The 112727-nt window shown below is 68.1% G+C and carries 109 protein-coding genes and 2 pseudogenes (2 of these 111 cut by a window edge); 52 read left to right on the plus strand and 59 right to left on the minus strand.

All coding sequences use genetic code 11. The features are described from left to right. A protein-coding gene (locus tag NRY95_21390; GenBank protein UYC16197.1) for an energy transducer TonB crosses the window boundary here: on the plus strand, positions 1–167 show its final stretch. It extends 844 nt beyond the left edge of the window; 167 of the gene's 1011 nt are visible here — the last part of the coding sequence; its start codon lies off the left edge, out of view; the stop codon is at positions 165–167. Between the two features lie 135 nt (positions 168–302). On the opposite strand, the gene NRY95_21395 is transcribed toward NRY95_21390, so the two are convergent. From NRY95_21395 to NRY95_21415, 5 genes are all read right to left on the minus strand, one after another. Then, positions 303–1484 (minus strand): ABC transporter permease, encoded by a 1182-nt coding sequence (locus NRY95_21395; protein UYC16198.1) that lies wholly within the window; start codon positions 1482–1484, stop codon positions 303–305. Continuing rightward, positions 1481–2227, minus strand: coding sequence for an ATP-binding cassette domain-containing protein (locus NRY95_21400; GenBank protein ID UYC16199.1), 747 nt, complete (start codon positions 2225–2227; stop codon positions 1481–1483). The genes NRY95_21395 and NRY95_21400 overlap by 4 nt, the downstream gene beginning before the upstream one ends. A 31-nt stretch (positions 2228–2258) precedes the next feature. After that, on the minus strand, positions 2259–3776 hold the full coding sequence (locus NRY95_21405) for an alpha/beta hydrolase (GenBank protein UYC16200.1): 1518 nt from the start codon (positions 3774–3776) through the stop codon (positions 2259–2261). A gap of 82 nt (positions 3777–3858) precedes the next feature. Continuing rightward, positions 3859–4059 carry a helix-turn-helix transcriptional regulator gene (locus tag NRY95_21410; GenBank protein ID UYC16201.1) on the minus strand — a complete coding sequence of 67 codons (201 nt, stop codon included), beginning with the start codon at positions 4057–4059 and terminating at the stop codon, positions 3859–3861. Further along, positions 4056–4634, minus strand: a complete 579-nt coding sequence (locus NRY95_21415; protein UYC16202.1) for a hypothetical protein — start codon at positions 4632–4634, stop codon at positions 4056–4058. Before NRY95_21415 ends, NRY95_21410 begins: the two co-directional genes overlap by 4 nt. Before the next feature lie 786 nt (positions 4635–5420). On the opposite strand from NRY95_21415, the gene NRY95_21420 reads away from it, so the two are divergent. Continuing rightward, positions 5421–5771, plus strand: a complete 351-nt coding sequence (locus tag NRY95_21420) for a hypothetical protein (protein ID UYC16203.1) — start codon at positions 5421–5423, stop codon at positions 5769–5771. 165 nt (positions 5772–5936) lie between these two features. Here the strand turns inward: NRY95_21420 and NRY95_21425 are convergent, their stop codons facing one another. Beyond that, positions 5937–6647, minus strand: coding sequence for an FAD-binding oxidoreductase (locus NRY95_21425; GenBank protein ID UYC18660.1), 711 nt, complete (start codon positions 6645–6647; stop codon positions 5937–5939). 138 nt (positions 6648–6785) lie between these two features. Here NRY95_21425 and NRY95_21430 point away from each other — a divergent pair, with 138 nt between their 5' ends. From NRY95_21430 to NRY95_21535, 22 genes and pseudogenes are all read left to right on the plus strand, one after another. Further along, positions 6786–7814 carry an ABC transporter ATP-binding protein gene (locus NRY95_21430; GenBank protein ID UYC16204.1) on the plus strand — a complete coding sequence of 343 codons (1029 nt, stop codon included), beginning with the start codon at positions 6786–6788 and terminating at the stop codon, positions 7812–7814. A 21-nt stretch (positions 7815–7835) separates the two neighbouring features. Continuing rightward, positions 7836–8651: an ABC transporter permease gene (locus NRY95_21435; protein ID UYC16205.1), complete on the plus strand. Its 816-nt coding sequence runs from the start codon at positions 7836–7838 to the stop codon at positions 8649–8651. Between the two features lie 2 nt (positions 8652–8653). After that, a complete protein-coding gene (locus NRY95_21440; protein UYC16206.1) occupies positions 8654–9100 on the plus strand; it encodes a hypothetical protein in 447 nt (148 codons plus the stop codon). A gap of 93 nt (positions 9101–9193) precedes the next feature. Continuing rightward, a pseudogene (locus NRY95_21445) lies at positions 9194–9394 on the plus strand (ABC transporter permease). A gap of 4 nt (positions 9395–9398) precedes the next feature. Continuing rightward, positions 9399–9848, plus strand: coding sequence for a hypothetical protein (locus NRY95_21450; GenBank protein ID UYC16207.1), 450 nt, complete (start codon positions 9399–9401; stop codon positions 9846–9848). 233 nt (positions 9849–10081) lie between these two features. Beyond that, complete coding sequence (locus NRY95_21455) at positions 10082–10915, plus strand: OmpA family protein (GenBank protein ID UYC16208.1); 834 nt, start codon at positions 10082–10084, stop codon at positions 10913–10915. 683 nt (positions 10916–11598) lie between these two features. Beyond that, the gene (locus NRY95_21460) at positions 11599–11871 is read left to right on the plus strand and encodes a pilus assembly protein (protein UYC16209.1); all 273 of its coding nucleotides are present in this window, start codon (positions 11599–11601) and stop codon (positions 11869–11871) included. 124 nt (positions 11872–11995) lie between these two features. Next, a complete protein-coding gene (locus tag NRY95_21465; GenBank protein UYC16210.1) occupies positions 11996–13528 on the plus strand; it encodes a pilus assembly protein TadG-related protein in 1533 nt (510 codons plus the stop codon). Positions 13529–13644: 116 nt separating this feature from the next. Next, positions 13645–14322: a hypothetical protein gene (locus NRY95_21470; protein ID UYC16211.1), complete on the plus strand. Its 678-nt coding sequence runs from the start codon at positions 13645–13647 to the stop codon at positions 14320–14322. A 19-nt stretch (positions 14323–14341) separates the two neighbouring features. Next, positions 14342–15163, plus strand: a complete 822-nt coding sequence (locus NRY95_21475) for a pilus assembly protein (protein UYC16212.1) — start codon at positions 14342–14344, stop codon at positions 15161–15163. Further along, positions 15147–15818: a hypothetical protein gene (locus NRY95_21480; protein ID UYC16213.1), complete on the plus strand. Its 672-nt coding sequence runs from the start codon at positions 15147–15149 to the stop codon at positions 15816–15818. Before NRY95_21475 ends, NRY95_21480 begins: the two co-directional genes overlap by 17 nt. Positions 15819–15829: 11 nt before the next feature. Then, complete coding sequence (locus NRY95_21485) at positions 15830–16015, plus strand: hypothetical protein (protein UYC16214.1); 186 nt, start codon at positions 15830–15832, stop codon at positions 16013–16015. Further along, positions 16012–16794 (plus strand): Flp pilus assembly protein CpaB, encoded by a 783-nt coding sequence (gene cpaB / locus NRY95_21490; protein ID UYC16215.1) that lies wholly within the window; start codon positions 16012–16014, stop codon positions 16792–16794. The genes NRY95_21485 and cpaB overlap by 4 nt, the downstream gene beginning before the upstream one ends. A gap of 39 nt (positions 16795–16833) precedes the next feature. Further along, the gene (locus tag NRY95_21495; protein UYC16216.1) at positions 16834–18288 is read left to right on the plus strand and encodes a pilus assembly protein N-terminal domain-containing protein; all 1455 of its coding nucleotides are present in this window, start codon (positions 16834–16836) and stop codon (positions 18286–18288) included. Between the two features lie 34 nt (positions 18289–18322). Further along, positions 18323–20050: an ATPase, T2SS/T4P/T4SS family gene (locus tag NRY95_21500; GenBank protein UYC16217.1), complete on the plus strand. Its 1728-nt coding sequence runs from the start codon at positions 18323–18325 to the stop codon at positions 20048–20050. Then, positions 20043–20894 (plus strand): type II secretion system F family protein, encoded by an 852-nt coding sequence (locus NRY95_21505; GenBank protein UYC16218.1) that lies wholly within the window; start codon positions 20043–20045, stop codon positions 20892–20894. Before NRY95_21500 ends, NRY95_21505 begins: the two co-directional genes overlap by 8 nt. Next, positions 20891–21781: a type II secretion system F family protein gene (locus NRY95_21510; GenBank protein ID UYC16219.1), complete on the plus strand. Its 891-nt coding sequence runs from the start codon at positions 20891–20893 to the stop codon at positions 21779–21781. Before NRY95_21505 ends, NRY95_21510 begins: the two co-directional genes overlap by 4 nt. Next, entirely contained in the window at positions 21778–22173 is a 396-nt protein-coding gene (locus NRY95_21515; GenBank protein ID UYC16220.1) for a DUF192 domain-containing protein, read from the plus strand. The genes NRY95_21510 and NRY95_21515 overlap by 4 nt, the downstream gene beginning before the upstream one ends. Then, on the plus strand, positions 22170–22850 hold the full coding sequence (locus NRY95_21520; GenBank protein ID UYC16221.1) for a pilus assembly protein: 681 nt from the start codon (positions 22170–22172) through the stop codon (positions 22848–22850). Before NRY95_21515 ends, NRY95_21520 begins: the two co-directional genes overlap by 4 nt. Further along, positions 22840–23493 carry a hypothetical protein gene (locus tag NRY95_21525; protein UYC16222.1) on the plus strand — a complete coding sequence of 218 codons (654 nt, stop codon included), beginning with the start codon at positions 22840–22842 and terminating at the stop codon, positions 23491–23493. Before NRY95_21520 ends, NRY95_21525 begins: the two co-directional genes overlap by 11 nt. Positions 23494–23524: 31 nt before the next feature. Further along, positions 23525–24469, plus strand: coding sequence for a 2-dehydropantoate 2-reductase (gene panE, locus NRY95_21530; GenBank protein UYC16223.1), 945 nt, complete (start codon positions 23525–23527; stop codon positions 24467–24469). Between the two features lie 255 nt (positions 24470–24724). Beyond that, a complete protein-coding gene (locus NRY95_21535; protein UYC16224.1) occupies positions 24725–25237 on the plus strand; it encodes a hypothetical protein in 513 nt (170 codons plus the stop codon). 249 nt (positions 25238–25486) lie between these two features. On the opposite strand, the gene NRY95_21540 is transcribed toward NRY95_21535, so the two are convergent. Further along, entirely contained in the window at positions 25487–26284 is a 798-nt protein-coding gene (locus NRY95_21540) for a TatD family hydrolase (protein ID UYC16225.1), read from the minus strand. 110 nt (positions 26285–26394) lie between these two features. Here NRY95_21540 and hrpB point away from each other — a divergent pair, with 110 nt between their 5' ends. Both hrpB and NRY95_21550 read left to right on the plus strand, forming a co-directional pair. Continuing rightward, complete coding sequence (gene hrpB / locus NRY95_21545) at positions 26395–28977, plus strand: ATP-dependent helicase HrpB (protein UYC16226.1); 2583 nt, start codon at positions 26395–26397, stop codon at positions 28975–28977. A 116-nt stretch (positions 28978–29093) separates the two neighbouring features. Further along, a complete protein-coding gene (locus NRY95_21550; GenBank protein UYC16227.1) occupies positions 29094–29495 on the plus strand; it encodes a hypothetical protein in 402 nt (133 codons plus the stop codon). Between the two features lie 205 nt (positions 29496–29700). Here NRY95_21550 and NRY95_21555 read toward each other — a convergent pair whose 3' ends face one another. Both NRY95_21555 and NRY95_21560 read right to left on the minus strand, forming a co-directional pair. Further along, positions 29701–30237, minus strand: a complete 537-nt coding sequence (locus NRY95_21555; GenBank protein UYC16228.1) for a pseudouridine synthase — start codon at positions 30235–30237, stop codon at positions 29701–29703. Between the two features lie 114 nt (positions 30238–30351). Next, positions 30352–31209, minus strand: a complete 858-nt coding sequence (locus NRY95_21560; protein ID UYC16229.1) for a methyltransferase — start codon at positions 31207–31209, stop codon at positions 30352–30354. A gap of 175 nt (positions 31210–31384) precedes the next feature. On the opposite strand from NRY95_21560, the gene NRY95_21565 reads away from it, so the two are divergent. Further along, entirely contained in the window at positions 31385–32344 is a 960-nt protein-coding gene (locus NRY95_21565) for an aldo/keto reductase (GenBank protein UYC16230.1), read from the plus strand. Further along, positions 32341–33387: an NADP-dependent oxidoreductase gene (locus NRY95_21570; GenBank protein UYC16231.1), complete on the plus strand. Its 1047-nt coding sequence runs from the start codon at positions 32341–32343 to the stop codon at positions 33385–33387. Before NRY95_21565 ends, NRY95_21570 begins: the two co-directional genes overlap by 4 nt. A 73-nt stretch (positions 33388–33460) precedes the next feature. On the opposite strand, the gene pcaD is transcribed toward NRY95_21570, so the two are convergent. The 4 genes from pcaD to NRY95_21590 all read right to left on the minus strand — a co-directional run bounded on the left by pcaD (position 33461) and on the right by NRY95_21590 (position 36860). Continuing rightward, positions 33461–34240 (minus strand): 3-oxoadipate enol-lactonase, encoded by a 780-nt coding sequence (gene pcaD, locus NRY95_21575; protein UYC16232.1) that lies wholly within the window; start codon positions 34238–34240, stop codon positions 33461–33463. Between the two features lie 324 nt (positions 34241–34564). Beyond that, the gene (locus NRY95_21580) at positions 34565–35053 is read right to left on the minus strand and encodes a nuclear transport factor 2 family protein (GenBank protein UYC16233.1); all 489 of its coding nucleotides are present in this window, start codon (positions 35051–35053) and stop codon (positions 34565–34567) included. A 173-nt stretch (positions 35054–35226) separates the two neighbouring features. Further along, complete coding sequence (locus NRY95_21585; GenBank protein UYC16234.1) at positions 35227–35934, minus strand: MarR family transcriptional regulator; 708 nt, start codon at positions 35932–35934, stop codon at positions 35227–35229. Between the two features lie 23 nt (positions 35935–35957). Next, complete coding sequence (locus tag NRY95_21590) at positions 35958–36860, minus strand: LysR substrate-binding domain-containing protein (GenBank protein ID UYC16235.1); 903 nt, start codon at positions 36858–36860, stop codon at positions 35958–35960. Between the two features lie 302 nt (positions 36861–37162). Between NRY95_21590 and dkgB the strand changes: the two genes are divergently transcribed. Beyond that, positions 37163–37966, plus strand: coding sequence for a 2,5-didehydrogluconate reductase DkgB (gene dkgB, locus NRY95_21595; GenBank protein ID UYC16236.1), 804 nt, complete (start codon positions 37163–37165; stop codon positions 37964–37966). A 42-nt stretch (positions 37967–38008) separates the two neighbouring features. Here the strand turns inward: dkgB and NRY95_21600 are convergent, their stop codons facing one another. From NRY95_21600 to NRY95_21610, 3 genes are all read right to left on the minus strand, one after another. Continuing rightward, on the minus strand, positions 38009–38896 hold the full coding sequence (locus NRY95_21600) for an alpha/beta fold hydrolase (GenBank protein ID UYC16237.1): 888 nt from the start codon (positions 38894–38896) through the stop codon (positions 38009–38011). Positions 38897–38898: 2 nt separating this feature from the next. Next, the gene (locus NRY95_21605; GenBank protein UYC16238.1) at positions 38899–39990 is read right to left on the minus strand and encodes a DUF3182 family protein; all 1092 of its coding nucleotides are present in this window, start codon (positions 39988–39990) and stop codon (positions 38899–38901) included. A 403-nt stretch (positions 39991–40393) separates the two neighbouring features. Beyond that, positions 40394–40813: a hypothetical protein gene (locus NRY95_21610; GenBank protein ID UYC16239.1), complete on the minus strand. Its 420-nt coding sequence runs from the start codon at positions 40811–40813 to the stop codon at positions 40394–40396. Positions 40814–41260: 447 nt separating this feature from the next. Between NRY95_21610 and NRY95_21615 the strand changes: the two genes are divergently transcribed. From NRY95_21615 to NRY95_21625, 3 genes are all read left to right on the plus strand, one after another. Beyond that, complete coding sequence (locus NRY95_21615) at positions 41261–42883, plus strand: SulP family inorganic anion transporter (protein UYC16240.1); 1623 nt, start codon at positions 41261–41263, stop codon at positions 42881–42883. A 195-nt stretch (positions 42884–43078) separates the two neighbouring features. Further along, entirely contained in the window at positions 43079–43585 is a 507-nt protein-coding gene (locus tag NRY95_21620; protein ID UYC16241.1) for a cupin domain-containing protein, read from the plus strand. A 121-nt stretch (positions 43586–43706) separates the two neighbouring features. Then, a complete protein-coding gene (locus NRY95_21625; protein UYC16242.1) occupies positions 43707–44522 on the plus strand; it encodes a YggN family protein in 816 nt (271 codons plus the stop codon). Positions 44523–44567: 45 nt separating this feature from the next. Here NRY95_21625 and NRY95_21630 read toward each other — a convergent pair whose 3' ends face one another. The 5 genes from NRY95_21630 to aceB all read right to left on the minus strand — a co-directional run bounded on the left by NRY95_21630 (position 44568) and on the right by aceB (position 53159). Continuing rightward, on the minus strand, positions 44568–45731 hold the full coding sequence (locus NRY95_21630) for a putative peptide maturation dehydrogenase (GenBank protein UYC16243.1): 1164 nt from the start codon (positions 45729–45731) through the stop codon (positions 44568–44570). A 380-nt stretch (positions 45732–46111) separates the two neighbouring features. Then, positions 46112–48718 (minus strand): putative peptide modification system cyclase, encoded by a 2607-nt coding sequence (locus NRY95_21635; protein ID UYC16244.1) that lies wholly within the window; start codon positions 48716–48718, stop codon positions 46112–46114. Positions 48719–48743: 25 nt separating this feature from the next. Further along, positions 48744–49790 (minus strand): GGDEF domain-containing protein, encoded by a 1047-nt coding sequence (locus NRY95_21640; GenBank protein UYC16245.1) that lies wholly within the window; start codon positions 49788–49790, stop codon positions 48744–48746. Between the two features lie 304 nt (positions 49791–50094). Then, complete coding sequence (gene aceA, locus NRY95_21645) at positions 50095–51390, minus strand: isocitrate lyase (GenBank protein UYC16246.1); 1296 nt, start codon at positions 51388–51390, stop codon at positions 50095–50097. A 125-nt stretch (positions 51391–51515) separates the two neighbouring features. Continuing rightward, a complete protein-coding gene (gene aceB / locus NRY95_21650) occupies positions 51516–53159 on the minus strand; it encodes a malate synthase A (GenBank protein ID UYC16247.1) in 1644 nt (547 codons plus the stop codon). A 108-nt stretch (positions 53160–53267) separates the two neighbouring features. Here aceB and NRY95_21655 point away from each other — a divergent pair, with 108 nt between their 5' ends. The 4 genes from NRY95_21655 to NRY95_21670 all read left to right on the plus strand — a co-directional run bounded on the left by NRY95_21655 (position 53268) and on the right by NRY95_21670 (position 57060). Next, a complete protein-coding gene (locus NRY95_21655) occupies positions 53268–54236 on the plus strand; it encodes a LysR family transcriptional regulator (protein UYC16248.1) in 969 nt (322 codons plus the stop codon). Between the two features lie 321 nt (positions 54237–54557). After that, positions 54558–55820, plus strand: coding sequence for a cation:proton antiporter (locus NRY95_21660; GenBank protein UYC16249.1), 1263 nt, complete (start codon positions 54558–54560; stop codon positions 55818–55820). Positions 55821–55904: 84 nt separating this feature from the next. Next, a complete protein-coding gene (locus NRY95_21665; GenBank protein UYC16250.1) occupies positions 55905–56639 on the plus strand; it encodes a helix-turn-helix domain-containing protein in 735 nt (244 codons plus the stop codon). A 70-nt stretch (positions 56640–56709) separates the two neighbouring features. Then, positions 56710–57060, plus strand: a complete 351-nt coding sequence (locus tag NRY95_21670) for a VOC family protein (protein ID UYC16251.1) — start codon at positions 56710–56712, stop codon at positions 57058–57060. 103 nt (positions 57061–57163) lie between these two features. Here NRY95_21670 and NRY95_21675 read toward each other — a convergent pair whose 3' ends face one another. Continuing rightward, entirely contained in the window at positions 57164–57796 is a 633-nt protein-coding gene (locus NRY95_21675) for a TetR/AcrR family transcriptional regulator (protein UYC16252.1), read from the minus strand. Between the two features lie 139 nt (positions 57797–57935). Here NRY95_21675 and NRY95_21680 point away from each other — a divergent pair, with 139 nt between their 5' ends. Further along, positions 57936–58973 carry an MBL fold metallo-hydrolase gene (locus tag NRY95_21680; GenBank protein ID UYC18661.1) on the plus strand — a complete coding sequence of 346 codons (1038 nt, stop codon included), beginning with the start codon at positions 57936–57938 and terminating at the stop codon, positions 58971–58973. A gap of 106 nt (positions 58974–59079) precedes the next feature. Here NRY95_21680 and lepB read toward each other — a convergent pair whose 3' ends face one another. From lepB to NRY95_21700, 4 genes and pseudogenes are all read right to left on the minus strand, one after another. Next, on the minus strand, positions 59080–59709 hold the full coding sequence (lepB, locus tag NRY95_21685) for a signal peptidase I (GenBank protein ID UYC16253.1): 630 nt from the start codon (positions 59707–59709) through the stop codon (positions 59080–59082). A gap of 424 nt (positions 59710–60133) precedes the next feature. Beyond that, positions 60134–62290, minus strand: coding sequence for a peptidyl-dipeptidase Dcp (dcp, locus tag NRY95_21690; GenBank protein UYC16254.1), 2157 nt, complete (start codon positions 62288–62290; stop codon positions 60134–60136). 294 nt (positions 62291–62584) lie between these two features. Continuing rightward, positions 62585–63550 (minus strand): isoaspartyl peptidase/L-asparaginase, encoded by a 966-nt coding sequence (locus NRY95_21695; GenBank protein ID UYC18662.1) that lies wholly within the window; start codon positions 63548–63550, stop codon positions 62585–62587. Positions 63551–63814: 264 nt separating this feature from the next. Then, a pseudogene (locus tag NRY95_21700) lies at positions 63815–64336 on the minus strand (cyanophycinase). Positions 64337–64615: 279 nt separating this feature from the next. On the opposite strand from NRY95_21700, the gene NRY95_21705 reads away from it, so the two are divergent. The 3 genes from NRY95_21705 to NRY95_21715 all read left to right on the plus strand — a co-directional run bounded on the left by NRY95_21705 (position 64616) and on the right by NRY95_21715 (position 69468). Continuing rightward, a complete protein-coding gene (locus tag NRY95_21705; GenBank protein ID UYC16255.1) occupies positions 64616–65260 on the plus strand; it encodes a sigma-70 family RNA polymerase sigma factor in 645 nt (214 codons plus the stop codon). A gap of 1 nt (position 65261) precedes the next feature. Then, positions 65262–66308 carry a FecR domain-containing protein gene (locus NRY95_21710; GenBank protein UYC16256.1) on the plus strand — a complete coding sequence of 349 codons (1047 nt, stop codon included), beginning with the start codon at positions 65262–65264 and terminating at the stop codon, positions 66306–66308. Between the two features lie 118 nt (positions 66309–66426). Beyond that, a complete protein-coding gene (locus NRY95_21715; GenBank protein UYC16257.1) occupies positions 66427–69468 on the plus strand; it encodes a TonB-dependent receptor in 3042 nt (1013 codons plus the stop codon). A gap of 208 nt (positions 69469–69676) precedes the next feature. On the opposite strand, the gene NRY95_21720 is transcribed toward NRY95_21715, so the two are convergent. Together NRY95_21720 and arfB are read right to left on the minus strand one after the other, a co-directional pair. After that, on the minus strand, positions 69677–70279 hold the full coding sequence (locus NRY95_21720; GenBank protein ID UYC16258.1) for a lysophospholipid acyltransferase family protein: 603 nt from the start codon (positions 70277–70279) through the stop codon (positions 69677–69679). A gap of 3 nt (positions 70280–70282) precedes the next feature. Next, entirely contained in the window at positions 70283–70714 is a 432-nt protein-coding gene (arfB, locus tag NRY95_21725; protein UYC16259.1) for an aminoacyl-tRNA hydrolase, read from the minus strand. Positions 70715–70904: 190 nt separating this feature from the next. On the opposite strand from arfB, the gene NRY95_21730 reads away from it, so the two are divergent. Beyond that, positions 70905–71438, plus strand: coding sequence for a DUF2059 domain-containing protein (locus tag NRY95_21730; protein ID UYC16260.1), 534 nt, complete (start codon positions 70905–70907; stop codon positions 71436–71438). Between the two features lie 252 nt (positions 71439–71690). Here NRY95_21730 and NRY95_21735 read toward each other — a convergent pair whose 3' ends face one another. After that, on the minus strand, positions 71691–72443 hold the full coding sequence (locus NRY95_21735; GenBank protein ID UYC16261.1) for a pseudouridine synthase: 753 nt from the start codon (positions 72441–72443) through the stop codon (positions 71691–71693). A gap of 126 nt (positions 72444–72569) precedes the next feature. Here NRY95_21735 and NRY95_21740 point away from each other — a divergent pair, with 126 nt between their 5' ends. Further along, positions 72570–73031 (plus strand): thioredoxin family protein, encoded by a 462-nt coding sequence (locus tag NRY95_21740; GenBank protein UYC16262.1) that lies wholly within the window; start codon positions 72570–72572, stop codon positions 73029–73031. A 194-nt stretch (positions 73032–73225) separates the two neighbouring features. Here NRY95_21740 and NRY95_21745 read toward each other — a convergent pair whose 3' ends face one another. The 3 genes from NRY95_21745 to NRY95_21755 form a co-directional block, all read right to left on the minus strand. After that, complete coding sequence (locus NRY95_21745) at positions 73226–73576, minus strand: DUF3147 family protein (GenBank protein UYC16263.1); 351 nt, start codon at positions 73574–73576, stop codon at positions 73226–73228. Positions 73577–73658: 82 nt separating this feature from the next. Next, the gene (gene ubiB / locus NRY95_21750; GenBank protein UYC16264.1) at positions 73659–75317 is read right to left on the minus strand and encodes a ubiquinone biosynthesis regulatory protein kinase UbiB; all 1659 of its coding nucleotides are present in this window, start codon (positions 75315–75317) and stop codon (positions 73659–73661) included. Then, positions 75314–75955: an SCP2 sterol-binding domain-containing protein gene (locus tag NRY95_21755; protein UYC16265.1), complete on the minus strand. Its 642-nt coding sequence runs from the start codon at positions 75953–75955 to the stop codon at positions 75314–75316. Before NRY95_21755 ends, ubiB begins: the two co-directional genes overlap by 4 nt. Before the next feature lie 118 nt (positions 75956–76073). Between NRY95_21755 and ddlA the strand changes: the two genes are divergently transcribed. Beyond that, a complete protein-coding gene (ddlA, locus tag NRY95_21760) occupies positions 76074–77207 on the plus strand; it encodes a D-alanine--D-alanine ligase (protein UYC16266.1) in 1134 nt (377 codons plus the stop codon). Positions 77208–77300: 93 nt separating this feature from the next. Here ddlA and NRY95_21765 read toward each other — a convergent pair whose 3' ends face one another. Both NRY95_21765 and NRY95_21770 read right to left on the minus strand, forming a co-directional pair. Further along, entirely contained in the window at positions 77301–77459 is a 159-nt protein-coding gene (locus NRY95_21765) for a DUF1328 domain-containing protein (GenBank protein ID UYC16267.1), read from the minus strand. A 62-nt stretch (positions 77460–77521) separates the two neighbouring features. Further along, positions 77522–78532 (minus strand): NAD-dependent epimerase/dehydratase family protein, encoded by a 1011-nt coding sequence (locus NRY95_21770; GenBank protein UYC16268.1) that lies wholly within the window; start codon positions 78530–78532, stop codon positions 77522–77524. A gap of 196 nt (positions 78533–78728) precedes the next feature. Here NRY95_21770 and NRY95_21775 point away from each other — a divergent pair, with 196 nt between their 5' ends. After that, positions 78729–79859: a beta-lactamase family protein gene (locus NRY95_21775; protein UYC16269.1), complete on the plus strand. Its 1131-nt coding sequence runs from the start codon at positions 78729–78731 to the stop codon at positions 79857–79859. Here NRY95_21775 and NRY95_21780 read toward each other — a convergent pair. From NRY95_21780 to NRY95_21790, 3 genes are all read right to left on the minus strand, one after another. After that, complete coding sequence (locus NRY95_21780; protein ID UYC16270.1) at positions 79843–81423, minus strand: winged helix-turn-helix domain-containing protein; 1581 nt, start codon at positions 81421–81423, stop codon at positions 79843–79845. The genes NRY95_21775 and NRY95_21780 overlap by 17 nt on opposite strands. A 10-nt stretch (positions 81424–81433) precedes the next feature. Then, positions 81434–83101: a fatty acid CoA ligase family protein gene (locus tag NRY95_21785; GenBank protein ID UYC16271.1), complete on the minus strand. Its 1668-nt coding sequence runs from the start codon at positions 83099–83101 to the stop codon at positions 81434–81436. A 265-nt stretch (positions 83102–83366) separates the two neighbouring features. Then, on the minus strand, positions 83367–83966 hold the full coding sequence (locus tag NRY95_21790) for a short chain dehydrogenase (GenBank protein ID UYC16272.1): 600 nt from the start codon (positions 83964–83966) through the stop codon (positions 83367–83369). A 99-nt stretch (positions 83967–84065) separates the two neighbouring features. On the opposite strand from NRY95_21790, the gene NRY95_21795 reads away from it, so the two are divergent. Beyond that, positions 84066–84962 (plus strand): LysR family transcriptional regulator, encoded by an 897-nt coding sequence (locus NRY95_21795; GenBank protein ID UYC16273.1) that lies wholly within the window; start codon positions 84066–84068, stop codon positions 84960–84962. A 108-nt stretch (positions 84963–85070) separates the two neighbouring features. After that, on the plus strand, positions 85071–85457 hold the full coding sequence (locus NRY95_21800) for a YkgJ family cysteine cluster protein (GenBank protein UYC16274.1): 387 nt from the start codon (positions 85071–85073) through the stop codon (positions 85455–85457). A 22-nt stretch (positions 85458–85479) separates the two neighbouring features. Here the strand turns inward: NRY95_21800 and NRY95_21805 are convergent, their stop codons facing one another. From NRY95_21805 to NRY95_21875, 15 genes are all read right to left on the minus strand, one after another. Continuing rightward, positions 85480–86382, minus strand: a complete 903-nt coding sequence (locus tag NRY95_21805; protein ID UYC16275.1) for an alpha/beta fold hydrolase — start codon at positions 86380–86382, stop codon at positions 85480–85482. Continuing rightward, entirely contained in the window at positions 86379–86534 is a 156-nt protein-coding gene (locus NRY95_21810; GenBank protein UYC16276.1) for a hypothetical protein, read from the minus strand. Before NRY95_21810 ends, NRY95_21805 begins: the two co-directional genes overlap by 4 nt. Next, on the minus strand, positions 86531–87694 hold the full coding sequence (locus NRY95_21815; GenBank protein ID UYC16277.1) for a Fic family protein: 1164 nt from the start codon (positions 87692–87694) through the stop codon (positions 86531–86533). Before NRY95_21815 ends, NRY95_21810 begins: the two co-directional genes overlap by 4 nt. An 87-nt stretch (positions 87695–87781) precedes the next feature. Next, complete coding sequence (locus NRY95_21820; GenBank protein ID UYC16278.1) at positions 87782–88798, minus strand: 3-oxoacyl-ACP synthase III; 1017 nt, start codon at positions 88796–88798, stop codon at positions 87782–87784. A gap of 102 nt (positions 88799–88900) precedes the next feature. Continuing rightward, positions 88901–89218, minus strand: a complete 318-nt coding sequence (locus NRY95_21825; protein UYC16279.1) for a DUF4156 domain-containing protein — start codon at positions 89216–89218, stop codon at positions 88901–88903. A 133-nt stretch (positions 89219–89351) separates the two neighbouring features. Next, the gene (locus tag NRY95_21830) at positions 89352–90347 is read right to left on the minus strand and encodes an AraC family transcriptional regulator (GenBank protein UYC16280.1); all 996 of its coding nucleotides are present in this window, start codon (positions 90345–90347) and stop codon (positions 89352–89354) included. Positions 90348–90535: 188 nt separating this feature from the next. Beyond that, positions 90536–91510 (minus strand): transporter, encoded by a 975-nt coding sequence (locus NRY95_21835; protein ID UYC16281.1) that lies wholly within the window; start codon positions 91508–91510, stop codon positions 90536–90538. 109 nt (positions 91511–91619) lie between these two features. Further along, entirely contained in the window at positions 91620–92648 is a 1029-nt protein-coding gene (locus NRY95_21840; protein UYC16282.1) for an amidohydrolase, read from the minus strand. Then, entirely contained in the window at positions 92641–94488 is a 1848-nt protein-coding gene (locus tag NRY95_21845; protein ID UYC16283.1) for an FAD-dependent monooxygenase, read from the minus strand. Before NRY95_21845 ends, NRY95_21840 begins: the two co-directional genes overlap by 8 nt. 51 nt (positions 94489–94539) lie before the next feature. After that, positions 94540–95580, minus strand: coding sequence for a 4-hydroxy-2-oxovalerate aldolase (dmpG, locus tag NRY95_21850; GenBank protein UYC16284.1), 1041 nt, complete (start codon positions 95578–95580; stop codon positions 94540–94542). Further along, entirely contained in the window at positions 95580–96518 is a 939-nt protein-coding gene (locus NRY95_21855; protein UYC16285.1) for an acetaldehyde dehydrogenase (acetylating), read from the minus strand. The genes dmpG and NRY95_21855 overlap by 1 nt, the downstream gene beginning before the upstream one ends. A gap of 4 nt (positions 96519–96522) precedes the next feature. Next, complete coding sequence (locus NRY95_21860) at positions 96523–97242, minus strand: fumarylacetoacetate hydrolase family protein (protein UYC16286.1); 720 nt, start codon at positions 97240–97242, stop codon at positions 96523–96525. Between the two features lie 76 nt (positions 97243–97318). Next, positions 97319–98158, minus strand: a complete 840-nt coding sequence (locus NRY95_21865) for an alpha/beta fold hydrolase (protein ID UYC16287.1) — start codon at positions 98156–98158, stop codon at positions 97319–97321. 68 nt (positions 98159–98226) lie between these two features. Next, complete coding sequence (locus NRY95_21870) at positions 98227–99123, minus strand: VOC family protein (GenBank protein UYC16288.1); 897 nt, start codon at positions 99121–99123, stop codon at positions 98227–98229. 488 nt (positions 99124–99611) lie between these two features. Further along, entirely contained in the window at positions 99612–102479 is a 2868-nt protein-coding gene (locus NRY95_21875; protein ID UYC16289.1) for an insulinase family protein, read from the minus strand. A 225-nt stretch (positions 102480–102704) separates the two neighbouring features. Here NRY95_21875 and NRY95_21880 point away from each other — a divergent pair, with 225 nt between their 5' ends. The 4 genes from NRY95_21880 (at position 102705) to NRY95_21895 (ending at position 104836) form a co-directional block, all read left to right on the plus strand. Continuing rightward, on the plus strand, positions 102705–102836 hold the full coding sequence (locus NRY95_21880; GenBank protein ID UYC16290.1) for a hypothetical protein: 132 nt from the start codon (positions 102705–102707) through the stop codon (positions 102834–102836). A gap of 52 nt (positions 102837–102888) precedes the next feature. Next, on the plus strand, positions 102889–103365 hold the full coding sequence (locus NRY95_21885) for a hypothetical protein (GenBank protein UYC16291.1): 477 nt from the start codon (positions 102889–102891) through the stop codon (positions 103363–103365). Positions 103366–103417: 52 nt separating this feature from the next. After that, positions 103418–103897, plus strand: a complete 480-nt coding sequence (locus tag NRY95_21890; protein ID UYC16292.1) for a tRNA (cytidine(34)-2'-O)-methyltransferase — start codon at positions 103418–103420, stop codon at positions 103895–103897. Positions 103898–104263: 366 nt separating this feature from the next. After that, positions 104264–104836 carry an Ax21 family protein gene (locus NRY95_21895; protein UYC16293.1) on the plus strand — a complete coding sequence of 191 codons (573 nt, stop codon included), beginning with the start codon at positions 104264–104266 and terminating at the stop codon, positions 104834–104836. 795 nt (positions 104837–105631) lie between these two features. On the opposite strand, the gene NRY95_21900 is transcribed toward NRY95_21895, so the two are convergent. The 7 genes from NRY95_21900 to NRY95_21930 form a co-directional block, all read right to left on the minus strand. Further along, positions 105632–107413, minus strand: a complete 1782-nt coding sequence (locus tag NRY95_21900) for a hypothetical protein (GenBank protein ID UYC16294.1) — start codon at positions 107411–107413, stop codon at positions 105632–105634. A gap of 600 nt (positions 107414–108013) precedes the next feature. Next, positions 108014–108202, minus strand: coding sequence for a hypothetical protein (locus NRY95_21905; GenBank protein UYC16295.1), 189 nt, complete (start codon positions 108200–108202; stop codon positions 108014–108016). A gap of 228 nt (positions 108203–108430) precedes the next feature. Then, positions 108431–109456 carry an NAD(P)-dependent glycerol-3-phosphate dehydrogenase gene (locus tag NRY95_21910; GenBank protein ID UYC16296.1) on the minus strand — a complete coding sequence of 342 codons (1026 nt, stop codon included), beginning with the start codon at positions 109454–109456 and terminating at the stop codon, positions 108431–108433. Between the two features lie 18 nt (positions 109457–109474). Then, positions 109475–109993: a protein-export chaperone SecB gene (gene secB / locus NRY95_21915; GenBank protein UYC16297.1), complete on the minus strand. Its 519-nt coding sequence runs from the start codon at positions 109991–109993 to the stop codon at positions 109475–109477. 88 nt (positions 109994–110081) lie between these two features. Then, entirely contained in the window at positions 110082–110516 is a 435-nt protein-coding gene (locus NRY95_21920; GenBank protein ID UYC16298.1) for a rhodanese-like domain-containing protein, read from the minus strand. Positions 110517–110569: 53 nt separating this feature from the next. Next, positions 110570–110989 (minus strand): hypothetical protein, encoded by a 420-nt coding sequence (locus tag NRY95_21925; GenBank protein UYC16299.1) that lies wholly within the window; start codon positions 110987–110989, stop codon positions 110570–110572. A 37-nt stretch (positions 110990–111026) separates the two neighbouring features. Continuing rightward, the gene (locus NRY95_21930) at positions 111027–111497 is read right to left on the minus strand and encodes a thioesterase domain-containing protein (GenBank protein ID UYC16300.1); all 471 of its coding nucleotides are present in this window, start codon (positions 111495–111497) and stop codon (positions 111027–111029) included. A 33-nt stretch (positions 111498–111530) separates the two neighbouring features. Between NRY95_21930 and NRY95_21935 the strand changes: the two genes are divergently transcribed. Both NRY95_21935 and NRY95_21940 read left to right on the plus strand, forming a co-directional pair. Then, the gene (locus NRY95_21935) at positions 111531–112316 is read left to right on the plus strand and encodes a uroporphyrinogen-III synthase (protein UYC16301.1); all 786 of its coding nucleotides are present in this window, start codon (positions 111531–111533) and stop codon (positions 112314–112316) included. Positions 112317–112434: 118 nt separating this feature from the next. Next, a protein-coding gene (locus NRY95_21940) for a uroporphyrinogen-III C-methyltransferase (GenBank protein ID UYC16302.1) crosses the window boundary here: on the plus strand, positions 112435–112727 show its beginning. 685 nt of this gene lie beyond the right edge of the window; 293 of the gene's 978 nt are visible here — the first part of the coding sequence; the start codon lies at positions 112435–112437; its stop codon lies off the right edge, out of view.

A 112727-nucleotide genomic window follows, 5' to 3' on the forward strand; every position in this document is an offset into this window, starting at 1 on the left:
TCACCGTCGGCACCGACGGCTCGGTCACCAACGCCCGCGTGCTGCGCGCCACTCCGGCGCGGGTATTCGACCGCGAAGCGCTGAACGCGACCAAGCGCTGGCGCTTCGAGCCGGTCAGCGCGCCGGTCACGACGCGGCGCACGTTGGCGTTCAATCCCGGCGGCTAAGAAAAAAAGCCCGGCTCCGCCGGGCTTTTTTTGGGAATGGAGAATCGGGAATGGGGAATCGCGGAAGCGCTGCGTCCGGTCGGCATTCCCGCTTTTCCTATTCCCGGTTCTCCATTCCCGTTTCCCGGCTCTCAATCACCCCGATATCGCCAACCGCTCCTGCCGGTAGCGGCGCACCGCGGCCAGCCACAGCAGCGCGGCCAGGCCGAAGCCGGCGGCCAGGTACACCGCCCAGATCTGCAGGTCGATCGGTTCGCGGCGGATGATCTTCAGCAGCATCTGGTTCTGCGCCAGGAACGGCACCGCGAACTGCCACAGCGTGGTCTTCAGCGGATACACCATCAACGCGTAGCCGGGCAGCATCGGCAGCAGCATCAGCCAGGTCATGTGGCTCTGCGCCTCCTTCATGCTCTTGGCCGAGGCGGCCAGCAGGGTCAGCAGCGAGGTGCCGATGAGCAGCATCGGCAGCAGCACGAACAGCATCTGCAGCATCGCCACGACGCCGACGTTGAGCTGGCGGCCGATGCCGCTGGCGACCTGCGCGCTGAGCTTGAACGCGAGCAGGGTCAGCAGCAGCGAGGCCAGGCCGACTACGCAGGCGGCGGCGATCTTGCCGCTGACGATGGCGCCGCGCGAGGCCGGCGTGGCCAGCAACGGCTCCAGCGATTGCCGCTCGCGTTCGCCGGCGGTGGCGTCGAGGATCAGATAGGCGCCGCCGATGAACGAGGTGATGCACAGCAAGACCGGCAGCAGCATCGCCAGCAACGCGCCGCGCTTGGCCTCGGCCGTGGCCAGGTCCTGGACGGCCATGTCCAGCGGCCGCGCCACCTGCGCATCGACGCCGCGCGCCAACAGCCGCAGCGCGCCGACCTGCTGGCTGTACATGCTCAGCGCCGTCTGCACGCGTGTGGTCGGGATGTCGGCATCGCGGCGGGTGCTGTCCTTGACGATCTCCACCAGCGCCGGCCGCCCCTCGCGCCAGGCGTTGGCGTAGTCCTCGTCGATCTTCAGCGCCAGGTCCACGTCCTGGCTGCGGATCGCCGCGGTCAGGTCCTTGGGCGGGGCGACCGCGTTCAGGCCTTGCGCGGCGAGGAACGCGACCAGGTTCGGCGCGCGCTCGCGGCCGATCACCGGGATGTCCAGCGGCTTGTCGATCTGGGTCCTGACCCGGCTCTCGGCCAGCGCGCCCATGCCCAGGATCAGCGCCGGGTACAGCAGCGGGCCCAGCAGCAGCGCCAGCGCCAGGGTCCGGCGGTCGCGTCCGAGGTCGCGCAATTCCTTGCGCATCACGGTGAAAACGGTGCGTAACAGGCTCATGCGTGCAGTCCCTCGTCGCTGCCGATCGCCTTGACGAAGGCGTCTTCCAGATTGTCTTCGCCGGTCAGGGCGCGCAGTTCGTCGGCCGTGCCGGCGGCCACCACCGTGCCCTTGGCGACGATCACGATGCGGTCGCACAGCGCCGCCACCTCCTGCATGATGTGGCTGGAGAAGATCACGCAACGCCCTTCGGCGCGCAGCCCGCGCAGGAAGCCGCGCATCGCGCGCGTGGTCATCACGTCCAGACCGTTGGTCGGTTCGTCGAGGATCACGTTGCGCGGATCGTGGACCAGCGCGCGCGCGATCGCGGTCTTGGTGCGCTGGCCCTGGCTGAAGCCCTCGGTCTGGCGGTCGAGGATGTCGTCCATGTCCAGCGCCGCCGACAGCAGCCGCGTGCGCTCGGCGATGCGCGCCGCCGACAGCCCGTGCAGTTCGCCGAAGTAGGCGATGTTCTCGCGCGCGGTCAGGCGCTTGTACACGCCGCGCGCGTCCGGCAGCACGCCCAGCGTGCGGCGCACCGCCAGCGGATCGGCGCCCACGTCGATGCCGTCCACGCGCACCTGGCCCTGGTCGGGCGTCATCAGCGTGTACAGCATGCGCAAGGTGGTGGTCTTGCCGGCGCCGTTGGGACCGAGCAGGCCGGTGATCTGGCCGTCGGCGGCTTCGAAGCTGACCCCTTGCACCGCCTGCACGGTGCCGGCCTTGGTCTTGAACGCCTTGTGCAGATTGTCGGCGACGATCATGCGCGGTCCTCCCTGCGAAACGCTGCGCGGCTCATGGTTCCCATCCGTTGAATGAAGTGAAGGCCGGCACGCCGCTCATCGCGTCCAGGCAGGTGGCGTCGAGCCGCTTGGCATCGGCGTTCTCGAAGAACTGGCTCAGCAGCTTGGGCATGCAGCCCAACGTCATGGTGCCGTGGCCCTGGCCGCGCACCACCAGGTGGCGGCCGTTGGGCAGGCCCTGCAACACGCGCGCGGCATAGCGCGGCGGGGTCACCGGATCCAGCTCGCCGGAGGTCAGCAGCACCGGCAGTTCGGATTTGAACGGCGCGGTGAAACCGGCCGGACGCGTCCCGGTCGGCCATGCCGGACAGGCGGCGAAGAACATCTGCGCCACCTCCGGACCGAGCAAGGTGTCGCCGCCGGCGGCAGGCGGGTGGTAACGGTCGGCATCCTCGGCGCAGATCACCGACCATTGCATGCCGCGGTTCATCTGCCCGTCCAGTTGCTTGCCCATCATCTTCGCCAGCGACATCAGCGGCGCATAGCGCTCGTGCGCGGCCTCGTCCAGCACCAGCGGCAACAGCGAGGCGGTCTGCGGCGCATACGAGAACGAGAACGCCAGGCTGGTGACGGTGTCGGCGGTCACCCGGTCGTGCGTGCTCTCGCCGCTGTCCGGGTCGCGATAGTCCACGTCCGCCGGCGCCTGCCGCAGCCGTTCCACCACCGTGCGCAGCTGCGCGCGGGTGTCGGTGGGAAAGCGTTTGGCGCAGGCCGGGGTGGCCCTGCACTGCTCCGACTGCAGCGTGATCGCGTCCTCGAAGGTGGTGGCGAATTCGCCGCCGACCACCAGGTCGTTCGGCGCCACGCCGTCGATCACCACGCTGCGGGTGTGCGCCGCATAGCGCGCCGCGTACTGCTGGGCGACACGGGTGCCGTAGGAACCGCCGATCAGGTTGAGCTTGTCCGGGCCGAGCGCGGCGCGCACCGCGTCCAGGTCGGCGATGGCCTGGGTGGTGGTGTAGTAGCGCGGATCGGCGCGGCCCTGCAGCGACTGCGCGCAACGCCGCGCGTAGTCGAGCAGCTCGTTCGCGGTGGGCGCGCGCGCCGGATCGGCCAGCTGCATTTCCTTGCCGTCCGCGCCCAGGCAGGTCAGCGGATTGGACTGGCCGGTGCCGCGCTGGTCGATCAGGAACACGTCGCGGCGCTTGCGGGTTTCGCGCAAGGCCATGTCGACGATGCTGGCGACCTCGGTCGCCGCCTGGCCGGGGCCGCCGGCGAGGAAGAACACCGGATCGGGATCGCTGCCGCCCTGGCCGTTGGCCGGCAACCAGGCGATGTTGAGTTCGATCTTGCGCCCGCCGGGCGCTGCCGGATTCTCCGGCACCGGCATGCGCGTGCATTGCGCCTCGACGTTGTTGGCCGCAACCGGACTGGTCAACGTGCAGGGATGGAAACGCAACGTGCCGTAGCTGCGTCCCGCATTCTGCGGCGCCGGTCCGTGTCCGCCTTGGCAGGCGGCGAGCAGCAAGGCCGCCACAACGACGGCGAGCGGTCTGCATGGGTGTGGCATGGTTCGCATCCTTGAGTTCATGGCTTGCAGGATGCCATGCCGGAGCATGGCGTCGTAGGCGACCGATGGCAGGTCGCGGGGACTACTCGGAATCGTCGAACAGGAACACCTGCTCGATGCTGTGCGCGAACAGCCGCGCGATCCGGAACGCCAGCGGCAGGCTCGGATCGTACTTGCCGGTTTCCAGCGCGTTGATGGTCTGCCGCGACACGCCCAGCCGCTCGCCCAGTTCGCCCTGCGACCAGCCGCGCGCCTCGCGCAGTGCGCGGATGCGGCTGTTCATTGGTAGCGGCGCGCATTCACGCCCTTGGCGATGCCGTAGGTCGCGCACAGCAGCGGAAACACCCACAGCATCGCCGCCGCTGCCGGCACCGCGATCGTGCCAGCGGCCTGCAGGAAACCGGCGGTCATGTAGCCCCCGGCGACCAGCCCGGCGGCGATGGCGATGGACTCCAGTTCGATGCGCCGCTGCATCTCGTCGGAGTCGCGCACGAAGCGCGCCACCGCGCGGATCACCAGCACCACCAGCAGCGCCGGCAGCAGCGCGATCAGCACCCGCGCCCAGTCCGCCTCCACGCTGCCGAGCAGGCGCCTCCAGCACAGCATCACGCCGACGTAGAGCAGCATCGGCAGCCCGAACTCGCGGTAGTAGCGGCGCGCCAGCGCTGGCGGCGCGCTGTCGCGCAGGCTGCCCGGCGACCACCACAGCATGATCGCCAGGCACAGGCCGCCGACGCCCACGCCCATGCACAGCCCGCGCAGATAGTCGCTGCCACCGAACGGCAGCCAGACGGCTGCCATCAGCAGCGCCAGACTGAGGCACAGCACCGCGATCGCAGTGCGCCTGCAGTTGCTCATCACCTAATCCCCAATGTTCAACCTGCCCTGTCCGGCGCCGTTGCGGCCACCGCCCTGTTGCGCTGACCACGCCTCCTGTCAAGCACACTTGACAACAGAATGCGCACGCCAGATGCGCATGTCAAGTATCCTTTACATGCCCGGGCGCCAAGTTGCCGGTATCGCCAACAGATGGACCGGTGTCGGGTCCATCTGCGATGTCTCCGAAAGAATTTTTTCGCAGATACTTCAGAGGTGCCGGGAGACCGATCACGTTTCACGCGCAGCCGACGCTGATCTACGGCAACCGTCGTTCCAGTAGCAGCACCTAGCCCATTTTGTCTTTCACCCGATCATCAGCTGCCCCTTGGTGGCTACCTTAGGTAAAGCGCACAGCCAGCATGCGTGAGGGAAGGTGATCTGGCGCGCCATCGTTCGCTGAGCTAATCTTGGCTGATTGAAAGCTGCGCCTGGAGTCGTAAGTGGGTAGGTCCTCTCCGGCGTAACTGTATGCAGACCATGCGAAGGCTGCAGTTTGGCGGCCTTCCCGCCACGCTCATCTTGAGCGTGGAATCGCAAATGCGAGTTCCGGAGACTATGAAGAGTGGCGGGCGTGCGCAACGCGCAAAATGGCAGACGTTGCCGCAACTTAGGACGATGGGAGTCTAAGGGCTGGAAGGCAATCGGGGGGCGCGCCGGGCAAGACGTCCGGGTACGCATTCGATCACTTATCGGTCATACCATGGAACGTGGCGTGCCATAGCGATGCCGTTGATCGTTGCGATAATTATCAAGGTACGGAAAAACATGAAACGATTCTTTTTGGGAGCATTGCTCTGCATCTGCGCCATGCCGTCATACGCGGAGGTATGCACCGTCGAAGGAAAGGTTGCCACGTTGATTCCATCGCAGGGTGTCGCAGGTCTTTCCATAGCCAGCCCCATCTCCGGCTGTTCCTGCGACTTCAACATGCTATGGATCGACACCAATGTGGATGGCGGCAAGGCGATGTATGCCGCGGCCCTGGGGGCGAAATTCAACGGCACGTCGGTGAGAGCAACCATACAAGATGGGCAAGGTAACGGCGCCCAGGGAAATCAGGCAATTACCTATCGATATTGGGCAACATGCAAGCTCATGGCTCTCGAGCTACTGTAGAGAGATAGTCAGCGATCTACCGAGCGCCGTCCATCACGCGAATCCGATCAGCCCGATTGGCGCGTCGCGCAGTCGGATCTCGTTAACGCTCTGCCAGACAGAAGCAGCCTGCACGAGACGACGGTCTCCAGCCCGCATTGAGGCGATCGGCGATGCCGCTCGGCGCTACTTGCTGCTGACATACTTCTCGCGGCGGATGTGCTGCACCGGCAGGCCGGCGTCCTTCAGCGCATCGAAGCAGGCGTCGACCATGTTCGGGTTGCCGCACAGGTAGGCGACGTCGCCCTCGGCCTGCGGCGCGAATTCGGCCAGGAACTGCTGCACGTAGCCGTGGCGCACGTCCGCATGCGGCGCCTCCGGCAGCTCGCGCGAGAAGCACGGCACGAAGCGGAAACCCGGATGCGCGTCGGCGAAGGCGCGGAACTCGTCGCCGTACAGCAGCTCGGCCGGCGTGCGCGCACCCAGCAGCAGCACCACTTCCACGCCGCGCTCGGCCATCGCCGCCTCCAGCAGCGGCAGCATCGAACGGTACGGGGTGACGCCGGTGCCGGTGGCGATCAGCAGGTAGCGGCGGTTGCTGTCGCCCTGGTTCAGGCAGAAGCGGCCGTAGGGACCGCTGGCGCAGACCTGCCCGCCGATCTCCAGGCCTTCGAACAGCGCCGTGGCCGCGCCGCCGGCGACGAAGCTGACCGCGATCTCGACCGTGGCATCGGCCGGCTGCGCCGGGTCGTGGCGGGTCGCCAGCGAGTAGCTGCGCTTGGTCGCGGTGCCGTCGGCGTAGTGGAAATGCACCTGCACGAACTGGCCAGGCAAGAACGGCAGCGGCTGGCCGTCGTCGCGGACGAAGCGGTAGTGGCCGACGGCCGGGGCCAGCATGTGGCGGTCGACCAGTTTCAACGGGAATTGGGCAGGCACGCGGATGCAACAGTCTATGGCCGGGGCCGAGCCCACGAGGTCTTCTATAATAGCGGCTGCATTTCTTCAGCGCCGTCAACAGGGCGCGAAAGGTCCGCCTTGAACCCCACCTCCCCGCTTCCCTCCTCCGCGCCGGTGCCCGCGCTGCGCGTGCGCGAGCTGCGCAAGACCTACGACAACGGCGTGCAGGCGCTGCACGGCGTGTCGCTGGACGTGCTGCCCGGCGACTTCTTCGCCCTGCTCGGCCCCAACGGCGCCGGCAAGTCCACCCTGATCGGCATCATCAGCTCGCTGGTGAACCTCAGCGCCGGCCAGGTCGAGGTGTTCGGCACCGACCTGACCGCCCAGCGCAGCGCGGCGATGCGCCTGCTCGGCCTGGTCCCGCAGGAAATCAACTTCAACCTGTTCGAGAAGCCCTTCGACATCCTGGTCAACTACGCCGGCTTCTACGGCATGCCGCGCGCGCAGGCCGAACGCCAGGCCGAAGTGGAACTCAAGCGCGCGCACCTGTGGGAGAAGGCGCAGGTGATGAGCCGCACCCTGTCCGGCGGCATGAAGCGGCGACTGATGATCGCCCGCGCGATGATGACCCAGCCGCGCCTGCTGATCCTGGACGAACCCACCGCCGGCGTGGACATCGAGATCCGCCGCGACATGTGGCGCGTGCTGCGCGAGATCAACGCCGCCGGCACCACCATCATCCTGACCACGCACTACCTGGAGGAAGCGGAGAGCCTGTGCCGCAACCTGGCGATCATCGACCGCGGCCGCATCGTCGAGCAGGGCCCGATGCGCGAACTGCTGGCCAAGCTCGACGTGGAAGGCTTCCTGCTGGACATCGACGGCGCACTGCCGGCGCAGCTGCCGGCGATCGAAGGCACCACCTTGCTGGCACAGGACGCGCACACGCTGGACCTGGACATGCCGCGGGCGATGGACCTCAACCGGGTGTTCGCCGCGCTCGGCGACGCCGGCATCCGCGTTCGCTCGATGCGCACCAAGAGCAACCGCCTGGAGGAGCTGTTCGTGCGCCTCACCGGCGACCACAGCAGCGGCCAGTCCGCAGCCGTCGCCAGCGCCGCGGGCGCGGCGAACACGGATTCGCCGCGCCCCCCCGCCGCCACCTGATCCCTCTTTCGCCGGACGCCGATGAACACCCCAATCCAACCGCACTCCCTCCTCCCCGAGACCACGCCGGCCCAGCGCAACTGGGTCGCGCTGGGCACCGTGGTGCGCCGCGAGGTCAAGCGCATCCTGCGCATCTGGGGCCAGACCCTGGTGCCGCCGGCGATCACCATGACCCTGTACTTCCTGATCTTCGGCGGGCTGATCGGCTCGCGCGTGGGCGACATGGGCGGCTACAGCTACATGCAGTTCATCGTCCCCGGCCTGGTGATGATGAGCGTGATCCAGAACAGCTACGGCAACATCAGCTCCAGTTTCTTCGGCGCCAAGTTCGGCCGCCACGTCGAGGAACTGCTGGTCAGCCCGATGCCGAACTGGGTGATCCTGTGGGGCTACGTGGCCGGCGCGGTGCTGCGCGGACTGATGGTCGGCGTGCTGGTGCTGATCATCGCCATGTTCTTCACCCCGGTGCGCATCCCGCACCCGCTGGTGACGCTGACCACGGTGCTGCTGGGCGCGACGATCTTCTCGCTGGCCGGCTTCATCAACGCCGTCTACGCGAAGAAGTTCGACGACGTCGCCATCGTGCCGACCTTCATCCTGACCCCGCTGACCTACCTGGGCGGCGTGTTCTATTCGGTGAAGCTGCTGCCCGGCTGGGCCGAGGCCGCCACCCATGCCAACCCGATCTTCTACATGGTCAACGCCTTCCGCTACGGCCTGCTCGGCAGCAGCGACGTGCCGGTCTGGGTGGCCTACGCGCTGATGCTGGGCTTCGTCGCGGTGCTCAGCGCGCTGGCGTTGTGGCTGCTCAAGCGCGGAGTGGGATTGCGCAGCTGAGCATGCGCCGCGCCATCGGGCCGCTGTCATTGTGGCTGCTGTGCGGCGCCGCCGCGGTGCCGGCTGCCGCGCCCGCGGCCGGCCAGGACCCGGCCGCGCCGAGCGCCGAGACGCTGTACAGGTTGGGCGAGGCCGATGGCACGCAGCTGGCCCAGGCGCGTTACTGCGAGCTGCCGCCAGCCGAGATGTCCCGCCTTGCCGGCGCGCTGCAGCAGGCCGCGCGAGCGCGCGCGCTGGCCGCGAACGTGACCTTCGATGCGGCCGCGCACGACGCTGCGATGCGTGCCAGCTTCGACGATTTCCGCCAGCTATTGGCCGCCCTCGAGGCGCAGGACGGCGCCCAGGACCTGGCGCAACGCCAGGCGCACTACCGGGAGCAGTGCGCCGAGGTGCGCGCCGGGATCGAGACCCTGATCGGCCCGCTGGCCAAGCAGGACACCAAGGGCTAGCACGGCCCTGCCGGCGGATTCCACGTCGCCACAGGGCACCACCAGACGCGCATCCCGATCCTCGGCGCCGTCGCGACCAGGGCGTATCCGCCGGTGAAGCTACTGCCCGGCTGGGCCGAGACCGCCACCCGCGCCAACCCGATCTTCTATATGGTCAATGTCTTCCGCTACGGCCTGCTCTGCAGCAGCGACGTGCCGGTGTGGGTGGCCTGCGCGCTGATGCTGGGCTTCGTCGCGGTGCTCAGCGCGCTGGCGCTGTGGCTGCTGCGGCATGGGGTGGGGTTGCGCAGCTAGTTGAATGCCGCCCTCGCGCGTGGTGCAGCCAGGGTTGGGGCTTGCGCGCGGCATTGCTATCCTCGGCGCACAGGGGTTTTACCGGCCTGCTTGCAACGGGCCGCACGAGGAGCAAGGAATGAACCGATACACGGCAGTCATCGCGGCGGCACTGCTGGCGAGCGCCAGCGGCGGGGTTCACGCTCAGGACGCGGGCATCGTCAACTTCGGCAAGATCGTCGGCGGCAATGTCGCCAATGGCAAGGCCTGCGGCGCAACGCAGGCGCAGGCCGATGCCTACAAGGCCAAGCAGAAGAAAACGATGCAGGGCCTCTATGCCCAGGCGGCGAACTTCTCCGGCGACTTCGACAACGGCTACAAGCAGGGGCTGCAGAGCATGCAGAAGGTGCATGCCGACGGCACCTACAAGCCCGATGCCGAGCTTTGCAAGCAATTGCTGAACGACATGCGCTGAGCGCATCCCGTCCCCGCCCCCAGAGAATTCCGATGACCGCGATTGTCCCCACGGCGCGCCGCGCCGTTCTCAGCGCCTGCCTGATCCTGATTGCCGCCACGGGCGGCTGCAAACGTTCCGAACCGCAGCCGGCGGCGCATGCCGAGCCCGAAGCGCAGCCCGCAACAGCGGCCGCAGCGCCTTCGGCGGCGCCAGCCGAGAGCGCACGCCGCTTCGACCCAGCCGCCTTGCCGATGTCCGACGCCCCGCTGGGCAGTTTCCCGTATCTCGGCCTTCCCGACGGCTACGTCACCAAGGATGCCCCTGTCCGCAACGACTTCGATCGCGCGCCGTTCTGGACCGGCGACCGGGTCGAATGGGTCGAAGGCAAGATCTACGCGGCCGCGATCGGCACCGCCGACGGCAAGCCCTATTCCCCACTGGAACTGAGCCGCAACATCCAGGCCATGGTGGAAGCGCTGGGCGGCCAGCGCATCGCCAGCGGCCAGTTGCCTGCCGAAGCGAGCAAGGCGATCGGCGACAGCAATGCGGCGGTGACCTACGTCGGCGGCATCGGCGACATCTACAACGAGCCGGCAGACACCTACGTCATCCACCGCGCGGATCGGAACATCTGGATCCACGTGTGCAGCGGCGGCGCCGGCGGCGGCTTGCTGATCGCCGAGACCAAGCCGTTCCAGGCCACCGCCAAGCTGCTGCCGGCCGACGCGCTGCAGCAGCAACTGGCATCCGCAGGCAAGGTCGCCATCCAGGTCAATTTCGCCTCCGATGCGGCGCAGATCCTGCCCGATTCCAAGCCGCAGTTGGAGCAGGTGCTGCAGCTGCTGCAGGCCGATCCGGCGCTGCGCCTGGCGATCAACGGGCATACCGACGACAGCGGCGATGCCGCGCACAACAAGTCCCTGTCCGAATCCCGCGCCGCAGCCGTCGTCGCCTATCTGACCGGCGCCGGGATCGCCGCCGATCGCCTGCGCGCCGCCGGTTTCGGCCAGGAACAGCCGATCGCGCCGAATACTACGGAAGAAGGCAAGGCGCGCAATCGGCGGGTGGAGCTGGTCAAGGTATAGCGGCCGGATCGCGCAACACGTCGCCTTTCCGATCAAGCCGGCCCGCACTTGATGGGTCGCCGCAACACCGCGACTGTGCGTGGTAGTGCATGCTCAGGTTCGATAGCCGGTCAATTCGCCACGGGCGTTACGCGCCACCACGCCCCAGGCGAGTACCGACAGCGACACGATCGCTACTGGCAAGACTCCGCCGCCATGGCTACCACGTGCGTCGGAGTCCGCGCCAGGTTTTCCATTTCAGAGTGCCGGACTGGTGACGTCAGCGTACATGCGGAGTCCGCCTATTCAGCCAGGGTGGGCGTCAACTATTTGACCTGACCGAATGGAAAATGCGCCTGCACTGGCAGACGCAGCCAGCATTCGGATGGATATCGCTCCAATACTTTGAGCATCAGTGCAAAGTGAATCTATTTATGAAATGACGCGTCCAAAGTTTGACCGAATTACGGGATAAGCATTCCACTTCCCGCCAAAACATTAACGCAACATTTCTTGTAACGGCAATATGTTGACGCTAAAGTGGCCATGTCCGAGATACATTGCCATCGATTGTCAGATGCGGACCAAGGATTAGTTTCATATCTGTGCACGTTTTCACTTATGCAACCCACACGCCTACACGCGCCGCGCGGACGTAAGTGTGCTGCCGGTCCAGTGGGCGCCAGAGCCAAGGAGAGGATTCAATGAACAATCAACGCAGGCAGATTCGTTTCGGCCGTAAGCAGCTCGGCCAGGGCATGACCGAATACATCATCATCACCGCACTGATCGCGATCGCGGCGATCGCCGCCGTCACGTTCTTCGGTGGCACCGTGCGCAGCCAAGTCGCGGGTATGTCCAAGGAACTGTCGGGCCAGAGCGCCACGCAGTCGATCAACCGCGCCAAGAACCAGTCCAACAGCGCGCAGACCGAGGCCGACAAGACCAAGGGCATGGACGCTTACAACAACAAGTAATCGAACTTGTTGCGGTAACCGACCCAGGTACCTGGGCAGCGTTTCGCTGCCCAGGTATCCCCAATTATCTTCCGACGTGCCGATGACGACGCTGTAGGGAGTGCATTCGGCAAAGGAATTGCAGATGCGTGCAGCGTTCGCAATCGCGAAGTCGCGCGTGCCGCCCCGTTTCGACGGCAAGCGCGTCATGGCCGGACAAGCCATGGTGCTTGGTCTGGTGCTGATCCTGGTGTTGTGCGTCGGCGCGATCGTGCTGTTCGACAGCGGTCAGGCGGTCAACAAGAAGGTCGAACTCACCAATGCGGCCGATGCCGCCGCGTACAGCGTCGCGGTGCAGCAGGCGCGCGCGCTCAATTTCGCGGCATATATGAATCGCGGCCGCGTGGCCAATGAAGTGGCGATCGCGCAGGCGATCAGCCTGTATTCGTGGATGAACCAGCTTTACATGACGACCATCACCATGCGCATCACGATGGATGCGCTGTCGGCCATTCCCTATGTCGGGCCGATTTTCAAAGCCATCGGCGCCGCATTCAAAGTGGCAGAAAATATATTGAAAGGCGTACGCAAGGAATACAACCCGGCCGCACAGTTGATCGTCACCGCGCTGGACGAACTCAATGGCATCTTCGCCACCGCTGCCACCGCGGTCATCGAAGGCGTCTCGCGAGTGGACGGGATGCTGGTCGCGAAAGATGTGCTGCAACGAAATTCGGCCAATGCCAAGATCGGAGCGGTTGGGTTGGGCGTGCTCGGCGAACAGTTGCTGACCTCGGAAAACAGATTCCTCGATACCCACCGTATCCCGCGCACTGCCGGCGCTGGCAGCGCGGCGCAGCGCGCCGGTGCGGACCGCTTTCGCAATGTTGTAATGCAGTCGCGAGACGGCTTCAGCAAGGATCGCGGCGACAGCTTCGGGATCGGGCTGATCGGCTTCGAGAGCACCGGCGGCACTGACATGGTCGATTACAACCGTTGGGCGGCGCTGGACACCATGTCGCTGGATGTCAAGATTTGGCCGATTGTGGACATCGACCTGCCGCTGGGCTGGGGCGGTGCCCAAGCTGTGGACCGCTACAAGAACCAGCGTTTCCTCAACGGCTTCGGCAACGGCCAGGGCTGGTATTCGGACTGGGACAAGCGTCGCTACCGCCCGTATGGCGACAGCCTGCGCAAGAACGGGTTGGTGGCACGCATGGTCGAGCGCGACGCTAACGTCATGTTCGATGGCGGCCAACACAAGAAGGCCTTCTTCACCGGCTACAACGGTCTGCGCGACTACCACGACGTCAAGAAGAACAAGGCGATGCGGCCGTATGCGAGCAGCGGTAGCGAGATCTTCGACGACAACGCCGGGCCGGTGTTCACCGTCTATGCCGAGACCGACATGCGCAACGCGCGCACCAGCTCTTCCATCGACGGCATCGGCGGACCGGCCGGCTCGCCGATGGCGACCGAGGACAAGGCGCAGAACGGCAAGCTGTCGGCGCTGTCCTCGGCGCAGGTCTACTTCAACCGGCCGCCGAACTACGCGCTGTTCCGCCGTGGCGACAACAAGGTGGAATCCGGCAATCTGTTCAGCCCGTACTGGCAGGCGCGCCTGGTCGATACGCCCAACAGCATCAAGGTCCTGGTGGCGGGAGTCGGCGGAATATGAGCCGTAGTGCGACACGTTTTTGCAATGCACTGTTGCCTGCTGCGCTTGCATTGTGGCTGTGCGGGTGCAGCGCGACGGCCGAAGGCAACGGCGCTGCGGAGGATACCCGCAGCTCGATGCCGCCCATCCATGTCAGACAGACTGTGGAGCTGACCCACAACGGCGTCAACGAAGCGCGCGACAACTACCTCGGCGCGATCCGCGACTGCCAGGCAGGGGGACTGCAGAGCCGTCCGCTGCGCGAAGAAGAGGTCGCCCTGCTGGGAACCACCCGCTACGAACTGTGGTTCGATCGCGACACCGAAGTCGTGCGCCAGACCAGCTGGGAAGTGGCCAACGACGGTGCCGGCGGCAGCTGCCTGTTCCGGCTAGACACCACCGGATCCCAGGAAACCACCACGGCGAAGCGTTACCAGCAGGTCGACCTAGCCACCGGCGAACACAGTGACGACGCGGCGCCCGACGATGCGTTGGCGCGCTACCCGGCGGAGAAGAGCGAGGCGATCGCGCTCGCCGGATTCAGTGGACCGACGCAACGCACCGTCGCCGGCCAGCCGTGCAACGAGTGGGTCAAGCCTTCTGGCCTGCGCCAGTGCGTGTGGTCGGGCGGCGCCAAGTGGGGCTTCACGCCAGAACCCTTGAACGAATACCGCCCCAATCGCGGCTTCATCGTGCTCGAGCAGACGCCCGGCAGCGACCCGGACTACACGGTCACCACCCAGGTCATCAGCGTCGGCAAGCCGTTCGATCGGGCCGCGCTGGAAGCCCCGCGCGCGCGCGGAAAGATCAACTAGCGAGTTGCAAGGAGCGAGCATGCGCCAGCGACGACAACCACGCCTGCGCGGACGCCAGGACGGCCAGAGCCTCACCGAAGCGGCGGTGCTATGCGTCGTGCTGGTGCCGCTGTTTCTGCTGATCCCGATCATGGGCAAGTACATCCACCTGCGCCAGACCACGCAGCAGGCTGCGCGCGCTGCGGCCTGGGAAGCGACCGTGGCCAAGGACTACACGCTCCCGGCGACCGCGCGCATGCGCGACCTGACCGTGGATCGCCATTTCGGCAAGGCCGATGCGCAGATCGTCAGCCGCGCCAGTACCGGCAATGCCCGCGACCGCGTCGAGAACCCGCTGCTCAATACGTTCTCCAACCAGACGCTGGTCGAGCGCGGCGACATCCGCGTGGATGCGTACAAGAACGAGCGCTCTTCCGGCATTCTCGACCGCATCGGCGGGCTGCTCAGCAAGATCCCCGGCAATTTCCCGCCGAACGACAAGGGCCTGGTCACCTCCAACCTCAGCGTCAGCGTGCAGGACCTGAAGCTCGCCAATGGCGGCGCGGCATCGTTCCTGGAACCGTTCGACCAACTGGGCCTGCGCATGCAGGCCAGCAACACGCTGCTGGCCGATCCGTGGAATGCCGCCGGACCTGGTAGCGGCAACAACCCGGCCAAGCGCTCTGTCGTCGGCCAGGTACGCACACTGGTGCCGGCTTCGCACCTGAGCGATGCAGCCAAGATGTTCGACGGCCTGAGCATCATTCCCATCGTCGGCACCATCAGCAGGTTCGATCCGGGCTATATCGCGCCGGACGTGGTCCCGGTCGACAAGCTGGAACCGTATGCCAAGGCACGTTGACCGCAGCCTGTTGTTGGCGCTGGCGCTGCTGGCGCCGGCGCTGGCATGCGCCGCCGACTGGCCCGACGTGCCCGAACCCGAAGGCGCCAAGGGCGAGTGGGTATCCAAGCACATGATCTACAACGGCCTGCACATGCGCTCCTCGCGCTACACCGCGAACGAGTCGCCGCAGCAACTGGTGGCGTTCTACTGGAAGCAGTGGCCCGGCCAGGTGGTGGTCAACGAGGTCGGCAGCAAGACCATCGTCGGCCATGCCGAGGGCGAGCACTACGTCACTATCGAGATCACCGGCGCCGGCGCCGGCAGCGAGGCCCAGGTCGGCATCGTGCGCCTGCTCAAGGAGAAGCCGCGCAAGGCGCCCGGCGCGGATTTCCTGAAGCCTTCCGGCACCACGGTGGTCAACGACATCGAGTACCTGGACAACCCCGGGCGCACGCTGGCCCTGGAAAGCCCGCTCTCGCCGTACCAGGGCGATGCGTTCTATCGCAATCGGCTGCCGGCCGAAGGCTGGACCCAGCAGTCCTCAGCCACCGCCTGCTCGATGATTTCCAACAGCTGCGTCAGCAGCTACAGCAAGGGCAAGCAGCAGATGACCCTCACTTTCAACCGCCGCGAGAAGGGAACTTCCATCGTGGTCAACCAGCTCCAGCAATGAGGATGAACGCCTTGAGACCTGTTTCCCTGTCGTCCGTCCGGCACCAACGCGGCGCGGCCCTGATCGAGTACAGCATCGTCACGCTGTTGGCGGTGACCGTGCTGGTGGCCCAGCCCAATATCGTCCTGGAGTTGGTCGAGTCGCTGCGCAAGGCCTATTCCAGCTTCACCTACGCGCTGTCGCTGGGGTGGCTATGAAAGCGGCCGGGTTCAAGCCGAACCGCAATCTGCTGTTCATTGTGGTCGCACTGGGCCTGGGCGTGCTGGCCGCGTTCGTCGCGGTGCGCTATGTGCAGGGCGCGGTCGCCGCACGCACCGCCAAGGTTGGCGAAACGGTGACAGTGGCGGTTCCCAAGTCCGACATGGAACCGGGTACGGTGGTCACCACATCGGATCTGGCGGTGCGCGAGGTTCCGGCCGACCTGCAGCCGGCGGATGCGGTGACCCCTGAAAACGTGGACCAGTTCAGCGGGCGCGTCCTGCGGGCGCCGGTGCGCCAGGGCGCGCCGCTTGGCGCCAGCGCGCTGGTGCCGCTGTACGACCAGTTCTCGCGGGTGATCAAGCCGGGCAACGTCGGCTACACCTTGCCGGTGGACGAGACAAATTCGATCTCGGGGATGATCGCCCCCGGCGACCATGTCGACATCCTGCTGACCGTGGAGCAGGAAAACGCGGGGTCGCGCGTCATCCCGCTGCTGGAGAACATCAACGTGCTGGCCACTGGCAATCGCGTCGGCGACACGCCGGTGCAGGAAGACCAGCAAGGGTTTTCCAACATCACCCTGGAACTGAATCCGCAGCAGGCCGAGCGGCTGACCGTGGCGGCCAAGGCCGGAGCGATGCGGGTCATGTTGCGCCAGGTCGAAGACCGCAATCCGTTCGGCCTCAATGGCATGACCCAAAAGGAACTGCTCGGCACCGCCAAGGCGGGCGGCGGCGGCAGTGGTGTCGAATTCATCATCGGAGGCAAGGGCTGACGCATGCGCAGGACTACATGGAGTGTTTCGTTCCTTCCCATGCTCGCCGCGGCGACCATGACCGTGACCGGCTACGCGCAGACACAGCAGCAGACCGGGCTGGTTCCGCTGCCGGTCCAGGTCGCGCCCGAACCCAGGACCCAAGCCCCGCAGCCGGCCACCGGCAACCAGGCACCGGTGCCGATGGGTAGCAGCGGCTTCCCGGAACCGGTTCCGGATCCGGCGTATCGCCGCGCCGCCGGCAGCGCGGTGGTCACGCCGTTGCCCGAGCGCGCGCGCATCTATGCCGGCCAGGCCGCCGTGCACAGCCTGCCGCAGGCACTCAAGCGCGTGGCCGTCGGCAACGGCGAGCTGGTCCAGGTGACCAATATCGGCAAGCGCGAGCTGGTCATCATCGGCCAGAAGCCGGGCGCGACCAGCGTGCATCTGTGGCTGCAGGACGGGCGCCAGATCGACGTGCCGGTGGAAGTGATGGAAGGCAACGCGCCTGCGACGGTGGAGACGGTGCGCACCCTGCTCGCCGACGTGCCCAACCTGGGCGTGCATGCGGTGGCCGACCGCGTGGTGATCACCGGCCAAGACATCAACCCCGGCGTAGCCAAGCGTATCGAGGCGCTGCAGAAGCTGTATCCGAGCCTGCTCGACTTCACCTCCGCCGACCCGGTCGGGATGCGTCCGATGGTGCTGATGGATGTGAAGATCATGGAGTTCGACAGCAATGCGCTGGAAGAACTCGGCATTCAGTGGGACAACGTGATCCAGGGGCCGGTGGGCGGGTTGCTGAAAGACTTCACCACCAATGACTACTACCGGATCAACCCGCAAGGCAGCCCAGCTGCCGGCGCGGTCCTGCCCAATCGCGTGCCAGGCACCCAGGCCTTCTTCGGTATCGCCACCCAGATCGGCTCGGCGATCAATCTGCTGATGAACAAGGGCAAGGCGTTCCTGCTGGCCTCGCCGCAACTGAGCGCGCGCAGCGGCGGCCAGGCCAAGTTCCTGGTCGGCGGCGAGGTGCCGATTCCGATCCCACAGGGCTTCGGCCAAGTCACCGTGGATTTCAAGGAGTACGGCATCAAGCTCGATATCGAGCCGCTGGTCAACGGCAACCAGGAAATCTCCACCCGCCTGCTGGCCGAGGTGAGCCGCATCGACCCGACCGTCACCGTGCAGGGCGTGCCCGGCTTCACCACCCGGCGTACCGAGTCCGAGTTGAACGTGCGGGCCGGCGAAACCATCGTCATCTCCGGCCTGATCGATTCCAGCGCGCAGCAGGACGCGAAGAAGTTCCCGCTACTGGGCGAGATCCCGATCCTGGGCAAGCTGTTCCGCTCCGACGGCTTTCGCGGCAACCGCACCGAGCTGGTGATGTTCGTGACCCCGCGCATCATCACCCCCGATTCGCAGGAAAACCTCGACGGCCTCGAGCGCGCGCGCAAGATCCAGGAGCGCGGCCAAGAAACCATGCCCAAACGCAGCAAGGAATACGTCCAGTAGTCCGCCTTCCCCCGCTCTCCGTAGATACGACGCCATGTTCAATATCCTCATCGATACGCCGAACCGGGACCAGCGCCATGTGCGCTGCCTGCATCGCGAATGCGGCATCGGCCGCGGCGACGGCAATCTGGTGGTGCTGCAAGGCTGGAGCATCGCGCAGCAACATGCGGCGCTGAAGCGCGAGGACGCCGGCATCTTCATCGAAGCCTTCGGCGGACGCGCCTCGGTGCTGGTCAACGGCGAGAAGGTATCTGGCAGCCGTGGTCCGTTGAGCAGCCGCGACCTGGTGCAGATCGGCGACTACCGCCTGCAGGTGGTCGGCGACGAGCCGGAAGCGGCCCCGCCGCGCCACGATCCGGCGACATTCAACGCGCCTGCCGCGGCACCGCTCGCCGACCCGGCGACCGCCGCGGCCAACCAGCCGATGGCCGACGTGCAGGCGCAGCAGCAACTGGCACGGCCCCAGGATCTGCCGCCGGATATCGCGGTCTATCGCGCCCAGGTCCACGCCTCGCTGGTCAAGCAGATGGATCTGCGCCGCCTGGACGTGCGCAGCATGGGCGACGACGCCCTGCGTACGGCCACGATCGCGCTGATCGACGACGTGCTGGAGCGCGAGTTCGCCAACCTGCCGAAGACGATCAACCGCCGGCGCCTGGCCAAGGAAGTACTGGACGAGGCGATCGGCCTGGGGCCGCTGGAGGACCTGATCGAGGACAACACGGTGACCGAGATCATGGTCAACGCCTACGACCAGATCTTCATCGAGCGCGCCGGCCGCATCGAGCAGTCGCCGGTGTGCTTCACCAGCGATCGCGCGGTGCTGTCGGCGATCGAACGCATCGTCACCCCGCTCGGGCGGCGCATCGACGAGAGCTCGCCGATGGTCGATGCGCGCCTGAAGGACGGCTCGCGCGTCAACGCGATCATTCCGCCGATCGCGCTGCGCGGCCCCAGCATCAGCATCCGCAAGTTCTCCAAGCGCAAGCTGGAGGGCAAGGACCTGATCGACTTCGGCTCGCTCAACGCGCCGATGCTGGAATTCCTGATCATGGCGGTGCGCGAGCGGCGCAACATCGTGGTCACCGGCGGCACCGGCTCGGGCAAGACCACGCTGCTCAACATCCTGTCCAACTTCATCCCCGACACCGACCGCATCGTCACCATCGAGGACGCGGCCGAACTGAAGCTGGTACAGCCGAACCTGGTCGCGCTGGAGGCGCGCCCGCCGAACATGGAAGGCAAGGGCCACATCTCGATCCGCGACCTGGTCCGCAACGCGTTGCGCATGCGCCCGGACCGCATCGTGGTCGGCGAGTGCCGCGGCGGCGAAGCGCTGGACATGCTGCAGGCGATGAATACCGGCCACGAGGGTTCGCTGACCACCGCGCACGCCAACAATCCGCGCGAGGCGCTGTCGCGCCTGGAAGTGATGGTGATGATGGCCGGCATGGAACTGCCGATGACCGTGGTGCGCGAACAGATCTCCTCGGCGGTGGACTTGATCGTGCACCAGAAGCGCTTCCCCTGCGGCTCCCGCAAGGTCAGCCACATCACCGAGATCACCGGCGTGGAAAGCGGCACCATCCAGCTGCAGGACGTGTTCCTGTTCAAGGCCAGGTCCAGCGCCGGCCGCGACGGCAAGGTCACCGGCGACTTCATCGCCACCGGCGCGGTGCCCGAGTTCTACGAGGAACTGGCCGAACGCGGCGTGCCGGTGGACCTGTCGATCTTCCGCAACGGCGGCCAGGGCAATGGATAACATCTGGCTGGTCGCCCTGCTCGCGTTCAGCTGCGTCACCGTCTCCGGACTGTTGCTGGTGCGGGCCAGCGCGAATTTCATGCAGCGCTACCACGAGCGCTTCGTGGATACGGCGCGGCTGAACCTAGCCGACATGTTCCTGTTCGTCGACCCGCAGATGCTGTTCGTGGCCAACGGCGTGGTGCTGGCGCTGATCCCGCTGCTGCTGTGGCTGATCAGCGGCAACCTGCTGCTGCCGGTGGTCGCGGTGATCGTGCTGGCGGTGGCGCCGCGCAAGATCTACCTGTGGCTGAAGCAGCGGCGGCTGGACCAGATCCAGCAACAGCTGCCCGACAGCCTGCTGATGATGTCCGGCAGCCTGCGCGCCGGCGTCGGCTTCAATCCGGCGCTGGAAGCGCTGGCCCATGACGGGCAACCGCCGCTGGCGCAGGAACTGGCGCTGATCCTGCGCGAGCAGCACATGGGCGTGCGTACCGATGAGGCGCTGGAAAACTTCGCCGCGCGCGTCCCGATTCCCGACGTCAAGCTGTTCGTCGCCGCGGTGGGCATTTCGCGCGAGGTCGGCGGCAACCTGGCGGAAAGCCTGTCAACCCTGGCCGAGACCCTGCGCCGCAAATTGATCATGGAAGGCAAGGTCAAGGCACTGACCGCCCAGGGCAAATTGCAGGGCATCGTGATGGCGATGCTGCCGGCCGGCCTGGTCGGCTTCCTGGTGCTGTTCTACCCGGAAACGATGAACCCGATGTTCCATACCCTGCTCGGCTGGTGCGTTATCGCGCTGATGTGCGTGCTCGAGTACCTGGGTTACCGCATGTGCCGCAAGATCATGACGATCGACATATGAACTGGATGCTCGCCCTGGTCGCGCTGCTGGCGCTGGCCGCCGTTGGCCTGGTGATGTTCGCGCTGCGCGGGCTGCTGCAGGCGGTGCCGCAGGACGATCGCAACTACCAGGATCCGCTGCCGTCGGCATTGCGCCTGCTGTGGCCGCTGGTCACTGCCGCCACGCACCTGGTCGGCCCGCGGCTCAAGTCCGCGCAACTGGAGCGCGCGCACCGCAGCCTGCAGTCGGCCGGGCAGGACTTCGTGCTGACGCCGGAGGAACTGTACGGCACGCGCATCGTCGCCGCCTGCGCGGTCAGCGTGGTGTTCGCCGTCATCGTGATGCTGCTGGGCAAGTTCAGCATGGGCGCGCTGTCGATGTGCCTGCTGTTCGGCATCCCGCTGGGCTGGATGTATCCGACGCTGTGGCTGGGCGAACGGCGCAAGCAGCGCAGCAAGCACGTCGTGCGCGACCTGCCGACGTTCCTGGACTTCATCACCATGGCAGTGGAGGCCGGCCTGAACATCACCGGGGCCATCGAACAATCGGTGCAGAAAGGCCCGCCCGGACCGCTGTCGCAGGAGTTCTCGCGGATGCTGCGCGACCTGCGCGCCGGCCTGCCGCGCGCCGAGGCGCTGCGGCGCATGGCCGACCGCATGGACATCTCGCAGATCTCCAACTTCACCAGCGCGCTGATCCAGGCCGACCGGGTCGGCGCCAGCCTCAGCGAAACGCTACGCTCGCAGGCCATGCAGCGCCGCGAGGAACGCTTCCTGCGCGCCGAGAAACTGGCCCTGGAAGCCCCAGTGAAGATGATGCTGCCGCTGGTGCTGTTCTTCTTCCCGCTGATCTTCGTGGTGCTGGCCTATTTCATCTATCTGCAGATGAAGCAGCAGGGGATCCTGTGAGGTGCGGCACGCTGCGCCGCGAGGGCGAGGTGCTGCTGCACAGCGTGTGGCGCGCCGACACCTGGTGGCTGCGCCTGCGCGGCCTGCTCGGGCGCGCGCCGCTGCAGTCCGGCCAGGGCCTGTTGATCGAGCCCTGCAACAGCGTGCACACCTTCGCCATGGGCTACCCGCTGGATCTGCTGTTCTTCGACCGCGACGGCCATGTGCTGGAGTGGCGCGAGCGCATCAGGCCATGGCGCGGCGCCGCCTGCCTGCGCGCGCACGCCACGCTGGAACTGGCGGCAGGCAGCCTGCAGGCGCTGCAACCGACGCGCGGCGAGCGCCTGGCCTGGTGGCCGGCCGAAGCTTCCGCCGCATCCCGACCGACCGCGCTTGCAGGAGAACGTCCATGAACGCATTGCGTCACGTGCCGCGCCGGCAACGCGGCCAGTCCCTGGTCGAGTTCTGCGTGGTGGTGCCCACCTTCCTGTTCCTGGTGCTGGTGATCTTCCAGTTCATCCTGATCTATCGCGCCAAGACCGTGCTGGACTACGCCACGTTCCAGGCGGCGCGCGCCGGCGCGGTGAGCGGGGTGAAGCGGGGCGACATGCAGGACGCGCTCGCCGGCGGCCTGACGCCGCTGTTCGTGCAGTCGCCGGACACCGCCAACGCGCTGCTCACCAAGCAGAAGATCAAGCTGACCGAGGTGCTGATCTTCTCCAAGATCGAAGTGATCTCGCCGACGCGCGCGGCCTTCAACGAATTCCGCGAACGCCAGTACGACGGCCGCTACGCGCTGCCCAACGACAGCCTGGCGTTCCGCAACGCCAACATCGGCGGCAGCCAGGTCAACGTGCAGGACGCCAACATCCTGAAGATCAAGGTCACCTACCAGATGCCGCTGATCGTGCCGTTCGTCGACCGCGTCATCGTCGGCCTGTCGGATCTGGTCAGCGGCGGCGAAAGCTATCGGCCGGTCTCGATGTTGATCGAGGAGCCGATCAGCGGCCATCGCCGCATGCCGATCGAGTCCTACGCGGTGGTGCGCATGCAGTCGCCCATCTACGACAGCGGCAACCTTGCGCGCTGAACGGCTGGCCGCGGCGTTGCTGGCCGGCACGCTGTGCCTCGTCAGTGCCCCGTCGCGGTCCCAAGCGACGGACGCGGCGGCAGAAGGGCCACCGCCGCCGCAGGCCAGGCTGCAGGGACGCGCGTACGGCTTCGGTCCGCTGGGTCCGAAGCAGGCCGGCGACTCGGTCCAGGTGGAGGTGCGCCTGCGTGGCGAAGCGATCCGCATCGACTTCGTCGGCGCGCACGCGCCTGACGCCTACCTGGTCGCGCCCGGCACCCGCGGCCGCGCCTGGCTGATCAGCCGCTCCGGCGACTACCGGCTTCCGGTCGCCGACGCCAGCGGGCCTTACTGGTACGACCCCAAGGACCCCTGCGCACGGATCGGCGGGCGTTGCGCGCCGGCGCCCGGGGAGTTCATCGCCGGCCGCCTCGCCGCGGGCTGGCGCTACCAATCCGCCACGCAAGGACCCGACGGGACCACCACCGGCACGCTGTGGCTGGACGGCAACGGCCTGTTGCTCGGCTACCGCGGCCGCATCGGGAACCGACGCGACGAACGCAGCCTGCGTGTGGACACGGTCAGCTACGAACCCGTGCCCGCCGATGCCTTCGAGCCGCCGGAAGGCTTGCGCACGCCGGGCACGGCCGCACCGCGGCGCTGAACCCAGCCGGCGCCGCTGCTACCATCGGCGCATGCGCATCCTGATCCTCGGCGCCGGCGCGACCGGCGGCTACTTCGGCGGACGCCTGGCCCAGGCCGGCGCCGACGTCACCTTCCTGGTCCGCCCGGCGCGGGCCGAGCGCCTGCAGCGCGACGGCTTGCGCATCCGCAGCCCGCGCGGCGATGCCGACGTTGCGGTGGCCACCCTGACCGCCGATACGTTGCCCGCAACGGCCGCCGCGCGGCCGTTCGACCTGGCGATCCTCAGCTGCAAGGCATACGACCTGGGCAGCGCACTGGACGCGCTGGCGCCGGCAATGGGCACCGGCACCGCGCTGCTGCCGATCCTCAACGGCCTGCGCCACTACCCGCTGCTGGACGCGCGCTTCGGCGCCGACCGCGTGCTCGGCGGCCTGTGCTTCATCAGCGCCACGCTGGGCGCGGACGGCGCCATCGAGCACCTGGCCAAGCCGGCCTCGCTGACCTTCGGCGAGCGCGACGGGCGCGGCGCCGACAGCGCCCGCGTGCGCGACCTGGCCGCCGCCTGCACGCAGGCCGGCATCGACCATGTCGCCACGCCCCGGATCGCGCAGGAACAGTGGATCAAGTACACCTTCCTGACCGCGCTGGCCGCGGCCACCTGCCTGATGCGCGCGCCGACCGGCCGCATCGTCGCCAGCGACGACGGCGTGGCGCTGTTGCGCGGGCTGTATGCCGAATGCACGGCGGTCGCCGCCGCCGCCGGCGAACCGGTGCCGGAAGCGGCGCAGGCCAGCGCGCTGCAGCTGCTGACCCAACCCGGCTCGCCGATGAAGGCCTCGATGCTGCGCGACCTGGAAGCCGGGCAGCAGGTGGAAGCGCAGCACATCGTCGGCGACATGCTGGCCCGCGCCCGCGCCGCCGGCCATGCCGCACCGTGGCTGCTGGCCGCGTACTGCCATCTGCAGGCCTACCAGGCCGGGTTGGCGCAAGGCTGAAGGTAGGGCGGCGGGCGACGCCGCCACGGTGACGCGCCTCGCAGCGGGGCGGCTCACGCCTGCAGCCCCCCGCACACCGCCATGCGTTTTGTGCAAGTGGGCCCGGCCGCGACAAGCGCGGCATGCGCCGGTCCGGCGGGCACGCGTCGGGACTGAAGTCCCTCCCACAGTGCGCCCGGCCGGCCATCGCGCCTCTTCGCGCCCCGCTGACGCCCGCCGCGCCTATGCTCGCCGACCTGACCACGGCAAGCGGCGATGAAGTGCATGGAAAAACTATTCCGCGGCGGCCATTTCCTCATCATCCTGCTGTTCCTGCTGTGCGCCGCCGGCCTGGTGGCGATGGCGGTGCTGGAGCTGTGGCACGGCCTCACCCCCGGCGGCGACCTGGTGATCCGCGACCGCTTCAACGTGGTGCTGGAGGCGATCGGCCTGCTCACCGTGGCGCTGGTGACGCTGGAACTGGGCCAGACCATCTTCGAGGAAGAGGTGCAGCGCGACGTCAAGATCAGCGGTCCGACGCGGGTGCGCCGCTATCTGTCGCGGTTCTTCGTGGTCATCGTCATCGCCCTGGCGATCGAAACGCTGGTGTCGATCTTCGAACTGATGCACGACGACCCGACCAAGCTGCCCTACGCCACCGCGGTCGGCCTGTGCGCGGCGCTGTTGCTGATCGCCTGGGGCGTGTTCGTCAAGCTCAACCGCAGCGCCGAGGAGCTGGAGCCCGAAGCGATGGCCGAGGCCAAGCGCGAGGACGCGCAGATCGAGTAGCGCGGATCCGCGCCACGGAAAACCGGCGCAGCGCCAGGCCATGAACCCTGTAGAAGCGGCGTCAGCCGCGACCGGAGTTATCGGTAATGCTCGTCGCGGCTGAAGCCGCTCCTGCGAGTCGCCGCGAACACGAACGGCCTTAACTGAATGCTGCGGCAGCGCACCTGCCGCCCGCCATTGGGTCCGTGCAGGACAGGAGCGCATCGCCACGCACAACGGCGATAGCCGCCAACATGCAGCGGACGCCGCTCACCCGGCGTCGGGCAAGCGGAAGAACCCGCGTGCGGTGGCGGTGGTCGCCGCCGCGGTCGCCGCCACGTCCTCGCCACGGTCGCGCGCCAGCTCCTCGACGATATGCGCCAGGAACGCCGGCTCGTTGCGCCGGTCCTTCGGCAGCGGCTTGAGCGTGCGCGGCAGCAGGTACGGCGCGTCGGTCTCGATCATCAGCCGCGCGGCCGGGATGTTCCTGACCAGCTCGCGCAGATGCGCGCCGCGGCGTTCGTCGCACAGCCAGCCGGTGATGCCGATGTGCCAGTCGCGGTCCAGGTAGTCGAACAGTTCCTCGCGCGTGCCGGTGAAGCAATGCACCACCGCCGGGCCGAGCTTGCCGTCGAACTGGCGCATCAGCGCCAGGAAATCCGCATGCGCGTCGCGCTGGTGCAGGAACAGCGGCTTGCCGGTGTCGGCGGCCAGCTGCAGCTGGCGCTCGAACGCGCGGTGCTGCGCCGGGCGCGGCGCCAGGTCGCGGAAGTAGTCCAGCCCGCACTCGCCCACCGCCACCACCTCGGCATGCGCGTGCAGCGCGCGCAGTTCGGCGTCGCATTCGGCGGTGTACTCGAGCGCGTGGTGCGGATGCACGCCGGCGGTGGCGTAGAGGAAACCGGGGTGCTGCTGCGCCAGCTGCAACGCCAGCGGCGAGTGCTCGCGGCTGGCGCCGGTCACCACCAACTGCGCGACGCCGGCATCGCGCGCGCGCTGCAGCACCGCGTCGCGGTCGCGATCGAAGGAGTCGTGGGTGAGGTTGGCGCCGATATCGATCAGAGTCATGCGGAGATGCCGAGGAAGCCGGGCAGGAAAGCGGGAGATTGTACGGGGCCGGCGCTACCGGCGAGAGGCGCGCGCTCTACAGCGGCGCGGCCGATCCGTATCCTTGGCCGATGGCCTCTCCCGTTTTTCCGATCGACCCGCTGCTGCCGCAGATCCGCGACAGCCTCGCCGCGCATCCACGGCTGGTGCTGGAAGCCCCGCCCGGCGCCGGCAAGACCACCCAGGTGCCGCCGGCGCTGCTGGACGCGCCGTGGCTGCGGGGCCGCCGCATCGTGATGCTGGAGCCGCGCCGGGTCGCCGCGCGCAGCGCCGCCACCTTCATGGCCCGGCAGCGCGGCGAGGCGCCGGGCGAGACCGTGGGCTACCGCATCCGCTTCGAGAACAAGGTGTCCGCGCGCACCCGCATCGAAGTGGTCACCGAAGGCATCCTGACCCGGATGCTGCAGGACGACCCGATGCTCGACGGCGTCGGCGCGCTGCTGTTCGACGAATTCCACGAACGCCACCTGGCCGCCGACCTGGGCCTGGCGCTGGCGCTGGACGTGCAGGCGCAGGTGCGCGAGGACCTGCGCATCGTGGTGATGTCGGCGACGCTGGACGGCGAACGCCTGGCGCAGTTCCTGGACGCGCCGCGGCTGTCCAGTGCCGGCCGCAGCTATCCGGTGGAGATCGCGCATTTCCCGGCGCGGCGCGAGGAGGCATTGGAAGCGCAGACCCGCCGTGCCATCGAACATGCGCTGCAGCAGCATCCCGGCGATGTGCTGGTGTTCCTGCCCGGGCAGCGCGAGATCACGCGGGTGCAGGCGGCGTTGGAGGCGGCTGGGGTCGGGTCGGGGGCGCCCTCGGGCACCGCCTCTGCCGCACCCTCGTCCGGTGCTGCGCGCCACCTTCTCCCGGGGGGAGAAGGGAGCGGTGTCGACGTGTTGCCATTGCATGGCGAATTGCCGGTCGAGCAGCAGGCCCGGGTGTTGCAGCCCGATCCGCACGGCCGCCGCCGCGTGGTGCTGGCGACCAACGTGGCCGAATCCTCGGTGACCCTGCCCGGCGTGCGCGTGGTGATCGATGCCGGGCTGGCGCGCGAGCCGCACTACGATCCCAACAGCGGCTTCTCGCGGCTGGACGTGACCGCCATCGCCCAGGCCTCGGCCGACCAGCGCGCCGGCCGCGCCGGTCGCGTCGCCTCGGGCTTTGCCTACCGGCTGTGGCCGCAATCGCAGCGGCTGGAGGCGCAGCGCCGTCCGGAAATGCTGCAGGTGGAACTGGCCGGGCTGGCGCTGGAGCTGGCGGCCTGGGGCAGCGACGCGCTGCGCTTCGTCGATCCGCCGCCGGTCGGGGCGCTGGCCGCCGCGCGCGAACTGCTGCAGCGGCTGGGCGCCTTGAGCGAGAACCATGCGATCACCGCCAGCGGCCGGCGCATGCTCGCGCTGGGCACCCATCCGCGGCTGGCGGCGATGCTGCTGGCCGCGCCGGATGCGCGGTCGCAGGCGCTGGCCTGCGACCTGGCCGCGCTGGTCGAGGCGCGCGATCCGCTGCGCCAGGGCGGCGATGCGCTGGCGGCGCGCTGGCGCGCGCTGGGCGGGTTCCGCCGCGGCCGCGCCCCGCACGACGCCAACCGCGGCGGCCTGGCCGCGATCGACGCGGCGGCCAAACAGTGGCGGCGGCGCCTGCGCAGCGACGCCGCGCCGCCGGACAGCGTGGAGGCGCACGAACTCGGCGACCTGCTCGCCCACGCCTTCCCCGACCGCATCGCCACCCGGCATCCGGCCGATCCGCTGCGCTACCTGCTGGCCAACGGCCGCAGCGCACGCCTGTTCGACCACAGCGACCTGCGCGGCGAACCGTGGCTGGTCGCCACCGAACTGCGCTACGAGGCCAAGGACGCGCTGCTGCTGCGCGCCGCGCCGGTGGACGAGGCGCGGCTGCGCGCGGATTTCCCGCAGCGCTTCGTGCAGCAGGACGTGGTGCGCTGGGACCCCGAGCGGCGCGCTTTGAGCGCGCTGCGCGAAACCCGCTTCGACCGCATCGTGCTCGACAGCCGTCCCGCCGGCCGCGTCGATCCGGCGCATGCGGCGGCGGCGCTGACCGAGGCGGTACGCGAACTCGGCCTGGCGGCGCTGCCCTGGAGCGAGCCGCTGACGCAGTGGCGCGCGCGCGTGGCCGGGCTGCGCACGTGGATGCCCGAACTGGCCCTGCCCGATCTCGGCGACGCGGCGCTGCTGGACGGCCTCGACCGCTGGCTGCGGCCCGCCTTCGCCGGCAGGACCCGGCTCGATGCGCTCGGCGAGGACGACCTCGGCGAGGCGCTGAAGTCGCTGCTGCCATGGGACCAGCGGCAGGCCGTCGAGCGCCACGCGCCGACGCGGATCACGGTGCCTTCGGGCATGGAGCGACGCATCGACTACACGCTCGACCACGACGGCCAGCCGCAGCCGCCGGTGCTGGCGGTGAAGCTGCAGGAACTGTTCGGCCTGGCCGACACCCCGCGCATCGCCGACGGCCGCGTGGCGCTGGTGTTGCACCTGCTCTCGCCCGGCGGACGCCCGCTGCAGGTGACCCAGGACCTGCGCAACTTCTGGTCCAGCACCTATCCGGAAGTGAAGAAGGAAATGAAGGGCCGCTACCCCCGCCACCCGTGGCCGGACGACCCGTGGACCGCCACCGCCAGCCATCGCGCGAAGCCGCGCGGGACCTGAGCGCTGCAGCACTCGCGCATTCAGCCGCCAGACGACTCCGCGCCGGCGCGCTAACGCGGTCTATACGGTGTCCAGGGGACACTGCGGTCCTTATTCCTGCCAGTAGGGACGCCCTCATGAGCAAGCTGACCATCATCACCGACCGCGCACTGGATCTCGCCAGCCATGCCGGCGACAGCCTCCGTCACATCGGGCCGCAGGCCAACAAGTGGCTGCATTCCGGTGCCGCGATGGGCGCGCTCAAGACCGGTGCCGCGCTGGGTGCGGTGAAGTCCGGGACCAAGGTCGCGCGCACGGTGGTGCGGCGCAATCCGGTCATCGCCATCGCCGCCGCCGCGGTGGGTGCGGGCCTGCTCGGCTATGCGATCTACCGCAAGCGCCAGCGCGACAAGAACGCGCCGATCGAAGGCGATTCGCAGCGCATCGAAGCCAGCAGGCGCGGCAATGCCGGTGCCCGCCGCTCGGCCGCGCGCAGCTCGCGCCGCGCTGCGGCCGCGCAGGAAACCACCGAGGAATAAGCCTGGCGCGATCGTCGCTGGCGACAGCGACGATCGCGGCGAAACCGAAAGCAGCGACCGGATGACGCGTCATCCGGTCGCTTTTTTTGCGTCCGTCTTCGATGCACGCGTTTTGCCCCTGCAGAAGCGGCTTCAGCCGCGACGCTTTTCCGAATGCTCTGTCGCGGCTGAAGCCGCTCCTTGTCTCTGGACATAGCCGCCGGCGCTACAGCATCCGCCACGCACCCGGCGCCAACCCTTCCAGCCGGTGCGTGCCGATTGCCGCGCGCACCAAACGCAAGGTCGGCAAGCCGACGGCGGCGGTCATGCGCCGCACCTGCCGGTTGCGCCCTTCGCGCAGCACGATCTGCAGCCAGGCATCGGGCACCGTCTTGCGGAAGCGCACCGGCGGATCGCGCGGCCACAGGTCCGGTGCGGTCTCCAGCACGTCGGCCTGGGCCGGCGCGGTCGGGCCGTCGTTCAACACCACGCCATCGCGCAGGCGCTGCAACTGCGCCGGCTGCGGCGTGCCCTCCACCTGCACCCAGTAGGTCTTCGGCTGCTTGTGCCGCGGATCGGTGTAGCGGTGCGCCAGCGCGCCGTCGTCGGTCAGCAACAGCAGGCCTTCGCTGTCGTAGTCCAGCCTGCCTGCCGCGTACACGTCGGCGGGCAGGCCGAACCCGGCCAGCGTGCGCCGCGGCGGGTCGCTGCGGTCGGTGAACTGGCACAGCACATTGAACGGCTTGTTGAACGCGATCAGCATGGAAGCGGAGATTGGGGAAAAGGGATTCGGGATTGGCCACGCATCGACGGCGCGCGCGGCGCGGGTAATTCTCCCACGCCGGTTTCCCTTTCCCGCTGCCCGCGCCGGCCGTTCTCAGCGCTTGACGAACTTCAGCGTCATCCGGTCGCTCTCGCCGATGGCCTGGTACTTGGCATCATCGGCGGCATCGTGGCTGTTGCTCGGCGGCAGCGTCCACACGCCGCCAGGATAGTCCTTGCTGTCGCGCGGATTGGCGTTGACCTCGCTGGTGCCGGCCAGTTTGAAGCCGGCCGCCTCGGCCATCGCGATCACCTGCGCCTGGCCGACGTAGCCGCTCTTGTCGTCGGCCGGCACGTCGGCCTTGGCGCGGTGCTCGACCACGCCGAGCACACCGCCGGGCTTGAGCACCGCATAGAAGCCCTTGAACATGCCCTCGGCCTGGCCGGACACGCGCCAGTTGTGCACGTTGCGGAAGGTCAGCACCAGGTCGGCCGAACCGGCCGGGCCGAATACCGGCGCGGTCGGCGCATACGCCACCAGCCTGGCGCGGTCGTACTGCGCCGGCGCGGCGGCGAACTTCTGCTCCAGCGTCGCGCGCGCCTTCTGCTGATACTCGCGGCCGCGCCCTTCCGGCACCGCCATCGGATCGACCACCGCGGCGATGTACTGGCCGCGCTCGCGCAGGTACGGAGCCAGGATTTCCGAATACCAGCCGCCGCCCGGGGTGATCTCGATCACCGTCTGGGTCGGCTTGATGCCGAAGAACGCCAGGGTCTGTCCGGGGTGGCGATAGGCGTCGCGCTCGGCGTAGACGCGGTCGCGCCAGCTGCCGTCGATGGCCTTCTGCAAGGCCGCATCCGGCGCGGGCAGGCTGGCGCTGTCGGCAGGCTTGATCGCCTGCGCGTTCGGGATCGCCAGCGTCGCGGCGATGGCAAGGGTACAGGCGCAGGCAAGCGTGGTGCGAAGGCTCATGGCGTACGTCCGTTGTCGGTGTGACGCGAGCCTAGCACGCGTGCGCGCACGCCCGAATGTTGTCTTCGCGTTAGCGCGAATCACGCAAACGGAACGCTGTTTTCGCGACCATCGCCCCGATACCGAAACCTCGGACGACTATCCTGTCGCCCTTCCCCACAGCGGAGCGTTCCCCATGCTGCACACGCGCGAACTCGGCCGTTCCGGCCTGCACGCGGCGCCGCTCGCCTTCGGCGGCAATGTGTTCGGCTGGAGTGCCGACGCCAAGACCTCCTTCGCCCTGCTCGACGCCTTCGTCGACGCGGGCTTCAACCTGATCGACACCGCCGATGCGTATGCGGCCTGGGTGCCCGGCAACCGCGGCGGCGAGTCGGAAACCATCATCGGCCAGTGGCTCAAGCGCAGCGGCAAGCGCGACAAGGTGCTGCTGGCGACCAAGGTCGGCAAGTGGGCCGAACGCCCGGGCCTGGCCGCCGACAACATCGCCGCGGCGGTGGACGAATCGCTGCAGCGCCTGCAGACCGACGTGATCGATCTGTACCAGGCCCACGAGGACGACGAGTCGGTGCCGCTGGAAGCCTCGCTGGCCGCGTTCGGGCGGCTGATCGAGCAAGGCAAGGTGCGCGCGATCGGCGCCTCCAACTACAGCGCCGAACGCCTGGCCGAAGCGCTGAAGGTGTCGGCGCAGTACGGGTTGCCGCGCTACGAGACGCTGCAGCCCGAATACAACCTGTACGACCGCGCCGGCTACGAGGCCGGCCTGGAACCGCTGGTGCGCGAACAGGGACTGGGCACGCTCTGCTACTACGCGCTGGCGCGCGGGTTCCTCAGCGGCAAGTACCGCAGTCCCGCCGATGCGGCGAAGAGCCAGGCGCGCGGCGACAGCGTGATCGCGCGCTACCTCGACGCGCGCGGCCTGCGCATCCTCGCCGCGCTCGACGACATCGCCGGCAAGCATTCGGCCACGCCGACCCAGGTGGCCCTGGCGTGGCTGATCGCGCGCCCCGGCATCGCTGCGCCGATCGCCAGCGCCACCAGCCTCGAGCAGTTGCAGCAACTGCTGGCCGCCGCGCGCCTGGCGCTGTCGGCCGACGATATCGCGCAACTGGATACAGCCAGCAAGGAAACCGTATGAGCACCGCTTCCCATACCACCCGCGTGGTCCTCGCCTCGCGTCCGCAAGGCGCGCCGACCGCGGAGAATTTCCGCATCGAACAGGCGCCGCTGGCCGTGCCCGGTCCCGGCCAGGTGCTGCTGCGCAACCGCTGGTTGTCGCTGGATCCGTACATGCGCGGACGCATGAGCGATGCGCCCTCGTACGCACCGCCCGTGCAACTGGGCGAGGTGATGGTCGGCAGCACCGTCGCCGAGGTGCTGGAATCGCACCATCGCGACCTCAAGCCCGGCGATCTGGTGCTGGTGCAGAGCGGCGGCTGGCAGACCCACCTGGTGGCCGATGGTGCCGGCCTGCGACGCAAGCTCGATCCACACTCGCCGCTGCCGCCGAGCACCGCGCTCGGCGTCTACGGCATGCCCGGTTTCACCGCCTACGCCGGCCTGCACGAGATCGGCAAGCCGCAGAGCGGCGAAACCGTGGCGGTCGCCGCCGCCACCGGGCCGGTCGGCGCCAGCGTGGCGCAGATCGCCCGGTTGCGCGGCGCGAAGGTGATCGCCATCGCCGGCGGCGCCGAGAAATGCCGCTACCTGCGCGAGGAACTGGGCGTGGACGTGGCGCTGGACCATCGCGCCGCGGATTTCGCCGGGCAACTGCGCGCCGCGGCGAAGGACGGCATCGACGTCTATTTCGAGAACGTCGGCGGGCACGTGTTCGACGCGGTGCTGCCGCTGCTCAACGATTTCGCGCGGGTGCCGGTATGCGGCACCATCGCCACCTACAACAGCAAGGGCGAACCGCCGCCCGGGCCGGATCGCCTGCCGGCGCTGATGGGCCAGGTGCTGCGCCAGCGGCTGACCCTGCGCGGCTTCATCGTCGGCGATTTCGTCAAGCTCTATCCCGAGTTCCTGCGCGAGATGGGCGCGTGGCTGGCCGACGGCCGCGTGCGCTACCGCGAACATGTCGTGCACGGGCTGGAGAACGCGCCGCAGGCCTTCATCGACATGCTCGGCGGCGGCAACTTCGGCAAGCTGGTTGTGCAGCTGGATGAAAGCCGGGATTAGGGATTAGGGATGGGACAGCCAGTGCTGCGCGGTCGGGATCGCGCGGCGCTTGTCTCCGCAGCCCTGACCGTGCCTATTGCAGCAGGAAGCGCAGCAGCGCGTCGTTGAAGGCGTGCGGCGATTCCACATTGCACAGGTGCCGGCCATGCACCTGGGCGAAGCTGCCACGCGCCGCCTGCGCGGCGATCGTCTGCAGATCGGCCGGCGGGCAGACAGGATCGTCGTGCCCGGCCAGCGCCAGCAGCGGCGTGGCGATCTCGCCCAGGACGCCACGGAAATCGGTGCTGGCCAACGCCTGGCAGCACGCCGCATAGGCCTGCGCATCGGTACTCAGGAAGCTCGCCAGGATCGCCTCGACCGTTGCCGGCTGCATCTCGACGAAGGCCGGGGTGAACCAGCGTTCGCGGGTGCCGGCCAGCAGCGGCGCCAGCCCATCGGCCTGGACCTGCGCGATGCGCGCCTGCCAGGTGTCCTCGCTGCCGATCCTGGCCGCGGTCGCGCATACGGTGAGCGTGTGCAGGCGCGCGCCGGCGTGGATGCCCAGCCACTGCCCGGTCAGCCCACCGATCGACAGCCCGCAGAAATGGGTGCGCTCCACCGACAGCGCATCGAGCAGCGCCAGCACGTCGCCGGCCAGGTCCTCGATCCGATACGGTCCCGCCGCGGCGCCCGAGGCGCCATGGCCGCGGCGGTCGTAGCGCAGCACCCGGTAGTACGGCGCCAGCGCGTCGATCTGCGCGTCCCACATATGCAGGTCGCTGCCGAGCGAATTGCAGAAGGTCAGCCAGGGCCGGCCTTCGCTGCCGTCGATGCGGTAGTGCAGGCGATGCGTCGGAAGTTCGAGGAAGGGCATGGCGGCGATATCGGCTGGGAGAAGGGCGCGCGACCGATGGCCGCTACCGCAGTCTAGCCCTCTGGCGCCTTGCCAGCATGGCGCAAACGCGCACCGCCGGATCTTGGCCGCTGCAAGCCGGCAAACGGCCCGTGAAGCGCATGCGCGACCGAACGCGCATACGGCCCACGCCGACATGCAATTGGCCACCCGGTGTCGGCGCCGGACAACAAGAAATCCGTCCGATGACGGCATCGCGGCCACACGTGCCGCGTCGCTGCGACAACGCACATCGGTGCGTGCCGCAGCGACACATCGCCGCGACGTCCTGGACCCGGGCCTATGTCACTTGGTCGCCGGGTCCCAATGCTCCTGGATCTTGCCGTTCTGGATACGGAACATGTCGAACCAGGTGGTCGTATAGGTCTTGCTCGCGTCCTTGGGATCGGGCAGCGTGCGTACCGACACCAGGGTCACGTAGTCGCCCTCGGCAAGGATCGCCACCAGCGGCAGCTGCACGCGCGGCTTGATCGGCTGCGGCTTGACGAACGCGGTCAGGAACTGCAGGAACGCGTCGCGGCCGTTGGCGACGGTCGGATTGTGCTGGATATAGTCCTTGGCCATGTACATCGGCGCGTATTCGGTGTGTCCGGCTTCGAACACGATGCGCCAGAAGTCGTAGACCAGACGCTTGTTCGCCTCGGTGCGCCAATCCGACCCCTGCAGCAGTTGCTGATGGTTGGGATTGGCGGTGACCGCGGTTTGCGCGAATGCGGAAGCGGCGGGAAGCGCGAGCAACAAGGCGAGAAGATACACATGCAGGCGGATTTTCATTTCGGTGACTCCGGTCGGGGGAAGGGACTCGATCTCAGGCGCCATCCAGTTACCGAAAGGTAAGTGTTTCGCTATTGGAGGACGCGGCAAGAGCCTAGCAGCCCGAATCGCGCGCCATCGCTTCAACGCGCCGTACGCGACCGGGAAATCCAGCGAATTTCCATTGATTTTTTCTACACTGCGAGTGCCGCCACAGTAACCAAAACACCAGAATTGGAAACGTCCTTTGCAGCGCATGCCGCGCTTAGAAGACGACGTGCATTTCGGCGCTGCGCCCGATCGCACCGGGCCGGTAGCTGCCGGCGATGCGCATCGCCATTGCGCTGGGCCTGCAACGCGGCCGCATAGCGGGCCAGCCCGCGGCCGATGTCCGCATGCGGCGACGCCGGCAGCGGCGCGAGCGCGGCTTGCACCCACCCGCGCGCGAAGGCGTGGATACCTTGCACCGTGCGCCGGCCACGGGCGGAAAGCCGCAGTTGTTTGACGCGGCCGTCTTCGGCGCTGGCGCGCGCGCGCAATTCGCCTGCCGCGATCAGCTTGCGCAGCATGCGGCTGACACTGGATTTTTCCAGTTGCAGGCAGTCGGCCAGTTGCGACGCGCCGACCGCTTCGCGCGCGCCGATCTCCAGCAGCGCATGCACCACCGACGGCGGACAGTCGGTCGCGGCGAGGGTGTCGTGCAGGAAACCGAGTTCGCGCACCAGCTGCCGCGCGGCGGCGCGGATCTGCTCGACGACCATGGGATCCACCGCTGACATGGCCGGCTCCGGGAATTTCGCTGCTTCATACAACTGCTTTTCCAGGCGCGGGTCGATGGTGCGCCCACGACCGGATTGCCGCGGCCGTGCGCCGCACGCGGTCAGCTTGCGCGCGCGCCACATCTGCCCGGGCAGCGGCTACGCCACTACGCCGCGAACGGCGCAGGCCCCAGGGCCTGCGCCAGGTGATCGAGGAACGAGGCGATGCGCGCCGAGACCGCGGTATTGCGGTAGTACACGCCGTGGATCGGTTGGCGCACGTCCAGCGTGCACTTCGGCAGGACCTGGACCAGGCGGCCGTCGCGGCGGTCGGCGATGGTCATGAAGTCCGACAGGCAGACGATGCCGTCGCCGGCCAATGCCAGCTGGCGCAGGGTCTCGCCGCTGGAACAGGCGATCGCCGGGCGGATGTGCAGCGCAGCGCCATCGCTGCCGCGCAGCGGCCATTCGTTGAGCGACTCCGGCTGGGTGAACCCGAGCAGATCGTGGCGGGCCAGCGCGTCCACGCGGCGCGGCACGCCGCGTCTGGCCAGATAGTCGGGACTGGCCAGCACGCGCAGCCTGCTGCTGCCGAGCGCGCGCGCATGCAGGCTGGAATCGCGCAGCGCGCCGATGCGGATCGCCAGGTCGGTGCGGCGTTCGAGCAGGTCGATGATGCCGTCGTTGCTGGTCAGCTCCAGCTCCACATCCGGATAGCGTGCGCGGTAGCCGGCCACGTGCGGCACGATCGCATGCAGCATGAACGGCGTGGCCGCGTCCACGCGCAGGCGCCCGGCCGGGTGCTGGCGGCGCGCGACCATCTGCTCTTCGGCCTGCTCCACCGCGGCCACGATCTCGCGCGCGCGCTGCAGGAAGGCCTGGCCTTCCTCGGTCAGCGCCAGGCGCCGGGTGGTCCGCCGCAACAGCGTGGTCTGCAGCTTCTCCTCCAGCCGCGCCAGCGCGCGGCTGACCCCGGACGCGGTCTGTCCGAGCGCGTCGGCGGCCGCGCTGATCGAGTGCGTATCGACCACGGCGATGAAGGCCTGCAGTTCGTCCAGCGTCGTCTTCATGGCAGGGCGGATGGCGGAATCGGGAGTCGATTATTGACCAGAACGCAAAAGTGATTGGTCTGGCGACGGGTTTTTCCGGGCCGGGGACAGGTCCAGACTGCGCTCCTGCTTCCTTCTCCCGGATGCCGTCATGCTCCCGCTCCCGTCTTTTGGCCCCGCATGCCGGTGAGCGTCCTCCTCGGCCGCACCGCTCCGATCGGCAAGCACGGCGCGGTGCGCGCCGCGGCGACGCCGGCGTGACCGCGCCGCGCGCAGACTGAAATCCAGCGTTCTTTCCCATCTTCCTCGCAAGGAGTCACCGCATGAGCATTCCCGCTTTCGGCCTGGGTACGTTCCGGCTCAAGGACCAGGTCGTCGTCGACTCGGTCCGCAACGCGCTCGAACTCGGCTACCGCGCCATCGACACCGCGCAGATCTACGGCAACGAAGCCGAGGTCGGCCAGGCCATCGCCGCCTCCGGCGTGCCGCGCGCAGACCTGTTCGTCACCACCAAGGTGTGGACCGACAACCTGGCCGCCGACACGCTGCTGCCGAGCCTGCGGCAGAGCCTGGACAAGCTGCGCAGCGACCACGTGGACCTGACCCTGGTGCATTGGCCCTCGCCGCGCGATGCGGTGTCGATGGCCGAGTCTCTGCACGCATTGGCCGACGCCAAGCAGCAAGGCCTCACCCGGCAGATCGGCCTGTCCAACTTCACCATCGCCCTGACCAGGCAGGCGATCGCGATCCTCGGCGCCGAGGCGATCGCCACCCAGCAGATCGAAGTGCATCCCTACCTGCAGAACCGCAAGCTGATCGGCTTCCTGCGCGAACAGGGCATCCATGTCACCTCGTACATGACCCTGGCCTACGGCAAGGTGCTGCAGGATCCGGTGATCGCCGCGATCGCCGCGCGCCACGACGCCACGCCGGCGCAGGTGGCGTTGGCCTGGGCGCTGCAGCAGGGCTATGCGGTGATTCCGTCCTCGACCAGGCGCGAGAACCTGGCCAGCAACCTGCTCGCGCAGTCGCTGCGCCTGGATGACGAGGACATGGCCCAGATCGCCACGCTGGACCGCGGCGAGCGGCTGGCGAACCCGGCCGGCATCGCGCCGGACTGGGACTGACACCGGGAGCTACCGGCAGCCGGTGTGCCACGTGACGGCCGCTCAGCGCGACGGCGGCGTGTCGGACGTGCGTTCCTTGGCCTCGATGCGGCCCTGGAACTCCTTCGAGCCCTGCCCGGGCGATGTCGCCGCGTCGCCCTGGGTGCTCTTGAGTTGCTGCTTGCGCCGTTCGACCACGTTCTTGGCCAGCGCCACGCGGCGCCCGACCACCATCTCGGTGAGCCAGTCGATCAGGTAGCGGGTGTATTCGAGCTGGTGTTCCTTGCGGGTCAGCGCATGGTCGGCGCCCTTGATCACCCGCGAGGTCAGCGAACGCGTATTGGAGAACGCGGCAGCGTAGTTCTTCAGCACCTGCCCCGGCACGATCGTGTCCTGCTCGGCCTCGACCAGCAACACGTCGCCGCGAAAGCGCTGGCACGCCGCCAGCGCGACATTGTCGTCCGGCGCGACGGCGCGGTGCCGATACGGCATCAGGTCCGGATCCCGGTTCAGCGCCACCTTCGGACCATCCCAGTGCGCGTCCTTGTACAGCGCCGGCGAACGCAGCGCCAGCCATTCCACCGGCCGCTCCAGGGTCAGCAGCGAGGCCAGGTAGCCGCCATAGCTCAGGCCGACCACCGCGATCGATTCGGGATCCACTTGCGGCGAATCCACCAGCCGGTCGTACGCCGCCTTGATGTCGTCCAGATTCTGCGCACGCGTCACCGTCTCGCGCATCGACGCCAGGCCTTCGTGGCCGCGCAGGTCGAAGGTCAGGCACACGCAGCCCAGGCCGACCGCTTCGCGCGCGCGCACCAGGTTGTGATGCTGGTTGCCGCCCCAGCCATGCACGAACAGCACGCCTGGCATGCCATTGGTGGGCGTCAGCAGGGTGCCGCTCAAGGCGTCGCCGTCCACGGCGATCTCGATGCTGGAGAGCTTGGTTTCCATCGTCAGTCCGCAACGCTCACATAACGGTATTTGGTCAGGCGGCCCACGCGCGGATCCTCGCCCATGTAATAGACCTCGGCGCCCGCGGGCAGCGCCGGCGCGCCGTAGCGTTCGACGGTGGCCGCGACCACCGCGTGCAATGCCGGATCGCGCTGGAAGGCATCGACCGCGGCCAATTCCGCCGGCGTGGCGCCGCCGACGCGCCAGGACTGCTCGAGTACGCCGCTCATGCGCGTGCCGTCCTGGGCGATGCCGTCGATCACGTCGTAGTTGCGGCGCGATGCGTAGAAACCGGGATAGGCCTGGGCGATGCAGCGATCGTAATGGCGCGCCTTCAGCACCGCCTCGCGCTGCGGCGGCGGCAATGCGCGTTCCAGCAGCGCGTCCAGCGTGCCGCGGATCACGAACAGTTGCGAGCCGCCGTAGGTTTCGCGGCCGGCAGCGTCGTCGGTGGCCGATTGCGTGCCGTAGTAGGCGATGGTCATGCCGGCGCAGGCCACCTCGCCGACGCTGAAGGTGGTGGAGCGGTCCAGTTGCCGTTCCAGCACCACGCCCTGCTGCGCCAGATCCGCCGCGGTCACCGCCTCCAGCGCGGTATCCAAGGCCTGCGCGTCGTGCAGCAGCAGCTGGCCATGCCCGCCGATGCCGTTGGGCAGCTTCAATCGCACCTGTCCGCCGATGCACAGGCGCGCATACGCCACGCGCGCGTCGGCGGCCGCGAACGCGGTGTAGCCAGGCACCGTCGCCTCGGCCAGGGTGGCGCCGAGCGCATGCTGCCAGCCCGTCGGCGCGGCCGCGTCGGGACCGACCACCGCATGGCTGATCGCCTTGGTGGCGACGAACGCATGCGGCACCACTCCGCCGAGCAGGCCGGCGGCATCGCGCACGCCCAGTTGCAGCGCCTGCGTGGCGGTCAGGGTGTCGTCGGGTACGTAGAAACCGCTGCCGTCGATGGCGGCGTCCTGCACTGGCAGGCGCATCAGCCGCGCCACTTCAGCCGCGATCCAGGCATGCGTGGCGACTTCGTGCCCACCGGGCGGATGCCTGCGGACACTGCAGCGGCGGACGTGGTCGTGTGCGGCAGACGGCGGCATGCGCGGCACTCCACTCGAGAAGGACAGGAGGTCAAGCACGGGCGTACCACAGCAGCAGGCCCAATCCCACGCCGAGCGACAACACCGCAGGGAGCAGCCAGCGCGGTACCGCGGCGCGCAATTGCCGCCCCCAGGCGCGCGCTTCCGAGGTGCCTGGGGCATCGTCGTCCGCGAGCGGAGCATCAGGCTTCGCTGTCGCCCGCGAAGACGAATGACGGTGGGGATCGGCCATGGCCCCAGGCTGTCGGGGACGGCGTTGCGTCATGGTGAACGCTGCGTGCCGAGCGCGTTAGCAAGACATCGGGATGTCGAAGATGCAGCTACGGCTGCTCTGCATTGCGAGTCCCCGCTCCTGACGCGCAGCGGGCAACGCTGTCCGCGCCACGCCAATGCGTCGAGGTGCTCAGGCGGACGACAACGGCGCAGCGACCCGCGCATCGATCCGGTGCTTGCCGGCCAGCGCCTGCATGCCCTGCAGCGTGGCCTGGATCGCGCTGGCGTAGCCGCTGCGCCACAGTTCGGCGCGCGACTGGCGCGAGGACGCCTCGGCCAGCGCCAGGGCGAAGGCCTGCACGCGCGGGTCGGCCAGCGTGGCACGGTCCAGGAACGGCTGTTCCAATGCGATCACGTCCACCGGCGCCAGCCAGGCGTCGGCGACCAGCTCGGCCACGCCGACCCGATGCGACAACTGATGCAGCGCACTCAGGGTTTCGTGCAGCATCTCCAGATACGCCCACTGCCACAGCGCCGCCTTGCGCTGCGGATCGGCCTGGTCCAGCGCGGACAAGGCAGCGTCGACACGGTCGATGCGTAAATCGTTCATTCGCCTGCGCTCCACGTCGCGCAATCTGATCGCTGCATTCTGCGCGCAAATGGTGAGCAGGTTGTGAGCCGGACCCTGTTCCGGCAGTGGAACGGTGCGGGCCATGGCTCGACCCGTCCTCGTGCAACCTGTGCCGCACGCAACCGCCCTCGCTTCCGCATACGATCGCGACACAACGCAGCCCGTTCGCACGATGCCGTGGCGATGGCCGCGCCGTGCAGCGCGCGCCTCTGCCAAGCAGCGCAAAGTCGGCGTGGATCGGCTGTTCTATACTGGCAGGCATCGAGCGCCGCGCGCGCGTTTCCGCTCCCAGTCCCACGCCCTCCATGACGCCACCCTGACACCCGCGCCTTCGCACCGTCCCGCTACGGGACGTCCGGGTTTTTGTGGCTTTCCCTGTCATGGAGCGCCGCCCTGCAACGGGCGCGGCGCCAGGAGCGTGTTCTCGTGAATCTCTATCCCCCGCTGCGCCAGCAATGGTTCGGCAACCTCCGTAGCGACGTGCTCGCCGGTCTGGTCGTGGCGCTGGCGCTGATCCCCGAAGCCATCGCCTTCTCCGTCATCGCCGGGGTCGACCCCAAGGTCGGGCTGTACGCTTCGTTCTGCATCTGCGTGGTGATCGCCTTCGTCGGCGGCCGGCCGGGCATGATCTCCGCCGCCACCGGCGCGATGGCGCTGCTGATGGTCGGCCTGGTCAAGGACCACGGCCTGCAGTATCTGCTCGCGGCGACGTTGCTGACCGGCGTGCTGCAGATCGGCGCCGGCCTGCTCAAGCTCGGCGCGCTGATGCGCTTCGTGTCGCGCTCGGTGATCACCGGTTTCGTCAACGCCTTGGCGATCCTGATCTTCATGGCGCAGCTGCCGGAACTGATCGGGGTGCCGGCGCTGGTCTACCCACTGGTGGCGCTGGGCCTGCTGGTGATCTACGGCCTGCCGTGGCTGTCGCAGCGCAGTTTCGCCGGGCTGGGCCTGTGGCTGCTGGTGCTCGGCGCCGCGCTGACCGCCGGCAGCCTCGATGCGCGTGCGCTGTATGCGGTGGCGGCGGTCGGTGCCGCGGCCCTGCTGCTTGGCCATCGCTGGACGCGCACGCTGGCGCTGCCGCCGCCGCTGGTGGCGATCGTGCTGCTGACCGGCATGGCGCTGTACTTCGGCATCGCCGTGCCCACCGTCGGCGACAAGGGCCAGTTGCCCGACAGCCTGCCGACATTCCTGCTGCCGGACGTGCCATGGACGCTGGAGACGCTGAAGATCGTGTTCCCGGTGTCGGCGACGCTGGCGGTGGTCGGCCTGCTCGAATCGATGATGACCGCGCAGATCGTCGACGACATGACCGACACGCCCAGCGGCAAGAACCGCGAATGCATCGGCCAGGGCGCCGCCAACATCGCCAGCGGACTGATCGGCGGCATGGCCGGTTGCGCGATGATCGGGCAGTCGGTGATCAACGTGCAGTCCGGCGGCCGTGGCCGCCTGTCGGCGCTGGTCGCCGGCTGCGCGCTGCTGATGCTGGTGGTGTTCGCCGGCGCGTGGGTGCGGCAGATCCCGATGGCGGCATTGGTGGCGGTGATGATCATGGTCTCGATCGGCACCTTCAGCTGGCGCTCGCTGGCGCAGCTGCGCACGCATCCGAAGAGCTCCAGTCTGGTGATGCTCGCCACCGTGGTGGTGACCGTGGCCACCCACGACCTGGCGCGCGGCGTGCTGACCGGCGTGCTGCTGTCGGCGCTGTTCTTCGCGCGCAAGGTCGGGCGCATGCTGGCCATTGCCAAGACCGAGGAGGCCGACGGCAGCCACACCTACCGGATCAGCGGCCAGTTGTTCTTCGCCTCGGCAGGCAGTTTCGCCTTGGCATTCGACTATGCGCACGCACCGGCGCGGGTCACGCTCGACCTGACGCAAGCGCACCTGTGGGACGTCAGCGCCATCGGCGCGCTGGACAAGGTGGTGCTGAAGTTCCGCCGCCATGGCGCGCAGGTGCAGGTGCTGGGACTGAACGCCGCCAGCGCCGCCATGGTCGAGGACCTGGGCACGCACCATCGCGCCGACGCAGGGCCGGCACCGCTGCATTGAGCGAAGCCGCAGCGCCGGCGCTGCCATTTACGTGCGCCACCAGGTGACGCCATTCCCGCAGGGGGCCGATCCGCTACGCAGCGCGGCGGGCGGCCGCCACCGGCGCGGCGCGCAATGACGCCGCGACCACACCGCTTGGCTAGCATGCTCCGGCGCAGCCGCCCCGGCTGCCCGCCCCGCCCGCGAGGATCTGCGATGCACCTGGAACACTGGCTACTGCCACCGCACGACTGGGTGCCCAATCATCCATTCCTGCCGGTCCTGCTTTACCGCCAAGCCGGCGGCGATGGCGATGCCGCAGAGTTTGAACGCCGCTTCGCGGCCCATCGCTGGCCGCCACAATGGCGCGATGGCGTCTACGACTACCACCACTACCATTCCACCGCGCACGAGGTCCTGGGCGTCGCTCGCGGCAGCGCGCGCCTGGTCATCGGCGGCCCAGGCGGGCCCGAAGCCACGCTGGCGGCCGGCGATGCCTTGCTGCTGCCGGCCGGCACCGGCCATTGCTGCGTCGCATCCAGCGCCGACTTCCTGGTGGTCGGCGCCTATCCCGCCGGGCAGGACTGGGACCTCTGCCGGCAGGCGCCCAGCGCCGAAACGATCCAGCGCATCGCCCAGTTGCCATTCCCGCACAGCGATCCGATCGCCGGCCCGCAAGGCCCCCTCCTCCAGCACTGGAAGATGCCCGAGGGTCCGGGCTAGATCCGAGCGGGCTTGCCGACCCGCTGCGGTGCGGGCATGACTTCCCGCACCCTGACTTCCCGCAGACGACACGACGCGGCTCAGCACCGATGCTGCGGTCATCGTCAAAGGAACCGCCGCCATGCGCCTGCTGCTTTCCATATGCACCCTCTCGCTGCTAGGTGCAGCCGCCAGCGCCAGCGCCGGCCCGAAGTTTTCCTCGCAGCAATGCGGTTTTTCCACGCCCTACGACGTCATCGTCGACCAGACCGGCGTCGCCCTGACACGCAGCGCGGGCACGCCGAAGACCGTGTTCCTGCATGACGGCCGCCTGCAGGTGGACGGCGTCGGGCAGCCGCTCAGCAATGCCGATGCGCAGCGCGTGCGGCAGATGGAACAGGGCGCGCAGGCACTGATGCCCGAAGTGGCCGGCATCGCCCGCGAAGTGGTCGGCATCACCTTCGACGCCTTCGGTGGCGTGGTCGAGGCCATCACCGGCAGCAGCAGCAAGGCGCGCAAGATCGAGCGGCACCGCGACGCCGCCCTCGCCCACCTTGACCGCACCCTCGGCAAAGGCCAATGGCAGAAGGAGCCGTTCGACAAGGCGTTCGAAGCCGACGTCAGCGCCGCCGCCGAGGAAATGGCCGGCGCGCTGACCCGCGGGGTGATGTTCGCGGTGTTCACCGGGCGCGCCGACGCCATCGAGAAACGCACCGACGCGATGGAGAAGGACCTGGAGCGGCGCATGGACGCGCGTGGCAAGGCGCTGGAAGCCAGGGCCGATGCGCTCTGCGAGCAGGTCGCCGCGCTGGATGCGTTGGAGCAGCAGTTGGACTATCGGCTGCCCGGCGGCAAGCGGCTGGAGTTGCTGGAGTTGCTGGAGCATAGCCAAAAGCCGACAAGCCCCAGCAATACCGCCTTTGCGGAATTGCAAACATCACGCACTAGGACGCCCTAAGCCCTTCTAATCGCGTCTGTCAAAGAGGCAAGAAGCACTAATCCGTCATCCCCAGACCTTGCAGCACGGATCCAGCTCCATAGTCGCCATCTCGTTGGCCCGCCAACCGAACCCACAGATCGCCAGCACGCCTTGACTGGCCGGCTCAAGGCCAAATGCCTTCTCCAGCGTTGACTCGTTGATCGCCGCAGTGACGTACGCACCCAGCCCTGCCTCCGTTGCAGAGAGATACAAGGTCTGTGAAAGATGGCCAGCTTCCAGAACGATGGCACGATAGCCCTTCGCGTGGCGGCGATACTTCCAAAAGCTACGGTCGTAGCGAGGAACGAGCAGTACCATGACATGTGCGTTGGCGAACCACTCCTGCTGAGCGACCGCGTTCAGCGCGAAAGTAGAGAGAGGCTCCGGCGATGGACCCAGCGGCTCAAGAGCATGCTCAATACAGTGATAATGATAGAGCCCAGGCGATACGCCCTCCACGTTCTGGACTATCAGATATGCCTCGACCGGATGCAGGCCTCCACCGGATGGGCTGGTCTTTTTCAAGAAGATCGTGTCCTCCGTGACCTGAACCTGCCCCTGAGCCGAGAAGACACGCTGCATCAGCTGCCCAAACAACCTATAAGGCAGTGGTAGCTCCGCATCAAAGTTGCGGCAAGTTGTCCGTCGGGCCAGAAGCGCGTCGAAGTCTGCGTCCTCTGCACGAGGCAGAGGCAAACGCGATGAAGCGCTTACTCGCGCGTCAGCTTCCACGGGCGGAGCTCCCAGTACCGTACGCAATTCCTGCGCTGTTTCCGTGCCTGTGTCCCTCATGGCTTGCACTGCGTCCGCGCCGCTCCATTGGGTGAAGGCATGGAATGTGGCAGCCAGTGGGTGCCAATGCACCGACCGCAAAGCGTTGTCGCGCTCACGATTTTCAGCATGGCGACGACCAGCAGCAACCGCCAATCCCTTCTTCAAAAGCCGCTTTAACGGCTGGCGCGCAATGTCAGGAAGCTCTTTCGCGTCAATCCATTTGTCAGGACTCAACTGCCCTAACAGCTCCCTCTCCTCGGCATCTACGCTCACCTCAACACGAAGGTGGGGCGCTAACGCTACCCATGACAGCGTACGGCGCAAGCCGTCACCGCCGGACAAAAGATCCTGAAGATCGAAAAGGGTGTCCTCGCGAGGCTCTAAGTACACCACCTTACAACGACGGATACGCATGGCCCTTTCCTAGTCAAAGCATACAAACGATTGTTTGAAACAACGGAGACCGCTAAATTGGGAGCCAGGCCTGGTCCGGGCCGTTAACAGGGGGATGACATGGCGACAAAGAAGACAGGTGATGGAAATGCGGCGCTTCTAGATCTGAAGGTCGCGAGTAGGCTTTTGGACCTACTGGCAACAGACAACGACTTTCGCAAGCTCTTCAAGAAGGATCCCCGAGCCGCACTTGTGACAGCGGGCTATCGACAGGATGCCGAAGAACTCGACCGGCTATCGGAGTGCTGCAAGGTGCACCGCATCGCTCCCAAGAGGCACATCATCAAGTCAAGGGAAGCTCTCCTTGAACTGATGACATCTGGTATGTCACAAAACCCCATTCACTTGAACATCGAGAGCAACGCGCCCCGCCGCCCACGCAAACCATGAGGAAGCTCGGAAGGCTTCCAACTCGCGTCGAAAGCATGCAACTGCTCTTCAGCAAGCTTTTGCTGCCCCGATGAGGCAAGCAGCTCTGCTGCCAACAAGTGCCCAAGAGTGGTGTCAACCACATTGAGTGCTTGTTGGCACCAGCCACAACCGAGTTCGCTGTAGGCGAAACCCCGATGATTCGTTAGCCACCGTGCTTCGTTCAGCGCCTTGACGCTATCGCCTTCCAGCGCATAGGCCCGAGCCAACACTTCGTGGAGTCTAAACGGCTCACTGCCATCTTTGCGTGCCTCTAAGATTCGAATGGCTTGACCGGGATCTCCCCCCAATATCTCCTCACCTGCCTCCAAAATTGCATACAAGGGCACAACGAGAACATTATTCTTTAGGTCTGCCCTTTGTTCCAGTTTGCTAATAATTCTTTGAGCGATCCGCCGATCACCCAAACGCTGAGCCATGATGCCTGCGGAAATCGCCGCATAGGTATCGTCTACGGCGTCTGCCTTCACATCCGAAACCACAGCAGCGTCGATCGCGCGCACTGACAGATCATTCAGAACACGCAGTGCGGCACGATCATCGCCTGACATCCATTTGGCCACCGCAAGCGGATACAGCGCAGCTCGGCCTCGCAGCGAATCGGGCTTTACTGAACGGACAATATTTTCGGCTGCGGATTCTGCATCTTCCCACTGCCCTTGGTCGAGCAGCAGCGTGACCTTATCGAATGGCACGCTCTTACGATCGTCCATGCCATCCAGCAACGAAGTTGCCTCTTTAAAATTACGCTGTGCAGCGCTGGTATTCCCCAGCCGAATACTTGCGGATGTTCCTTGCTTCGCACCCGCCTTCAGCAGCGCCGCTCTGGCGTCAGCATAGCGATCCAGCGCAAGATACATACGCCCCATCAAATCCCACGACAGACCAGAGAACTCATACTTCGGCGACACGGAAACCGCTGCAGACTCCAATCCCTGCTTGAAGCGGTTTCGAGCGTACAGAGCGTAACCAGCGTTGGCAGAGGCCTGAAAGAAACTTGGATACATTGCGGCCATCTGCTGCCACTTCTCGAGCGCTTGCTGGGGGGCATCCATCTCCGCCGCCCAGGCATCCAGGTACATCTGGTCACGCGGGGCGAGATTTGAGCGCAGCTGCAAGGCCTTGCGCAGATATTGTTCTCCGCCCTTGAGGTCGCTTACCGCGTTGTGCGCCCGTAGCTGCCCTATATAAGCAAGAGCGAAACTAGGATCAAGCTCCACAGCATGCGCATAGAACTCCTGCGCCTTACCGTACTCGCTACGATCGTAGGCTTTTTGCCCCAAGGCATATGAGCGCAACGCATCGAGGTCTTTGGTCGTGACTTGCGGCAAAGGAGCTGAATTTTTCTCGATCGAGGCAAATGCCTCACCGAGTTTTCCACGCAAACCAGCAGTCACTTTATCGATAGACGTAAGCGCCGAGTGGATACCACTGCCATCCACGGATTCGGAGTAGACGGTTGTCTGCGTGTGGGGATCGATTACCTCTGCACTAATGCGGACACGGCCGCCGACCTCCGAAACAGTGGGAAGGATCACTGCCCGCGCTCCGTCACGGATTGCAATCTCCGATGCCACCGCTCTATCCAGTAGCGTCTCGGGATTGCGCCGCATGCGTACTAGCGTGTCGCGTGTCTTCATGTCCGACAGCAAATTTACATAACGCGATTGCTCTAGGCTGATCCGAAATGCCTGCTCCAGTGAGTCGTCGAGAACCGTTTCGCCGGTCAGATTCCGCAGATCCCCCACCACCACCCAGTCGCGCTCGGCGAAAGCGATGGCCGGTTGCGGGCGGGTGACGAACCAGGCACCGACCGCGATCGCGGCGATCAGGCCGATCTCTGCCAGCAACGCCGCCGGCCGCCGCCACAGCGGAATATCCCGCCATGCCTTCGGCGTCGGCTTCGGTGCGCGCAGCGGGGTGTTGCCGATCTCGCCGACTTCGTAGATCTCCTGCGCGGTCGGCACGCCCTTGAAACGCCAGCGGCCGTGCGATTTCCACAGCAGGCGCTCGCCGCGCTCACCCAGTTCGCGCGCGGCGCGGTGGGTCAGCGACTCGGCCACCGCCGACAGCAGGATCTGCCCGGGCCGGGCCAGGGTCATCAGCCGCGCCGCGGTCGGCTTGGCCAGGCCCTCCACTTCCAGCGGCTTGGCGCCGACCTGCACTGCGGCGTCGCTGTTGCGCCAGGTCAGCACTTCGCCCACGTGCAGGCCGGCACGCACCTTCAATTCCACCTTGCGCTGCGTGCCCAGCTCGCGCAGGCCGCGGGCATAGTCCAGGGCGAAGCCGAGGCCGTCGATCGGCCGTTCGAACAGCAGCAGCAGGCCGTCGGAACGGTCGATCAGGCGCCCGCGCCAGCGCTGCTGCAGTTCCAGCACCAGCGAGTCGTGCAGCTTGAACAGTTCGGCGGCGTTGGCGTCGCCGAGCCGCTCCACCAACGCCATCGAATCGCACAGGTCGGTCAGCAGCAGGGTGCGGAGCTGCGGGACCTCGGGCTGCGGCGGGGGGGCGTCGTTCATGGGCAGCTCGAGGGCGCGCGTGCGCTCAGGTGGATGCGGAGGCGAGATCGTGCCAGTACAACCGGTTGCCGCCGAGGCGCTTGGCCTCGTACAGCGCGGCGTCGGCGTTGGCGTACCAGTCGTTCCAGTCGGACTGCGGGTCGACCCGGCTGATGCCGATACTGACCGGGCAAATGTGCGGCAGCGGATGCGGCACGCCGAGCAGGTTCTGCACGGTGGCGATCACGAACTCGCCGATGCGGCGCAGGTCTCCCACGTTGCCGGTGGACACCAGCAGGCAGAACTCGTCGCCGCCCAGGCGGCAGGCGATGTCGTCGCGGCCGGCGACGGAACGCAGGATGTTGGCGACGTTCTGCAGCACGCGGTCGCCGACCAGGTGGCCGTGCTCGTCGTTGATGTGCTTGAAGCGGTCGCAATCGATCAGCAGCAGGCCCGGCCCCGGCGAACGGCCATCGCGGCGGCATTCCTGCAGGCGCAGGATCAGGCCGCGGCGGTTGTGCAGGCCGGTCAGTTCGTCGGTGCGCACCAGTTCTTCGGTCTGGCTCAGCTGGTGGGTGGTGGTGTAGAGATTGTCCAGCGCCGCTTCCAGGTCGTGGTTGCGGCGGCGCAGCTGGCGGATCAGGGTCTGCTCGTTCATCACCACGCGCATGATGGTACGGCGCAGGAAGTAGGCGACCAGGCCCGGGTCGCGTTCCACCAGGCGCTGGAAGTCGTCGTGGTCCAGTTCGACCAGCACGCCGTCGCTGGCGGCGATCGCATCGGCGCTGCGCATGTGGCTGCCGATCAACAAGCCGAGTTCGCCGAAGAATTCGCCGTGGCCGAGATGCTTGACGACCAAGTCCTCGCCGAAATCCAGATCGATCACGCCGCTGTTGATCACGAACATGGCGCTGCCGCCGTCGCCGCGCCGGAACAGCACGTCGCCGGCACGCACCGTGCGCGAACGGCCGAACTCGGAGAACAGGCGCAATTCCGCGGCGGTCAGCACCGTCAGCTCATTGGGCTTGGGGGCGACCACAGCAACCGTCGGAATTGTCTCGCGTACATTGGACGCGGTGCTGTCGCAGCTCATCCAGCCCCCTACTGCTCTTGACGTCGCCCCTCACCTTGCGAACAGCATAACACCTGAATGAAACGCTCACGGCAAAGTCACATCCAATCTCGCGTGGACGGAGATGGCGAAAATGCCTGGATCGCACCGTCCCGGTCCCGTGCAGCGCCGTCGCCGCGCCCGTGCCTGGCGCAAGCCATACTGACGCAAGCCACAGCTGCCGCCTCGCCACCCTTGCCGGCGCCGGCGCAAAAAAAGCCCGGGCGAACCCGGGCTATCCGTCCCTCCCATGGGGATCGGCGAGCAACGGCTGCCCGGCTGCAGGTCAGGCGGCCTTTTCGCCGTGGAACTGCTCTTCTTCCGTCGAGCCCTTCAGTGCGGTGGTGGAGGACTGACCCTGCTGGATCGCCTGGGTCACCGCGTCGAAGTAGCCGGTACCGACCTCGCGCTGGTGCTTGACCGCGGTGAAGCCGCGCTCGGCGGCGGCGAACTCGGCCTCCTGCAACTCGACGAAGGCGCTCATCTGCCGGCGCGCGTAGCCGTGCGCCAGGTTAAACATCGAGTAGTTCAGCGCATGGAAGCCGGCCAGGGTGATGAACTGGAACTTGTAGCCGTAGCGGGCAATCTCCTTCTGGAACGTGGCGATGGTCGCGTCGTCCAGGTTCTTTTTCCAGTTGAAGCTCGGCGAGCAGTTGTAGGCCAGCAACTTGCCCGGGAACTTGGCGTGGATCGCCTCGGCGAACTGACGCGCGAACGCCAGGTCCGGCTTGCCGGTCTCGCACCAGATCAGGTCGGCATACGGGGCGTAGGCCAGGCCGCGGCTGATCGCCTGGTCCAGGCCCTTGTTGGTCTTGAAGAAGCCTTCGACGGTGCGCTCGCCGGTGGTGAACGGGCGGTCGTTGGGGTCGATGTCGCTGGTCACCAGGTCGGCGGCCTCGGCGTCGGTGCGCGCGACCAGCAGCGTCGGCACGCCCAGCACGTCGGCGGCCAGGCGCGCGGCGTTGAGCTTCTCGATCGCCTCGCGGGTCGGCACCAGCACCTTGCCGCCCATGTGCCCGCACTTCTTCACCGAGGCCAGCTGGTCCTCGAAGTGGACGCCGGCCGCGCCGGCCTCGATCATCGCCTTCATCAGCTCGAAGGCGTTGAGCACGCCGCCGAAACCGGCCTCGGCATCGGCCACGATCGGCTGCAGGAAGTCGATCTCGTCCTTGCCCTCGGCGTGGTGCAGCTGGTCGGCGCGCAGCAGCGTGTTGTTGATGCGCTTGACCACCGCCGGCACCGAATCGGCCGGGTACAGCGACTGGTCCGGGTACATCTGCCCGGCCAGGTTGGCGTCGGCGGCGACCTGCCAGCCGGACAGGTAGATCGCGTTGAGCCCGGCCTTGACCTGTTGCATCGCCTGGTTGCCGGTCAGCGCGCCCAACGCGTTGACGAAGTCCTTTTCGTGCAGGTACTTCCACAGCTTCTCGGCACCGAGCCGGGCCAGCGAATGCTCCACGTGCACGGTGCCGCGCAGGCGCACCACGTCGGCGGCGGTGTAGGTGCGGGTGATCCCGGCCCAGCGCGGATCGGTGTCCCAGGCATGCTGGATCTGTTCGGCGGTCTGCAACGTGGTGCTCATCTTGCGTTCTCCTCGGAATGGATACGGCGATGAAACGGTGAGGCGGTTTTACGGAGCGGCATCGGCGAAACCGGAATCCGCCGTTGCGAATCCCCAATCCCGAATCCCGAATCCCCGCAGTTCAATCAATCGATCATCTGGTAAGCCGGCAAGGTCAGGAATTCGGCCAAGTCCTCGCTACGGGTCAGCGTGTCCAGCAGCGCGATGGCGTCGTCCAGGCGATTGCCGCCGGGCAGCAGCGCGCGTTCGCCCAGGCGCGCCGGCAGCTGGCGCATGCAGGCGTCGAACAGCGCCAAGTCGATCGCGGTGCCGTCGTCCAGGTGCAGGCCGCCCACGTGCAGCCACTGCCACAACTGGCTGCGACTGATCTCGGCGGTGGCCGCGTCTTCCATCAGGTGGTGGATCGGCACGCAGCCGTTGCCGTCCAGCCACGCGGCCAGGTAGCGCACGCACACCTCGATGTTGCCCTCGAAACCGGCGCGGGTGATGCTGCCGGGGGACGGCGCGATCAGCGTGTCGCGGTCGGCCTGCACGTCTTCGCGCAGCAGCGTGTGCTGGTTCGGCGTGCGCATGTGCTCGTCGAAGATGGCGCGGGCGATCGGGATCAGCGCCGGATGCGCGACCCAGGTGCCGTCGTGGCCGGCGCTGACCTCGCGCAGCTTGTCCGCGCGCACCCGCGCCATCGCCTGCTCGTTGGCCGCCTCGTCGTGGCCGATCGGGATCTGCGCGGCCATGCCGCCCATCGCATGCGCGCCGCGGCGGTGGCAGGTGCGGATCAGCAGTTCCGAATATGCCTTCAGGAACGGCTGGGTCATGGTCACCTGGCCGCGCTCGGGCAGCACCCGGTCGGGGTGGCGGCGGAAGGTCTTCAGGTAGGAAAAGATATAGTCCCAGCGGCCGCAGTTCAGGCCGACGATGCGCTCGCGCAGCGCATGCAGGATCTCGTCCATCTCGAACACCGCCGGCAGCGTCTCGATCAGCACGGTGACCTTGATCTGGCCCTGCGGCAGGCCCAGCATCGCCTCGATGTGCGACAGCGCGGCCTCCCACAGCGCGGCCTCTTCCATCGACTGCAGCTTGGGCAGGTACAGGTAGGGGCCGCGGTCCTTGGCCTGCAGCGCGCGGCCGTTGTGGAAGGCGAACAGCGCCGCGTCGAACAGGCCGCCGGCCAGCGGCTGGCCATCGACCAGCACATGCTTCTCGTCCAGGTGCCAGCCGCGCGGGCGCACGATCAGCACCGCCTGCTCGTCGTAGGGCTTGAGCGCGTAGCGCTTGCCGGGGCTGCCGTCGCGCGCCGGCGGCGCGGTGAAGCTCAGGGTGCCGGCCACCGCCTCGGCCAGCGCGCGCTGGCCGGCGACCAGGTTGCGCCAGGTCGGCGCGGTCGAGTCCTCGAAGTCGGCCATGTACACCTTGGCGCCGGAGTTCAGCGCGTTGATGACCATCTTCGGATCGGTCGGGCCGGTGATCTCGACGCGGCGGTCCTGCAGCGCGGCCGGCAGCGGCGCCACGCGCCAGTCGCCGGCGCGGATCGCCTGGGTGTCGGCGCGGAAGTCCGGCAGGCCGCCGCCGTCGAACCAGGCCTGGCGTTCGCGGCGTGCCGCCAGCCGCGCCTGCCGCTCGGGTTCGATCGCCCGGTGCAGCGACACCAGCAAGGCCAGCGCCGCCGGCGGCAGCAGGGCGTCCTGGCCGGCCAGCGAGGCGGTCAGGGTGATGCCGGGGGTGGAGCGTTCGGCGGACGGGGATGAAGCGGCGAAGGCGGCGGCCGACATGGTGGGGTTCCTCGATGTTTCCGGGAGGCCACCGTGCTGCCGCAGCAAGTATTTGACAATACAGTTTTATCAATGCATTAAATAAGTACACCTTATAGTTGTCACATCATGGCCACGCGCGGTACCGCAACTCCGCGTTTTCCCTACAAATCCGACCGGCTGAAACCGCTGCGCGCGTTCTGCCAGACGGTGCGTCTGGGCTCGGTCTCACGGGCTGCCGAGGCGCTGTTCGTCAGCCAGCCGGCGGTGACCCTGCAGTTGCAGGCGCTGGAGCGCGAACTGGGCGTGGTGCTGCTGGAGCGCAGCGGACGGCGCCTGATCCCCAGCCGCGAGGGCCAGCTGCTGTACGAAATGGCGCAGCCGCTGGTGGAAAGCCTGGACCGGCTGGAGGCCGATTTCCGCGAGAAGGCGCGCGGGCTGGACGCCGGCGAACTGAACATCGCCGCCAACAGCTCCACCATCCTGTACCTGCTGCCGAAGATCGTGGAGAACTTCCGCGCGCGCCACCCGGACGTGCGCCTGACCCTGCACAACGCGATCAGCGCCGACGGCACCGAGCTGCTGCGCGAGGACGCGGTGGACCTGGCGGTGGGCTCGATGCTCGACGTGCCGGCCGACCTCAGCTACGCGCCGGTGTACCGCTTCGAGCAGTTGCTGATCGCCCCGCGCGACCACCCGCTGGCGAACACGCCCACGCTCACCCTGCACGACCTGTCGCCGTATCCGCTGATCCTGCCGCCCAAGCGCCAGGTGACCTACCGCCTGGTCGACCTGGTGTTCCAGCAGGCGCGGGTGCCGTACACGGTGGCGCTGGAAGTGGGCGGCTGGGAAGTGATCAAGCAGTACGTGGCGATGGGCATGGGCATCTCCATCGTCAGCTCGATCTGCGTCACCGAGGCCGACCGCGGCAAGCTGGCCACGCGCTCGCTGGGCGACTATTTCCCGTCGCGCAGCTACGGCGTGGTGGTGCGCAAGGGCAAGTACCTGTCGCCGCAGGCGCGCGCCTTCATCGAACTGATCCAGCCGGACCTGTTCCCCGCGCGCGGCTACGACGAGAGCGGGCCGTCGGAGCGTTGAACTGCGCCGTCGAGGCGCATCCGCATTGCAGTCTCTCGGGTCGGAGCGACGATGCTGCGCGCAGGGTGTTGCAGCAACGCGCGCGCTCTACGGCCCGACTCCCCCGAAGGATCGAGACAGGGTTGCCGGCCGTGCTTGCCCGCCGCCATCGGCAGCGGCTGACGGGCGCGCCACCAGCGTCATAGACTAGCCGGACACGGCGACCCCCCGTCCGCGCCAAGCGCGGCAGGCCGGCAGTCGAGGGGAACCGGGCAGACGAACGCGCACAGCGCGGCCGTCCCGACATACACGCTGACGCGATCCGACCGAAGGACTGAGGCGATGAACCCAACCACGCTGTTGCTGGTGCAGTTGGCGGTGATCCTCGGCGCCGCGCGCCTGTGTGGCATGCTGCTGCAGCGCATCAGCCAGCCGCCGGTGATCGGCGAAATGGCCGCCGGACTGTTGCTCGGGCCGATCGCATTCGGCGCATGGCTGCCGCAGCTGCACGGCGCCTTGTTCGCCTCCGCCAGCCTACCGCCGCTGTCCGGCCTGGCCAACATCGGCGTGGTGCTTTTCATGTTCATCGTCGGCGTGGAGCTGCGCGCGCCGGAAGGCACCAAGGCGCAGGTGCGCTCGTCGGTGACGGTCGGCGTGTCCGGCATCGCGTTGCCGTTGCTGCTCGGCGTGGCCGCGGCGCCGTGGCTGTATCCGCGCTTCGCGCCGCACGGCATCGGCTTCTGGCCGTTCGCGCTGTTCATCGCCGCGGCGATGTCGGTCACCGCGTTTCCGGTGCTGGCGCGGATCCTCAAGGACCGCAACATGACGCGCACGCCGGCCGGCCGGCTGGCGCTGGGCGCGGCGGTGATCGACGACGCGACGGTGTGGATTTTTCTGGCAGTGGTGCTGACCCTGACCGGCGGCAACGCGCACGGCGGCGTCGGCTTCACCGCGGTCGGCGCGCTGGCCCTGATCGCCGTGGTGTTCGGCGCGCTGCGTCCGCTCTATGCGCGCCTGCTGAGGCCCCGCGTCGGCGACGGCCGCTATGCTTCGACCGCGCTGGTATGGGTGCTGATCGGCCTGCTGGCGTGTGCGGCCGCGGCCGAATGGATCGGCCTGCATGCCATCTTCGGCGCATTCCTGTTCGGCATCTGCCTGCCGCGCGAGGACCGCCTGCTGGAACACCTGGCCGGGCGCATCGAGCCGCTGGCGATCACCTTGCTGATGCCGGTGCTGTTCGCGGTCGCCGGCCAGGCCACCAGCCCCAGCGTCTTCGCCGGCGCCGGCCTCGCCGGCTTCGTGCTGGTGGTCGGCGTGGCGGTGCTCGGCAAGCTGGTCGGCTGCACCCTGGGCGCACGCCTGAGCGGCCACGACTGGCGCGACAGCCTGACCGTGGGCTCGCTGATGAACGCGCGCGGCCTGATGGAACTGGTGGTGATCAAGATCGGCCTGGACAGCGGCGTGATCGGCCCGGACCTGTTCACCCTGCTGTTCGGGATGACCCTGGTCACCACGCTGATGGCCTCGCCGATGGTGGCGTGGTTCCACCGGGAGCGACACGCGTCCGGCGCCGACGCGCTGGACGCGGGCCACTCCCATCGCTGAGCGACGCGCGGCATGCGCGAAGGACGCACAACGCCATAGGGCAGCGGCGCATGCCGTAATGTGCGACGCATCGCCGACCGTTCGATGACCAGCGCCTTGCCCCTGTCTTCCCGCTACGCCGAAATCGACGCGCCGCCGGCGTTGCGCGATCGCCTGCGCTGCAGCTGGCGCTTTCGCCAGGGCGATGCCGATCCGCTGCCGACGCAGGTACTGCCGGATGGCTGCGTGGACCTGATCTGGGACGGACGCGTCCTGTTCGTGGCCGGGCCGGACCGCGGCGCCAGCAGCGTGGCGCTGACGCCGGGCAGCCTGCTGAGCGGGGTGCGCCTGGCCGCCGGCGCGGGCGCCAGCCTGCTCGGCGTGCCGCTGCATGCCGTCGCCGACCAACGCGTCGCGCTGGACGCGTTGTGGGGCGGCCGCGGCCGCGCCTGGCAAACGCGGCTCGAAGACAGCACCGAACCGCTGGCGTTGCTGCATGCGCTATGCGCCAGCCGTCCACTCGTGGCGGACCAGCCGATGGCCTGGGTGTTCGCGCAACTGGCCGGCGACGATGCGCCGCGCATGACCGAACTCACGCGCAGCCTGGGCATCAGCGAACGCTCGCTGCGGCGCCGCTGCCAGGACGCGTTCGGTTACGGCGCCAAGACCCTGGAACGCATCCTGCGCCTGCAGCGCTTCCTGCGCATCGCCCGCGGCCACGCCACGCTGACCGCGGCGGCATTGGAGGCCGGCTACGGCGACGCCCCACACCTGGTCCGCGACAGCCGCCAGCTAACCGGCCTCAGCCCGCGCGACCTGGTGCAGCAGCACGCGCGCTGAGCTGGCCGTTTTCGCCAAGCCGGCAGCGGCGCCGCGATGGATACTGGCGGCCCTTTCCACGGAGCCCGCCATGAGCCGCGCCGACCAGCAGCACCGCATCGACTACCTGGAATTCGCCGTCGCCTCGATCGCCGCGGCCAAGGCCTTCTACGGCCAGGCCTTCGACTGGACCTTCCAGGACTACGGTCCGGACTACTGCGAATTCCGCGACGGCCGCCTCACCGGCGGCTTCTTCCACGGCACCGCGCAACCCGGCGGCGCACTGGTGGTGCTGTACTCCAACGACCTGGCCGACACCCAGGCGCGCATCGAAGCCGCCGGCGGCCGCATCGTCCGCCCGCTGTTCGAATTCCCCGGCGGTCGCCGCTTCCATTTCGCCGACCAGGACGGTTACGAGCTGGCTGTGTGGTCGGAAGGCTGACGGCTGGACAACACTGCGGCGCAGAGGCCGCTGCGCGTTTGCGGCACCGCCGCCGATCGTCAACCGCGTAATGGCGCAACAGCACGCCGCACGCACACCGCACTCAGTCGCGGGCGTAGTGCCGCAAGAACATGTCCGCCGCCGACTCCGCCACCTGCGCCTGCTGCGCGGCGCTCAATGCCGGCTGGCCCATGGCGATCTGCGGCCAGAACGCGAAGCCCTTGACCAGGCCTTGCAGCTGCTGCGAGGCGAATTCCGGATCCAGCGGCTGCAGGCGGCCGTCGGCCAGGGCCGCGCGGATCCACACCGTGGTGCCCTCTTCCTTGCTGCCCAGTTGCGCGATCAGTTCGCGGGCGCGCTCGGGCGAGTGCACGCCCTGGGCGATGGCCACGCGCGACAGGTCGACGAAGGCCGGATCGTCGAGCAGCCGCAGCTTCTGCTGCAGCAGTTGTAGCAGTTGCTCACGCAACGGCCGGTCGGCGCGATACGGCACGTCGAGCGTGTCCGCGCTGCGCTGCCATAGCCCGCGCAGGATCTCGGCGAACAAGGCGTCCTTGCTCGGGAAGTGGTTGTAGACGGTGCGCTTGGACACGCCGGCGCTGGCGGCGACGCGGTCCATGCTGGTGGCGTCGAAGCCCTGGCTGCGGAACTCGGCGATCGCCGCCTCCAGGATGGCCTGGCGCTTGCGCTCGGTCAGGCGCACCGGGGCCGGCGCGGGGGCGGAGGGACTGGACATGTGGACATTTTACACCGGGCGGTTTACTTTTCTCCAAAGGAAACTACACTGTGTAGTGTAATTTCTTGCCGGCACCCGTCCCGGGGCCGCCTGTCCCCCACCCTGTTGGAATGCCACCGTGCTCGCCTCCGCCCGCCAGATGCCCCGCAGTTCGTCGCCCCACGCGGCTTCGCCCCAGTTCCGCCATGGGCGTTTCCGCAATACGGTTCCCACCGCGACCAGCGCATTGGGGTTTTTCCCGACGCTGCGGCTGATGTGGGAGTTCCTGTTCAACAAACCGGCGCACACCGTGCCGCCGCGACCGCTGCCGGTGCTGCCGCTGACCCGCGCGCAGTTGCTGGCCGCGCCGGACCATAGCCTGTTCCGGCTCGGCCACTCCACGGTGCTGATGAAGCTGCGCGGCGGCTTCTGGCTGACCGACCCGGTGTTCTCCGAGCGCGCCTCGCCGTTCTCCTTCGCCGGCCCCAAGCGCTTCCATGCGCCGCCGATCGCACTGGACGATCTGCCGCCGATCGCCGGGGTGATCCTGTCGCACAACCACTACGACCATCTGGACCGCGCCACCATCGCCCGCCTGGCCGACCGCGTCGGCGTGTTCGTGACGCCGCTGGGCGTGGGCGATCTGCTGCTGCGCTGGGGCGTGGACCCGGCCAAGGTGCGGCAGCTGGACTGGTGGCAATCGACCACGATGGACGGGGTGACGCTGACCGCGACGCCGTCGCAGCATTTCTCCGGGCGCGGGCTGTTCGACAGCGGCCGCTCGCTGTGGTGCTCGTGGGCGATCCAGGACCACGCGCTGAAGATCTTCTTCAGCGGCGACAGCGGCTACTTCGACGGCTTCAAGGCGATCGGCCAGCGGCTCGGTCCGTTCGACCTGACCTTGATGGAAACCGGCGCCTACGACCCGCAGTGGCCGCACGTGCACATGCAGCCGGAGCAGAGCCTGCAGGCGCACCTGGACGTACGCGGGCGCACGCTGCTGCCGATCCACAACGGCACCTTCGACCTGGCCCTGCATGCCTGGCACGAACCGTTCGAGCGCATCGTCGCGTTGGCCGTCGCGGCCGGGGTGACGCTGGCGACGCCGCGCATGGGCGAGCGGGTGGACCTGAGCGCGCCGGTCGCCGGCGACCGCTGGTGGCGCACGCTGGACGAGGTTCCTGCGGCGGCGCGATGAGGCGTTGCGTTGCAGGCGCGGCGACCGCGGGCGCTGGCCCGCGCGCAGCCGCACGCTGACACCGCGTGGCGGCCGCGCACTGCGGCCGACACGCCATGCACTGCGACTACAGGCGCGACCACTCCAGGCCTACGCCGCGGCGGTAGTACACCGCCAGCGCCTGGCCGTAGACGCTGTCGGCGTCGACGAAGCCGAAGTAGCGGCCGTCCAGGCTGTCGCCGCGATGGTCGCCGACCGCCAGCAGCTTGCCGGGCGGCACGCGCACGTCGTACAGGTCAGGGCCGCCGCCGGCATCCAGGTCCAGCTGCGCGATGCGCTCGCCGAACCGTTCCTTGTCGCCATCGCTGCCGATCTGCAGCGGCTGGCCGTTGATCGACAGGTGGCCGCCGCGCAGGTCGACGCGATCGCCGGCCACCGCCACCACGCGCTTGATCAGGCGGGTACCGTCGCGCGGCGAATCGAACACCGCCACGTCGCCGCGCTGCGGATGGCCGCGCTCAAGCACCCGCCATTCGGTGAACGGCACGCGCAGGCCGTAGGCGCTCATGTCCACGGCGACGCGGTCGCCGGGTTGCAGGGTCGGCTGCATCGAGCCGCTCGGGACCACGTAGTGGTTGGCGAACGAGGAACGCGCGGCGGTCAGCAACAGCAGCATGACCGCGATCGGCAGCAGTTCCTTGCGCGTCCAGCGCGCGGCGCGGTGCAGGCGGGAGTCTTGCGGGTCGGTCGAGGTCATGCGACACCTGTGGGATTCGGGCGGGAGCGCATCGCGGCGCGATGCCATGGCGACAGTGCGCGCGTGGCCGCGTGGCCTGCCAGTGACGGAAGGCATGGGCGGCGGTTCCGGCGCCGCGAGTCGGGCGCGGAGGGGTTCTGTCGGGGCTGAAACCTCTCCTGCAGTGCACCCAGCAGGCAATCGCATGCTCTCCCTGTAAGAGCGGCTCCGGGGGCCTCAGACCATCGGTCGCGGCACGGCGCCGGTGGGCGGCCGGCTTGGGAAACCATGACGCTCGAAACGCGCTTGCTCGCGGCTGCGGATGAGGTCGGGGCTGAAGCCCCTCCTACAGGGTCGCCGCCACCGTTTCGCATCCGCCGCAACGAAAAACGGGATGGCCGTTGGGCCATCCCGTTCTCGATCACCGCTGGCGGCGAAGCGCGACTCAGTCCTTCAGGCCGCGGTTCTCCAGCAGCGGTTCGACGCTGGGATCCTTGCCGCGGAAATCGCGGTACAGGGTGGCCAGGTCGACGGTGTTGCCGCGCGAGAGGATCTTGGCGCGGAAGATGTCGCCGTTCTTGCGCGACAGGCCGCCGTTCTCCTTGAACCATTCGAACGCGTCGTCGTCGAGCACTTCCGACCAGAAGTAGGCGTAGTAGCCGGCCGAGTAGCCGCCGCCCCAGATGTGGTCGAAATAGGTGCTGCGGTAGCGCGGCGGCACTTCGGCCACGTCCACCTTGAACTTCTTCAGCGCGTCGGCTTCGAACTTGTCCACGTCCTGCAGCGGCGCGTCGGCCGGCTGGGTGTGCCAGGCCAGGTCGAGCAGCGCCGCCGACAGGTACTCGGTGGTCGCGTAGCCCTGGTTGAAGGTGCGCGCCTTCTTGATCTTCTCCACCAGCTCGGCCGGCATCGCTTCGCCGGTCTTGTAGTGCTTGGCGTAGTGCGCGAACACCTTCGGATCCGAGGCCCAGTGCTCGTTGAACTGCGACGGGAACTCGACGAAGTCGCGCGAGGTCGCGGTGCCGGCGATCGACGGGTACTTCACCTTGGAGAACATGCCGTGCAGCGCGTGGCCGAACTCGTGGAACATGGTGGTGACGTCGTCGAAGCTGAGCAGCGCCGGCTGGCCGGGTGCGGGCTTGGTGAAGTTGCAGACGTTGTAGACCACCGGCTTGGCGCCGGTGAGGCCGTCCTGCTCGACGAACACGTCCATCCACGCGCCGCCGGACTTGCTGTCGCGCTTGTAGTAGTCGGTGTAGAACAGCGCCATCGAGGTGCCGTCCTGGTCGAACACTTCGTACACCTTCATGTCCGGGTTGTAGGTCGGAATGTCGGTGCGTTCCTTGAAGGTGATGCCGTACAGCTCGGTGGCGGCGTAGAACACGCCGTTCTTGAGCACGTTGTCCAGTTCGAAGTACGGCTTGATCTGCGATTCGTCCAGGTCGTACTTGGCCTTGCGCACCTGCTCGGCGTAGAAGTCCCAGTCGGAGGCGGCGAGCTTGAAGCCGCCCTTCTGCGCATCGATCACCTTCTGCATCTCGGCGATCTCGCTGCGCGCCTTGGCGGTGGCGGCCGGCACGGTGTCGGTGAGCAGCTTCAGCGCCGCGGCCGGGGTCTTGGCCATCTGGTCGCCCAGGCTGTAGGCGGCGTAGCTGTCGAAGCCGAGCAGCTTGGCCTTCTGCGCGCGCAGCTGGGCCAGGCGCTGGATGGTCTGGCGGGTGTCGTTGGCGTCGCCCTTCTCGGCGCGCGACTGCGAGGCGGCCATCACCTGGGTGCGCAGCGCGCGGTCCTTCAGCGAGGCCAGCACCGGCTGCTGGGTGGTGTTCTGCAGCGCCAGCAAATACTTGCCGTCGAGCTTGCGCGCCGCGGCGTCCTGCGCGGCCGAGGCGATGTCGCCCTCGGACAGGCCGTCGAGCTTGGCCTTGTCGTCCACCACCACCGCGCCGGCAGCGGTGGCCGCGACCAGCTTGGTGTGGAACTGGGTGGCCAGCGTGGTTTCCTCGACGTTGAGCTTGCGCAGCGTGGCCTTGTCGGCATCGGACAGCTGCGCGCCGGCGCGCACGAATTCCTCGTAGTCGCGCTCGACCAGGCGCTTCTGCTCCGGCTCCAGGTTCAGCGTGTCGCGCTGGTCGTAGATGGTCTTGATCCGCGCGAACAGCTTCGGGTCCAGGCTGATCTCGTCCTGGTGCGCGGCCAGCTTCGGCGCCACCGCTTCCTGGATCTTCTGGCGCTCGTCGTTGGTGTCGGCCTGGACCAGGCCGAAGAAGATCCGCTGGACCCGGCTCAGGGTCTGGCCGCTGCGCTCCATCGCCTCGATGGTATTGGCGAAGGTGGCCGGCTCGGCGTTGTCGGCGATCTTGCGGATCTCGGCCAGGTGCTGCTTCATGCCCTCCTCGAAGGCGGGCAGGTAGTCGGCGTCCTTGATCTTGTCGAACGGGGGCGCCTGGAACGGCAGCGTGCTGGCGCTCAACAGCGGATTGGCGGCGGCGGGAGCGGGGGACTGCGAAGCGGCGGGGGCGGCGGGCACGGGCGTGGACTCCTTACCGGAACAGGCGGCCAGCGCCAGGCTGATGGCGGCGGCCAGAACGACGGTACGCGACATGGGTGGAACTCCTGACAGGGACATGGTGGCGGGGCAGCCGCGCACGCTACGCGGTTTGCGCGGGGCGGGCATGTGCCATTGGATCTGGGGGTGGGCCCGTGGGTCAGGTTGGCGATGGCGGCAGCAGCGGCCTGGGTTGAAGGCTTGGCGCGTCGCGACTGAAGTCGCTCCCACAGTGGGCTTGGCCGACATGGCAGCAACAGCGAGGCTCCTTGTGGGAGCGACTTCAGTCGCGACGGGGCTTGCCCGGGAGACATGGTCCGGCTGGCGATCGCCAGCCGGCCGGCACATGGACTACAGCGCCCCGGGCAGCGGCAGCGCCTCGTCCTTGAAGATCGCCACGTGCGGCACGCCGTCGGCGCCGATCCAGCCGCGGTACATGCCCTCGGTGTTGAACGGGAAGGCGACGCTGCCGTCGGCGCCGAGCGCGATCGCGCCGCCGTCGCCGCCGGCCTTGGGGATCTGCTGGTCGATCACCGCCTCGGCCGCCTGCGCCAGGCTCTGCCCGGCGTACTTGACCCGCGCGCAGATGTCGTAGGCCGCCACCGCACGGATGTAGTACTCGCCCCAGCCGGTGCCGGACACCGCGCAGCGGCTGTCGGCATAGGTGCCGGCGCCGATGATCGGCGAATCGCCGACGCGGCCGTAGCGCTTGTTGGTCATGCCGCCGGTGGAGGTGCCCGCGGCCAGCCGGCCCTGCGTGTCCAGCGCCAGCGCGCCAACCGTGCCGAAGTGCCTGGCGGTCTCCAGGTCGGCGTGCGCCTGCTTGTTCGCCTCTTCCTTCAGCGCCTGCTGCAGCTGCTTCCAGCGCTTGTCGGTGCGGAAGTAGGACGGATCGACCAGGGTCACCCCGTGCTGGCGCGCGAACGCCTCGGCGCCGTCGCCGACCAGCATCACGTGCTCGGACTGGTCCATCACCGCGCGCGCCAGCTGGATCGGGTTCTTCACCCGATGCACGCCGGCCACCGCACCGGCCTTGCCGCTGGCGCCGTCCATGATCGCCGCGTCCAGTTCGTTGCGGCCGTCGTGGGTGAACACCGCGCCCTTGCCGGCGTTGAACTGCGGCGAATCCTCCAGCACCGCGATCGCCGCGGCGACCGCGTCCACCGCCGGCCTGCCCTGCGCCAGCAGCCCCTGCCCGGTGCGCAGGGCCGTTTCCATCGCCGCGCGCGCCTGCGCCAGGTCGGCGGCGCTGCTGCTGGCGCGCTCGACCCCGGCACCGCCGTGGATCACCAGGGTGGTGGCGGGAATCTCACGCATTTGCCCATCGCGCACCGCGTAGTAGCGATGGAACACCGGCGCATCGACCCGGCCGTCGGGCAGGTGCAGGGTGGAGCCGGGGCCGACACCGACGGTCTCGATGCGCGCGGCCTGCAGCGCTTGTCCGGCCGGCGTGGGCGGTTGCAGCGGGCCGGCGACCACGGTGGCGCCGGCGTGCGGATCGGTCGCGTAGACCCGTGCGCTGCCGTCGCCTTCCACCGCCACGGCGGCGCTCTCGTCCACGCCCAGGCCGATCAGCGGCTGCCCGGCCGGGGCCAGCGTCGCTGCCTTGGCGCGGAACGCGAACAGCCGGCCGAGCCGGTCGCGCTCCTTGAAGTGGGTGTCGGTGATGACGCGCTTGAGCAGGTCCAGGTGCAGGAAGTCGGTCTCGATGGTGGTGGCCGGCCCCAGCGGATCGGCCAGCGCCGGCGCGCTGGTCAGGCTGCCGCCGTCCATCGCCCCGTACAGGTACTCGCCGAGCATCGCCAGGCCGGCGCTGGTGCCGCCGAGCGGCTTGCCGGCGCGCAGGTGCGCGTCCAGCGCGGCGGCCACCGGCGTGCCCTTCCAGTAGCGCACGTAGCGCGACTGGTCGCCGCCGGCGATGAAGATGCCGTCGGCGCGGGCCAGGCTGCGCAGCAGCGCCGGATCGCTGGAGGCGCCGCGGCCGCTGAACACGAAGGTCTCCACCGAGGCCACGCCGCCGACATCGCGGTAGAACTCCTCGGCCACTTCGTTGCCTTGCGAGGCGCGCAGCACCACCACGTGGCCGTGCCCGGCCTTGGCCATGAACCAGCGCAGCGCATCGTAGTTGCGGTCGCCGCCGCCCATCAGCAGCAGCCCCGGCGCGACCGGGCCGGGCGTGGGCAGGGCCGGATCGCCGACCAGGTACTGGCGGTAGTCGCGCGCGGCGGCGGGCGCGGCCAGGCACAGGCCCAGCAATGCCACCAGCCAGGGCCGGAACGGGCCGACGGAACGGGTCATGCGGATCTCCTCGGGAGGCGGGACGGGAACCGGGCCTGCCGGCCCGTTGCAGACAGGGGACGAACGGCGGCGCGGTTTCCCTCCATGCCGTTGTGCCGCTTCGCAGCGGCGCGCAGGCGCTGCCACGCGGGCGGACGATCGGCTAATGTGGGATACATGCCCGCCTCCCTCGACGATTGGTTCGTCCACGAGATCCTCGTCCACGAGCAGGCGCTGAGCGGCTACCTGCGGCGCTGCTGGCCGCATCGCGAGGAATGGCACGACCTGCGCCAGGAGATCTACGTGCGCGTCTACGAGGCCGCCGGCAAGGCGCGGCCGAGCCTGCCCAAGTCGTTCCTGTTCGCCACCGCGCGGCACCTGATGACCGACCGGCTGCGCCGCAGCCGGGTGGTGTCGATCGAGGCAGTGGGTGATTTGGAGTCGCTGCACGTCCTGGTAGACGAGCTGTCGCCGGAACGCTGGTGCGGCGGGCGGCAGGTGCTGGGACGGCTGGCGGCCGCCTTCGACCGCCTGCCCGACCGCTGCCGCAGCGTGATCTGGCTGCGGCGGGTCGAGGAACTGTCGCAAAAGGAGGTGGCCGTGCGTCTGGGCATCAGCGAGAAGACCGTGGAAAAGCACGTGGCCAAGGGCATGCGCCTGCTGGCCGATCAGTTTCATGGCGGCGACGGCGCGCATGCGCCCGCGGCGCCGCGGCAGGCACGGGCACGGGATGGACAGCAGGCGGATTGAGTTGCGCGCGGCGGCCTGGCTGGCGCGCTGCGACCGCGGCGACTGGTCGCCGCAGCAGCAGGCGCGGCTGGACGCGTGGCTGGCGGCGGCCACCGCGCACCGGGTGGCGTTCCTGCGCCTGCAGGCGGCGTGGCAGCAGAGCGGGCGGCTGCAGGCGCTGGGCGCGGGCCAGCGCGACGGCCACATTCCGCCACGCGGCAGCTGGCGCGGGCTGGCAGGGAGCGACAGCGAAGCGAGCGGCAACGCGGCGGCCGCCGCTCCCGGCGCAGCGACCGACCTTGGCCAGCTGCGCTTCGCGCCGCGCCGGCCAGCGCGCGCGCGGCGGCGCTGGCCGCTGGCGCTGGCGGCGACGCTGCTGCTCGGCGCCATCCTCGGCCTGGGCTGGCGCCAATCGGCAACGGTGGCACCGGTCGCCTACGCCAGCGCCACCGGCCGCCTGCGCCCGCTGGCGCTGGCCGACGGCTCGCGCGCGACGCTGAGCAGCGACAGCCGCATCGACGTGGCGCTGTCGCGCGCGCAGCGGCATATCGACCTGCAGCGCGGGGAGGCGTTCTTCGAGGTCAGCAAGGATCCGGCGCGGCCGTTCGTGGTCGCCAGCGGCGCGCGCCGGGTGGTGGCGGTGGGCACGCGCTTCGCGGTGCGCCGCGATGCCGACGTGCTGCGCGTGGTGGTCACCGAAGGCACGGTGCGGCTGGAGTCGGCGGCGAACCCGCAGGCGCCGCCGACCCTGCTGCCGGCCGGCAGCATCGCCCTGGCCGGCCCGCACGGGGTGCTGGTGCGGCGGGTCGCGCTTGCCGAGGCCGAACGCGCGCTGGACTGGCGCAACGGCTATCTGACCTTCGACGATACCCCGCTGCAGGCCGCGGTGGCCGAGTTCAACCGCTACAACACGGTCAAGCTGCAGGTGGCCGATGCCGGCGCCGGCGCGCTGCGCGTGGGCGGCAATTTCCGCTGGTCCAATACCGAGGCGTTCGTGCGCCTGCTCGAGCAGGGCTTCCCGATCCGCGCCGAGCGCCGCGGCGACCAGGTGCTGTTGCACAGCCGCTGAGCGCTTCGATGCGCGGGCGTGCATCGCGGCAGGGGGGATTTGCGCAGGTCGTTCGTCCTGTCTAGCGGGGGCGTGGCCTTGCGCCTGTGTCAGGGGAGAAAACGCGATGCGATATCCGATGCGTGTGCTGCTGCTGAGCATGGCCTGTGCGACCGCCTGCGCGGCGCAGGCGCAAGCGGCGGCCGACGGCCAGGCCGCGGCCAGCCAGGTGAACATTCCCGCCGGCCCGCTGCGCGCGGCGCTGGAGGCGCTGGCGCGGCAATCCGGCGCGCAGCTGATCTACCGCGCCGACCAGCTCGACGGCGCGCGCAGCGCCGGCGCGCACGGCCCGCTGGACACCGCGCAGGCGCTGCAACGCGTGCTGCAGGGCAGCGGCTTCGTCGCCCAGCGCGATGCCTCCGGCGCCTGGCTGGTGCGGCGCCAGGAGCCGGCAGCGGCGGCGCCGCGCGCGCAGCCGGTGCGCGCCACCCGGCCTGCCGCCGCGCCCGCCGAGCCGGTCGCCGAGCTGCAGACGCTGCAGGTCACCGGCTCGCGCATCCCGCGTGCGCAACTGGAAGGGCCGGCGCCGATCAGCGTGATCAGCGCCGAACAGATCAAGGCCAACGGCTTCACCTCGGTGCCGGACGTGCTGCGCGCGATGACCCAGAACGGCGGCGAGACGCAGAGCCCGCAGTCGGCCAGCGGCGCCGACTTCTCGCCCGGCGCGCAGCAGGTGGACCTGCGCGGGCTCGGCCCCAACCACACCCTGGTGCTGGTCAACGGCCGCCGCATCGCCGACTTCCCGATGCCGTTCAAGGGCCGCAGCAACTTCACCGACATCTCCAACATCCCGCTGGGCATGATCGAGCGCATCGAGATCCTGACCGGCAGCGCCTCGGCGATCTACGGCTCGGACGCGATCTCCGGCGTGGTCAACTTCATCCTCAAGAAGCACGCCGACGGCACCACCCTGGACTATCGCTTCGGCACCACCAGCGGCGGCGGTGGCGACAACTTCAACCTGAGCCTCAGCAGCGGTTTCTCGCGCGGCGCGTTCGATGCGGTGTTCGGCGCAGAAGTGGAGACGCAGAACCCGTTGTGGGCCTACCAGCGCAGCCGCCAGGACAGCACCCTGGACGGCCCGACCGAGCGTTCGCAGGTGCCGCGCCGCACCTTCCTGCGCACCGACTACGACGACAACTACCTGGATCCGGGCGCGGCCACCTGCGCGGCGGTGTCCGGCCTCAACGGCGGCAGCACCGGCTACGCCTCGCGCCCGGGCTACGGCGCGTTCTGCGGCAGCAGCGGCTCGATCGGCTACGGCACCATCACCAACAGGCGCCGCGGCATCAACGCCTACGCCTCGCTCAACTACGCCTTCGACAGCGGCACCGAGTGGTTCGCCGACCTGCAGCTGGGCTACCACGAGCTGTCGCTGTACCGCGACGTGACCCAGTGGGGCTACATGGCCGCGGACGGCAACGAGGAAGGCTATTTCTACAACCAGGCCACCGACCAGATCGAGGCCTGGGGCCGCCAGTTCAGCCCCGAGGAAATGGGCGGGCTCGAGGCCGGCACCATCCGTACCCGGCAGAAGACCTTCAGCCTGACCACCGGCTTCAAGGGCAAGCTGGCCAGCGACTGGGACTACGAGGCCAGCCTCAGCCATTCGCAGTACCAGGCCACGATCAGCTGGCCGCAGATCGTCGCCGCGCGCGCCAATGCGCTGTTCCTCGGCCCGCAGCTGGGCGTGGACGACGATTCCGGCCTGCCGATCTTCAACGCGGACCCGCAGCGCCTGTACACGCCGCTGACCCGCGACGAGTACGACAGCATCGCCCAGCGCAGCGTGTACCAGCCGCGTTCGCGCACCGACACCGCGGCGTTCACCGTGACCAACCCCAGCCTGTTCGCGCTGCCCGGCGGCGACGCCGGGCTGTCGGCCACCGCCGAGTTCGGCAACCAGGGCTACGACCTGCGTCCGGATCCGCTGGCCACCCAGTACTACTACTACAGCTGGAAGGATTCCGACGGCCACGGCAGCCGCAACCGCTGGGCGCTGGCCAGCGAGCTGCGCCTGCCGGTGCTGTCGACGCTGGCGCTGAGCCTGGCCGGACGCTACGACCAGTACCGTTTCTCCGGCCGCACCCTGGGCAAGTTCACCTACAGCGGCGGGCTGGAATGGCGGCCGCTGGACACACTGCTGCTGCGCAGCTCCTACGGCACCGCGTTCCGCGCGCCGGACCTGCACTACATCTACGCCGGCGCCGGCAACGACGAGACCTCCGGCGTGGACTACTACCGCTGCGCCAGCGAAGAACCCGGCGTCGCGATCGAGGACTGCAGCTACAACGACGAGGCGATCATCCGCGGCCGCAGCGGCAACCGCAAACTGGACCCGGAAACCAGCACCTCGTGGACCGCCGGCTTCGTCTGGTCGCCGCGACCGGAGCTGGACGTGTCGGTGGACTACTTCGACATCGACATGCGCAACCAGGTGCAGGACCTGCGCGTGGACCAGGTGCTGCGCGACGAATCCGAGTGCCGGCTGGGCAACCTGGATGCGGCCTCGACCACCTGCCAGCAGGCGCTGGCGCGGGTCACCCGCAGCGCCGACGGCGACCTGTACGGGGTCTACGTCAACCCGATCAACATCGCCCGCGAGAGCACCAGCGGCATCGACCTCAGCACCCACTACCGGCTGGACACCGCGATCGGCACGTTCCGCTTCAGCGGCAGCTACACCTGGGTGCGCCGCCACGACATCCAGGTCTACGCCGGCGAAGCGATGGTGGACGAATTCGCGGTCAACAGCGGCTACGACATCCCGCGCAGCAAGGCCAGCGCCAGCGTGTCGTGGGAACGCAAGGCGTGGTCGGCGACGCTGCACGGCGAGCGCCTGGGCCGCCTGCCCAGTTCCGATTCCTACGACCAGGTCTACGACCCGGACAGCGGCGACAGCCCGTGGATCGGCGCCACCTACCGCTACAACGCCTCGGTGCAGTACCGCATCGGCGACCATGCGCAGCTGTCGCTGGCGGTGACCAACCTGTTCGACAAGATGCCGACGCGCGACCGCACCTACACGTCGTATCCGTACTACGACGTGTCCTGGTTCGACACCGTGGGCCGCAGCCTGTACCTGCAGTACACGCACAAGTTCGGCGGCAGCGCGCTGTAGCGGCGCAGTCGCTGGCACCGCGCGTGGCGCTTTTTCGACACTTTGCAGGTCGCGGCGACCTTGTGGGAGCGACTTCAGTCGCGACGGGCGTTACCGGTAGAGCCCGTCGCGACTGAAGTCGCTCCCACAGCACTGCGCGAGCTATGAGTTGCAGGTCGGTCGGCGCAATCTTGCAGGAGCGGCTTCCGCATCGACGTGCCGGCCGGCCTCACAACGTATCGCGATGCTTGCCGCGCCACGGCCGGTACCAGGTGCGGATCGCGGCGATGTCGGCGTGCATGTCGGCGCTGGTGTGGAACAGCGGGCCGAGGCCGACGGTGCGGCTGGGGTAGTCGAAGTACACCGGGAAGATCGGGATCTCGGCGCCGTGGGCGATCTTCCAGAAGCCGACCTTCCACTTCTCCACCCGCTTGCGCGTGCCTTCCGGCGTGATCACGTACCACATGCGCGGCGCTTCGCGGATCAGCGCCACCGCCTGCTCGACCACGCCGCGCGGCGACTTGCGGTCCAGCGGGATGCCGCCGAGCTTGCGCAGCAGCGGCCCCAGCGGCCACCAGAACAGCTGGGTCTTGCCAAGCACGCGCACCTCGAAGCCGACCGCGAACTTGACCGCGAAGCCGAGGAAACCGTCCCAGTTGGACGAATGCGGGGCGACGATCATCACCAGCTTCGGCACGTCCGGGAACTCGCCCACCACCCGCCAGCCAGTCAGGCGCAGCGCGGTGCGGCCGAGCCAGCGGCCGAAGCGGCTGGGCTTGACCATCGGCATGTTCGGGGTCGCGGTGGGCAACGAAAAATCGCGTTCGCTCAAAAGTCACTCCCAGCGGCCGGGCGAACGGCCGCGTTTGATCTGGCTGCGCTCGCGCTTGGCATCCAGGCGCCGCAGCTTGGCGCCATGCGAGGGTTTGGTGGCGATGCGCCGCTTCGGCACCGACAGCCCGGCGGCGATGAACTCGGCCAGGCGCTGGCGCGCATCGTCGCGGTTGCGGTCCTGGGTGCGGAAGCGCTGCGCGTCGATCACCAGCACGCCCTCGGCGGTGATGCGGCGGTCGCGCCGCGCCAGCAGCCGCGCACGCAACGGCTCCGGCAGCGACGGCGAGCCGGCCAGATCGAAACGCAGCTCCACCGCGGTGGAGACCTTGTTGACGTTCTGCCCGCCCGCGCCGCTGGCGCGCACGAAGCGCTCGACGATTTCGCTTTCCGGAATCGCCAGGCTGTTCGAGATGTGGATGGCCCCGGTACCCATCCGCGAATTGTAGGGCATCCGCCAGACGGCTTGATTTTCCAGGGTGCGCGTCCGCACTGTGAAGACCCGGGCAGCGCCGGTGGCCGCGGCGCGGAGCCGAACCGCGGCCGGCCACGCGGGTCGGCGCAGACGGCGGGGCCGCGGCGATTCCCGTATCCTGGCCGCCGGTCATAGCCTTGCAGGACGCTCGATGAACCCGACCCCGCTCCTTTCCCGTCGCTGGCCGCAGCGCCTGCTGCTGGCCGCGCTGCTGGCCCTGGCCGCAGGCTCCGCGCTGGCCGAGCCGCCCAGCGACGGCGACGTCAACCGCCTGCTGTCGGCCTCGCGCGCGCAGAACATGCTCGACAGCATGCTGCCGCAGATCGAGGCGATGCAACGCCAGCAATTCGCGCAGCTGACCGCGCAGCACCCGCTCGACGCGGTGCAGCAGCAGAAGGTGCAGCAGATCCAGGAGCGCACCCAGGCCACCGTGCGCAAGGCGCTGTCGTGGCAGGAAATGCGCCCGCTGTACGTGAACCTGTACAAGCAGTCGTTCTCCAGGCAGGACGTGCTGGCGATGGCCGAGTTCTACGAGAGCCCGGCCGGGCAGAGCATGCTCGACAAGACCCCGCAGCTGATGCAGAACCTGATGGGCGCTGTCCAGCAGAAGATCACCCCGCTGTTCGCCGACCTGCAGAAGGACCTGGAACAGACCGTCGACGCGCCGGCGGCGGCGAAGCCGTAGACCTGCCGCGAGGGCGACTGGGCAGCGCCTCGCCTCCCTGTGGGAGCGACTTCAGTCGCGACGAACGAAGCGGCAGTCTTACCGGCGTCGGCGCAGCTCCAGGCCCACATCGTCCAAGCCCGCCTGGAATATTTCCGATCGAACCATGCAACCTGCAATGGCCTTGGGCCATCAGTCGCGACAGGCGTTTCCGGTAATGCCCGTCGCGACTGAAGTCGCTCCCACAGGACTCCCGCGGCGACGGAAGCGGCGCTAGCCAGTCACTTGGTCACGCACCGCCGCACCACCCGGTAACCACGGCGCCGCCGACCAGCCGAACAAGCCGAACGCGCGCACGAACTCCGCATCCAGCGGTGCGTTCACCTCGATCCGGCGCCCGTCCGGATGCGGGAAGGTCAGCCGCTCGGCGTGCAGCAGCATGCGGTGCACGCCCTGCATGCGGAAGATCCGGTTGTGGCGGCCGTCGCCATGGCTGGTGTCGCCGATCAGATGGTGCGACAGGTGCTTGAGGTGGCGGCGGATCTGGCGGAAGCGCCCGGTCAGCGGGCTGCAGCGCAGCAGCGCGTAGCGCGAGGTGCCGAACTCGCCCGACGGCACCGGCAGCTCGCCGCAGGCCAGGCGCTGGAAGCGGGTCTGCGCCGGCTTCTTCAGCGGCTTGCCGGGGCCGCCGTCGAGGTCGTGGTCGACCTCGAAGCGCTCCTCGGCCGGCCAGCCGCGGCAGATCGCCAGGTAGTCCTTGCCGACCTCCCCGCCCATCAGCGCCTTGCCCAGCGCGCTGGCGGTGTCGCGGTCGAAGGCCAGCAGCAGGCAGCCGCTGGTGGCGCGGTCGAGCCGGTGCACCAGGAAGATCGGGCGGCGCAACTGCTCACGCAGGCGATCGGCGAGGAAGTCGTCCTCGCCGCGGGCCAGTTTGCTGTCGTGGACCATCAACCCGGCGGGCTTGTCGACCACGGCCAGGAACGGGTCCAGATGGAGGATCTGCAAAGAATCGGGGGAGGCGCTCACTGCCGGATTATCCGCGCCGCGTCAGCAAGCCACAATGCGCCCGCCACGCAGCGTCCCGCGCCAGGCCGTTGACGCCGCCGTGCCGCGGCTCGACGATGACCTCCCCCCACGCTGCGGAGAATCCCCATGAAACGCTGGCTGCTGTTGTCGCTGCTGACCGTCGTGCCGCTGGCGCATGCGCTGGACCTGCCCTACGACGCCGCGGCCGACGCCAAGGCGCAGGTGCAGCAGGCGCTGGCCGCCGGCAGGAAGGCGCACAAGCCGACCCTGCTGATCTTCGGCGCCAACTGGTGCGGCGACTGCCGCGCGCTCGACGCCTCGCTGCACACGGCCAAGAACGCCGCGCTGGTGAACGCGCATTTCGAAGTGGTCAAGATCGATGTCGGCAACTTCGACCACAACCTCGAACTGAGCCAGGCCTACGGCGACCCGATCCAGAAGGGCATTCCGGCCGCGGTGGTGGTCGGTGCCGACGGCAAGACGCTGTACACCACTAAGGCCGGCGAGCTGGCCAATGCGCGCAAAATGAGCGATCAGGGCATCTACGACTTCTTCGCCAAGGTGGCCGGCGCACCGGCAGGGCACTGAGCCGCCGCATCCACGGCGACGGCTGCCGGTGGCGACCGGCAGCCGTATCAGTGCCAGGACATGTCATTTCCGCGTAAGTCGCGCCGTTCCTGCATGCGCACGCTGCCATGTCATCGCGCGGGTTCACGTCCTCTCTCGTACTGCCCCATGCACATGCAAGCGCTGCGCGATCCGCTCGGGGATGAAGACACGCCCTACAGCAACTGGATCCCGAAGCGGCGCACGCCCAGCGCCAATGCGCCGAAGCAGGCGATGGTCAGCAGCGCGCAGGCGGCCAGCGTCCACCAGAAGCCCAGCCGCGGCAACAGCAGCGGAAACGCCAGGAACATCGGCAAGGTCGGCAGCACGTACCAGAACGTGTACCAGGCATGGTTGGCGATCTTGGCCTGCGGCTGCCGCTCCAACTGCAGCCAGATCAGCGTCAGCAAGGTCACCAGCGGCAAGGCGGCGATCAGTCCGCCGAGCCGGTCGCTGCGCCGCGCCACTTCGGAAATCGCCACCACCAGCGCGGCGGTGATCAGATACTTGCCGACGATCCAGGGCATGTGCGGCTCCGAAGCTGAAGGAAAAACGCGGCGGCGTTCGGCGCTGCAACGCAGCGCATATCGCGCGGCGGTGGCGAGGAACCTAGCGCCGCCACCATGCCGAGAGCAGGCTGACCACGCCGATGCCGCCGGCGATCCACGCCCATAGCGAGGCGCCGCCGAGTTGCGGCCCACCCGCGTGGAGCGCGTACAGCAGCACGGCGACGGTGAGCAGGCCCACGCCGCTGATCGCGGTGACCACGCGGCGCTGCATGCGCAGCAGGATCAGGTTGAGGTCGGACAGATCGCGCGAGCGCATCGACAGCTCGTGGCCGCCTTCCACCTGCTGGCGCAGCCAGCTGTGGACCAGGCGCGGCATGTCCGGCGCGTGGGTCATGATTTCCGGCAGCCGCTTGCGCAGTTCGTGCAGCGCGCGCTGCGGGCTGTAGCGCTCGACCAGGATGCGCTCGAGCACCGGCCGCGCCACCGCCCAGATGTCCAGCTGCGGATCCAGCTGGCGGCCGACGCCCTCGATGTTGAGCAGGGTCTTCTGCAGCAGGATCAGCTGCGGCTGCAGGGTCAGCTGGTAACGCTGGGCGACGCGGAACAGCTTGATCAGCACCTCGGCCAGCGAGATCTGCGACAGCGGCCGGGTGAAGTACGGCTCGCATACCGAGCGCGCCGCCGCCTCCAGTTCGTCGATGCGCACGTTGGCCGGCATCCAGCCCGCCTCCACGTGCAGCTCGGCCATGCGCCGGTAGTCCTTGTTGAAGATGGCCATGAAGTTCTCGGCCAGGTAGTACTGATCTTCCTGCGACAGCTGGCCCATGATGCCGAAGTCCAGCGCGATGAAGCGCGGGTTGATCCGTCGCGCCGGATCGCTGTCCACCCAGATGTTGCCGGCGTGCGCATCGGCATGGAAGAAGTTGTCGCGGAACACCTGCGTGTAGAACACGCGCACGCCCTTGGCCGCCAGCGCCTTGCGGTCGATGCCGGCGGCATCGAGCGAGGCGATGTCGTCGGAAGGAATGCCGCGCACCCGTTCCAGGGTCAGCGCGCGCTCGGCGGTATGGCTCCAGATCACCTCCGGCACGTACATGTCGTCCGAATGCAGCCAGAAGCGGCGCAGCACGCTGGCGTTGGCGCCTTCGCGCTGCAGGTCCAGTTCCGCGGCCAGGGTGGTCTCGATCTCGGCCACCACTTCGCGCGGACGGATCTTGTCGGCGCGCGGATGCGCGCGATCGACCAGCGCGGCGGCGGATTTCAACAGGGCAATGTCGGCGTCGATCTGCCGCTCGATGTCCGGGCGCAGCACCTTGACCACCACTTCGCGGCCGTCGTGCAGCGTCGCCGCATGCACCTGCGCGATCGAGGCCGAGGCCAGCGGGGTGGTGTCGAAACTGGCGAAGGCCACGCCGATCGGCTGCCCCAGCGCCTGCTCGACGATGCGCCGCGCGGCCTCGCCGTCGAACGGGCGCACCCGGTCCTGCAGCAGGGTCAGTTCCTCGGCCACGTCCGGCGGCATCAGGTCGCGGCGGGTGGACAGGATCTGCCCGAACTTGACGAAGATCGGGCCCAGGTCCTGCAGCGCCAGGCGCAGCCGCGCGCCGCGCGACTGCGCGGCGATGTCCGGGCTGGCGCGCGGCACGAACGGCTTGGCCAGGCGCAGCCAGCGCTCGGCCGGGGTGCCGTCGAGCAGATCGTCCAGGCGGTAGCGCAGGATCACCCGGCCGATGCGGCTGGCGCGGAACATCGCCTTCATGCGCCGCGTCCCGGCTGCAGCCGCGCCACCCGCGCGGCCAGGCGCTCGACATCGTCGCGCACCGCATCCACATCGTCGTAGAACGCCTCCAGCTCGGCGCGCGGGACCACGTCGCGCGATTCCTCGGTGACGAATTCGGCCGCGCTCTGCGCCAGGTCCTGCGCGCTGCGCTGGGCCTGCTGCAGTGCCGCGCGCGCCGCGTTGGCGAACTGCACGCCGAGCACGTCGCCGAACACCTGGGTGAACGGGCGCTGCCAATCCGGGTCGAAACGCCCCGCCAACTGCTGCAGGCGCCGCGCCAGTTCGGCATCGCCGGACACCCGCACGCGCCCGCCGGGGCTGGCCCCGCGCCGCGCCTGGGCCAGGAACGGCAGCTGCGCGAACAGCCCGCCGAGGGTGCTGCGCACCGCCAGGTCCGGCTCCTGCGCCGCATCCACCGGTCCAACCTGCAGGCGCGTGCCGTCCACACGGATCTGCAGCGCCAGCGCCGGCGCGTCCAGGGTCAGCGCCACGCGCTGGCCGTCGAGACCGCGCAGCGCCTCGCGGGTATCCGGGTCCAGCGCCAGCGCGCGGTTGAGCGCCGCTTCCAGCGCGCGGCCGGCCAGGGGCTTGAGGGCATCGAGGGGAGAAGGCGACATGCGCGCATTCTACAAGGCCGCGGCGCAACGCCATGCGACAACGCGCCGGCCTGGGCCGCGGCGGGCAAAACCTTCATGCTATGCGCCCCACAGCGACGCCCCAGCGGCGAGGACGTGCATGCGCAAGATCCGGGTCGGCATCATTTTCGGCGGCAAGTCGGCCGAGCACGAGGTTTCGCTGCAATCGGCGCGCAATATCGTCGATGCGCTGGACCCGCAGCGTTTCGACGCCACCCTGATCGGCATCGACAAGCAGGGCCGCTGGCACGCCAGCGAGCGCGATACATTCCTGCTGCATGCCGACGATCCGGCGCGCATCGCGCTGCACCACAGCGGCCGCGGCGTGGCGGTGATTCCCGGCAACGACGCGCAGCCGCTGCGCGCGCTGCAGCCGGCGCAGGCGCTGGAGCAGATCGACGTGGCGTTCCCGATCGTGCACGGCACCCTGGGCGAGGACGGCACGCTGCAAGGCCTGCTGCGCATGGCCGGGCTGCCGTTCGTCGGCTCCGGCGTGCTCGGCTCGGCGCTGGCGATGGACAAGGACGTGGCCAAGCGCCTGCTGCGCGACGCCGGGCTGGAGGTGGCGCCGTTCGCCTGCATCCGCCGCCGCGATGCGGCGCAGGCCGATTTCGCCGCGCTGGCCGTGCAGTTCGGGCTGCCGTTGTTCGTCAAGCCAGCCAACCAGGGTTCCTCGGTGGGCGTGAGCAAGGTGCACGACGCCGCCGCGTTCGACGCGGCGCTGGCGCTGGCCCTGGCCTACGACCACAAGGCGCTGGTGGAAGCGGCCATCGACGGGCGCGAGATCGAATGCGCGGTGCTCGGCAACGACGCGCCGCAGGCCAGCGTCTGCGGCGAGGTGGTGGTGCACGACGCGTTCTATTCCTACGAGACCAAATACATCAGCGAGACCGGCGCCGAGGTGGTGGTGCCGGCGGCGATCGACGACGCCACCCAGGAGCGGATCCGCGCCGTCGCATTGCGCGCCTACGCCGTGCTGGAATGCGCCGGCCTGGCGCGGGTGGACGTGTTCCTGAGCGGCGACGGCCGCATCGTGATCAACGAACTCAACACCCTGCCGGGTTTCACCCGCATCAGCATGTATCCGAAGCTGTGGCAGGCCAGCGGACTGAGCTACCGCGCACTGATCACGCGCCTGATCGAGCTGGCGCTGGACCGCCATGCGCAGGACGCGGCGCTGCGCAGCGCGGTAGCCTTGCCGGGATCAGGCGAACAGGCAGCCGCCACGCAATGACGTGAATCGCGCCAGCGGCGCGCACAAAAACGAACGGCCCGCCGCACCGGATGTCTCCGGTGCGGCGGGCCGTTCGCGATGCAGCGCGGGCGACTACACCTTGCCGCGGCGGAACATCGAGATCACGGCCAGAATCAGGAACACCACGAACAGGATCCAGGCGATGTTGGTCGCGGCGCCGGCGATGCCGCTGAAACCCAGCACGGCCGCGATGATGGCGATGACGAAGAAGATGATGGCGTAATGCAGCATGGCAAGGTCCAGAAGTTGTCGTGCCGAATCGGCGCGCAGTTATCTTCTGAAACTGCCGGTCGTCAGGGAGTGACGGAAGTGTGGCGGCCCCATGATGACGCCAGGCGCTGCAGGCCCTGGGCGATCGAAACCTGCGGCACGTAGCCGAAATCGCGCCGCGCCGGTTCCATGCTGTACCAATGCGGCGTGCACAGCTGCTCGGCCAGGAAGCGAGTCAGCGGCGGCTCGCCGCGCAGGCGCAGCAGCGGCCACAGCGTTTCGCAGGCGGCGCCGATCCGGTAGGCGGCCTTGAACGACAGGGTCCTGGTCACCGGCGGCGCGCCGGTCGCGGCCAGCAGCTTGTTCAGCAGCTCGCGCATCGGCAGCGGCTCGGCGTTGGAAATGAAGTACGCCTTGCCGGCGCAGGCCGCGCCCACCGCCAGGTGCTCGAACGCGTCGAAATGCGCCTGCGCGGCATTGTCGATGAAGGTGGAATCGACCAGGTTGCCGCCACCGCCGACCAGGCGCACGCGCCCGGCCTGCGCGCGCGCGACCAGCTTGGGCAGGATCTGGTTGTCGCCCGGCCCCCAGATCAGCCGCGGCCGCAGCGCCACCACCGCCAGCTGCGCGTCGTTGGCGGCGAGCACCGCGCGCTCGGCGATGGCCTTGGTCGCCGCGTACGGCGCCTGGAAGTTCTCGCCGTACGGCACCTGGTCCGCGCCCAGGCCTTCCACCGGATGGGTGGCGCGATGGGTCACGCTCGGTGTGGAGGTGTAGATCAGACGGCTCACGCCGTGCGCGCGGCAGGCGGCCAGCACGTTCTCGGTGCCGACCACGTTGGGCTGGTAGTAGCTGTCGTAGCTGCCCCAGGCACCGGCCTTGGCCGCATTGTGGAACACCGCCTCGGCGCCGGCGACGGCGTGGTGCAGCGCCTGCGCATCGGTCAGGTCGCCGCGCACCTGGGCCACGCCCAGCGCCTGCAGCTCCGGATAGTGCCCGCGGTTGTAGCTGATCACCTCGTGCCCGCGCGCGACCAGCCCGCGGCACAACGCCTGGCCCAGGAATCCACCACCGCCCGTCACCACTATCTTCATCGCGCCGCACCGATCGCACCAGGGCGCACACGATAGCCGGGGTCGCCCGGGAAGGCGATCCGCGCCACGGCTGGCGAGGGCGGTGAGCGCCCAAGTCGTTGATCTTGTGGAACTTCATAATTCTTCACCGTGGCATCAGGCACTTCATCCACGGCGTTGGCGCAATGCGCGGACTGCATCCTTCCGGAGTTCCACCATGTCGCGCCTTCCGTTCCTGCTGTGCACCTTGTTCGTCCTCGCCGCGCCGCTCGCCCACGCCGCGCCCGCCGCCACCACTACCGCCACTGCGCCGCCGGCGCTCGAAGACGGCTGGAAGGTCGCCGACGCCAGGGCCACCGGCTGGAACCTGGCCACGCTCGCGGCACTGGAGCAGGCCATCGCCGACGGCAAGGCGCCGGACACCAGCAGCGTGCTGATCGTGCGCGACGGCGCGCTGGTCTACGAACGCTACTTCGGCGATGCCGACCGGCAGACCCTGCAAGACACCCGCTCGGCGACCAAGAGCATCATCGCGATGCTGGTCGGCGCGGCGATCGACCGCGGCCGCCTGCCCGGCGCGCAGGCCAAGGTCTACGATTATTTCGGCGACCGCCAGTGGCAACACCCGGATCCGCGCAAGCGCGCGCTCACCGTCGAGGACCTGCTGACGATGAGTTCGCAGCTGGAATGCGACGACGAGAACGCGTTCTCCAGCGGCAACGAGGAACGCATGTACGTCAGTGCCGACTGGACCCAGTTCGCGCTGGACCTGCCGATCAAGGGCTACGCGCCGTGGATGCGCCGCCCCGAGAACAGCCCGCACGGCCGCGCCTTCGCCTACTGCACCGCCGGCAGCTTCCTGCTCGGCGCGCTGGTGGAGAAAGCCACCGGCCAGCACCTGGAAGACTTCGCCGCGCAGGCGCTGGAACGGCCACTGGGCATCACCGACGTCCACTGGGGCCGCTCCGCCGAGGGCGTGGGCATGGGCGGCGGCGGCACCCGCTACCGCAGCCGCGACCTGGCCAGGTTCGGCCAGTTGCTGCTCGACCAGGGCCGCTGGCACGGCCAGCAGGTGCTGCCGGCGGACTGGGTGCGGGCGATGACCACGGTGCACGCGCAGGCGCGCGAGGACGCCGACTACGGCTATCTGCTGTGGCGTTTCCGCTTCCCGGTGCGCGGCGTGGAGCGCGGGGTGTGGGCGATGTCCGGCAACGGCGGCAACTACGTGTTCGTGCTGCCCGAGGAACGCCTGGTGGTGGTGATCACCCGCGGCGCCTACAACACGCCGAAGATGCACCCGCAGTCGCAGGCGCTGCTCGCCGACTACGTGCTCAAGGCGCTGCCGTAGCCGCGCCGGTTTCCTGCGGCAGCAGGCCGGCGCGGCGCACCTGCGCGCGCTGGGCGGCGATGTCGGCCTGGTTGCGCGCCAGCAACGTGGCGAAGCCGGCCTGCGTGCGCAGCGGCGCCAGCAGCGGCGACACTCGCAGGTAGGCCGCATCGCGATAGCCGGCGGCCTGTGCGCGGCGCAATGCATCCAATGCCGCGTCCGGGTCGCCAGCCAGTTGCAGCAGCAGCGCCGCATCCAGCCCATCGAGTGGGTCGGCGCCACCCGCGAGGCTGCGCAACAGGTCTTGCGCCCGCGCCCGCAACGCCGGCGCGGCGGGCCGCGGCTGCGCGTCCAGCGTCCATGCCAGCGTCTGCGCCAGGCTGCCCTGCGGACGCAGCCGCAGCGCATGCAGACTGGCCTGGCGCGCACGTGACGCATCGCCCTGCGCCAGTGCCAGTTCCGTCTGCAGCAGGTACAGGCCGGCATAGTCGGTGCCGCGCTTCAGCGCCTCGTCCAGCGCCGCCTGCGCCTCGGCGGTGCGGCCATGCGCGAACAGGAAGCCCGGCCAGGCCAGATTGGAGAACGCGCTGTCCGGATACAGCTGGAAGCTGTCGCGATAGCGCGCCTCGGCGGCGCTGACGTAGCCGAGCAGGTTGAGGTTGCTGGCGATCTGGATCGGCAGGAACCGCACCCGCGCCGGATCGCGCACCTGCAGGTTGGCGGCCAACGCCTGCGCCAATTGCCCCTTGCGCTCGTACAGATACGCAGCCGAGCCGCGCACCGCATCGGCGCCCGGATCCAGCTGCAGCGCGCGCTCGTAGGCGGCCAGGGCGGCCGCGTACTCGCCGCTGCAATCATGCGCGTAGCCGAGCGCGGCATGCGCGGCGGCCAGCTGCGGCTGCGCCGCGATCACCTGCATTGCCAGGCGCCGCGCGAGCGCGACGTATTGCGCCTCGCCGCCGTACTGGCAGACGCGCGCGCTGTAGGCGCGGCTGAGTCCGAGCAACGCGCGCGGCTCGTCCGGCACCTGCTGCAGACGCTGCCGGTACAGCGCGATCGCGCGTTCGTTGTCGTCGCGCTGGCCGATGCCGGCGTAATACTCGGCGCGTTGCAGCAACGGCGACGTCGCCGCTTTCTGCGGCGGCGCATGCCACGACCGCGCCAGTGCCGCCAGCGCCCCGACACCGAGCGCCACGACTGCCGCGATCGCGATGCCACGCCAACGCGGTCGTCGCGGTGCCGGTGCGTCGTCTCTGTCGCCGTCGTCTTCTTCGCTGCGCACCGGCGCGCACAGCTGGTAGCCCTGGCCGCGCACCGAGCGCAGATAGCGCGGCTGCCGCGAGGCATCGCCCAGCGCCTGCCGCAACAGGCGCACGCGCTGGGTCACGGTCTCCTCGTTGACCAGCACTGGCGCCCACACCTGCGCGATCAGTTCGTCGAAGCCGACCACGCGCTGGCCCTGCCGCAACAGGTAATGCAGCAGGCGGAAACTCAGCCCGCCCAGCTCCAGTGCCACGCCGTCGCGCTCGACCCGCTGCCGTGCCACGTCGATGCGCAGGTCGTCCAGCCGGTAGCGCTCGCCCATCGCCGCGGCCTCAGCGCAGTTCGTCCTTGGCCCACAACGCGAGTTTCTCGCGGCCGATCTTGGCGTTGTGGCGGATATCCACCGGGAAGCCCGGATGGCGCAGGAAGTCGGCGATGCCGGCGGTGTGCGGGTGCGCCGCGGCCGTGGCCCGCAACTGCTGCTCCAGTTCCTGCAATTCCAGCTGGCTCCACTTCCAGGTGCCGGCTTCCAGTTCGTAACACAGCACCGGGCGCTGCCGACCCGCCTCGCCGATGCCGACCAGCGCGCTGCGCCGCACCCCCGGCAGCGTGTTGAAGATCGGTTCGACCTGCTCGGTGTACAGCGGCCCCTGCGCGGTCTCCACGCGCTGGGTCTTGCGCCCACAGAACCACAGCCGGCCCTGCGCGTCGAAGTAGCCGATGTCGCCCATGCGATGCACGATGCGCTCGCTGCCGTCGTCCAGGCGCTCGCGGATCTTGGCGATGCGCGTGGCCGCGTCGCGGTTGAAATAGGTATCGGTGGTGGTCGGCCCGGCCACGGTGATCTCGCCGACCGTGCCCACCGGCAGCTCGCGCACGCCCGCCCACTCGGGAATCGCCGCATCGTCGATGGCGATGATGCGCACCACGTTCGGCGCCACCACCGCGCCGACGCAGGTGCCGGCGCCGGTTTCGGTGGCCGCGCGGGTGTCCTGCAGCTCGCGGCCCTCGATCGCCGCCACCGGCAGGCACTCGGTGGCGCCGTACGGCGTCCACAGCTTGCCGTCCTCCGGCAGCAGGCTGCAGATCCTGGCCACGATCTCCGGCGGCACCGGCGCGCCGGCAGAAGTGGCGCAGCGCACGTTCGGCAACGGCCGCCCGTAGTCGGCCAGCACCCGCATCAGCGCCGGCGAACCGAACAGCTGGGTCACCCCGAAGCGGTCGATCGCATCGTGCAGCTTGCGCGGATCGGCGCTGGCCGGCCGCGTCGGGTCCATGTCCGGGATCACCGAGGTCAATCCCAGCGCCGGATCGAACAGGGCGAACGGCGGGAAGGTCGGCAGGTCGATGCCGCCGGCCTGCATGTCGAACGCGTTACGCATCAGTTCGATCTGGCCGACGAAATGGCGATGCCGGTAGACCACGCCCTTGGGCACGCCGGTGGAGCCGCTGGTGAACAGGATCGCGGCCACGTCGTCGGCCGCGGTGTCGGCCAGCTGGCCGCCGGCGCCGCGGCCGGCACGCTCGATCTGCGCCAGCGTGGTACCGCCCCAGGCCCAGCGCCGGCCCACGGTGACGATGCGCCGCGCCGAGCGCGCCCAGCCCAGCAGGCGCCGCGCCAGCTGCGCCAGCGGAATGCCGATGAACGCCTCCGGCTGCGCCTCGTCCAGGCACTGCTTGAGCGCGCGCTTGTCGATGCCCGGGTCCACCAGCACCGGCACCGCACCGGCCTTGAACAGCGCGAACATCAGCAGGAAGAATTCCGGCGACGGCCGCACCATCACCACCGTGCGGGTGCCGCGGCCGATGCCATAGGCGCCCAGCCCGGCGGCGATCGCGTCGCTGCGCGCATCCAGCTGCGCATAGCTCAGGGTCACGTCGTAGGCGGCCAGGCCGTTGGCGCCGCGGCCGCCCGGGCAGCGGATGGCGATCTGCTCGGGACGCTCGCGCGCCAGCGGCGGCAGCGTCGCGGCAATGTTGCAGATGGGGGTCGTGGTCATCGGCCGATTATCGCCGATGGCGCCGCCCTGCCGCCAAGACATGTCATGCATTGCCGAGCAGGTCACGTTGGGTCTGTCGGATCGCCAGCAGGTGCTGCGCGGCGCAGCGCCTGACTGGCGGCCGGCGCAAGCCGCGTGGCGCAAGAGCGGCCCGCTCGGCCGCTCTTGCGCGTATGCGGGGCGCGTCATGGCTCGGGACTGCACACGCGTCCACGTCCGCTCTTGCTTGCCCCGTTCGCGCGCAGGATCGGCGCGGCCTGGTGCCCTAGGCGACCCGGAACGTGCGCCCGCTCTGGATCCCGGCCACGCTGCGGCGGTAGGCCAGCGCCGCGCGCGCGGCGCTGACGCTCTCGAATCCAGGAAAGAACGCCCCGTACTGTTCGGCCGATTCGCTCAGCACGGTCGGGCTGACCACGTTGATGCGCCGCCCGCCGCGCAGCTCGCACGCGGCCGCGCGCACGAAGCCTTCCAGCGCGACATTGACCGTGGTGGCGTTGCTGCCGCCGCGGATCGGCTCGTCGGCGACGATGCCGCCGGTCAGCGTGATCGAACCGCCCTCGTTGAGATGGTGCTGGCCCAACAGCGCCAGCCGCACCTGGCCCAGCAGCTTGTGCTGCAGGCCCAGCGCGAATTGCGCCGGCTGCAGCGTGGCGAGCTCGCCGAAGTGCAGTTCGCCGCTGGTCGAGACGATCGCATCCACCGGCCCCAGCGCGGCGAACAGCGCCTGCACGCTGGCGTCGTCGGTGATGTCCACGGTGTAAGCGCCGCGCGTGTGGCCGACCGCGATCACCTCGTGGTCGCGCCCCAGTTCCTGCACCACGGCCCGGCCCAGGGTGCCGGTTCCGCCGATGACGACTGCCTTCATGCCACTGCTCCTGCGTTGTGAGGCAGGCAGTCTGGCCGTGTACCGGGCGGCGAAAAATGGCGCAGAATTTCCAGCACTGCAAACCCAGGGTTCGCAATCGTGGACAAGCTGCGCAGCATCGAGGTCTTCGTCGCCGCCGTGGAGGCGGGCAGCTTCAGCGCTGCCGCGCGGCGGCTGGACATCAGCGCGGTGATGGTCGGCAAGCTGGTCCGGCAGCTCGAGAGCCATCTGGGCGCGCGGCTGCTGGAACGCAGCACCCGCCGCCAGGGCCTGACCGACGCCGGCCGCCGCTTCTACGAAGAAGGCAAGCGCGTGCTCGAACAGCTGCGCTGGGCCGAAAGCTCGGTCGAGCGCCTGGCCGCCGCGCCGAGCGGGCTGCTGCGGATCAGCGCCGCCACCACGCTGGGCGAGTGCGTGATCGCCGCGGCGGTGGCCGACTACCAGGCGCAGTTCCCGCAGGTGCGCATCGAACTGGACCTGAGCAACAGCGTGGTCGACCTGATCGAGGACGGCATCGACCTGGCGATCCGGGTCGGCGCGCTGGATCCCGCCCTGAACCTGGTGGCGCGCCCGCTGGGCCACTACCGCATGGCGATCTGCGCCGCGCCGGCCTATCTGGCGCGCCACGGCGTGCCGGCCACGCCCGCCGACCTGGCCGCGCACCGCTGCCTCGGCCACGCGGCCTGGAACCCGCGCTCGGCCTGGCGGCTGGAGACGTCCGGCGCGACCGCGGGCTGGCCGGCCGAGACCGCCCTGCGCTGCAACAGCAGCGCCGCCTTGCGCCAGGCCGCCCTGCACGGCGCCGGGCTGCTGTTGCAACCGCAGGTGCTGGTGGCCGAGGACCTGGCCGCCGGACGCCTGGTCGGTGTGCTCGACGCCTATCTGCCGGCCAGCCGCTCGGTCCACGCGCTGTACCGGCAGGACCGTCGACCGCTGCCCAAGCTCGCCAGTTTTCTGACCTTCCTGCAGCAGCATGCGGCGCCGCGACTGGCCTGATCGCGCACGAAACGCCGCCGCCTGAATGCCGCGCCGCTTGCAGCGCGCGCCGGTTCGGTCAGAATGCCGCGCCCCCCACCGCTGTTTGCCGCGCAAGGCCCGGCTGCCATGGCACATCCCTGCCTCACCTGCGGCGCCTGCTGCGCCTACTTCCGCGTCAGTTTCCACTGGAGCGAAGCCGATCCCGACCTGGGCGGCAGGGTCCCGTTCGCGCTCACCGAACCGTTGCGCACCCACGAACGGGTGATGCGCGGCACCTCGCAGGCGCAGCCGCGCTGCGTGGCGCTGGACGCGCAGATCGGCCGCTACAGCCGCTGCACGATCCACGACCGGCGCCCGTCGGTATGCGCCGCGGTGCCCGCCTCGCTGGAGTTCGGCCAACGCAGCGCGCAGTGCGACAAGTCGCGGCTGGCGCATGGTTTGCCTGCGCTGACCGCGAGCGACTGGACCGACGTCGGCGACGCCGAGCGCAATCCGTTGCCGGACGACGCCTGAGCCGACGGCACCGCACGGCAGCCTAGAGCGGATGCGTGTCCAGGAACGTGCGGATCGCCGGCACCAGCACCTCGTGCTTGTCTTCGAGCACGTAATGGTTGGCATCCTCGAACGCCATGACCTCGGCCTGCGGCAGCGCCTGGCGGAAACCGGCCAGGAAGTGATGGTCGAAGCAGATGTCGCGCAGGCCCCAGGCGATGAACGCCGGGCGGTCGGCGAACGACGGCAGCGCCTGCGCCGAGCGTTCCAGCAGCGACCAGGCCTTGTCGGCCGGCGACAGCGGGATGTCCTGCATGAAGCGGATCGTGGAGATGCGATTGGCCCAGTTGTCGTAGGGCGCCACGTAGGCGCGGCGCACGTCCGCCGGCATGCGCCGCGACACGCCCAGCCACGAGGCGCCGGAGGAGAACGCGTTGAAGGTGCGGATGAACCACTCGCCCGGGCGCCAATGCCGGCCCATCGCGATCTGCCACGGCATCGGCTTGGCCGCCGGCAACGGGAACGTGGCGGTGTTGGTGATCACCAGCCGCCTGACCTGCGCGTGGTGCGACAGCGCCCAGCCGAAGCCGATCATGCCACCCCAGTCGTGCACCGCCAGCGTCACCGGGCCGTCGATGCCCAGGTGCCGCAGCAGCGCGTCGAGATCGTCCACGCGCGATTGCAAGGTGTAGTCGTAGCCCGGCTGCGCGCCCGGCGCATCGTCCGGCTTGTCCGACAGGCCCATGCCGATATGGTCGGGCACGATGCAGCGGTAGCGGTCCGACAGGCCGGTCACCAGATGCCGCCACAGATAGCTCCACGACGGATTGCCGTGCAGCATCAGCACCACCTCGCCATCGCGCGGGCCTTCGTCGAGGTAGGACAGCGCCAGCCCCGGACGCACCTGGAAACGCTGCGGGGTGAAGGGGTAGCCGGGGTAGTTCATGCAAATCGCATCCGATCCAGATCGAAGGAACCCGCGTTTTGTGGGCATTCGCCCAACTTCGGCAGGGAGAAGAATTCGCGCTCGCCGCGCTCACTTGCCACCATGAAGACTGCGCCACCGTCTCGATGGACCGCGCCGTGCTTGCCAATCACGCCATCGATTCCTCATCGCGCGCAGACGCATGGTAAGCAGGCAAACGATGGTCGTCATTGGAGAGCAGGCGCAGAAAAGCAGGGTGCAGAAACAGTTTTTCCTTGCCCAGGCGCTGCTCCTGCAACACGCCAATCTCCACCAACTCCTTCAACTGACGCGCAGCGGTCTGCCGGGTCACGCCCACCACCTCCACGGCGTTTTGGATGCGGCAATAGGGCTGGTTGAAAATCACCTCCACGAGCTCCCGGCTATACGCCTTGGGCGCATGGCTGCGAATGTAATCGCGCGCTTGTGCCTCCAGCCCGCGGATCGCCTGGATCTTGGCCGTGGTCCAGGCAGCGGTCTCGGCCACGGCGCTGAGCATGTACTGGATCCACTCGGCCCAGCGGCCATGCCGGGTCACGTCCAGCAGCAGGCGGTAATAGTCGCTGCGGTGGCGGATGAGGTAGCGCGACAGATACAGCACCGGCAGGTCGAGCAGCCCCTGCTCGATGAGCATCAGCAGATTGAGCACGCGCCCGGTGCGGCCGTTGCCGTCGGTGAAAGGGTGGATGGCTTTGAACTGGTAGTGCGCGACCGCCATGCGGATCAATGGATCGATGTCGGTGTGCTCGTGGATGAAGCGCTCCCAGTTGGCCAGCTTGTCGCGCAGCAATGTCTCCCCAACCGGCGGGGTATAGATGACCTGCTGGGTCTGATCGTTGGCCAGGGCCGTACCGGGAACGCGGCGGATCTGCATCTGCACCGCCTTGATGCGGCTGCAGACGACGACCGCGGTATCCGTGCACAAGGGGCGCTGCTGCAAAGACTGGAAGCCTTCGTAGAGCGCGCTGCGGTAGCGCAACGCCTCCTTGGTGGCAGGCTTCTGCGCCTTGTCCTGATCTTCGGCGTAGCGGAACAGGTCGTCCGTCGTGGTGACGATGTTCTCGATCTCCGAACTGGCCTGAGCCTCGAGGATCGGAATCGTGTTGATCAACACCGTGGGATTTGGCAGCAGCGCCGTGGCCTGCTTCAACTCGGCCAACGCGGTTCTAGCCCCGATGCAGGCCTTGAGCAGGCTGCGGGTCTCGATATCTCCCGTTGGGGGCAGCAACGGGAGATCGTTGTACGGGAACTCGGCCTTGAACGTCGACACATCTTCCATGGCTGCGTCAATCATGTTCGGAGAACGAACATGATGCAATAACGTGTACTAAAAATCCATTTTTTTTAACACGTCTTATGCGTCCGCCAGGCCTCCGTCCCGCTACCAGACCACCTCGGCCATCGAGCAGTTCAGGCCCGAGCCGATGCCCATCAGCGCGATCCGGTCGCCCTTCTTCAGGCGCCCCAGTTCGCGCAGCTTGCTCAGCACGATCGGCACGCTGGCCGGGCCGATGTTGCCGTGCTCGCCGAAGATGGTCATCACCTTCTTCGGGTCGATGCCGAAGTTCTTGATGAAGGCCTGGGTGTGCGGCAGGCTGACCTGGTGGATCACGAACTGGTCCAGTTCGTCCACCGCCCAGCCCAGCGCCTGCCTGGCGGCGACGAAGGTCTTCTGCGCCAGCTTGAGGCCTTCGATCAGCAGCATGCGGGTATCGGTGACCATGCGGTCCAGGTTGCCCCGGCACAGGGTGTTCCACTCGGTGGCCGAGCGGGTCACGCCGCCGCGGTAGCGCGGCGCGTCCGGGACCAGCTCGGCGCGCGCCATCACCATCGCCGCGGCGCCGCAGCCCAGGGTCAGCGCGGCCAGCTCGTCGCGGAATTCCTGTGCGGTGACGTCCGGCGAGGTCATCCGCTCCAGGGTCTTCTCGTACACCAGGTTGGCGGTCTCGCCGTCCACCACCAGCGCATAGTCGATCTCGCCGCGCTCGATCATCCGCGCCGCGATGTCCATGCCGTTGATGAAGGCCAGGCAGGCATTGGCGACGTCGAAGGTCATGCATTCCTCGCCCACGCCCAGGTTGCCGGAGACGATGCTGGCGGTGGACGGTTCCAGGTAGTCGCGGCTGACCGAGGTATTGACCAGCAGCCCGACCTGGCCGGCGTCGATGCCGGCGTCGGTCATCGCCTTGCGCGCGGCCAGGGTGGCCGCGTCCGACGCCTGCATGTCCGCGTCCCACATGCGCCGCGCGTGGATGCCGGCGATGTCGCCGAGCACGTCGGTGCGGATGCCGAGACGGTCGTAGGTCGGTTGCAGGCGTTCGTTGATCTGCTTGGAAGTCAGCGTGTGCGGCGCATCGATGTGCGCCAGTCCCGCGATGGAGACATTGTTGAAGAGCATCGAGATGTACGCCGGGATAAGGCGAAGGGGCGCCAATTCTAGCGGCTGCCCGGTTTTACCGCATCTTTAACAAATTGGAACGCAGCGTATGGCTTAACCCGTTCAGCGAGCGCCGCACTGATAGGCGGCATAGCGCTGGTCGCCGTCGGCCGGTTCGCCCATCGCCTGTACCGTGTTGGCGCCGATGCCCGGGGCCTCGTTGCGCGCCAGGGTCTCCAGCTCCTCGCGTACCCGCAGCGGGTTGCGCTGGTAGAAGCCCACATTGCTCTTCACCGACACCACCACTTCGCCACGCTTCTCGCAGCCGGCCGGGACCTGCCCTGGCGGCAGCACGCGCACGGTCTTGCCTTCCGGCGCCATCGGCACCCAGGTGCAGGCGGCGAGACTGGCGAGCAGGAGCAACACGATCGGGAGGCGCATGAAGAGGGACCGCAGGCTGAGAGAACCCGGATTGTGCCGCAGATCGCTGAATTGGCAATGACGCCGGGGCCGACCCGGACCGCGGACATGCCGGCCTCACACCCGTAGCCGCCGGTGCCCCGCCTCGCGGCGGCTATCCGCCTCGCCGGCGCAGCGTGCGGGCCTTGCCGGGAGTCACGCCGCTCCAGCGGTGATAGCTGCGGTTGAACGCCGCCTCCGAACTGTAGCCGGCCTTTTCGGCGATCTGCGCAAGGCTGAACGAGGTGTTAGCGAGCATGTCGCTGGCCTGCAGCATGCGCGCATGGATCACGAAATGTCCCGGCGCCATTCCCGTGGAGGCGTGAAAGCGGGTGTTGAGCGCGGAACCGGACAGGCACGCCTCCTTGGCAAGCGACGGCAGGTCCCAGTGCCGGCCGGGGTCGTGCATGATGAGGCTCATGATGTGCGACACCACCGGATCGGCCAGCCCCTTGTACACCGGGTCGCCCGGATGCAGCGTGGCGGCATCCTTCAACGCCACCGCCAGCAACGCTTCCGCCAGGCGGATATAGATCGGCTGCGCCAGGAAACCGCTTTCCCGCTGCGATTCGCACTCGCCGAACATGCTCTCCAGCAACGCCTTGCGCCTCGTGCCAAAGCCCTTCAGCAGAATCGGAGAAGGCAGGCTGCACAGCATCGAGCTGGGCACGTTGCGATCGACGAACATCAGCAACATGCGCAGCGCGAAAAGCTCCCCGCCGCCGCCGTGCCACACCTGATGGCTCAGGAACTCCGATAACGAGGGCACGCCGTGCTCGTCCAGGAAGTACGGCTCGATCTGTGCGGAAAGCAGCTCCCGCAGATCGATCACCTCCGCGTCGAGCACATTGACCAGCGTGTGCCGGATATGCCGCGGAATGATGAACGCATCCCCGGTTTCGAACAGCACCGGCTCGGCCACCCCCTGCAGGCGCACCAGGCAACTGCCCGCGGTCGCTTCATAGAAGACCAGGGTATCCGCTTCGTAGGCGACGTCGACGCCGAAGGGCGCCGTCAGATAAGTGTAGGCAGGAAACGCACCGGAAAGCCGGATCGAACGCAGCAGTTCGTCCAGCGCGTGCGGCGGGCGGTAGCTGGCGGGATTGGTCAATGCCGCCAGCGCCGAACCGCTGCTCGTGGATCTTCCCATCCGGTCCGCAGATTCCGTCACGCCAGCCCCCGGGTGTGGATACGGACCCATGCCCCCAAGCCGCGGCCCAAGTCCAGAAGTTCTCAAGGACGAGGAGTATAGAGAGACGCCGGCCATGTTCAATCCGCCCGATCAGGAGGCCATCGCGCTCAAAACGCCTTGCGCGACACGATGACGTACAAGCCGGTATTGTCGAAGGTGTTCTTCGTGTCGTAGCCGAAGGTCAGCTTGACTTTCACGAAACTGCCGATGCTCGGGACGAACACGGCGACCATCGGCCCGACCGTGCCCTGGGAGAATTTCAGCGCGCCGCTGCGCTGTCCGTCGGCAAGCCGGTCGTTTTCGATCTGCTCGGCTTGCTGCCCGGTGAGTCCCACCTGCCAATTTCCGTAGCGCTGGGTCAGCGCCCAGTCCAGATCGACCACGGCGCCGGCATCGAAACCGGTCGCATCGTTACGCCGTGGCGAGGAGTAGAACAGGCGGCCGCTGATTTCCGTGCCGTCGCCGCCGAGGAAATTGGGGCCGGTCAGGTAGGTCGCGGCCACGTTGGGGGAGACGATGAAGATGTTGCCGCCGGTATTGGCGCTGCGCGCCTTGGAATAGGCGCCTGTCGGCGCGGTGACGCCCAGGCCGCCACCGACCACCAGTCCGTACGGCAGATGCCCGCCACCGGCGCCAGGCGCCGTCGCGGCCGAGCCCAGAAACCGGCTCCAGAAGACCACATCCGTATAGAGATCGGTCGCCCCGCTGGTGCACGAGCGGGTGCCGAAGCGCAAGCAGCGCTGGCCAAAGCCGATTTGCGCCGAAGAGGCCAGCGAGCCTCCGAGGAAGGTGCCGGGATACACGTAGAGCGCACCGAGCACTGCGGCATTGGCCGCGAACGTGGTGTCGATCGGCAGCCGGTCGCGGTTGCGATCGTAGTAACGATCGGATTTTGCATCGGCGAAGACGCCGGCGAGATAGAGCCCGGGTTGGGGCGGCAGATAGGCGCCGCCGATGTCGGTCCCGCCGATCGGGCCGCCATAGATCGGCGTCTCACTGGCATGGGCTGACGCTGCCACCAGCGCGCAGGCGCCGATGACCAGGAGTGTCCATCGCTGGATCCGGTTGAATGTGTCGCGCATAACTTCTCCCTCCCGAAAGTCGTTCTAGCGTTGTTGTTGGACGCATCGGCGATGCGTTGCGGATTGGATCGCTTGCTGGCTGCTCCAAATCGAAGGGGGAGTCGCTGCGCTAGGGCGTGGCGCGGTGGCCCGGCGCGGCGCCGGACATGGAGCGCATGCGGGCGGCGGCGGCGGGAAACAGCGCCAGCGCATTGCGCCCGATCTGTGCGATCTGCTGCGCATCCAGGCCCTGGAACGCTAGCAGCGCCCGGATGTTGGCGATCGCCGTGGCATCGACCGTGCATGGCGCGCCGCAATCGGACCCGTACACCAGATGCTCGCAGGACGTCATCGCGATACCGGCCGACAGGCTGGGCGCGTGGCCGGCCATCGCCGTGTCCAGATACAGCGCAGCGAGTTGACGGCGCATTTCGTCCTCGCTCAGCCGCTGCGGATTGGGCACCCATGGCTGCGTTCCGAGCAGGAGCAGGCGGCCGGACAAGGCGGGCAGCGCCCCGCCGCAGTGCGCCAGCACGAAGCGGATGCCTGGGTAGCGCCGGAAGATGCCGGCATACAGCATGTCGGCGACGACGCTGGCGGTCTGGTAGGCGACGTCCATCAGCACGCCGGGACGGCCGAACTGCCCCGGCAGCGCATGGTCGGGATGGACGAACACCACCGCCGCGCGCCGGTCGAGCTCGCGCCACAGCGGCTCCAGCCGCGCATCGGACAGGAACACGCCGTTGTACCGGCAATACACGGCAAAGCCGTCGGCGGCGAGCCGCTCGGCGTGGGCGAGTTCGGCAAGCGCCGCGTCGGCCGCGTCGGTGGGCAGGCCGGCCAGCAACCCGAAGCGCGCCGGGTGGCGATCGCGCAGTTGCGCGCCATAGGCATTGGCGGCGTGCGCCGCCTCCGCGTCGTGCCCGACCATGCTCAGCATCTGCATGGCGATCCCGACCCGATCCATGTAGGCGAGGCGTTCGTCGAGCGTCCATTCCGGAGGTTGGCAACCGGTCCAGTTGTCCGCCTGCAGATGCGCCCAGATGGCGTCGCGTTGCGCGGCGCTGCGCGGCGGCGCGAAATGCGCATGCACATCGATCCAGCCGTCGACCAGGCGCGGCACGTGCGCGCAGTGCGCGGCGGCGTTGCGCTCAGTCATTGGCCGCCCGCCGGATCTGCGCCTGGCGGGCGCGCCCGCCGGCGACAACGGATGACGGCGCATGACCGAGCAGGCGCCCGACCACCTCCGCCAATGCGCCGGCCTGGGAGCAGGTTTGCGCGCGCCAGGCGACATGCCCGTCCGGACGCACCAGCACCGCGCCATCGCTGTCCACGCCGCGCACGCGCGCCCAGTGGCCCAGCGGATCCCTGACCGTGCCGAAGCGGGTGCCGATCGGCACCACCGCGATGAGCAGGCCGCACTCGCGCGCAACCGCGCGCGCCGCATCGAACCACGGCGTGCCACCGCGCCCGGTCAAGAGCACGAAGCGGCCGCGCCCGACCAGGTCCAGCGACGATATCCTGCGCACCCCTTTCTCGAGCCAGACATGCGGAAGGCGCGCGCCCGGCCACGTCGTCTGCGCGAACTCCACATCCTCGTGCCCCGGGATCGCAGGTTCCGGCGTGCCGTCGTCGACCCGCGCGCCGGTCCGGTATCGGTAGCCCAACTCGATGCCCAGCGCATTGAAGGCCGGATCCAGTTCGGCGCTGCGGAAGCGTTCGAACGCGGCCCGGCGTTGCTCGCCTTCCGCCGTGTCCTCGCGCATGCGCTCCAGGGCCCGGGCGACGTCCTCGGGCGCCGAATGCTGGGTATAGCCGAGCACCTCGGGATACAGCCTGCCGAACATCGCGACCACGGAGGTCCAGGCGCGGTTGACGATCCTTTCGCCGATCGGCTGGCGCTCCTGCTCGTAACTGGCGAGCAGTCCCGGGCCGGCATCGCCTTCGAGCAGCAACTTGAGCTTCCACGCCAGGTTGTAGCCGTCGGCCACCGAGGTGTTCGAGCCGAGCCCGTTCATCGGCGGATGGCGGTGCACCGCGTCGCCGGCGCACCAGACACGGCCTTCGCCATAGCGCAAGGCCCACATCCTGTTGAGTTTCCAGCGCGAGATGTTCTTGATCTCGATCGCGACGGAAGGGTCGCCGATGGCGCGGGCGATGCGCAGGCGCGCGGCCTCCGGGTCGATCGCTGCGGCCGCCGGTTGTCCGGCAGCAAGGTTCCATCCCACGACCCATTCGTCCCAGGCCCTGACCATGGTGAAATGGGCGCCATCGATCAGATCCGTCGACCAGTACATCGCACCGGGACGATGCGCGCAGTAGCGGGCCAGGTCGGCCTTGATCCAGATGTAGATCACCTCGCCGATCTGCGTTTCGCCGCCCTCGCCCATCTGCCCTGCGAAAGGCAGGCCGAGTTGCTCGGCCACGCGGCTGCGGGCGCCGTCGGCGCCGATCAGATAATCGGCGCGCACGACGTAGCGCATGCCGCTTTGCACCTCGCGCACGGTCGCGCTCACGCCGTCGTCGTCCTGCACGAACGCCTCCAGGGCATGGCCGTAGCGCAGCTCGGCGATGCCGATCGCGTCGATGGCATCGGCCATGATCGGCTCGACGATATGCTGGGGCACGTTGAGCATGCTGCACGGGCTGGCCCGGCGATAGCGCTCGCGATGTTCCTCGCCAGCGCCCCATGCCTCCGAGCGCATCACCTCGGGGCCGGCCATGGTGGTGATCCAGGCGTTGCTCCACATCTGCTCGGCCGCCACCGCCTGGGCGGCGATCGCGTCCTCGATGCCCAGGTCGCGGAAGATCTCCATCGTCCGCTGGTTGGTGATATGCGCCCGCGGGGTATGCGCCGCGCCGGGAAACTGATCCAGCATGATGTGGGCAACGCCATAGCGGCTCAGCGCCAGCGACGCGGTCAGCCCCGCCGGCCCGGCACCCACGATCAGCACCGGCGTACGGATAGCGTAGCCGGCGATTGCGATGTTGTTCTGCACGTTTTCCCTCCCGAGGAAACCGATTCAGTCAGACGTTTGGCGGTCTCGTGTTCAGCGGCTGGAATGCCGGGCTCCGCTCGCCAGGTCCAAGGCGACATCCACGATCATGTCCTCCTGTCCGCCGACCATGCGCCGGCGGCCCAGTTCGACCAGCAGGTCGCGCGTCTCCACGCCGTGCTCCAGGCTGGCTTTTTCCGCGTGGCGCAGGAAAGAGGAATAGACGCCGGCGTAGCCCAGGCTCAAGGTCTCGCGGTCGACCCGTACCGGCCGGTCCTGCAGCGGACGCACCAGATCCTCGGCGGCATCCATCAACGCATACAGGTCGCAACCATGGTTCCAGCCCTTGCGGTCGGCGGCGGCGATGAACACTTCCAGCGGCGCATTGCCGGCACCGGCGCCCATGCCCGCCAGGCTGGCATCGATGCGGATGGCGCCGCCCTGCACGCCGACGATCGAATTGGCCACGCCCAGCGACAGGTTGTGATGGGCATGGATGCCACGCTGGGTTTCCGGCTTGAGCACCCGATCGTAGGCATCGAGCCTGGCGCGGTAGGCGTCCATGTCCATCGCCCCGCCGCTGTCGGTCACGTAGACGCAGTGGGCGCCATAGCTTTCCATCAGTTTCGCCTGCGCGGCGAGCGCGTCCGGCTCAAGCATGTGGCTCATCATCAGGAATCCGGACACGTCCATGCCCAGGTCGCGCGCCGCGCCGATGTGCTGGCGCGAGATATCGGCCTCGGTGCAATGCGTTGCGACCCGGACCGAGCGCACGCCGAGCGAATAGGCATGCTTCAGTTCCTCGATGGTGCCGATGCCGGGGATCAGCAGCGTGGTCAGCACGGCACGTTCGATCACGTCGGCGGCGGCCTCGATCCACTCCCAGTCGGTGTGGCGGCCGAAGCCGTAGTTGAACGAGGAGCCGTTCAGGCCATCGCCGTGGGCGACCTCGATCGCGTCCACGCCCGCGCGATCCAGCGTGCCGGCGATCTGCCGCACCTGGTCCAGATCGTAGCGATGGCGGATGGCATGCATGCCGTCGCGAAGCGTGACGTCCTGGATGTAGAGCTTGGTCTGCGCCGGATCGAAGGCCATCACGCCATCTCCTTGTGCATGCGTGCGGCCGCCATGCTTTCCGCGGTGCGCAATGCTGCCGAGGTCATGATGTCGAGGTTTCCGGCATAGGCCGGCAGGTAGTGGGCGGCACCCTCCACTTCCAGGAACACGCTGGTCTTGAGGCCCTGGAATGTTCCGACCCCGGGAATGGTCACCGGATTGTCGGCGCCGCAGCGCTCGAACTGGATCCGCTGCTTCAGCCGATAGCCGGGCACGTAGCTCGCCACCTTGGCCACCATCGCCTCGATCGCGGCCGCGATCGGCGCCTCGTCGGCGCCGGAAGACAGGATGAAGACCGTGTCGCGCATCAGCATCGGCGGTTCGGCCGGATTGAGGATGATGATCGCCCTGCCCCTGGCCGCTCCGCCGACCTGCTCGAGCGCGCGATTGGTGGTTTCGGTGAATTCGTCGATATTGGCGCGCGTGCCGGGACCGGCGCTCCTGGACGCGATGGAGGCGACGATTTCGGCGTAGTGCACGGTGGCCACCGACGACACCGCGGCGACGATCGGGATCGTGGCCTGGCCGCCGCAGGTGACCATGTTGACGTTGGCCGCATCGGTATGGCGCTGGCCATTGACCACCGGAACCACATAGGGACCGATCGCCGCCGGGGTCAGGTCGATCATCACCTTGCCCGCAGCGGTCGCCACTTCGCTGTGACGCGGATGCGCGCCTGCCGAGGTGGCGTCGAACACCACGCCGATCTCCGGCCATGCCGCGAGCCGGCTCAGGCCGTCGATCCCTTCGTGCGTGGTGGCCACGCCCAGCCGGCGTGCGCGCTCCAGCCCGTCGGAGGCCGGGTCGATCCCGGCCATGGCGGCCATTTCCAGCACGTCCGACTGGCGCATGATCTTGATCATCAGATCGGTGCCGATGTTGCCGGAACCGATGATCGCCGCTTTCATCTTGCCCATCTGGTCATTCTCCAAAGCGGAAGGACACCGCACCCAGGCCGCCGATCACCGCGTTCACCCGGTTGCCCGCGGTCAGATCCACCATCGGCCCGAGCGCGCCGGTCAGCACCACATCGCCGGCGCGCAGCGGCTCTCCCGCCTGCGCCAGGGTCCGCGCCAGCCACGCTGCCGCTTCGAGCGGATGCCCCAGGCAAGCCGCGCCGACCCCGGTCGACACCACCTTGCCGTCGAATTCCATCACCATGCCGCAGCTGTACAGGTCCAGGCCCTCGAGCGGCCGCCGCTCGCGTCCGAGCACGAAGGCTGCCGACGAGCCGTTGTCCGCGACGGTATCGGCAAAGCTGATCTTCCACTGGGCGATCCGGCTATCGACGATCTCCACCGCGGCGACCGCGTAGGCGCATGCCGCCGCGACCTCGCCGAGGGTGGCGGCGGCGTTGGCGAGATCGGTGGCCAGCACCAGCGCCACCTCGGCCTCGGCCCGCGGCTGGATGAAGCGCGCCGGATCAAGCAGCCCCTCGTCCGGCACCGCCATGTCGTCGAACAGGACGCCGAAATCGGGCTGATCCACGCCCAGCTGGGCCTGTACCGACCTGGCGGTCAGGCCGACCTTGCGGCCGACGATCCTGCGTCCGCCCTGCGTCCAGTAACGCGTGTTGATCGCCTGCACGGCGTATGCGCCCGCCGCATCGGTCGGCGCCAGGCCATCGCGCAACGGCGGCACGGCGCCGCCGCGGTAGGCATCGCGCAAGCGGCGGGCGAGGTCCGCGTGCGTCGGCGGCGACTGCAGCGCGGCGGACTCAGACATCGGCCTGGGTCACGTAGTCGGTGACCAGCGCGTTGAACTGCGCCGCCTTCTCCAGCTGCGCCCAGTGGCCGCACTGCGGGAAGACGTGCAGGCTGGCATTCGGCAGCAAACGCAGCAGCAGCAGGCTGCTGTCCCAGGGAATCACCCGGTCTTCCTTGCCGTAGACCAGCAGCGCCGGGTGCGGCAGGCCATTGAGCCGCGTCCACAGGTCATGCATCGCATGCCCCTTCCATTCGCGCTTCTTCAGCAGCTCGGGTTTGGTGGAGGCGGCGAAGCGCTGCTCCAGCAACTCCGGCGTCACCAGCGACTGGTCGTGCACCATGATCCGGATCGCCGCTTCCAGCTTGGCGCGGGTCGGGCCTTCGCCCTGGTAGTAGCTTCCCAGCAACTTGACCCCTTCCGTGGGCTGTGGCGTGAACATGGTCGACGATCCGCCGGGCCCCATCAGCACCATGCGCCGCACCAGCGCCGGCCGGGTCAATGCCAGCGTCAACGCAATGGTGCCTCCCATCGAGTTGCCGACGAAGTCGGCGCTGAAAACGCCCAGCTTGTGCAGCGCCTCGCCGATCGTCTCGGCGTAATAGTCGGTGTCCTGGTAGGCCGACATCGGCTTGTCGGATTCGCCGTAGTGCGGCGCGTCGAACGCCAGCACCCTGAACTTCTCGGCCAGGTGGCCGATGTTGCTTCGGTAATTGCTCCAGGCCGACGCGCCCGGACCGCCGCCATGCAGCAGCACCAGGACATGTTCGCCGGCGCCGGCTTCGTGATAGCGCAGCTTGATCGCGCCGGCGTCGATGAAGCGCGATGTGTTTTCTTCGGTATATGCGGACATGATGGATGAATTGCTCTTCGGCGGGTATGAAGGGGGAGCGCTCCGGGCGATGCCGCGGAGCGGATGCATCAGCCGCCGGCAGCGTGCGGCGGCATCGAGAAGGTGTGGCCCCAACTGCTGTTGGTGGGGTAGTGGGTCACGTGCCAGGTCTCGTCGTCGATCTGGATGCCGCCCCAGCCGATCTCCACCGCCCATCCCGAAGGCGTCGTCACATAGAACGACAGCATGTTGTCGTTCACGTGGCGGCCGAGATCGATCACGATATGCGCGCCCGCCGCCTTGGCGCGCTGATAGGCGAACCCGACCTCGTCCAGCGAGGACATCTCGAGCAACAGATGATGGAAGTTGCCGTGCGCCGGCGGCATGTCGATCAAGGCCAGCGAATGATGGCGATGGTTGACGCGCAGGAACACCGCCTCGCGATTGAGGCCGGAGATCTCCAGGTAGTCGGTGATCCTGAACGACAGCACGTCCTGGTAGAAGGCGATCTGCTCGCGGTACCGCGACGTCGCCATCACCACATGGCCCAGGCCTTGCTCGCTCATCACGAACGGGCGCGCGCCGACCGGCGAGACGAAGGGATCGTGGACCATCAGGGTCGGCCCGAAGTAGGCCTCGATCCACAACCCGTCCGCGTCCCGGAAACGGATCATCGCCTTGACCGCGCTGGCCTCCGCCGCGGCGACGCTCGCTTCCTCGAACGGCACATGCGCCGCGCGCAGCGCCTTGCGCACGTTGTCCAGGTCTTCCGGGTTGCGGCATTCCCAGCCCAGATAGGCCACTGCATCGGTATCGCCGGGGTGCAGCACGATGCGCCGCCGATGCTGATCGGCGCGCAATACCAGCGTCCCGTCTTCGAGCTCCTGCGCGACCTGCAGTCCAAGCACCTGCGGCGCGAATGTCTTCCAGCCCTCGATGTTGCGCGTCGTAAATCCTACATAGCCAAGCGTATCTATGCCACGCATCGACTATCCTCCCATTGCGTTTTGGCCGAATCACTCGACCGGTGCGGCATGCTATCCGCGGGCGCAGAACGGGGTCTTTAGCCGATGCAGCTTTAATCTTGATCGAAATTCGCCCGGCCTCGGCCGGCCGACAAGGGAGCAGACGCAAGATGCCGCCAAGGCGTGCAGGGCGGCGAAGATCGCCGCGCGATCGCTCGGCGCGGACACCCGTACCGCGGTATCGCAGTCGCATCGAAGTTGCCGTCGCCGGCGTGCGGCTGCGCTGGCCATCGTCCAGCCGCGGCATCGGCGCGGCGCTGGCGCGCACAGGTCCAGGCCCGGGCGCCTCGCTGGCGACTCGACCTTCGTGCCGCGTGGTGGCCGCGGTCGATGCACGGCAAGCGCGGTTCCGCCTGGATGCGCGCTACCGGCCGTCGGCGTCGGCCGGCCGGGGAGACCGCGCCGCGCCGCCCTGCATGGGCGGCGTCGGCACGGCGGCCGACACCTCGTCAGCGTGCCGCGGCGGCCGCACCCTGCGGCTTGCCGTCGGCGTCGATCACCGTCACTTCGCCCAGCTTCAGCGCGCGTACCGGGCGCTCGATCTGCTTCAGGTCGCCCACCACCACCCAGGTCAGCGCGTTCGGGTCCAGGGTCGCGGCGGCCTGCGCCACCTGCGCCGGGGTCATCGCCTCGATCTCGGCCTTGCGCTTGAACACGTAGTCGTCGGGCCGCCCGTAGCGCACGATGCCGCCGATCGCACCGAGCACCGAACTGGCGGTCTCGTAGGCACCGGGCAGGCTCAGGGTCTGGATGTTGCGGATCCGCGCCACTTCCTCCGCCGTCGGCGGCAACTTGCCGCTGGCGAAGGCGCTGATCTCCTTGTGCATCTCCTGCAGCGCCGGCGCGGTCTTGTCGATCTGCACCGACGCGGTGGCCGACCACGGACGCTGGCCTAGCGCGCTGGCGGCCGAACTGCGCGCACCGTAGGACCAGTGCTTGTTCTCGCGCAGGTTCATGTTCAGCCGCGAGGTGAAGTCGCCGCCGAGTACGCCGTTGGCGGTTTCGAAGCGGATCGAGGACGCATCGGTGGTCGGCGGCACCAGTTCGGCGGCGAACAGATTGGCCTGCACCGCGCCGGGCTGGTCGATCAGGTACACCCGCGGCTTGGACGGGCGCGCCACCGTGGCCAGCGCCGGCAACGACGGCGCCACGCCCTCGCCCTTCCAGTCGCCGAACTGCGCGTCCAGCAGCGGCACCACCTCGGCCAGGGTGGTGTCGCCGACCACGATCAGGGTGGCCTGCTCGGGACGGATCCAGTCGCGCTGGAAGCCGAGCAGGTCCTCGCGCTGCAGCGCCGCGATCTCCGACTCGGTGCCGCTGCCGCTGAACGGGATCGCATACGGATGACCGGCGCCGTACAGCAGCGGCGGCAGCACCCGCATCGCCACCGCGTTGGGCTTGGCCTTCTCCTGGCGGATGCCGGCGATCCAGCTCGCCTTGATCCGCTCGATTTCCTTCTGCTCGAAGCGCGGGCGCCGCAGCATGTCGGCGTACAGCGCCAGCGACGGCGCCAGGTTCTCCTTCAGGGCCGACAGGTAGGCGTTGCTGCCATCCAGCGAAGCGCCGGCGCCCAGCGAGGCGCCCAATGCATCGGCGGCATCGGCGAAACCCAGCGCGTCGCGCGCGCCGGCGCCTTCGTCGAGCATGCCCATGGTGAAGTTGGCGGTGCCCGACTTGCGCCCCTGGTCGGCGCTGAAGCCGCCCGGGAATTCATAGCTGAACTGCACCACCGGCACGTCGTGGCGCTCGGCCAGGATCAGCCGGGTGCCGTTCTTCAGCGTGGCGCGCTGCAGCGCCGGGAACGTCAGCTGCGGGAACTGGGTGGTCTTGGGCGGACCGGCGCTGCGATCGACGACGCTGGGCAGCGCGCGGTACTTGGGATCGACCGGCGGCGGGTTCAGCGGCGCCGGCTGCACGGCCGGCTCTTCGGCCAGCGCCACGCGCTCGCCCGGCTCCACCACCAGGGTGTGGTCGCCCTTGCCCAGCCATTTGCGGCCCACCGCCTTCAGATCGCGCGCGCGGGTGGCTTCGATCGTGGCCAGCGCGGTGCGGAAGCAGCCCGGATCGCCGGTGAACACCGTGCACTCGGCCAGCGCATCGGCCTTGCCGTTGGAGCCACCGATACGCTCGATGCCGCGCACGAAGCCGGCGCGGAACGCGGTCTTGGCCCGCACCAGTTCGTCCTTGTCCGGCCCCTTGTCGAGCAGCTTGCGCAGTTCCTCGTCGATCACCGCCTCGACCTTGGCCGGATCCACGCCCTGTTTCACCGTGGCGATGATGCCGAAGCTGGAGCCCAGCTGCGACGGCCACGCACCGGCGCTGATCTGGTCGACCAGCTTGTCCTCGTGCACCAGGCGCCGGTCCAGCCGCGACGACTTGGCCCCGCCCAGCACCTGCGCCAGCAGCTGCAGGCGGTCGATGTCCTCGGTGCCGGTCTGGGCCACGTTCCAGATCCGGTAGATGCGCGCCTGCGGCACCTTGTTGGTCATCGTCTCGCGGGTGGACTGGGTGCGCTGGGCCACGTCGACCTGCGGCTGCGCCATGCTCGGCCCGGCCGGGATATCGCCGAAATAGCGGGCGACCTTCTCCTTCGCGGTGGCCACGTCGATGTCGCCGGCCAGCACCAGCACCGCGTTGTTCGGCCCGTACCAGGTACGGAACCACTGCTTCACGTCGGCCAGCGAGGCGGCGTCGAGGTCGTTCATCGAGCCGATCACGCTGTGGTGGTACGGGTGGCCCTTCGGGTACCGCGCGCGGCTCAGCCTGTCCCAGGCCTGGCCGTAGGGCTGGTTCTCGCCCTGCCGCTTCTCGTTCTGGACCACGCCGCGCTGTTCGTCGAGCGCGGCCTGGTCGATGGCGCCGAGCAGGTGGCCCATGCGGTCGGACTCCATCCACAGTGCCATGTCCAGCGCAGTGGTCGGCACATTCTCGAAATAGTTGGTGCGGTCGCTGTTGGTGGTGCCGTTCTGGTCGGTGGCGCCGACCTGCTTGAACGGTTCGAAGAATTCGCCGCTGTGGTTCTCGCTGCCCTGGAACATCAGGTGTTCGAACAGGTGCGCGAAACCGGTGCGCCCGGCCGGCTCGTCCTTGGCGCCGACGTGATACCAGAGGTTGACCGCCACGATCGGCGCCTTGCGATCGGTATGCACCACCACGCGCAAGCCGTTGGGCAGGGTGAACTGCTCGAACGCGATGTCCACTTTCGCCGCCGCCGGCGGCCTGGCCGCGCTCGACGGCGGCGCGTAGCTCAGCGCGCCGAGCGCGGTGGACAGGGCGATGGCCAGCAGCGCCCCACGCGGGCGGATCGACACGGTCATGCAAGTTCCTTTTGGGCAATGAATGGAAGGACAGCCAGGCCTCGATCGTAACGGGCCGCACCCGCGCCCGCGCAGGCCTTCGGCCTGTTCCTGGCCATTGCCGGCACCTCCGATCCTGAACGCGATGCGCCGACGCCGCTGCCGGCGAGGTGGCCAACCGCCGAAGACGGACGTACGCAAGCGACCGGGTGTCCGCCTGCGGACACTCGGCCCGCGAAAAATCCCTTGAATAACAAACCCTTGAAGTTGGCACAGGACCTGCTCTGCATCTGCACAGCATACGCAGGAGAAGCAAATAATGAACAAGAGCTTAATAAAAAGAAAAAAGCGGAAAAAGTTCTTGCGCACCCTGGTTAGGTGTTATACCTTACTACCACACCACTGATCAACAACACCAACGAGGCCCGCCATGAAAACCGCTTCCTTCGCCCTGACCTTCGCCATCGCCGCCCTGCTCGCCGCGCCGGCGATCGCCGCCCCGACCATCACCACCCTGGATCGCGTGCAGGTCCGTCCCTCCGCCGAGCAGATCGCCCAGCGCACGTACGAGCGCAACAGCGGCATCGCCACCCTGGCCACGGTGCAGGTCCGCCCCTCCGCCGAGCAGCTGGCGCAGCGCGATGCCGAGCTGTCCAGCCGCATCGCCACGCTGGCCTCGGTGCAGGTGCGTCCGTCCGCCGAGCAGATCGCCCAGCGCGATGCCGAGCAGGCGAGCAGCCAGCGCGTGGTCACCCTGGCGACGCTGCAGGTGCGCCCGAGCGCCGACACCCGGAGCGTGTTCGCGATCGGCAGCGTGGTCAGCGGCGCCCTGGACAGCGCGATGCTGCAGCTGCAGCCGAGCCTGCAGAACCTGAGCCAGGACCTGACCACCAGCCTGGCGCGCTGAGCCTGCGCACGCTTCGCCGGCGCAGGCCGGAGCCGGCGCGTAAACTGCGCCGATGACCGCCACGCCCACGCTGCACGTCCTGCTGTTCCAACCCGAAATACCGCCCAACACGGGCAATGCCATCCGCCTTTGCGCCAATACCGGCGCGCAGCTGCACCTGATCGAACCGCTCGGCTTCGACCTCGGCGACAAGCAGCTCAAACGCGCCGGCCTGGATTACCACGAGTACGCACGCCTGCAGGTCCACGCATCGCTGGACGCCGCGTTGCAGAGCATCGCCCCGCGCCGCCTGTTCGCCCTGAGTACCCGCAGCAATACCCGCTACGATGCCCCCGCCTTCGCCGACGGCGATGCGTTCCTGTTCGGCCCGGAGACCCGCGGCCTGCCCGCCGAGGTGCTGGAGCAGGTCCCGCCCGAACAGCGCCTGCGCCTGCCGATGCGCCCGCACAACCGCAGCCTCAACCTGTCCAACGCCGTGGCGGTGGTGGTGTTCGAAGCGTGGCGGCAGCTGGGCTTCCCCGGCGCGGATTGAACGCACGGCAGGGCGCCGGCCGATCGCGACAGCGTCTCCCCGGGCCGCCCTGCGCGTCGGGCGCGCGGACGCGGAAAGACCGAATCCACGCCGAGGCGATCGGCGCAGGCACTCCTTCTTTATAGCCAGTAGCGACAGACCGGACGCCGCAGACCGGCGTTCCGGCACCGCGCCGGAAGCGATTTCAGTCGCCGCGGCCACGTCAAGCAACTGCACCCCAGAAGTTCCTGAACACGCTGTCTAATTTATATACCGGTCAGTTTTAAATTCAGGGCAAGTTCGGGTCGCTAACGGATAATTTACATATCGGCAGCGAACGGCCCACGCCTCAGCGCCGACCAAACCAATAACAAGGATATCCCGATCATGAAGACTTCTCTGCTCGCTCTCGGCCTCCTGGTCGCTCTGCCGTTCGCTGCCTCCGCGGCCGAAGGCCTTTCCTACAATTACGTGGAAGGCGGTTACATCAAGACCGACGCCAGCGGCGGCGACGCGGATGGCTGGGCCGTCAAGGGCTCCTACGCGATCAACCCGAACTTCAGCGTGTTCGGCGACTTCAACCGCCAGAAGACCGACCTGGGCGACGTGCGCGTCGACCAGTGGCGCATCGGCGCCGGCTACAACCACGAGATCTCGACCAGCACCGACCTGGTGACCCGCGTGGCCTACAACCGCTTCGACCCGGAATACGGCACCAAGTTCAACGGTTACAGCGCCGAAGTCGGCATCCGTACCGCGTTCAACCCGTACTTCGAGGTGTATGCGCTGGGTGGCTACGAGGACTACACCAAGAAGGACGGCATCAATCCGGACGGCGAGTTCTACGGCCGCCTCGGCGCCCAGGCCAAGCTCAACCAGAACTGGGGCCTGAGCGCGGACCTGAAGATGAACCGCGATGGCGACAAGGAATGGTTCGTCGGCCCGCGTTTCAGCTGGTAAGCGGCACCGCGTAGCACTGCGCGCAGCGTCTTTCTCTCTCCCGCTGCGCGCGGTTCGAAGCCCGGTCCCAGGACCGGGCTTCTTTTTGTTTCACGATGACTCCAGCCCGTCAGTGCCACTGCAGCCTTACAACGCATCGGCCCGCAGTCGCTCCCACTTCGATGGAGCGTAGTGCGGCGACATCCAATGCGCTTCCAAATTCCTGATGTTGCACGAGAGGAGCAACGTGTGTGCGGTAGGCGGGACCGGAAAACGCGGATGGCCGTCGGCGACCATCCGCTGCGCAGCCATCCAGCGCTCCGATGCCCGCCATACTGTCTGCATCGATCGCGAGCGTATGTGTCACGGTAGCGGGGCCGCCGTCTCCGGTCGGGCACGTTGTCCAAGGACTTGGCGAACCCGTGCCTGCAGGTGCCAAGAACATCAGTCTCTCGCCGCACTTCAAGGGCTATACCTTCACGCAGGACGGCCTGAAGTAGTTGGCCCTGCGACGTCCCCCCTCCGAAAATGCCCTGGTCCGCATTTGATTCCTGGAGCATCTTAAGCACGACAACGGCATGGACCGATGCTAGCTGATGGAACAAACCGGTGATGCGCTGCACGCAGTGCTGTGCGCGGCCGGCTACAACATCCGATGGCTGCTCCGCGCAGTGGTGCGCAAGGGAATGAAGCTTTTTTGCACCGCTGTGGGCATGGTTCACCAAGCTGGAAACCCCGCTCGCCACGCCATGGAACGCAACGCCTGCCTGCTGGCAGGCGTTGCCTGGCGCTGTTGGGTGAATTTTGCATGGCCAACTAATTTGATGCAGTGCTCCGGATACAGCCAATTGTCGCCGCATTTCCAACATGAGCTACAACACCATATCCGGATATATAGCCAAGACTTTGACAGACCCTGTTGACTGCAGAATAACAATCCATTGATGACGTCCATGACGTTGCCGTACATGATGGCTGTTGTGCAGAGAGTGCTTGGAATGTACTCGCAACAAGTCCGCCCACGTTGTTATTCATGCACGCCAATGCCACGCTCGTATCGGAATATTCCAATGGACCGAAACCACCAGCTTGGTATGCGATGGATTGACAATATCTGGCCATGCCTGTGGCGCATTCATCACTGATGAGGTTGCTCATGCTGCAACGTGACTGAAATGCTGACACTGACGATATATTAGCTACCGAGTAGGAAGCGTTTCCACTTCTTACACATGCCACCATGGCATTTTCATTATTAACTTCCTCAAGCATACCGCCCGCTTCGTAACCCTGACTTTGACAGTAACGCCCCACAGCTGCAAAGCAAGACCCATCACTTGTATTGGGGATAGGATTTGAAGCATTGCAAGAAATTAAAAATTGCTGAAGCGTAGAAAAATTCGTGGGGAAGTAATTTGTTGCGGTCAATGGAGAGGCTGGCGGGGTGGGGTCAACGCTGCCAAACTGGAACGCAGCGAGATCCACCGGATACATTTGCATTCCGGATGCGATCGCCGTAGACGGTAGAGCAGAACCATTTGTAATCGGAACAGAATATAGACCCATTATAAATGTATTGCCACTGGGATCCGTAACGATCTTGCTGTATCCCTGAGGGTTGAATGGCAGCGGCGTATTCACCAAGAAGCTGGAATTGAAGATGTCGGTTCCAAGGGGTGTCGACGAAGAGCGAATTTCCAAGCGAGAACACGCGTATGCTGGACTATCTCCATTAATGCAGCCCTTGCCACCAATGCCTGCATTGAGAAGCACTTTGCCATTTATCACTTTCACATCATACGAATCAGCCATATTGTTAGACAACGGATTAGATGCATCGACACCCAAAACCTCGGTCGTCAACATATTATCTATTGTAGATGCCGCCGCACCTGTCGAGCCACTTACCCAAAGGCGACCAAGACCAGATGCCTCCTGTTTGAGCATTGCTCCTCTGGTAGTTATATCTTTCCAAATCACCCCGTTGGGGCCAGATGCACTATGGACAACGGACCAGTAAAGGTACGGGGTATTTCCGTACACAAAAATTTTGGGGACACTGGCCGAATAGGCGTCTGATGTTGACGACAAGTTTATGCCCACTACAGCTGCAACTACGCGGGCAGTATCTACACTGTAATCGGTGGAAGAAATTGGTGCGATACAAGCCGCGACTCCCGCCAGAGCTGTCCCCGAACCCGCACATTCAAAAGCGACCCACAAAGCTCCATTGTAAGAAACAACAGTAGGATCATAGGCTGATTGTACAACGCCACTTTGATATGGCAATGTCATCGGCAGTGAGATTATATCCCTTACATAACTAAGCGTGTGCGTATTCCAATCCATCTGGAATAATGACAGCGTCATATTTGTACCCGAGCAAGGATCCGAAGTTGTGTTTATAATACGCCTGCCGAGGAAATAACTCCTATTGGTCGGCAACTGGTGAAAGGCAACGCTATTGCAGTTACCTGGCCCTGATACGGGCATTGTTGAAATTGGCTGTTGTGCCTTGGCAAAACTCATTATAAAAAATGAAATGAAAAGCACAAACACCGATATGGATGTCCCATTGATTCCTTGCCATTTAAACATTGAAAACTCCTTCGCCATGATATCGGGGTGAAACGGTGAATGAGATACTATCTTTACGTCCTCCGATATAGCTTTATGTTCAGTTTTACCTGCAACCTCCCATTTTTTGACTCAGAGGTGCAATCGCGTAGCAGGGGATGTTGTTTTACAAGGACGAGTCACGGCGGCGTATCGGCTGTCCGTGGTGCCATCTGCTTCGCGGCACAGAACTTCGGCTGTGGTGTCTTGGATGCGTTTAGGCATGATAGGGAGAGTCCTTTCCATTAAACCAGGGTCTTCGCGGATCAGTATGGATGCAATCTGGCGTTTTCGGGTAGCGGCGGCAGGAAGCTAGCGCTGATCTTGAGCTTGAGATATTCCTCATCGCGGTAGCCATAGGCGCTGCGCAGGATGACCCGGTCCTTGTTGTGAAGGCGCTCAAACTCGGCTACTGCCTAGTTGGTCATGCTTCGGCACAGATGGCCCCCGTGCATGGCGAAGCGCTCGGTGTAGCGCGGGTTCTTGGACAGCCAGTCCAACCGCTCTACGCGCACGCCGCCACACCCAGGACACTGGAGCCGCCAGCGCTCGAACTCCACGTGCAAGAACCAGCCGTTACGATCAGCGCGTCACAGGCGCTGATCGTAACGGCTGCGACAACGACGGCCGCAGTTGGAGCACACTGCCGTTTTTACGGCGCCGCAAGCTCACGATCCGAACCTTCGGATCGCCGAACAAGCCCGTGAGCGTGGCCAGCCCCACGAAGCCGGGGAAAGAGAACAAATCACGCAGGCTGCGGCCCGATTTCATGCCTGAATCCACATCCTCAAGTCAGTACAGGATGCATGGCCCCCATACCTCTCGGCAAAGTGCTTGTTTTCAAGGACCGAGGCTACATCAACTCGCCGAACATACCCGCCCGTACGATTCCGCGATGAGCCTTTATGCCTTTATTTGTTGCGCGGCCTACGCCACGGTCGGGCACGGGACACGAAAAACCCGGCCGCAGCCGGGTCTTCCGCGCCACCAACGCGCCGATCAGCTGAACAGCGTGGTCGGATACTCCGGCTTCTGCTCGCGGGCCAGCAACTGCTGCAGGCCCACCGCCGGGGTCAGCTCGCCGTGCAGCACCGCGCGCACCGCGTTGGAGATCGGCAGATCGATGCCATGGCGTTCGGCCTGGCGCATCACCTCGTCGGCGGTCTGCACCGACTCGACCACCTGGCCGATCGCGCGAACCGCGTCGGGCAGGGTCTGCCCGCGGCCCAGGGCCAGGCCCAGGCGCCGGTTGCGCGACAGGTCGCCGGTGCAGGTCAGCACCAGGTCGCCGAGTCCGGCCAGGCCCATCAGCGTTTCCGGCTTGCCGCCGATCGCCGCGGCCAGCCGCAGCATCTCGTTGAGCCCGCGGGTGATCAGGCCGGCACGGGCGTTCAGGCCCAGCTCCATGCCGTCTGCCACGCCGGTGGCCACCGCCAGCACGTTCTTCATCGCCCCGCCCAGCTCGGCACCGACCATGTCGTCGCCGGTGTAGGCGCGGAAGGTGGGGCCGTGCATCGCGTCGGCGACCTGCTGCGCGAACGCCGCATCGCCGTGCACGGTCACCGCGGTCGGCAGGTCCAGCGCCACTTCCTTGGCGAACGACGGCCCGGTCACCACCGCCAGCGGCACGTCCTCGCCCAGGATCTGCTGCGCCACCTCGTGCAGGAAGCGCCCGGAGCCGGGCTCGAAACCCTTGGTCGCCCAGGCCACGCCGGCCTGCGGCGGGCGCAGCGGCGCCAGCTGGCGCAGGGTCTCGGTGAACGCGTGCGACGGCACCACCACCAGGATCCAGTCGGCGCCGTGCACGGCCGCCGCCAGGTCGGTGGTAGCCTGCAGGGTCGCCGGCAGCGGGATCTGCGGCAGGTAGCGCGGGTTCTCGTGGCGCTGTTGAATCGCCTCGGCGACGACGGCGTCGCGCCCCCACAGCACGGTCGGGAAACCGTGCCGGGCGACGAGCGCGGCCAGGGCGGTGCCCCAGGAACCGGCGCCGAGGACGGCGATCTTCTTCGCGGGGTTATCGCGCATGCGCAACGGCGGACGCGCTCAGGCGTTGCCGGCCGGCTCCGAGTCGGCCAGCGACTGGCTCTCGCCCTGCTGCGCGCGCTGGCGCAGGGTTTCGGCGTACAGCGCTTCGAAGTTGATCGGCTGCAGGAAGAACGGCGGGAAGCCGCCGGCCTGGATCAGGTCGCTGACCAGCGAACGCACGTACGGGAACAGGATGTTCGGGCACTGCGTGCCGAGCAGCACGTCCACCGCCTGCGGGTCCAGGCCGACCAGGCCGAACACGCCGGCCTGCTGCACTTCGGCCACGTACGCGGTCTTGCCGGCGGCGGTGCAGGTCAGGGTCACCGCGAGCACCACTTCGAAGGCCTGCTCGTTCAGGCGCTGCACGCGCTGGTTGAGGTTGAGCTGCAACTCCGGCTGCACGTTGTCGTTGAACACCGCCGGCGAATTCGGGGACTCGAAGGACACGTCCTTGACGTAGATCTTCTCGATGGTGAAAGCGGGGCCGGCTGCGGCTTCGGCCGGCGCCGTGGCGCCGTTGTTGGTGACGTCGGACATGTCTTGACTCCGGTGGATTCAGGTAACAGAAAGATTCGGGATTATCACATGCCGGCCGCGGCGCTCGGCGCCGGGCCGGGATGCGCGATCAGCGGCCCTTGACCAGCGGCAGATCGGCCTGCTGCCAGGCGGCGATGCCGCCGTCGAGCACGTAGACCTGCTCGAAGCCGGCCTTCTTCAGCTGCTTGGCGGCGGCGTCGGCGGTGTTGCCGGTGCGGCACACCAGCACCACCGGCGAGGCCTTGGCGTTGGCCACCAGCTTGTGCTCGGGGCCGAACTGGCTCGGCGTGGCGTTGCGGCTGCCGGCGATATGGCCCTTCTCGAAGTCGGCCGCGGCCGACAGGTCGACCAGCACCGCGTTGCCGGCGTTGATCAGCAGGGTCAGTTCGGCCGGGCGCAGGGTCTTGAAGCCGCGGAACAGGCGCGCGATCTCGGTGACGATCAGGGCGATGGTCAGGCCGACCAGGGCCAGGGCCAGCATCGGGTTGCGGCCGGCGAAGGCCAGCAGTTCTTCGAAGTTCACAGGAATAGGGGGCTGGAAGCGGGCGCCGATTGTCGCACAGCTGGCCGGCGGCGCTACTGGCCGTTCCACAAGTCCGGCAGGCCGTCCAGCAGCCACCAGGTCTTGGCCTGCGCGTCCCAGCGCCAGCGCTCGCGGTAGCGCACGATGCGCTCGGCCTGGGTATTGCGGTTGATCACGCCCAGCTCGATGTCGCGCACCACGTCGCCGTCCAAGGCGCCGACCCGCCCGACCTTGTAGGAGGACACCTGCACCTGGCGGTAGCGCTCCAGCTCCAGATCGGTCAGCGGATGCGCCTGCCGGTAGGCCGGATCCACCGCTTCCCAGGCCGACTCGAACTCGCTCCAGCGGATCGCCGCGCCGTACGCGGTCTGCAGGTCGTCGAGCTTGTTCTGCTGGTTGCGGCTGCCGGCCAGCGCGGTGCCGGACAAACCCAGCACCAGCAGCAGCGCCAGGGCGCGGAACGTCGAGGGCATGGCGGGTTTCCGGGTAGGCGCGAGCGGTGCGCGCATCCTACCCTTTCGCGATGGCGACGAAACGCCCGCTCAGCGTCGCCGCCGCGGCGGCATCGGCGGGTCCGACCTGGGCCTGGATGCCGATCCGGGCACGGCCGCGCTGGCGGAAGGTCTGCACGAAGGTGGTCCAGTCGCCCTGCGCATCGGCGCTGGCCTGCGCGTGGAGGTCGGCATACAGCGGCGCCAGGTAGCGCACCTGGGTATCGGCGACGTAGACGTCGGCCTGCAGGCCGGCGCGGTGCAGTTCGCAATTGACCAGCGCCCAGCCTGCAAGCGTCATCACCGAACCCAGGCTGCCGCCGAAGGCGTTGCCCTTGTCGTTGAGGTTGGCCGCCAGCGGCGCGACCACATGCAGGCGCTGTTCGGCATAGCCCTGCAGCGCGACCTGCAGCGCCGCCACCGGCGGCATCGCGTCGAACTGCCGCTGCAACTGCTGCAGGAACGCATCGAAAGGAAGATCCGCTGCCATGGTGCGATTGTGCTGCCGGTGGGGGCTCGCATAATGCCTGGCATGAGCGCACATGCAACCGCGGCCGCCGCGGCCTGGACCCTGATCTCGCTGCGCCCGCAAGGCGAGCACGCGCCGCTGCGGCGTGCCGCGGCGCGGGTCGGCGCGCGGCTGCTGGCGGTGTCGCCCTGGCGCCTGCAGGCCTGTGCCGACGACGCCACGCGCGCCGCGCTGGCGCTGGCGCTGGCCGCGCCGCGGGTGATCTTCAGCAGTCCGGCGGCGGTGCGCGCGGCCGCGGCGCTGCAGCCGCTGGCAGCGGCGCCCGGGCAATGCTGGCTGGCGGTGGGCACCGGCACCGCGCGCGCGCTGCAGCGCCAGGGCATCGCCGAGGTCGCGGTGCCGGAACGGATGGACAGCGATGGCCTGCTGGCCTTGCCGCAGCTGGCCGCCCGCGATGGCGCCGTCGGCCTGATCACTGCGCCCGGCGGGCGTGGCCTGATCGCCGCGCAGCTGCAGGCGCGCGGCACGCCGCTGCAGCGCGCCGATGTCTACCGCCGGGTGCCGGTGCCCCTGTCCGCCGCGCGCATCGCCCGGCTGCGCGCCGCGGCGCCGGGCGTGCTGGCGCTGAGCAGCGGCGAGGCGCTGCGGCTGGTGCTGGACCACCTGCCCGACGACCTGGCCGCAGCCTGGCGCGCGCGGCCGCTGGTCGCGGCCAGCGCGCGGCTGGCCGCGCAGGCCGCCGAACTCGGCTTCGCCGACATCGCGCGCGCCGCCGGCCCGCTGCCGCAGCAACTGGCCACTGCCGCCGCCGCGGCCGTAACGCGCTCGCCACCTCGCTGAACGCGCGCCGCCCCCCGGCTTGCGGGCGTGGTGCCGCTCACGCCATGCTCCCGCGTGCCGCGCGTCCTGCCGTCGCCATCGTCGCGACGGAACGCAGGCGATAAGGAAGCTCCCGCCGATGACCGAAATCTCGTCCACGCCTCGCCGCTCCACGCGCTGGATCTGGCTGCTTCTGGTGCTGGCCATGCTGGCGGCGCTCGCGCTGGCCGGCTGGCGCGGCTGGGAGGGGTGGCAGGCGCGCAATGCGCGCGCGCTGGCCGAGCAATCCGAGACTCAGCTGCAATTGCAGGCCCTGCAACAGAATCTGGAGACCCTGCGCCGCGACCAGCGCGCCACCGTGCAGCGGGTGCAGGACGCGGCCAGCACCAACCGCGTGCTGCGCGACGAGATGCTCGGCCTGAGCCAGCGCAG

The organism is Xanthomonas campestris pv. phormiicola (genome assembly GCA_025666215.1).
GTDB lineage: Bacteria > Pseudomonadota > Gammaproteobacteria > Xanthomonadales > Xanthomonadaceae > Xanthomonas_A > Xanthomonas_A campestris_A.

What these genes read in the sequence shown, in the direction of transcription:
- NRY95_21395 (UYC16198.1), bottom strand. Translation starts at nt 1,484, where the DNA reads ATGAGCCTGTTACGCACCGTTTTCACCGTGATGCGCAAGGAATTGCGC.
- NRY95_21400 (UYC16199.1), bottom strand. Translation starts at nt 2,227, where the DNA reads ATGATCGTCGCCGACAATCTGCACAAGGCGTTCAAGACCAAGGCCGGC.
- NRY95_21405 (UYC16200.1), bottom strand. Translation starts at nt 3,776, where the DNA reads ATGCCACACCCATGCAGACCGCTCGCCGTCGTTGTGGCGGCCTTGCTG.
- NRY95_21410 (UYC16201.1), bottom strand. Translation starts at nt 4,059, where the DNA reads ATGAACAGCCGCATCCGCGCACTGCGCGAGGCGCGCGGCTGGTCGCAG.
- NRY95_21415 (UYC16202.1), bottom strand. Translation starts at nt 4,634, where the DNA reads ATGAGCAACTGCAGGCGCACTGCGATCGCGGTGCTGTGCCTCAGTCTG.
- NRY95_21420 (UYC16203.1), top strand. Translation starts at nt 5,421, where the DNA reads ATGAAACGATTCTTTTTGGGAGCATTGCTCTGCATCTGCGCCATGCCG.
- NRY95_21425 (UYC18660.1), bottom strand. Translation starts at nt 6,647, where the DNA reads ATGCTGGCCCCGGCCGTCGGCCACTACCGCTTCGTCCGCGACGACGGC.
- NRY95_21435 (UYC16205.1), top strand. Translation starts at nt 7,836, where the DNA reads ATGAACACCCCAATCCAACCGCACTCCCTCCTCCCCGAGACCACGCCG.
- NRY95_21440 (UYC16206.1), top strand. Translation starts at nt 8,654, where the DNA reads ATGCGCCGCGCCATCGGGCCGCTGTCATTGTGGCTGCTGTGCGGCGCC.
- NRY95_21450 (UYC16207.1), top strand. Translation starts at nt 9,399, where the DNA reads ATGCCGCCCTCGCGCGTGGTGCAGCCAGGGTTGGGGCTTGCGCGCGGC.
- NRY95_21455 (UYC16208.1), top strand. Translation starts at nt 10,082, where the DNA reads ATGTCCGACGCCCCGCTGGGCAGTTTCCCGTATCTCGGCCTTCCCGAC.
- NRY95_21460 (UYC16209.1), top strand. Translation starts at nt 11,599, where the DNA reads ATGAACAATCAACGCAGGCAGATTCGTTTCGGCCGTAAGCAGCTCGGC.
- NRY95_21465 (UYC16210.1), top strand. Translation starts at nt 11,996, where the DNA reads ATGCGTGCAGCGTTCGCAATCGCGAAGTCGCGCGTGCCGCCCCGTTTC.
- NRY95_21470 (UYC16211.1), top strand. Translation starts at nt 13,645, where the DNA reads ATGCCGCCCATCCATGTCAGACAGACTGTGGAGCTGACCCACAACGGC.
- NRY95_21475 (UYC16212.1), top strand. Translation starts at nt 14,342, where the DNA reads ATGCGCCAGCGACGACAACCACGCCTGCGCGGACGCCAGGACGGCCAG.
- NRY95_21480 (UYC16213.1), top strand. Translation starts at nt 15,147, where the DNA reads ATGCCAAGGCACGTTGACCGCAGCCTGTTGTTGGCGCTGGCGCTGCTG.
- cpaB (UYC16215.1), top strand. Translation starts at nt 16,012, where the DNA reads ATGAAAGCGGCCGGGTTCAAGCCGAACCGCAATCTGCTGTTCATTGTG.
- NRY95_21495 (UYC16216.1), top strand. Translation starts at nt 16,834, where the DNA reads ATGCTCGCCGCGGCGACCATGACCGTGACCGGCTACGCGCAGACACAG.
- NRY95_21500 (UYC16217.1), top strand. Translation starts at nt 18,323, where the DNA reads ATGTTCAATATCCTCATCGATACGCCGAACCGGGACCAGCGCCATGTG.
- NRY95_21505 (UYC16218.1), top strand. Translation starts at nt 20,043, where the DNA reads ATGGATAACATCTGGCTGGTCGCCCTGCTCGCGTTCAGCTGCGTCACC.
- NRY95_21510 (UYC16219.1), top strand. Translation starts at nt 20,891, where the DNA reads ATGAACTGGATGCTCGCCCTGGTCGCGCTGCTGGCGCTGGCCGCCGTT.
- NRY95_21520 (UYC16221.1), top strand. Translation starts at nt 22,170, where the DNA reads ATGAACGCATTGCGTCACGTGCCGCGCCGGCAACGCGGCCAGTCCCTG.
- panE (UYC16223.1), top strand. Translation starts at nt 23,525, where the DNA reads ATGCGCATCCTGATCCTCGGCGCCGGCGCGACCGGCGGCTACTTCGGC.
- NRY95_21535 (UYC16224.1), top strand. Translation starts at nt 24,725, where the DNA reads ATGAAGTGCATGGAAAAACTATTCCGCGGCGGCCATTTCCTCATCATC.
- NRY95_21540 (UYC16225.1), bottom strand. Translation starts at nt 26,284, where the DNA reads ATGACTCTGATCGATATCGGCGCCAACCTCACCCACGACTCCTTCGAT.
- hrpB (UYC16226.1), top strand. Translation starts at nt 26,395, where the DNA reads ATGGCCTCTCCCGTTTTTCCGATCGACCCGCTGCTGCCGCAGATCCGC.
- NRY95_21550 (UYC16227.1), top strand. Translation starts at nt 29,094, where the DNA reads ATGAGCAAGCTGACCATCATCACCGACCGCGCACTGGATCTCGCCAGC.
- NRY95_21555 (UYC16228.1), bottom strand. Translation starts at nt 30,237, where the DNA reads ATGCTGATCGCGTTCAACAAGCCGTTCAATGTGCTGTGCCAGTTCACC.
- NRY95_21560 (UYC16229.1), bottom strand. Translation starts at nt 31,209, where the DNA reads ATGAGCCTTCGCACCACGCTTGCCTGCGCCTGTACCCTTGCCATCGCC.
- NRY95_21565 (UYC16230.1), top strand. Translation starts at nt 31,385, where the DNA reads ATGCTGCACACGCGCGAACTCGGCCGTTCCGGCCTGCACGCGGCGCCG.
- NRY95_21570 (UYC16231.1), top strand. Translation starts at nt 32,341, where the DNA reads ATGAGCACCGCTTCCCATACCACCCGCGTGGTCCTCGCCTCGCGTCCG.
- pcaD (UYC16232.1), bottom strand. Translation starts at nt 34,240, where the DNA reads ATGCCCTTCCTCGAACTTCCGACGCATCGCCTGCACTACCGCATCGAC.
- NRY95_21580 (UYC16233.1), bottom strand. Translation starts at nt 35,053, where the DNA reads ATGAAAATCCGCCTGCATGTGTATCTTCTCGCCTTGTTGCTCGCGCTT.
- NRY95_21585 (UYC16234.1), bottom strand. Translation starts at nt 35,934, where the DNA reads ATGTGGCGCGCGCGCAAGCTGACCGCGTGCGGCGCACGGCCGCGGCAA.
- NRY95_21590 (UYC16235.1), bottom strand. Translation starts at nt 36,860, where the DNA reads ATGAAGACGACGCTGGACGAACTGCAGGCCTTCATCGCCGTGGTCGAT.
- dkgB (UYC16236.1), top strand. Translation starts at nt 37,163, where the DNA reads ATGAGCATTCCCGCTTTCGGCCTGGGTACGTTCCGGCTCAAGGACCAG.
- NRY95_21600 (UYC16237.1), bottom strand. Translation starts at nt 38,896, where the DNA reads ATGGAAACCAAGCTCTCCAGCATCGAGATCGCCGTGGACGGCGACGCC.
- NRY95_21605 (UYC16238.1), bottom strand. Translation starts at nt 39,990, where the DNA reads ATGCCGCCGTCTGCCGCACACGACCACGTCCGCCGCTGCAGTGTCCGC.
- NRY95_21610 (UYC16239.1), bottom strand. Translation starts at nt 40,813, where the DNA reads ATGAACGATTTACGCATCGACCGTGTCGACGCTGCCTTGTCCGCGCTG.
- NRY95_21620 (UYC16241.1), top strand. Translation starts at nt 43,079, where the DNA reads ATGCACCTGGAACACTGGCTACTGCCACCGCACGACTGGGTGCCCAAT.
- NRY95_21625 (UYC16242.1), top strand. Translation starts at nt 43,707, where the DNA reads ATGCGCCTGCTGCTTTCCATATGCACCCTCTCGCTGCTAGGTGCAGCC.
- NRY95_21630 (UYC16243.1), bottom strand. Translation starts at nt 45,731, where the DNA reads ATGCGTATCCGTCGTTGTAAGGTGGTGTACTTAGAGCCTCGCGAGGAC.
- NRY95_21635 (UYC16244.1), bottom strand. Translation starts at nt 48,718, where the DNA reads ATGAACGACGCCCCCCCGCCGCAGCCCGAGGTCCCGCAGCTCCGCACC.
- NRY95_21640 (UYC16245.1), bottom strand. Translation starts at nt 49,790, where the DNA reads ATGAGCTGCGACAGCACCGCGTCCAATGTACGCGAGACAATTCCGACG.
- aceA (UYC16246.1), bottom strand. Translation starts at nt 51,390, where the DNA reads ATGAGCACCACGTTGCAGACCGCCGAACAGATCCAGCATGCCTGGGAC.
- aceB (UYC16247.1), bottom strand. Translation starts at nt 53,159, where the DNA reads ATGTCGGCCGCCGCCTTCGCCGCTTCATCCCCGTCCGCCGAACGCTCC.
- NRY95_21655 (UYC16248.1), top strand. Translation starts at nt 53,268, where the DNA reads ATGGCCACGCGCGGTACCGCAACTCCGCGTTTTCCCTACAAATCCGAC.
- NRY95_21660 (UYC16249.1), top strand. Translation starts at nt 54,558, where the DNA reads ATGAACCCAACCACGCTGTTGCTGGTGCAGTTGGCGGTGATCCTCGGC.
- NRY95_21665 (UYC16250.1), top strand. Translation starts at nt 55,905, where the DNA reads ATGACCAGCGCCTTGCCCCTGTCTTCCCGCTACGCCGAAATCGACGCG.
- NRY95_21670 (UYC16251.1), top strand. Translation starts at nt 56,710, where the DNA reads ATGAGCCGCGCCGACCAGCAGCACCGCATCGACTACCTGGAATTCGCC.
- NRY95_21675 (UYC16252.1), bottom strand. Translation starts at nt 57,796, where the DNA reads ATGTCCAGTCCCTCCGCCCCCGCGCCGGCCCCGGTGCGCCTGACCGAG.
- NRY95_21680 (UYC18661.1), top strand. Translation starts at nt 57,936, where the DNA reads ATGCCCCGCAGTTCGTCGCCCCACGCGGCTTCGCCCCAGTTCCGCCAT.
- lepB (UYC16253.1), bottom strand. Translation starts at nt 59,709, where the DNA reads ATGACCTCGACCGACCCGCAAGACTCCCGCCTGCACCGCGCCGCGCGC.
- dcp (UYC16254.1), bottom strand. Translation starts at nt 62,290, where the DNA reads ATGTCGCGTACCGTCGTTCTGGCCGCCGCCATCAGCCTGGCGCTGGCC.
- NRY95_21695 (UYC18662.1), bottom strand. Translation starts at nt 63,550, where the DNA reads ATGCGTGAGATTCCCGCCACCACCCTGGTGATCCACGGCGGTGCCGGG.
- NRY95_21705 (UYC16255.1), top strand. Translation starts at nt 64,616, where the DNA reads ATGCCGTTGTGCCGCTTCGCAGCGGCGCGCAGGCGCTGCCACGCGGGC.
- NRY95_21715 (UYC16257.1), top strand. Translation starts at nt 66,427, where the DNA reads ATGCGTGTGCTGCTGCTGAGCATGGCCTGTGCGACCGCCTGCGCGGCG.
- arfB (UYC16259.1), bottom strand. Translation starts at nt 70,714, where the DNA reads ATGGGTACCGGGGCCATCCACATCTCGAACAGCCTGGCGATTCCGGAA.
- NRY95_21730 (UYC16260.1), top strand. Translation starts at nt 70,905, where the DNA reads ATGAACCCGACCCCGCTCCTTTCCCGTCGCTGGCCGCAGCGCCTGCTG.
- NRY95_21740 (UYC16262.1), top strand. Translation starts at nt 72,570, where the DNA reads ATGAAACGCTGGCTGCTGTTGTCGCTGCTGACCGTCGTGCCGCTGGCG.
- NRY95_21745 (UYC16263.1), bottom strand. Translation starts at nt 73,576, where the DNA reads ATGCCCTGGATCGTCGGCAAGTATCTGATCACCGCCGCGCTGGTGGTG.
- ubiB (UYC16264.1), bottom strand. Translation starts at nt 75,317, where the DNA reads ATGAAGGCGATGTTCCGCGCCAGCCGCATCGGCCGGGTGATCCTGCGC.
- NRY95_21755 (UYC16265.1), bottom strand. Translation starts at nt 75,955, where the DNA reads ATGTCGCCTTCTCCCCTCGATGCCCTCAAGCCCCTGGCCGGCCGCGCG.
- ddlA (UYC16266.1), top strand. Translation starts at nt 76,074, where the DNA reads ATGCGCAAGATCCGGGTCGGCATCATTTTCGGCGGCAAGTCGGCCGAG.
- NRY95_21765 (UYC16267.1), bottom strand. Translation starts at nt 77,459, where the DNA reads ATGCTGCATTACGCCATCATCTTCTTCGTCATCGCCATCATCGCGGCC.
- NRY95_21770 (UYC16268.1), bottom strand. Translation starts at nt 78,532, where the DNA reads ATGAAGATAGTGGTGACGGGCGGTGGTGGATTCCTGGGCCAGGCGTTG.
- NRY95_21775 (UYC16269.1), top strand. Translation starts at nt 78,729, where the DNA reads ATGTCGCGCCTTCCGTTCCTGCTGTGCACCTTGTTCGTCCTCGCCGCG.
- NRY95_21780 (UYC16270.1), bottom strand. Translation starts at nt 81,423, where the DNA reads ATGGGCGAGCGCTACCGGCTGGACGACCTGCGCATCGACGTGGCACGG.
- NRY95_21785 (UYC16271.1), bottom strand. Translation starts at nt 83,101, where the DNA reads ATGACCACGACCCCCATCTGCAACATTGCCGCGACGCTGCCGCCGCTG.
- NRY95_21790 (UYC16272.1), bottom strand. Translation starts at nt 83,966, where the DNA reads ATGAAGGCAGTCGTCATCGGCGGAACCGGCACCCTGGGCCGGGCCGTG.
- NRY95_21800 (UYC16274.1), top strand. Translation starts at nt 85,071, where the DNA reads ATGGCACATCCCTGCCTCACCTGCGGCGCCTGCTGCGCCTACTTCCGC.
- NRY95_21805 (UYC16275.1), bottom strand. Translation starts at nt 86,382, where the DNA reads ATGAACTACCCCGGCTACCCCTTCACCCCGCAGCGTTTCCAGGTGCGT.
- NRY95_21815 (UYC16277.1), bottom strand. Translation starts at nt 87,694, where the DNA reads ATGATTGACGCAGCCATGGAAGATGTGTCGACGTTCAAGGCCGAGTTC.
- NRY95_21820 (UYC16278.1), bottom strand. Translation starts at nt 88,798, where the DNA reads ATGCTCTTCAACAATGTCTCCATCGCGGGACTGGCGCACATCGATGCG.
- NRY95_21825 (UYC16279.1), bottom strand. Translation starts at nt 89,218, where the DNA reads ATGCGCCTCCCGATCGTGTTGCTCCTGCTCGCCAGTCTCGCCGCCTGC.
- NRY95_21835 (UYC16281.1), bottom strand. Translation starts at nt 91,510, where the DNA reads ATGCGCGACACATTCAACCGGATCCAGCGATGGACACTCCTGGTCATC.
- NRY95_21840 (UYC16282.1), bottom strand. Translation starts at nt 92,648, where the DNA reads ATGACTGAGCGCAACGCCGCCGCGCACTGCGCGCACGTGCCGCGCCTG.
- dmpG (UYC16284.1), bottom strand. Translation starts at nt 95,580, where the DNA reads ATGGCCTTCGATCCGGCGCAGACCAAGCTCTACATCCAGGACGTCACG.
- NRY95_21855 (UYC16285.1), bottom strand. Translation starts at nt 96,518, where the DNA reads ATGGGCAAGATGAAAGCGGCGATCATCGGTTCCGGCAACATCGGCACC.
- NRY95_21865 (UYC16287.1), bottom strand. Translation starts at nt 98,158, where the DNA reads ATGTCCGCATATACCGAAGAAAACACATCGCGCTTCATCGACGCCGGC.
- NRY95_21870 (UYC16288.1), bottom strand. Translation starts at nt 99,123, where the DNA reads ATGCGTGGCATAGATACGCTTGGCTATGTAGGATTTACGACGCGCAAC.
- NRY95_21875 (UYC16289.1), bottom strand. Translation starts at nt 102,479, where the DNA reads ATGACCGTGTCGATCCGCCCGCGTGGGGCGCTGCTGGCCATCGCCCTG.
- NRY95_21885 (UYC16291.1), top strand. Translation starts at nt 102,889, where the DNA reads ATGAAAACCGCTTCCTTCGCCCTGACCTTCGCCATCGCCGCCCTGCTC.
- NRY95_21890 (UYC16292.1), top strand. Translation starts at nt 103,418, where the DNA reads ATGACCGCCACGCCCACGCTGCACGTCCTGCTGTTCCAACCCGAAATA.
- NRY95_21895 (UYC16293.1), top strand. Translation starts at nt 104,264, where the DNA reads ATGAAGACTTCTCTGCTCGCTCTCGGCCTCCTGGTCGCTCTGCCGTTC.
- NRY95_21900 (UYC16294.1), bottom strand. Translation starts at nt 107,413, where the DNA reads ATGTTTAAATGGCAAGGAATCAATGGGACATCCATATCGGTGTTTGTG.
- NRY95_21905 (UYC16295.1), bottom strand. Translation starts at nt 108,202, where the DNA reads ATGAAATCGGGCCGCAGCCTGCGTGATTTGTTCTCTTTCCCCGGCTTC.
- NRY95_21910 (UYC16296.1), bottom strand. Translation starts at nt 109,456, where the DNA reads ATGCGCGATAACCCCGCGAAGAAGATCGCCGTCCTCGGCGCCGGTTCC.
- secB (UYC16297.1), bottom strand. Translation starts at nt 109,993, where the DNA reads ATGTCCGACGTCACCAACAACGGCGCCACGGCGCCGGCCGAAGCCGCA.
- NRY95_21925 (UYC16299.1), bottom strand. Translation starts at nt 110,989, where the DNA reads ATGCCCTCGACGTTCCGCGCCCTGGCGCTGCTGCTGGTGCTGGGTTTG.
- NRY95_21930 (UYC16300.1), bottom strand. Translation starts at nt 111,497, where the DNA reads ATGGCAGCGGATCTTCCTTTCGATGCGTTCCTGCAGCAGTTGCAGCGG.
- NRY95_21935 (UYC16301.1), top strand. Translation starts at nt 111,531, where the DNA reads ATGCCTGGCATGAGCGCACATGCAACCGCGGCCGCCGCGGCCTGGACC.